Below are 115,343 nucleotides of genomic sequence, written 5' to 3'. Positions count from 1 at the left end.
TTAAAAACCGAAGAAATTATCCAAGAGTCTGACGGCTCACATACTTATATTGCAGTTAAATTTCCTTTGTATGACTTTGAAGGCAGAATTTATGCCATTGGTGGTATTTCCACAGACATCACCGAAAGGAAAAAACTGGAAGAATCACTGGTGGGAATTAGCAGACTCTTTAAGATGTCCTTGGATATTATGGTTATTGCTTCCGGGGATCGGTTTATAAAGGTTAACCCATCGATGAGTAAAATATTGGGTTATACCGAAGAAGAATTATTAAGCCAGCCTTTTTTTAGTTTCATTTATCCAGATGATTATGAAATAACCAAAAAAGAAGTTGCTAAACTTCAGATGGGAGCCATAACGATCCAATTTGAAATCAGGTGGGTGTGTAAAGACAAGTCTATTAAATGGCTTTCATGGTCTTCTGCCGCCGATATTTCAACAGGATTTCTATACGGAGTCGCCCGCGATGTTACGGAACAAAAGGAAATTCAAAAAACGTTGGCTGTTGCAGAGAAATTTTTTGCCATGTCCAATGATTTGTTCGGGGTTATTAAACTGGGATATTTTTCAAAAATAAATCCTGCTTTCACTAGAATTTTGGGTTATAAGCAAGAGGAAATAAATGACAAGACATTGATGTCATTTGCGCATCCTGATGAAATTCATATTTTTTCGGACACGGTAAAAAAATTACAAGAGGGAGAAACAGTTGTCAATTATAGAGCTCGGGCGCATTGTAAAGACGGGTCATATAAATGGCTGGATTGGACAAACACTATTGATATTCCAACAGGAATTGTGTATGCTGCGGCTCGTGATGTAACCCTATTAGTAGAAAGCGAAGAGTCCGTAAAAATGGCCAATAACTTTTACAACATGTCCTTTGATATACTTGTTGTTGGCAAGGGAGACCGCTTCATTAAAGTTAATCCGGCCTACACAAAAACGTTTGGTTACACCCAAAAGGAAATAGATTCCATATCGATTTTTTCCCTGTCTTCAGATCCGGAACGAGCAAAAGAGGCTGTGGGCAAATTAGCAAAAGGAGAACCATTGGTGAATTTTACCGATTATGTGATATGTAAAGACGGCTCCTACAAATGGGTAAATTGGAATGCTACGGTAGATTTGAAAACTGGGTTAATGTATGGGGTTGCCCGAGATATTACCCAATTGAAGGCTGATGAAGAAAAGTTAAATTTGTATACCCAAAAACTGCAAGAAAATGATCAACAAGTACAAACCATCTTGGATGGAGCCCCTGAGCCCGTTATTGTAATTGATTCGGAGAGTGTTATCCAAAGATGGAATCCAAGGGCAGAAACTGTTTTCGGATGGAATAAGGATGAGGTTGTTGGAAAGCATCTGTTTGATTTTATAGTTCCTGAAAGATATAGAGAGCCTCATAAAAATGGAATGCAACATTTTTTGACAACTGGAATCGGACCTATTCTAAATAAATCTATGGAGATTGAAGCTGTCAATAAAAAGGGAATTGAATTTCCCGTTTCGTTAAGTATCTCACCTGTAAAAATGGACGGACACTATATATTTATTGGCTTCGTCAGGGACATTACAGAAAGTAAAAAGGCTGTTGATGAATTGTACGAGAATGAAGAAACTTTACGGTTAATTATTGAGAATATTGGTGAGGGCGTTCTTGTGGCAAATTCTGATAAAAAGGTAGTGATGGCCAATAACATGGCGAATGAAATTTATGGAATTGAAGAGGATAATCAGATAGCTGCCAGTTTATCAGATCACTTTGAGTTGTATTTTCCTGACGAAAGAACTGTTTTTCCTTCTCAAAACTTACCAATGGAGCGTGCACTTAACGGTGAAACTACTGATGATGTTGATCTTGTACTTTGGAATCCAGTAGCCAAAGAAAAAAAACGGGTTCTCATCAGTGGAAGGCCTTTAATCGACCAGAATGAAAAAGTGGTTGCGGCAGTGGTCACCATAAAAGACATTAGCAAATACAAACAATTGGAGGAAGAATTAAAAGAAACGGAATCTAAGTACAGACAGTTAATAGGATTTAAATCAGGGGAAAACAAACAAGTTTGATGTCTTACTATTGAATTTTAAATAAAAAAACCACGATTATTCGTGGTTTTTTATTGTTTTCCGAATTTGATTAACAATATTCGTTAAAAGCATCTTTTAGGTTCTCTGCAATCAATTCTGCTGGTCGACCTTCAATGTGGTGACGCTCTAACATGTGAACCAATTCTCCGTCTTTAAACAAGGCTATGCTTGGTGATGATGGAGGAAAAGGAAACATAAATCCTCTAGCAGCATCTACTGCGGCTTTGTCTACCCCTGCAAAAACTGTTACCAAATGAGTGGGTTTTTTGGAATTGTCCAAACTCATTTTGGCTCCTGGACGTGCATTTCTTGCTGCACAACCACAAACGGAATTCACAACTACTAGAGTTGTCCCATCTTGTTTTATTGCGCTTTCAACTGCTTCAGCGGTATGTAATTCTTGAAAACCAGCATCTGTTAATTCAGTACGCATCGGTTTTACCATTTCTTCTGGATACATATTTTTTATTTTAAATTTAAAAGTTTGATTTGCAAAGTTACAAAGTTTAAAAGCAAGATATATCTTTGGATTATAAAGTTTTGTTATAGTTTGATTGTTATTTATCAGGATTGAACATCACACGAAATAATGCTGTAATAAAAAGTCCTTTCGGACATTTCCAAATCACTTGTAAATCTTCCAAAAAAGAAGTCTCTTCGTCTAAAAATTTAAAGATTTGTGTTGGGTTTCCTTTTCTGAAAAGCGAAGAAAAAATACGGGAACCCAACTCGTTTCGTCGGTCTAAAATATCCAACAACAACAAGTCATAAAACCAGAATTTAGTCTTTTTGTGAAATTTCCGAAAGTCATTTTCTTTTTGAAGAAAAGCCACCAATTCGGTCGATTTTTTATCAGCATTTTTAAACGTATATCCTGTACTTGCTTTGGTCCAACCTCCGGATGTCCCAATGTTAATTACGTTTTTAGTATTGTTTTTCCAAAAGGGATAGCAAGTCATTGGGATACTTCCCTGTTCTTTTTCAGTTATTTCATAATTGGTAATGCCAAGTTTTTGAACGTATTTTACAATTTCAGCTTCATATTCCGATTTTTCTAAATGTTGGTGAGAAAATAGGGTGTATTCTATTAAAGCTTCGTTTCTGGAAGTTGGCAAAACATACATAAATCGCGTATTTCCTTTCTGTTTCACTGAAAAATCCATGAAAGTAGCCTGCTCAGGATCGAATACCGCTTGCTCACTTTTTATAAACCAACCGATGAAATGTTGTTTCAACAAAGGGTATTTGGTTTGGTTTTCAACTTTATTTTTATCGTAAATGCTATTAAAAAGTTGGCCTCCAGTATAATTTTCGTTTTCTGTTTTTACAGTAATTATATTTTCATCCTCTTCAATTTCAATAATTTTCTGATTCGAAAAAGTAATATTTTCTTGTTTTGAAATCAGGTCGAATACCTGATTGTAAAAATCCAAGCCCCGTATCCTATTGTATTGATATGGGCTTAACTCTAAATTACGTTTTAAATTTTTATCAGAAAACAATGCGAAGTTCCATTTTTTAGAAATGCTCTCTTCCCAAACCACGTTTTGCTTTTCCCAAAAACACCAGGTTCGATCATTCGTGTTCTTGGTGTTTTCGTCCAGAAGTAGTATCGTTTTGTCTGCAAATTTTCCGGATTGCACCATTTTATAAACAACCATCAAAGCCGATAGTCCTGAACCGGTAAAAATGTAATCGAAATGTTTCATGTAAAATTCAGATGGTTTTTATTGAAAATAAGCCATAAAGGTACACCAAACAAAACATTAAAAATAAGTAGAAATCCCAATGTTAAATCCAGCGGTAGTAGCTGGCGGATTTCCTAATATATCATGTTGTTTTTGAAAACGGTAATTTAACCTAAAAACAGTTTGCGATGTAGGACGAAAACTTAGCGCAGGCATTGCACTCCAAATATCTTCTCCAATATTTTCGCCAGTTTCATTAAATGTCCCAACATTCCAATCAACATATTCCAATCGACAGGCGATATTTAATACCGCTTTTTCCCAACCCAAAATATTTTTTTTCAATATGGGTTGAACGATATCTACAAATCCGCCAAATTGTTTGTTGCCAAATTGTTGGCCGTAAGTGCTTGGAACATCTACTTTAACCCATGCCCATTCAGAAGTTATAAAAGTTTCTATTTTGGGAAGAGTTGTGTTAAAATCTAATGCAAAAATGCCAACACGGCGTTTTGTGTCTATAATTATTCCGTCTTCCTGATATTTATTGTAAATGCCACCCATATAGGAGAATCCCAATTCTCCTATTTTACTGTTTCGAATAGCAATTTTACCTGTAAATAAAGGTGTTCCACTATTTATTTCACCAAAACGCTCTGGATTATTTTTGGCAGCCGCCAAGAAAGTTTTGTTCTCTGTATTCTCAATTATTGAATTATCAAAACTTCCTGAAAAATAAGCTTCATATCCAATCATCCAATCATTGTTGTATTTTTTTCCAAAAAAACCAGCTCCGGCATTGCTAAAAGTTCCCGGTAACATTTGTGTTGCCGAAATGGGTCTGTCGGTAAATTCCCATTTGGGACCGTCGTGATTTTGATTAAAAGAACCAATCGGGTTTACGATTATTCCAGCTCTAAAATTTACCAAAGGATGAAATTCGACATCGACGGAAGCGAATTCTATGGCAATTTCTTTCCCGCCGTCTTCAAATTCGATTTCGGTCAAAAATTTAACCCTTTTACTGATTGCCGATGACATAAATATGGACAATCTTCTGGCTTGAAATTGATGTCCTTCCGAAACGCCATCAGTGGAAAGACGTTGCCAATTGACTTCAAGGTAACCTCCAACGGTTACGGGTGTTTTTTCAATATTTAACGAAGGACGATTGTAAACTGCATCCATATTCAATGCCTGTTTTATGCTGTCTTTTTGGGTTCTTTTTAGTAAGCTTGAGTCTATTTGTGCATAGGAATTTAAGGAAATGAAAAATGCTATATAAAGGTATATTAATTTCATTTTAATGATATTTTAAGTGTATTGTTATCTATGATGATTGGAAAGCTTCGTAAATTTCTATCTGCTGGTCCACTTTTTACGGTTCCTCTATTATTAAACTCGCTTCCATGGGCAGAGCAATGTAATTTGTCTCCAAAAACCTGTAATTCGGCGTCTTGATGGGTACATTGCATTAATAAGGCACTGTAATTATCTGCGTTAAAACGATACACGCAAATGGGATACTTTAGTTTTTTGTTCGCTATGATTACGTATTTCTTATATTTGATTGTTTCCCCTTTTTTGATTTCAAAATCAGTTAATAGGACTAAAATATCAGAACCAATTATCTCTTTTTCCAATATTTGAGATGAACCACAACTTTGTAAAAAGGTAAGAGCTGAGAGCCCTGCCAAGCATCCAAAACCACATGTTTTTAGAAATTCTTTTCTGTTCATAATTACAATGATTTAATAAAAGTTAGTAGCGCTTCTTTATCGGGTTGTGAAAGGTTTATGTAGCTGACTTTCCTGCTTTTGGCTTCGCCTCCATGCTTTAAAATGGCCTCTTCAATACTTCTTGCTCTTCCGTCATGCAAAAGATAAAAGCTTCCTCCTTGGGAACTTTCGGAAAGTCCTATTCCCCATAACGGAGGAGTTCTCCATTCCTGCGTTTTAGCACTTCCTTCGGTATAACCATCGTCTAATCCGCTTCCCATATCATGCAATAATAAATCAGTATAAGGGGCAAATGTTTTGTTAGAAAGTGCACTTATAGGTGAGTAACCTGTCCTTAATTCGGGTTTATGGCACCCCGTACATTTGATTTGTTCAAAGATGGCTGCTCCTTTAATGACACTTGCATCATTTTGATTGCGTTGTATAGGCGCTTTTAACGTTTGTAGGTAAGAAACAATGTCGTTTACGGTGCTAGTGGCAATTTCAGGATCTATTTCCAGATGAGTATGAGTGTCTACAGGATTGAATATAGATGTTATCCCTATATCTTCATTTAATGCGTTTACCGTTTGTTGCAATAAACTGCGAGTGGCTGCTTTTTTGCCAAAGCGGCCAATGTATTTTCCGTCTTGGGAAATGGCACTTGAAGAAGGTATTACAAAATCTGGAATGTTTATCCAGTTTGGAACACCTGATATCCCATCGCCATCACTGTCATTAGGATCCGCCATTGCCAAGATATCTGCATCTGTGACAGACTCTAAAAATCCTAAACCTGTATTTACCGATGGTATAAATCTGGCAGAAGTAGCTCCAAATGGGATTTGTTCGGGTAAAAATCCGGGTAACGCTCTATTTTGTAATATGGGGCCACCCAGATTTAGGAATAAGTTTCCTCTTTCGTCAATTTGTCCAAAACGGGTAAGTGCAGTTGAGGGATGTCCTTTGCCATTTCCGGCATGACAACTGATACAGCTTGTTGAGACAAATGTTGGTCCAAGTCCTGTTTCGCGGGTAAATACTTGATTGAATGCGGCATCTCCACTTAAGAAGCGCGCTGACTCTTCATGAGAAAGTCCATCTAATGGTCCGTCTAAAACTTCATCTTTAAAAGGTGTTTTAGTATAGTTTTCATCACATGATGTAAATAATATAATTAAGAGTATTGGTATTACTCCAAAAAAGAGACGGATATTTTTCATTTGTAAAATATAATTTTTAGACAAAACTAAAAATTATATTTTACGCAGCAAATTTTTTAATTACATTTGTATCAATAATTTAATTTATTTATGGGGAAATCTTTAGAAGAGGTGAATCAATCGGTATTGACACAGAACAAAACTTCGGTGTTCAGGAAGATATTAGCATTTTTTGGTCCGGCCTATTTGGTTAGTGTGGGGTATATGGATCCAGGGAACTGGGCAACCGATATCGCAGGCGGAAGTCAGTTTGGATACGCATTGCTTTGGGTTTTATTAATGAGTAATATTATGGCGTTGCTATTGCAAAGTTTTAGTGCCCGGTTAGGGATTGTAACGCAACGTGATTTAGCCCAAGCTTCACGTGAAACCTATTCTAAGTTTGTCAACTATATCCTTTATTTTTTAGCGGAAATAGCGATTGCTGCTTGTGATTTGGCCGAAGTACTCGGAATGGCAATCGGGATTAACTTATTATTTGATATTCCATTGGTTCAAGGGGTATTAATAACCGTTTTAGATACTTTTTTATTGTTGTTTTTAATTAACAAGGGAATCCGAAAAATAGAAGCTTTTATTATCGCACTGGTAATGATTATTGGAATTTCTTTTATTTTTGAAATGATTTTTGCACAACCCGAAGTTGGAAAAGTGATTTATGGACTTATCCCTTCTATGCCAAATGAAGCGGCACTATATATTGCAATCGGGATTATTGGCGCCACGGTAATGCCTCATAACTTATATCTGCATTCTTCTCTGGTGCAAACCAGAAAATTTGATAGAAGCGCTGCTGGAATTAAGCAGGCACTGAAATACAATTTTATCGATTCGACCATTGCGTTAAACTTAGCTTTTTTTGTAAATGCCGCTATTTTGATTTTGGCAGCAGCTACATTTTATAAAAATGGGATGTTCAATGTGGCAGAAATTCAGGATGCACATCAATTTTTACAACCGTTATTGGGTACAAAATGGGCTCCAATACTATTTGCAGTGGCCTTGATTGCTGCTGGGCAAAGTTCGACCATTACCGGTACACTGGCTGGACAAATTATCATGGAAGGTTATTTGAATCTACGAATTCAGCCTTGGGTTCGAAGAATCATCACGAGATTACTGGCTATTGTTCCAGCAGTCATTGTAATTACGATTTTTGGTGAAGGTGTCACAGGGAAATTATTGATTTTGAGTCAGGTTATTTTGAGTTTACAATTAGGTTTTGCCATTATTCCGTTGATTCATTTTGTCAGTGATAAATCGAAAATGAAAGGGTTTCATATTAGTATAATAACACAAATAGCTGGCTGGATAGTAGCATTGATTATTGTTTCACTCAATGCCAAATTGGTTTTTGATGAAATAAATGGATGGCTCGAAACTTCCGAGAATCCGGTTGTATTATGGTTAACAGTTGTTCCTTTAGCGGCAGGTTTCCTTCTTTTGTTGCTGTATATCATTTTCAAGCCTTTTATTTCTAAATCGAAAATTGATATTCATAATCATTCTCCACATAATTTAAAACTTCGATTCTCTAAAATGGGAAGTTATGCCAAAAAGAATGTTGCTGTTACGGTAGATTTTTCAAACTCAGATGAAGTGGCATTAAATAGTGCCTTCGAATTGGGTGGAATAGAAGCGAAATATACCCTGATTCACATTGTAGAAACCGTTGGAGCCATAGTTTATGGCGAAAATATAGATGATCATGAAACTTTAATAGACGAAAAATTATTAGATGAATACAAAGACATGCTTTCTGAAAAAGGATATAAAGTAGAAACTCAATTAGGATTTGGAAAACCAACGAAAGTAATTCCGAAAATCATTAATGAAGGTAGCTTTGACATTCTTGTAATGGGGACGCATGGGCATACGGGTTTTAAAGATTTAATTTTCGGGACAACCGTAGATAACCTGCGCCACAAAATTTCTATACCGTTACTTATTGTAAAAATTTAATTTTTCAGGAGCTAATCCCGTTATTCGTTCTAATCCATTCGCCGCAGCGTATGGGATTTCCACTGCAAACGAAGTTCACTGAACTCCACTGCAAATGGAAATTAAGTGAAGTAATTGGGGCTAAAAACAGATATCATGATGACTTTTTCAGAAGAGAACTATCTCAAAACTATATACCATCTTACTACGCTTTCCGATACAGAAGTCAGTACCAATGCCATTGCCGAGATGATAGAAACCAAGGCCTCTTCGGTAACCGACATGCTCAAGAAACTGGCAGAAAAGGATTTGGTGAATTATAAAAAATACCAAGGCGTTTCACTCACCGAGAAGGGAAACTTATCGGCAAAAATGATCGTGAGAAAGCATCGTTTATGGGAAGTTTTCCTTGTCGATAAACTCGATTTTTCTTGGGATGAAGTACATGACATTGCTGAACAATTAGAACATATAAAATCGGAGCAACTTATCAATAAACTGGATGATTTTTTGGGAAATCCAACTGAAGATCCTCACGGTGACCCAATCCCGGATGCCAATGGCAAAATATTGAAAATTGAAAAATTATTGCTGTCTGAATTGTCACATAATCAACCCGGGATTTGTGTTGGCGTGAAAGATTCCTCAGCCGAGTTTTTGAAATATTTAGATAAAAATGGAATTGCCTTGGGTTCTAAAATACAAATTCTTACTAAAGAAGATTTTGATTTATCCTTGAAAATAAAAGTCGAAAACAAAGAATTAACTATTTCGAATAAAATTGCGAGCAACCTTTTTGTTAAAGTGATTTAATGGCAGGCACAATCGTCGCTACCGCAATTTTTATCCGTTTTTTTCTTTTTAAAAAAGAATTTTTTGAACAAAAAAGCAAGTGCAATTCCTAAAGTTACAAAGGCTAAAATTTCCTGAATCATAACTGTTTATTTTAAAATTTGATAGGCGATAAAGGCAACAACATAGGCAAAACTGCTCATGAAAACAAGTTGTCCCAAAGGCCATTTCCAAGAGTTAGTTTCTTTTTTGGTAATTGCCAAAGTACTGGCACATTGCATGGCGAAAGCATAAAATAAAAGCAATGAAATCCCGGATGCAAAATTGAATATTTTTTTTCCGGTATCAGGATTTATTTCTGCAGCCATTTTGTTTTTTATGGTCGTGTCATTTTCGCTACCTCCAACACTATAAATCGTGGCCAATGTTCCCACAAAAACTTCTCTTGCAGCAAAGGAACTGATGATGGCAATGCCAATTTTCCAATCATATCCTAAAGGCGAAATGACAGGTTCAATGGTTTTTCCCATAATGCCAATGTAGGAATTTTCTAATTTGTAAGAAGCCACTTTGTTCTTGAAATCAAATTTGGATAAAGTACTATTTTCTGTTTTTGAAAGTAGAATAGACTCGGCGTTATTGAATTTTTCTCCTGGACCATAAGAAGCCATAAACCATAAGACAACTGATATGGCCAAAATGATTTTCCCTGCTCCAAAAACGAAAGCTTTTGTTTTTTCCACCACATTGATGGCTACGTTTTTAAACATCGGCAATTTGTAGTTGGGCATTTCAACCACAAAGAATGTTTTGCAATTTAATCTCAATACTTTGTTTAAAACAAATGCTGAAAGTATTGCCATACCAAAACCGATGAGGTACAAAAGCATTAATGTCAATCCCTGCATGTTTATAATACCAAAAATTCGTTTATCTGGAATTACAAGTCCAATTATTATGGCGTAAACAGGCAATCTTGCGGAGCAGGTTGTAAACGGCGTTACCAAAATGGTGATCAATCGTTCCTTCCAGTTTTCAATATTTCGTGTGGCCATAATGGCGGGAATGGCACATGCAGTTCCGGAAATTAATGGGACAATGCTTTTACCCGAAAGTCCAAATTTACGCATGATTTTGTCCATCAAAAAAACTACCCGGCTCATATAGCCACTTTCTTCCAGTACTGAAATGAATAGGAACAAAAAGGCAATTTGTGGAATAAATATAAGAATTCCGCCAATTCCCGGAATAATACCTTGTGAAATCAAATTGGTAAAGGCACCAGGGGGAAGTTTTTCGCTGGATGTTGAACTTAAAGCAGCAAAAGTTCGATCAATAAAATCCATCGGTGTTTTTGACCATTCAAAAATAGACTGAAAAATAACGAACAATATGAAAAAAAAGATTACGTATCCAAACACCTTATGGGTGAGAAGGCTGTCCAGTTTACTTCTGAAATCGGTAGCTGATGAAGCATCAATTTTTTGGCCAATCTTTAGTGTTTCATTAATAAATTGATACCTTTTGATGGTTTCTTTTTGTTGCAATCTTTTTAATTCCGAATTGGTTTTTGTAAACGAATTGTTTTTCAGAATGGTTCTGTTCAAATTCACAAAATTCACATCTTGGGTAACAACAAGCCAAAGCTTATATAGGGACTGATTCGGGAACGTTTTTTGGAGATTATTAAAATAGACTTCATCAATAGACGAAGCATTTAAACACGGTTCTGTAGAAATGGTTTTGTAAGTTGTAATTACGTTTTTTAACTCTTCAATCCCTATTCCTTTTCGGGAACTGACTAAAGCTATTTTGGTTTTTAACTGATTTTCCAAATATGGAATATCCAGTGTAATGCCTTTGTATTTCATTCGGTCAATCATGTTGATTACCAGAATGGTTGGAATTTCTAAATCTTTTATTTGAGTGAAAAGCAATAAATTTCGCTTCAGATTTTCGATTTCGGTTACTAAAAGAATGACATCAGGATAGAGTTTGTCGTTTTTATTCAGCAACAGCTCAATGACTACATTTTCATCGACAGAGCTGGCATTCAAACTGTAAGTGCCGGGTAAGTCCAGCACATTGGCTTTGATGTTATTGGGAAGTTTGCAAAAACCAATCTTTTTTTCAACGGTAATGCCGGGATAATTACCCACCTGTTGGTTCAAACCCGTTAGTTGATTGAAAACCGAAGTTTTCCCTACATTTGGATTTCCAATTAATGCAATATTTATATTTTTTTTAGTCATTTCACCTTTTTTCTTCCACCGGTTCGTTCTATGTCCTTGGGTCAATAATTTCAACTTCAATTTCGCGAGCAGTTTCCATACGAATGGCAAGATGTGAACCATTAACATTCAAATATAAAGGGTCTCCAAACGGAGCAATTTGAATGAGTTCAACCATATTTCCTGGCAAACAACCCATTTCCAAAAGCTTCAATGGTATAGCTTCGACATCAAAATTGGTGATGATGGCTCTTTCGCCTTTTTTCAGGTTGGCTATAGTTGTTTGCAAATCTTATTTAGATTGAATTAAGATTACAAAAGTACAGATAAAAAAAGAATTTTGAATGATATTTATCAGGTTTACTCATTTTTTTATGACTATCCGTTACCTCTGCCAAAATAAAAATTGGAACACAGATGGCACGGATTTAAGCCAATCAAAACGGATTTATTATTTAATAATCAGCGAAAATCCACTCAATCTGTGTCATCTGCGTACCATTTTTTCAGTTGGTTCGCTTATTGAACAGTCTTTATTTTTTATCTTCACAAAGCCAATTTATATCTACAATCAATCGTTGAATTTCTTCTTTTTTGGTTCCGTCATAAAAACCGCGAACCCGTCTTTTGGTATCGACCAAAACAAAATTTTCAGTATGTACCATATCATAAAGTTCATTTGGGCTGCCTTGTTTTACCGCCAAATAGGATTTTCGGGCCATTCGATAAATTTCCTTTTTATCCCCAGTAACCAAGTTCCATTTGGTGTCATTTACCTTATTTTTTATGGCGTATTCCTTTAGCTTGGCAACATCATCAACATTTGGCAAAACGGAATGGGAAAGCAACATCACCTTTGGGTTGTTAAGGAATGCTTTTTGGACTTCCACTAGATTGGTCGTCATTTTTGGGCAAATAGAACCACAGGTTGTGAAAAAAAAATCGGCCACATATATTTTTCCTTCATAATCCTTTTGGGTAACAATTTTCCCGTTTTGATTGGTAAACGAAAAATCGGCAATGGTGTGGTATTTGCTTTTATATTGCATCGTACTATCCACCAATTCAGGGTTAACGTCAGCGGGATTAAAGATAGGTAATGATTTTTCAGGCTTTAAAGCCGAATAAAATAAGGAAATGGTTATTATTGAAAAAACCAGAAAGAATCCTAAGAATTTTCGATATTTATAAAATAGAGAGGCCATAATTATAATTTGTTGCAAAAATACAAAAAAGCAATTTTTAAAAGGTTTCGCTTTTGGATTTAAACTACTGAAAGTTCATAAATAGTTTATCGGCGTGCTTTTTTAAGGGCATAATTTACCATATACAATCCGCTTAAAGTAATGAAACCGCCAATTGCAATGGCCGTATTGAAGGATTCTCCTAAAAACAAAGATCCTAGAATTACTGCCACAATAGGATTTATATAGGCATAAATACTGCTAATTTCTGCTGGTAAATGTTGCAGCATATAAATAAAGGCGATGAAAGTAAAAATGGCACCAAAAATAACCAAGTAGGCGATGGCCCACCAAGAAACTGCAGGAATAGAACCCAAGCTCACCGAGGTTCCTGTAGCTCCAGTAACAGCAAAAATCAAAATACTGGAGATGATCATCTGTAAGCCCAAACTAAAATAAGGGTTAAAACTGGCCGCTTTCTTTTTTGTATATAGGGTTCCGAATGCCCACGTTATTGTTGCGGTTATAGATAAAAAAATGCCAAATCTAAAATCGGGTTGTAGAAAATCTTTTAAATGGTCGTAGAAAATGACACAGACGCCACAAAAACTGACAATTAAGCCAACAACAGTCAACCTAGACAGGCGCTCTCCTCTGAAAAAAGTAATAATTACAATCCATAAAGGAACTATGGCTCCAATGATGGCGCCTAATCCACTGCTAATGTATTTTACTCCCCAAGTACTTAGCGCATTACTGAATACAAAATTAAGAACGCACAGGATAAGAATTGTTTTCCATTGTTTCCCTTTTGGCCAAGGTGCTTTTTTAAGCAAAAAAAAGGAAACATAAAGAAAACCGCCAATAAATTGTCTAAGGGCAACAAGTTGTAATGCGGGCATGTGTTTTACGCCTTGTTTAGAGGCAATCCAAGTAGTTCCCCAAAAAAAACTTACCCAGCACAAGGCAATTACGGGTAATCCGATGGTGTTTATTTTAGTAGAAAAAGCGGTATGAATTTTACTTTTGTTTAACACTTAAAGGGTCGTTCTTGTAAATTTATATTTTAAAACGGTTTCCACTTTATCGCTCAAAATGGTTTTCCCTACAGAGGGTTTGGCATGGCTAAATTTAGGCAAAGCCAAATTCAATCCTATAGCTTTTTGCGTGTAATACGTTTCACGCGACGGATGAAAAGGCGAAACGGCATTGAAGGTTTCTCCCCAACAGTTCGTTTCAATTATTTTTTGAATGATACCAATACAATCGTCTTGATGAATAAAATTTATAGGCGCTTCAGGATTGTCAATATTGTCTCTACCTGACAAAAACCGAATGGGATGCCTATCTTCCCCAATCAAACCGCCAAACCGTACAATCGTAGTTTTAAAATCACGATTATTTTGCAAAAGTTGCTCTGCTTGAAACAATTGTTTGCCGCTTTCCGTGTCGGGATTAGGTGTTGTTTCTTCAGTTATAATTGTATTTGCTTCTCCATAAACCGATGTTGAACTGATAAAAAGAACATTTTCAATTGATGAATTTTCGATGTAAGGAATCAGGGTTCTGATTTTTCCAACAAATTCCGCCCTGTGCGTTGCCGAAGGGTCGTTGCTATTTCCTCTTAATTTGAGAGGAATATCAATAATAAGAATTTCTGAATTTTCTAAAAAAGGAACGATGTTCCCCTCAATTTCATTGGCATGTAGCGAAATCAAAAAAGGCTCAATTCCCGCAAATTCCAATATAGGAAGTTTCTCAATGGAAGTCGTAGAACCTTTTATAGAGAAACCAGTTCCTATCAATGCTTTCGCCAATGGCAATCCCAACCAGCCACAACCCAGAATACTAATTTTAGTCATTTTTATTTTTTGAATTTTGAATACGAAAATAATTTATGGCTATTGTATTTTCAAAGTATCGGTAACAACAATTAAACTGTCTTTTTTGACCACAAATTTAGGGATGTTTTTTAAAACAGTTTTCTTTACAGCCACTGCAGTTGGTTTTATTTTTTGCTTAATGACCACTGCATCATTCAAGACAAATGGAGTAGGCATCATCCAAGAGGTGCGTTTTTCCATGGTAAACAATGGGTTGGTCATCAAATCAAAAGAACTTTCCATTACATCCATATCGAAAGACGTGTTTTTAGAAATGCTGAATTCCAACTCCAAAGGCTTATTATCAACCACATAATAACTCATTATTTTTTTTCCGTTTCGTTGGTATAAACTGTCTTTCTGCCCCAAAGTTTCGGCGTTATTCCCCTTCAAATTGTAAAAAACCATATTCTCATTGGCAAAAATATCATAGCGATTTACTTTTCTGTTGGGCGAAATTTTAATTTTTAAATACCTTTGCGCTCCGGCAATGGAATCCGTCAAAAATTCAATAGTTGGTTTTGCTAATTTTTTCATTGGAGCCTCAGCCATAAAAGTAAACTGAGAATTGTACTTGCTAAACAAAGGAGTCGTTTTTAAAGCAAGGGCATTTTTCGGATTTTCGCCTAAATATATTTTTGTCCATTGGTCTAAATTGGTGTCATAAGTAGTCCAGTAAGCTTTGTTTTGGTCTCCATCAACAACATAGAGCAGGCTATTGGGTTTGGCCTTTCCAACTTCATAATTGGAATTCAAGTGCGCATACGTAAAACATCCTATAGCTAGTGCAAACAGTAGAGCAGCCCAAATGCCTTTCTTGGGAAACGTTCCGAAAACGGGCAATAACAATCCGAAAACTAAAATAGTCAATACGGCACTTCCAGCTAAAATTTTTAATCCCAAACCTATAGGAAACATGACTAGGAAAGGAATAAAAAGGAGGAGAGCAGGAACACTTAAAAAGAGATTCAGGAATTTATTTGTTTTTTGGGTTAGCACAAAATACGCCAACATCAATAATCCAAAGAAAACAGGAATGATAAAAAATCCCGCTCCAGGCAAATAGATCGCAATTCCAAAATTGATAGCAATCCAAAGAAATAAAGGAGCTAAGGCATGATTAAAGGTTAATTGCTCTGTTTTTGATTTCGTGTAAAACAAAAAGGCAATTGCTAAACTCAAACAAATAAATGCCGCAATATACGCGTGTCCGTTATAGGTAAATCCCTGAAGGATATCATTGTATTGAGGATAGACGGAAAGCGCAATTTTCCAACCGACAAAAGTGACTGCGCCTGAAACCAATACTGCCCCAAACAACAGTAAAAAACCTTTTCCGATTTCTGACGGAATCAAAATCCTTTTGGCCAAGCCAATAAATACCAAGAGCAGAAATAACGCCAAAGCACCATAGCAAAGTGGCAAAATCCAAGCAAACGGGTAGCTTACAAAACAAAAAGGCGTGTTGAAATACACGTAATCTTCCGTAGCATCCATGGTTGTCAAATCGGCATTCGAAAAATAGTTCAGTAACGGCATCAAATACGTTCCCTGATGGGCTACTGTGGTTGGTTTTACATGCGAATAATCATCCTGTACCGTATGATAATTAAAATGATTGTCGATAAAGGCAAAATTAAATCCCTGAATTTTCCCCTGTTCCCTAAAAACCGTCAAATCGGTATCGTTGGGTAACATCTTGTAAATACTGTACATCAGGGAATTGGAAACGGGATATTTTGGGTTCGCCTTCGTAAATCCTTGCACTAATGCGGCATTTCCCTGATTGACTTCCATCAACATATAACTGGGTCCGGAAGTGCCACGGGCTTCAAAATTCAATGCCAAACCAATATCTTTTGTCCAATCACTTTGTGTAACAAAAAGAGCTGCACCATTCAAACCCAATTCTTCGGCATCCGAAAAAAGCACAATAATGTCATTTTTATGAGGCGTTTTATTGTGCAAAAAAGCGCGCAATCCTTCCAGAATGGTTGCAATTCCAGAGGCATCATCACTGGCGCCATGCGAAAATGAATGGGGCGCACTGTCATAATGGGAAAGCAACAACAACGCTTTACTATTATCAGTTCCTTTAATTCGGGCCAGAATATTTTTAGATTTCACCAGATTTCCCCAATCCGAAAGTGTGGTTCCTTCCTGAATTTTGGTTTCCAATCCCAGTTTTTGCAATTGCTTTTCCAGATAATGGGCCACAACGTCGTGATTTTCAGAACCCACATAATGCGGTTTTTCCGAAAGGATTTTGATTTGGTTCAAAGCCCTGTGCGTCGAGAATTCCGACAAGGATTCGTCATTAGAAACCCATTGTGGCATCATGGTGGCATAAATCAATCCTAGGATTCCCAGGATAAATCCCGCGGCTATAATGGAGGAATAGTTCTTTTTCATTTTTGGTTAGATAGATTGGAGTTGTGGTATTATATATCTTTCTTGACTAACATGTAAAAATCATTGTCCAAGAGCATGTAGCCTTGGTCGTATAAAAAATAATAGGTATTTCCTGTTTTGGTTTGTAAAATATTCGTAAAAAATTCAAAATCGAAACCTTTGCTCAGTAATTTGGCCCGAGTGGTTTTCGATTTTCCTTCCACATTGAGTTCCGACAGAATCCGGTAATTCTTGCGCAATTTATTGTTTACGTTGCGCATAAAGTTCGTGCTGTCCTTGTTAATTTTATTGTTGTAGGCGTTGCGGCAACCGTCGCTGCAGAATTTCTTATCCTCGCGACCTACTATTTTTTCGTTGCATTCCAGACAGGTTTTAGTCATGGGCTTTATTTTTTTAGGAGCGAAAAGCTCGGGCATTTATATCAATCATTTTCCTGCTTTCGCCTTTATCTCTCCACTGCGTTACGAGGATACCGGCTCTATCAGGGCTAGGGAGGATTTGTGTTTTGTGTTTGGGAACCAACAATTTACCGAAATACTAGCCATGAGAATTAGCCCCAGGCTGGCGCGAGCTTCTAGCTCGTGACCACAAACAAAATCAATTCAAATCTATTTCCAAAACCGTTTGGTCATTATTGCCATAATTTCTTGCACTACTATATTTCCAATCTATTGGGTCTGTCACAAAACCTGCTTCGACTGGGTTGTTATGTATATAATCTAATTTTTGCTCAAAAACTTTCAAGGACCAAATTTCTATTGCATGGTTATCTTGTTGCCAAAACTGTCTAAACTTCACATTACTGTTTTTCTTCCCAGCTCTTTCATACATCCACAACATCCATTCTTTCCTGCTTTCTTGCGGGTTCTCTTCTATCAATTTTAATAATTTTCTTGAAGTAAAACCTTTAAAATCACGAATTAATCCCGAAGGATCATTTAATCCCGAACGGAATATTAAATGAACATGGCTGTGCATAATGCAATAACCATATATTTCCATTCCTTTGTTTCTTCTACAATGGTCTAACGATTCTGTTATGCTCGAAAAATAAACATCTCTTGTAAAAACGTCAATCCAATTAATTGTTGCGAAACTTATAAAATAAGCTCCAGATTTCTCTCCAAATTTATATTTTGTACTCATGCTTTTTCTACTATTTCTATTGTGGCACGAGCTTGAAGCTCGCGCTAGCGACATGCTCGCACCAGCAGGGGGGATCTATTCTTCGTCTATTAAAACTAATAATATTATTGTTTAATTTGTTTTTATGTTGTTCATTTTTCCAAACTGCGGTTATGGCAACACTTATTTTTTCATCCTTTTAATTAATTCTAATACTCTTGCTTTCACGAAATCGGCATCGTTCTGATATACTGCCATATACATATCTTGTCCCCATTCTTCAGATTTAATTTTATCATTAAATTCTTGATTCTGCTCTGTAATATATTGTTCTCTTTTCTTTGACCACAAAAGCTGTTCTCTTTCTAGGCTTTCTTGTTCGGTTTTGTTAAGTGAAATTCTACATTCTTTTAACACAATCTTTAGCATATGATTCATTTCAAAATGAAATTGTCTAGAGCAATTCATCATATTCTTTCCACTATCAAGGCATTTCTGATGCTTTTCGCTTAATTGTTCAATTTCAAAGTTAAAATCCCTTTCAGATTTACATGACATAAAAATTAGAAATAATAAGATTATTTTCTTCATAGTTGTGATTGTATCATTATGCGTAATTCATTCATTTGCTTACAGTTTAAAATACTAGGTTACTCAAATAATCAGTCGGTTTTCTATGCCTTCACAAACGCAAAGTCTTTTAAAACCAATCAAATATATACAAATTTTTCCATTTACAAACGGTTACAAATAGTTACAACCGAAAGTAAACAGTTAGCAACCGAATAAATTTTGCAAGCCGTCGCATCTTTGCCTTGTCGAAATCAAACAATCATCGACACGAACACAAATCATTTTATAAACAATTAAATTTTACACGCCATGAATGCAATGAAAAACAGAGTACAGTTAATAGGAAACGTAGGTAACGATCCTGAAATCAAAAACTTAGACGGAGGAAAAAAACTCGCCAATCTAACCATCGCCACGAAAGACAGTTACAAAAATGACAAAGGCGAAAAAGTGGATCAAACCGAATGGCACCGAGTGGTGGCCTGGGGAAAAACTGCCGAAATCATCGAGAAATACGTGACCAAAGGCATTCAGGTTGCCATAGAAGGGAAATTGTCCCACAGAAGTTATGACGACAAAAACGGCGAAAAACGCTATGTTACGGAAGTGGTTGTCAGCGAATTATTGATGCTGGGTAAATAGGCAAGAAATGGCTATTCGGTAGCAGTTTGCGGGCTAAGTGTCTGTAAACTGCTACTGATTATTTTATATGACTCTTCGTTACTTGTATCAATCGGTATGATTTTGTCATTTCGACGAAGGAGAAATCACATGATGAGATCTTCTAATGCGATTTCTCCTTCGTCGAAATGACAAAATAGCTACATTTTACTATTCATATTATAGACTCTTTATATTAGTAGCGGATAGTCATAATATTTTTATGGAATAATTTACTTACTCATTCATCAATTCCTGAAAATAATTCACAAATTGACCCAGATGGTACCCGTCCACTAATCCGTGATGCACGTGAACTGAAACAGGCATCAATCTTTTTCCGCTTTTTTTAAGTTTCATTTTACCAAAGGAAATTTTCGGGCAACTGTCCGGAAAAGTAAAACTTCGGGCATGCGAAATGGAACTAAAATTAATCCACGGAAGTGAAGAGGTATGAATGATGTTTTTCCTTGTGAAATCTCTTGTGAAAATTCCAGTGGTGTTGTTTTTTACCCTTTTTATTTCCTCATACGTTTTTTCTGAAAAAGTATCAAAATCCGGAGAAAATTGAATCAATGAAAATCCGAAGGTTAAATCCTCCCGCAAAATAGTGGTGGAGGCATCAATGGTATCAAAAATATAAATTTCGTCTTCTATGATTCGGTACCTGAAGGACTCAATGGCATTAACAGCAAGAATACATTTGTGTAAATAATACACAAAAAAGGAAGTCCCCAGTTGTTTGGCTTTTTGGTATGCTTTTGTGCAATCAATAGTGGTTGTGATTCCGAAAAAGGGCTCTTCAAATTGCTTGAAAAATAAATAATGCTCCTTCCTATTCCAAGTTTCTATGTCTAAAAGGGTTTTCATTATTGAAACAGCGTTAATACGTCCGTGATTTTTTTATAATCCTTAAAATTTTCATGTTCGATTTTAAAATCGATTTTTTCATGTTCCCAAGTTGTGTGAAACGGAATGTGGATGGCATGACCCCCAATTCCTAATACGGGCAAAACATCGGATTTCAAGGAATTTCCAATCATTAAAAATTCCGATGATTGTATATCCAAACGTTTCACTAATTTCTGGTAATCAATTTCCTCTTTGTCGGACATCACTTCGATGTGGTGAAAATAATGTCCCAAACCTGATTTATGCAGTTTCCGATGTTGGTCTTTTAAATCACCCTTAGTGGCCACAACCAACTTGTATTTTCCGTGAAGTGCTTGCAGGGTTTCTTCCACGCCGTCCAGCAATTCAATAGGTTTCTCGATTAATTCTTTGCCGAATTCTGTTATTTTTTTGATGAAATCAACGCTAATCGTCCCATTTGAAACGACTATTGCCGCTTCAATCATCGAAAGGATGTATCCCTTTATGCCATAGCCATACAAAGGCAGGTTGTTGATTTGCGTTCGAAATAATTCTTGCGACACGCCATGATGGGAAAGATAATCTTGGAGAAGGACGCAAAATTTCTTTTCGGCTTCCTCAAAATAAGGTTCGTTGATGAATAGGGTGTCGTCGGCGTCGAAGGCGATTACTTTTATGTTCATGATAATGAATTATTTTGAGGAAATTTAATCAAATATACTTTGAAAAATAAATTAACAACAAAATTAATTGCAAAATTTATCTTCTTTCCAATTCTTTGGATTGGTTTCAATGTAATTTTGTATTCTTTCAAATGATTCTGAATTTCGAATGATGTGGTCGTGAAAACGAGATTGCCATTCAAAATCGGCGTGAATGAAATGTCCATTTTTTGTCACTGCCGATTTATAGGAACGAATGATGGTGGAAATCGTTCCTGATTTGGGCGAAATTTTTGACATTTGTTCGTTTGTTGTTCCATTATGGGCAGAGACGTTGCATTGCAACGTCTCTGCAACAAGGTCATCAACAACATTTTTTTTGTCAATTATCAATATTCCGTGAACGTGATTGGGCATAACAACGTAATTTCCTAATTCCACAGATGGGAAATGTTTTGGGATTTCTGCCCAAAATTGATATGCCAATCTGCCAATTTCGTTTAATTCCATTTTATTTTCTTTTGCAACGGATACAATTTCTCCAAAAAAATGGTCTCGGTTTCGGGTACAAATTGTAATGAAATAAGCACCATTATTTCCATAATCCCAATTTTTCAATCGGGATGAGGGTATTCGGTATTTATTTTGGAATTTGTTTGTCATTTTTTTTACGAAATCAACGTTCCATTCCCAACACTATCGGCATCAGGATTGACAAATACCAGTTTCCCTTCGGCATTAGTAGTCATCAAAATCATTCCTTGACTTTCCACACCACGGAGATTTCTTGGTGCCAAATTCACTAAAACAGTTACGCGTTTTCCAATAATATCTTCTGGTTTAAAACTCTCGGCAATTCCCGAAACAATCGTGCGAACGTCAATTCCGGTATCGACTTTCAAAATCAATAGTTTATTGGCTTTTGGCATTTTTTCGGCATCCAGAATCGTTCCCACGCGCAAATCCATTTTGGCAAAATCATCAAACTGAATTAAGTCTTTTTGTGGCTCGACCATTTTATTTTCGGCTTTGTTGGCTGTTTTTGTAGCTTCTAGCTTGTCGATTTGTTTTTGGATTTCCTCATCTTCAATTTTGGCAAAAAGTAATTCAGCTTCGCCAATTTGGTGTCCAGCGGGTAATAAATCGGAATTTGTTGCAACATCATTCCAAGTCATTTTTTTTATAGAGACGTTGCATTGCAACGTCTTTACCAATTTTGTAGCGGTAAACGGCAAGAAAGGTTCACATAAAACCTGCAGAGCAGCTGCAATTTGCAAGGCAACATACATTTGTGTTTGAACACGTTCTGGATCGGTTTTTATCATTTTCCAAGGCTCTTCGTCGGCAAGATATTTATTTCCCAATCGGGCCACATTCATCAATTCGCCCAAAGCCTCTCTAAATCTATAACGTTCCAATGAACTTGAAATCACCGCTGGATAGGCTTTTAATTCGGTCAAAGTTTGTTCGTCCACTTCGGAAAGTTTATTTGGTTCAGGAACAATTCCGTTGTAATATTTGTTGGTTAAAACCACGACACGGTTAATGAAATTTCCAAAAATTGCTACCAATTCGTTGTTATTTCTTGCCTGAAAATCTTTCCAGGTAAAATCATTGTCCTTGGTTTCCGGCGCATTCGATGTCAATGCATAACGCAAAACATCCTGCTGATTTGGAAATTCTTCCAAATATTCGTGCAACCAAACTGCCCAGTTTTTGGAAGTCGATAGTTTATTTCCTTCCAAATTCAGGAACTCGTTTGCAGGAACATTGTCCGGTAGAATATAACTTCCTTCCGCTTTCAGCATCGCAGGGAAAATGATACAATGGAAAACAATATTATCTTTCCCAATAAAGTGTACCAGTTTTGTATCTTGATCTTTCCAGTAAGGCTCCCAGTCTTTTCCTTCTCTTTGAGCCCATTCTTTGGTAGAAGAAATGTAGCCAATCGGCGCATCAAACCAAACATATAATTTTTTTCCTTCGGCACCTTCAACCGGAACGTCAATTCCCCAATCGAGGTCACGGGTTACGGCGCGAGGTTCCAATCCGCCATCAATCCAGGATTTCACCTGTCCGTAAACATTCGGTTTCCAGTCATTTTTATGTCCGACAAGAATCCATTCTTTCAAAAATTCTTCATAGCGATCCAAAGGCAAAAACCAGTGTTTCGTCGATTTCAAAACCGGAGTTTCTCCCGTAATGGTCGATTTTGGATTAATCAAATCTGTAGCGTTTAAAGTCGAACCACATTTTTCGCATTGGTCGCCATACGCTTCTTCATTGCCACATTTTGGGCAAGTTCCCACCACAAAACGGTCTGCCAAGAATTGGTCAGCTTTCGCATCATATAATTGTTCGGTCACTTCCTCGATAAAATCGCCCTTGTCGTATAATGCTTTGAAAAATTCCGAAGCAGTTTCGTGATGAATCTTGGCCGAAGTTCTGGAATAATTGTCAAACGAAATTCCAAAATCCAAGAACGATTTTCGGATAATTCCGTCATATTTATCAATTACTTGCTGTGGTGTAATGCCTTCCTTTTTGGCTTTCATCGAAATCGCCACGCCGTGTTCGTCGCTTCCGCAAACAAACAAAACGTCTCTTCCCTGCAAGCGTAAATATCTGGAATAGATATCCGAAGGCACGTAAACACCCGCCAAATGGCCTATGTGAATGGGTCCGTTTGTATAGGGTAACGCCGCCGTAATGGTATATCTTTTAGGATTCTGTAACATAATTAAGTTTAATTTGTTGCAAAAATAAGCAATAGAATTGAGAGTTTTGCCGTTTTTATTAGAAGCATTTTTTCGCTTACTTTTTATATATTTGTGAATATTATTTTCAAAAATCGCATGAAAAATCCAAAAAGAATTGGCCTTTTATTATTTCTGATTTTTTTGGTATCAAACAGTCAAGCACAACACAATATGATAACACCGCCCAATTTAAAAAAAGGAGATACCATTGCCATAGTGGCAACAGCCAGAAAAAACATTGACGACAATTTGAAACCGGCAATTGACTTGGCTAAAAGTTGGGGATTGGAAGTTGTTATAGGAAAATCGATTGGGTTAGATGACAATCAGTTGGCAGGAACCGATGAGCAACGCGCTTCCGATTTTCAAACCATGATGGACAATCCCAATATTCACGCGATTTGGTGCGTTCGTGGAGGTTACGGAACGGCAAGGATGATCGATTTAGTCGATTTCTCTAAATTCAAACACAACCCAAAATGGATTGTTGGTTTTAGCGACGTGACCGTTTTGCACAGTCATTTAAGTAATCTTGGGTTTGCAACCATACACGGAATCATGCCCGTAAATGTAGAAAAAGCATCGCCGGAAGTGGAGGAAACGTTGCGAAAATCGTTGTTTGGCGAATCATTAAGTTATGTGGTTCCGTGCGAAAATGAGAATAAATCCGGAAATGCAGAAGGCGAATTGGTAGGGGGAAATCTTTCTATTTTATATAGCTTAATGGGATCGAAATCCCAAGTGGATTGTAAGGGGAAAATCCTTTTTCTGGAGGATCTGGACGAATATTTGTATCATATAGACCGAATGATGTTGAGTTTAAGACGTTGCGGTTGTTTTGAGGGTTTAAAAGGTTTGGTTGTGGGTAGTTTTATAAAAATGCACGACAACGAAATACCATGGGGAAAAACTGCTTATCAAATCATTGCCGATATTACCAAACAGTATAATTTTCCAGTGATTTATAATTTTCCGGCAGGGCACATACACGAGAATAATACGTTGATTTTTGGAAAGAAAGTTATTTTAGAAGTAGGTGATAAAGACAGCAAAGTGATTTTTGAATGACGATTGTCAATTAACAATTTTTGATTTTTAAAGGCTTTTGTTATTAAAATCTGCAATCAAAAATCAAAACTCTTAACTCTAAAATTTCATGGCCGAACACAACGAATTAGGCAAACTCGGAGAAGAACTCGCTGTGGAATTTCTGCAAAAAAACGGCTATGCTATCTTAGAAACCAATTGGACTTTTCAAAAAGCGGAGATTGACATCATAGCCCAAAAAGAAAATATTCTCGCCATTGTTGAAGTGAAAACCCGTTCTAGTATCGATTTTGGTTTGCCCCAAGATTTTGTAAAGCCCAAGAAAATCCAACTTTTAGTGAAGGCCGTAAACGAATATGTCATTTCAAATGATTTAGAGTTGGAAGTCCGTTTTGATATTATTGCACTCCATAAAGAGGGGAAAAAATTCAAATTAGAGCATTTAGAGGATGCTTTCTATTATTTTTAAAATGTTGTATTTGTAACAAATTGTTTTTAATGTTATATTTGCAGAATATTTTGAACAATAATAAAATTAGCATAGCCGAAATTCGACGACAATAGTGATGAATTTCAGTTAATACTATTACTTATACCTACTAAAAAAAACCACAACAAACACAACTCCATATGAAAACAGTTTCCTCTATTGTAGAAAATTACATCAAAACCAAACCTTTTTTGTTAAGTGCTTTATCTCAGGGAATCATCAATTTGACCTCTTTGTCTAGAAATATGATGATTGAATTGGACAGCGAATTTGGGAAAGAGGTAAAGCAGGGCGCTATTGTAATGGCCTTAAAACGATTATCCGTAGATTTAGATTTTAGGTTAAATCATAAAATTGTAAAGGTTTTAAAAAATTTAGGGGAGATTACCGTGCGTTCCTCTTTAAGTGACTATGCGTTTGCGGTTTCTGACACTATTTTTAACAATCAAGTGGAGTTGATTTCTGAAATCAATAATTATTCTGAAATTTTTTATACTTCCTCGCGTGGCGTGAGCGAAACCAATATCATCGTTAGTGAAAGTGTTGGCCATCTGGTTGATAAATATTTCGCAAATGAAAAATTGATTCAAAAATTGGATAATTTAGCTTCTATTACCGTGAAATTACCCAATGACAACGTGGTAATTCCGGGTATTTATTATTTTATTTTTCAGCGATTGGCCTGGGAAGGAATTATTATCAATGAAGTTATTTCTACATCCAATGAATTTACCATTTTAGTGAGTGAAGAGGTTGTGGATGTCGCATTTAGAGTAATTAAGGATTTGAAATCGCTATAGGTTGTAAGTCAGTTATTTGTAAATAAAAATTAACATTTTTTGAATCTAGAGTTTCACAATAATTCATTCATTGAAATTAAATAATGATTACATTTGGAGACGTATTAGAATAACAATAACACATATGAAAAAAATTATTGCAATTGTTACCTTATTAATTGGTTTCGGGGCTTATTCACAAAAGGAGGTGCCCAAAAAAGTTAATGGATTAATCGCTCAAAATGTTGTTTTTAAACCGTATTCCGTTTTATCTGCATTGGATCAAATTACAAGTGGAGATCTAAATAAAGCCTTGAAAAAATCAACGGTAGCCCAAATTAAGATGCAATCATTAGCGGATTTAGTGGCAAGTAAACAGGAATATATAGAAGTTCAAATTCCATACCAAGGTAAAATTATTACTGTTCAGTTGTATAAAGTCAATTTGTTTGCGGAAGGCTTTCATATCGATACCGATAAAGCAAAGTCTATTCCTTATGAACAGGGCGTTTATTACAGAGGAATCGTAAAAGGGGATTCCAGTTCGACTGCATCTTTCAATTTTTTTAAAAATGAGATGAACGGGATCATTTCCAATGGATTCTTGAAGAATTTAGTCATTGGTAAAATGGATAAAAAAGATAATCTTACCGATTATATTATTTATTCTGATGACGACCTAAAGGTTTTAAATAATATAGAATGCCATACAAAAGACGAAGCAATACCTCAGTCCAGTAACGTACAAAGAACTACACAAAGGGCAAGTGCAAGATGCGCGACCATGTATTTTGAAATTGATAATAATTTATTTCTAGATAACGGCAGTAATACAACAACAACATCAAACTGGATGTCTTCGGTTTTTAACAATGTGCAAACACTTTATTCAAATGATGGAATTAGTATTTCACTAAAATCATTATATATATGGACGACACCGGATCCTTATGAAGGCGTAGGAACTAAATCAATTGATTATTTAAATAAATTTAATGCGGTTCGACCTGTATTTGATGGAGATGTGGGTCAATTAGTAGGAGAAGATGCCGGAAGTATGGGTGGACTTGCCAGAACAATTGGCGGATTATGTACGGATTATAATTATAGTTATGCTGATGCAAATTTTAGTTACAATACGGTACCCACTTTTTCTTGGACGGTTCAAGTTATTGCCCATGAAATGGGACACTTACTCGGTTCAGCTCATACTCACGCTTGCGTATGGAACGGAAATAACACCGCGATTGATGGTTGCGGACCAACTGCAAAAATTGAATATAAAGAAGGGAATTGTGCCATCGCAACAGTTCCCGCGGCAGGAGATGGCGGTACCATCATGAGTTATTGCCATTTGCTTCCAAGTATTGGTATTAATTTAGCCAATGGATTTGGTCCTCAACCAGCCGCGGCTATTCTGTCTTTGGTGAATAGTAGTACTTGTTTGAGTACGGATTGTATCCATACCTGTATCAACACTGTATCAGAACTCACGCTTGCTAATGTCACAAACACTTCTGCAATGATATCTTGGACAGAAGTTGCGAATGCCACTTCTTGGGAAATTGCGGTAACGCCTTTTACAACCAAAACTCCCAAATGGATTTCCGTTTTTGACAATAGCTATGCCGCACTGGATTTGTTGCCAAATACCTATTACACCGTTAAAGTTCATTCCACATGTGATTTTGGACTAACCCCACCGGACAGGCAATTGGTTTTGGTTACAAATAGCGACTATTGTAACGGCATTGTGGTAACGGATACGGGTGGCGCAACAGGTGAGTATACCGATTCGGAAACCTATGTAAGAACGATCATTCCTAATATACCTAATCGAAAAATAAAACTGACTTTTTCCAGTTTTGATTTAGAGCAAGATTTTGATTATTTATATGTTTACGATGGAAATTCTACTTCTGCAACCGATTTAAAACCAGAAGGATTTACCGGAACAATTATTCCTGGGCCATTTGAATCTACCGCTGCCGATGGATCTCTAACCTTTAAGTTTTATTCGGATTCTGGGGTCGTAGCGCCAGGTTATGTGGCTAATATTGATTGTGTTGCGACACTTGGAAATTCAGAATTCATACCCAACATTGATTTTACATATTTTCCAAACCCCAGTAATGGTTCGGTAACCATAACTTCAAAAACAATAATGAAAGAACTGTTTGTTTATAATCCCGAAGGGCAGCTTTTATATCATACTATAATCGATGGTATGAACACTAAAGCGGACATTTCTTCTTTTGCAACCGGAACCTATTTCTTCAAATTGAAGTTCGACGAAAAAGAAGTGAATTTTAAAATATTGAAAATGTAATAGAATTTAATTCTTTTTAGAAAGAAACCCCGATGGCATGAATTTGCCAATCGGGGTTTTATTTTTAGGATTGAGACTATTATTTCTCCATCAGTTCCAATGCTTTCCTAATTGATTTTACGTGTTCAAAAGTCAATAATAAGGGCAATCCATTCGGTGTTTGTTTCTCTTTCATTTTTGTTTGAGTAATAAAATAATTTGATCTTTCTCTTTTAGACGAAGCTCGTATTGTTCAATGAGTTTAGTCATAACTTCTTTATTGGTTTGAAAGTGTTTTTCAGCGTTATAAGAACTTAGGAGTTCATCATTAGGCTGATAAATAACTTCTTGAACTTGTTCATTAAAAAGAAAAGAAACGGAAACCTCTAAAATTTCTGATATTTTAAGCAGTTTGGTTGCCGTTAATCTTTTATCATCCTTTTCTAAACGGCCATAATTGCTTTGTGTAATATTTAACTCTAGAGCCATATTTTCTTGGGAAATATTTTTCTTTTCTCGTAATTTTCTTATTCTTGCTCCAATTGCAGTCATATTTTGAATATTTATTTACACAAACACTAAATTTTATTTATTATATGAATTGTCAGTCCCATGCCGTTTATCTACTTTTGATAATAACGAAAAAAATCTTACTTTATTGTTAACGTCAATGCGCATGGTAATTAATAAAGATAAAATTTAGAGTTGTTTTAAATTATTTATAAACCTTAAAAATCATTAAAATAGAATTTTAATAAAACGAACCTATTTTGTTTCAGATAAACTAAATAGGTTTGTTTTTCTTATATATTTAAATATGAAAAAAATATTTTTTGTTTTTCTTGTGTTATTGCAATTATCTGCAAAATCCCAATATTTGGTTAATTATAATTTTATAATGAAATCCTATGATTCTTTTGGAGAATCCAAATCGGTATCAAAAGGTTATTTATATACAAATGAAGTAAAGTCTAAATATATTTTCTCAAGGGTATTAAATGGCAAATATGAAGAAGTAACGGTTCACTCTAATAAAGATATTGAAAAAAGCAGTAATGATAGAAATGAAAATCAAAGAGGCGATGGCATTGGTTCGAACGTAATGAATAATTTCGAAACAGATTCTACTTTTTCTCGAGTATTTTTAAATGATAAAAACAAATATTTTCTAATAAAGGAAAAGAACGAAAAGTTAGATTGGAAAATAGTTAATGAATATAAAACTATCAGTGAACTTAAATGTCAAAAAGCTACAACAAATTATAATGGCAGAGATTTTTTTGTTTGGTTTACCAACCAGATACCTGTAAGTTCAGGCCCATGGAAGTTTTCAGGTTTGCCAGGTTTGATATTGGAAGTTTCAACGTTTGATGGCAATAAAAAGTATGAAGTTACTGAGCTTAAAAAAATAGATTACAAAGAATTTAACGAGGCTTTCTCTGTAATGCCTAAAATGGAAATAATTACTTTTGAAAATTATAAAAAAAGCATAGTAGGGCAAGTTGAAAAAATATTTAAATATAAAAAATCACAATCTCCAGATAGTGATTTTCAAATATCTATAGACGATTTACAATTTCCATTGATAGAATTTAAATAGTCTAATTTTGTATTACATTTTAAACCTGTTTAAATTTTAAAATAATTTAAACAGGTTTTTAATTATTTATTTATGTTCAAAAAATGTATCCTTTTACTTTTTTTATTTATGAGTCAATTTATAGTTTCTCAAACTATAGTTGGTAAAATACAAAACACACTAGGCAATCCATTGCCTTTTGCTAATGTAATGATAAAAGACGCTAAAACCCCTACTCTTATAATTGAATATGTTATCACCAAAAAAACAGGAGATTATAAACTGGTATTAAAAAATACCTATCCAAAAATTATAATTCAAGTTACAGTAAACGGTTATTTTCCGGAAACCTATAGTATTGAAAATCCTAAAAAAGAAGGAAGCTATACTCATGATTTTGTATTACAAGATGATGCAGTAAATCAATTGAAAGAAGTGGTAATAAAAAATGAAAAAAAACCGTTTGTTATAACTAAAGACACTATAAAATATAATGTTTCAGCTTATATGGATGGTAGCGAAAGAAGAATTGAGGACGTTATAAAAAAACTCCCTGGCGTGGAAATAAACGACAAATCAGGAGAGATTACTTATAAAGGGAAATCAATTGAAACTGTTACGCTTGAAGGCGATAATTTGTTTGGCTCTAATTATTCGATTGGTACAAAGAACATCAATGTAGATATGGTGGAACAAGTACAGGCCATACAAAACTATTCTGACAACCCACTACTTAAAGGAATTGAAAACGGAGATAAAGTATCCTTAAATTTGAAACTTAAAAAAGGAAAAGTGGATTTTTCTGGTAGCATTGATGTCGCCAATGGAATTAAACAAGATGGTAAAGGTGCGTATGATGAAAGTGCAAGTATTATGGAAACTACTAAAAATTTCAAATCATTTGGAATGATTTCTTATAATAACATAGGTAAGAATGATACTCCTTTTGATTATTTTTCTTTTAACGAAAATATAGAACAGATAAAAGAAAATGATATTACGGCAAAAAAATATATTCCAGAAATTGCTTTTTCATGTGCTTTGGATGAAAGCCGTGCGAATATAAATAATACATTATTTAGCAATTATAACACTATTTTTAAAATAGGCAAAAGGATAAGCATTAAATCAAATCTATATTATGTAAACGATAAAATTTCTACAAACCAACTTTCTGAAAGCAATAACACTATTAATAATGAATCATTTATAACATCAGACAGTTACTTTATTGAGAAAAAACCAACCCAATATCGTGGAAATGTAGATATTAAAGCAAATACTTCTAAAAAATCTTTATTGGAATACAAATTTAAAATAAGTCAGGAAAATATAGTAACACTGTCGAATGTAGTTCAGAATAATAATTCTAACTATGAAACTAATCTGAAGTCCGAAAATTTTTATCTCAAACAAGCATTACTTTTCACTCAAAAATTTTCGGATAAAAAAGCATTACAAATCTCTGTAAATCATTCTACTAATTATATCCCTCAAAACTTTAGAATAGCTCCATCTATTTATTATTCTCCAAATTATACAAAAGATAATCAATATAGCAATAGCAAGAAAAATTATTTAGGTTTTGAATCTGTATTATTAGGCAGAGCAAATACTGCAAAATATACTTTTACAGTTGGTGGTTTTTTAGTCGAAAATCCCTTTAATTCAGGTTTAAGAAGCAGTAATGACACTTCTGAAATACCAGTTGCGGATTTTCAAAATGATTTAGTATATAAAAAATCTTCTTTATATACATTAGGTTCTTATAATTTTATTTACAAAAAATTAAAAATTTCACCTTCGTATTCATTAAAGTATTTAAACCAAAATTTAGAAAACAGTTTAGAAAATACAACCAAAAACAATAATCATATTATTTTTGAGCCGAACATAACTGTTAAATATGGAATCAATGAAGTTTCAAATATTACAGGAAAAATAGGTTATAATGAAAAATCAATTGCAGAAGAGCATTTGTTCAGTAATTCGATTTTGGTTAGTAATAGAATTTCAGAATCAAATATCCAAAATTTAGCAATACAAAAAGCACTCACTTTTGCGACTTATTATACTGTAAATGATTTGTATAAACAATTTCAATTAAATTTAGGTGTAAATTTTTCGCAAAATAGAGGTGATTTTTTTTCAAATATAAATGTAAAGGAAAATAATACACAGATAGAATATTTTTATTTACCTGAAAATTATAAAAATCTAAATTTAAATTTTTTAATAGAAAAATACATTCCAGTTTTTGAGAGTACAATTCGGTTAAAATCGAATTATAATTATTCTGATTATAAAAATATTATCAATAATTCTGATTTAAGAAACAATACAAATCAATATGTTAATTCTGAAGTGTTTATTAGAACGGTATTTGACATAAAAATAAATTTTGAAAATGTTGTTCAATATTGTTATAATAAATCACAGAGTGAAGAAAATAAATTTATTAATTCTTCTTTAAATGATACTTTCAAGATAATAATAAAGCCGAATAAGAAATGGTTTGTTTCGTTTTCTTCAGATTATTATTTGCCAAATACAAAATTGAAAACCAATTACTTATTTTTGGATGGTAGTATAAGATTTACTCCAAAAGCTAAATTTTTTGATTTTAGTTTTGTTGTAAAAAATCTTTTAAACAATAACAATTTCACTCAAATTCAAACTAATGATTATTCAAAGACCCTATTTCAAACTAATTTAATTCCAAGATATTTCATCTTAAATGCAACTTATAATTACTAAAGAAAGGGAGCTATTATCTTATCATCCTTGCATTAACTCCATCAACTCCAGCGCTTTCCGAATGCTTTTTACATGCTCAAAAGTCAATAGTAATCTTAAGCCATTCGGTGTCTGTTTCTCTTTCATTTTGCACAATTGCGGTTGTTTTTGCACAAACTGCAACACTTTGTGAAATTGTGGCGAAGTATAATAATTGCTTTGCTGGTCGGAAACGAAATAGTAAATCATCTTGCCTTGTTTCATCACCAGTTTTTCGACGCCAAGTTTAGTGGCAATCCATTTTATTTTAATACTGTTCAGTAGCGAAATAGCCTGCTTTGGCAAGAGACCAAAACGGTCAATGAGTTTGGTTTCATAAGCCAACAACGTTTCCTCGTCTTTAATTAAGCTCAGCTCGTTGTACAAATTCAGTCGTTCAGTTATGTTATTGATGTATTCGTCTGGAAACAACAACTCAAAATCAGTGTCAATCTGTAGGTCTTTCACGTATTCTTTTTCGGGTTTTTCTTCATCTGCATACAACTCTTTAAATTCGTTTTCCTTGAGTTCTTCAATGGCTTCATTCATTATTTTTTGATAGGTGTCAAAACCTATTTCATTAATGAATCCGCTTTGTTCACCACCCAATAAATCGCCGGCACCACGAATTTCTAAATCCTTCATGGCAATGTTAAATCCGCTGCCGAGTTCACTAAATTGTTCTAATGCTTGAATTCGTTTTCGGGCATCATCCGTCATGGCTGAATACGGCGGACAAATGAAATAGCAAAACGCTTTTTTGTTGCTACGTCCCACACGACCCCGCATTTGATGCAAATCGGATAGACCAAAATTATTGGCATTGTTAATGAAAATCGTGTTGGCATTCGGCACATCCAATCCGCTTTCGATAATTGTGGTAGCCACTAAAACATCGAATTCACCATTCATAAAAGCCAACATCAATTCCTCGAGTTTGCTGCCTTCCATTTGGCCGTGACCAATTCCTACTCGGGCATCCGGAACCAAACGCTGAATCATTCCAGCCACTTCCTTGATGTTTTCAATTCTGTTGTTAATGAAAAAAACCTGTCCGTTGCGCTGAATTTCATACGAAATTGCATCCCGAATCAACTCTTCGCTAAAACCAACCACATTGGTTTCTATCGGATAACGATTGGGTGGAGGCGTGGTTATAACCGATAAATCCCTTGCAGCCATCAATGAAAACTGTAAGGTTCTTGGGATAGGCGTTGCGGTTAATGTTAGCGTATCCACATTGGCGGCAATGGTTTTTAATTTGTCTTTGACGTTGACGCCAAATTTTTGTTCTTCATCGACAATCAGCAATCCCAAATCTTTAAAAACCACATTTTTATTGACTAATTGATGCGTTCCTATGACAATGTCGAGTTTGCCTTCAGCTAATTGTTTGAGTGTTTCTGCTTTTTGCTTGGCGGTTCTAAACCGATTCAAATATCCCACAGAAACGGGCATTTCCTTTAATCGTTCGGTAAAAGTCCTGAAATGTTGGTAGGCCAAAATGGTTGTGGGAACCAAAACGGCTACTTGTTTTCCGTTATCGACGGCTTTAAAAGCCGCACGAATTGCGACTTCGGTTTTCCCGAAACCTACGTCACCGCAAACCAAACGATCCATAGGGCGATCACTTTCCATATCGGATTTGACTTCTGCTGTCGATTTGGTTTGGTCGGGTGTATCTTCATAGATGAACGAGCTTTCCAGTTCGGCCTGCAAATAACTGTCGGGAGCGTACCGAAACCCTTTTTCCAATCTTCGCTTGGCGTACAATTGAATCAGGTTGAACGCGATATGTTTTACTCGGGCTTTGGTTTTTTGTTTTAAAACTTTCCAAGCATTCGAGCCGAGTTTATAAATTTTAGGAGGTGTGCCGTCCTTGCCGTTGTATTTCGAAATCTTATACAACGAATGGATGCTCACGTACACGATGTCATTATCGGCATAAACGAGTTTGATAGCTTCCTGGGTTTTGCCTTCGACCTGAATTTTTTGCAAACCACCAAACCTACCAATTCCGTGATCGATGTGCGTGACGTAATCGCCAACAGAAAGCGTGGTGAGCTCCTTTAAGGTGATGGTTTGCTTTTTCGAATAATTATTTTTGATGCTGAATTTGTGATAGCGTTCAAAAATTTGATGGTCGGTATAACAGGCAATTTGGTTTTCCTCATCTATAAAACCTTGATATAAGGGCAAAGTGATGGTGTTGTACTGCTTGCGAATGCTTTCATGATTGGCTTCATCTAGGGTTTCAAAAATATCATGGAACCTTTTAGCCTGGGCATCATTGGAACAAAAAAGATAGTTTTTATACCCATTAAAATGGTTGTCGTTCAAATTGTTTAACAGCAAATCGAATTGTTTGTTGAACGAAGGTTGAGGTTGAATATGAAATTCGAATGTTTTCTGGATTCTGTAAATGGGTTTAGAACTTAATTCAAGGATTGAAAAATCCAAACTTTTCTTGACGAATTCCGTTTGGTTTACGAACAACTGTCCCGGTTCTACATGGCTTACAGTAGCATTCAGGTTTTTAAAAATTTCATCGGCTTTGCCAAATAATTTGTCTAATTTGGACAAAAGCAACTCTGTATTCTGGATGCAAAGGATGGTTTTGTTGCTGATATATTCCAGAAAACTTTCTCTGTTTTCCTGAAAGAATTTATTCTCGACATTGGGAATAATCGTGATTTTATTTTGCTTTTCGATAGAGAGTTGTGTTTCTACGTCAAAACTTCGAATGCTGTCGACTTCGTTTCCAAAAAATTCAATTCGGTATGGATTGTCATTCGAAAAAGAAAAAACGTCAATAATACCACCACGAACGGAAAATTCTCCGGGTTCAGTGATGAAATCAACGCGCTTGAATTCATATTCAAACAACACTTCATTGATGAATTCAATAGAAATCTTGTCGCCAACGGCTACTTTTAAGGTATTTTTGTCCAGCTCTTTTTTGGTTACCACTTTTTCAAAAAGGGCTTCGGGATAGGAGACAATTACGGCTGGTTTTTTGCGGGAATTAATGCGGTTCAATACTTCGGCTCGAAGCAAAACATTGGCATTATCGGTATCTTCTATTTGATAGGGACGACGATAAGAACCTGGGTAAAATAATACATCTTGCTCCCCTATGAGTTGTTCTAAATCGTTCAAATAATAGGCAGCTTCTTCTTTGTCGTTGAGTAAAACCAAAAAAGGTTTTTCAGTTTTCGTGAAAAGGGACTGAATCACAAACGAAAGTGATGAACCAATCAATCCATTAAGGTGAATTTTTTGTTCGGGTGTTTGCAAACAATCTATAATTTGCTTGACTTTTGGCGAATTGGCGTAGGTGTTTAATAAATTAGCTTTACTCAATTTACGGTAAAATTTTATCTTTTTTAACTGACGGAATCGCACGAGAGGTGTCTAACATCCGTATCATGTCTGATTCGCCTTCTTCTTTAGGAATGGCATTTTTTCTGATAATTTCGTCCATTTGTTGGGTCAATGAAAGCATTTCCTGATTGATTTCTGAAACTAAAGTCACCACTTTTTGATCTGGAATGTCGTCTAAATTGATGAACAAATTGATGGCGTTGATTTTAGTAGTCAGCACCGAAATTCTGCTTTTTATTTCCGGCTTATTGAATGGAGCCGGAATGGTATTGTTTAAATCCGATACCTTTTTAGATAAGGTTTTAGCTTTTTTCTGGAAAGCACCTATAGAACTTTTAGGTTTTAGATTTAATTCCTCTACAAACTGCCGCCATTCGTTCCACTTATTTACTATGGATTGGGAGGCGGGAACTAATCTAGGATTAGAAAAATTCCATCCTTTATTGATGTTCTCAAAAATGATTTCTTTTTTCTTAGCATCCTTCATGTTCTCTGCATCTCGTTTTTCCGCATTGTCATTGCACGAAACGAATGTCAGCGAAGTAGAGAAGCAAACAAGGGAAAGGAATAAAAAAAGAATACGGGAACAATTGAATTTCATTCGTCTTGGTTTTGATTGCAAAGTTACAAAGGTAAAAGGAAAGTTAAAACAGTTGGCCTATTGTTAGCTTTAATTTTGTTAAAATAAATTGGAACGAAATGGGATACGTATACTTTACGAAATCGTTATATTTACATTTTAAAATGCTATAAAAATGGAAACCAAAATTCTAATTATTGGGGCTTGTGGGCAAATAGGTACCGAATTAACCCAAAAACTTCGACAGATTTATGGTACAAATAATGTTGTCGCTTCCGATATCCGGAAAATGAATACCGATGTAGTAAATTCTGGTCCTTTTGAAGTGGTCAACGCATTAGATTACAATCAGATTCAGCATTTAGTAGAGATTCATAATATTACGGATGTCTATTTAATGGCCGCTCTATTGTCAGCCACAGCCGAAAAAAATCCTGCATTTGCATGGGATTTAAATATGAATTCCCTTTTTCACGTGTTGAATTTGGCCAAAGCCAAGAAAATTAAAAAGGTATTTTGGCCTTCGAGTATTGCTGTTTTTGGCCCTACCACACCTAAAGAACACACGCCTCAATATACGATTATGGAACCCACAACAGTGTATGGGATCAGCAAACAATCCGGGGAGCGGTGGTGTGAATATTACCATCATGTTTTTGGTGTGGATGTGCGAAGTGTTCGGTATCCGGGATTGATAAGTTGGTCTTCTCCCCCTGGTGGTGGTACTACAGATTATGCAGTGGATATTTTTCATAAAGCATTGTCAAACGGAAAATATGACTGTTTTCTTGCTTCGAAAACTAAAATGCCGATGATGTATATGGATGACGCAATCCAGGCTACTATCAAAATTATGCAGTCAGAGGCGGAACTCATTAAGATTCGTTCTTCTTATAATTTGGCCGCTATGAGTTTTACACCATCTGAGCTTGCTTCTGAAATTAGAAAACATCTTCCAGATTTTGAGATAACTTATAATCCAGACTCTCGTCAGCAGATTGCAGACAGTTGGCCAGCGAGTATTGATGACAGCGAGGCCAGAAAGGATTGGGGTTGGGAACCTGAATTTGATTTGGTCAACACAACACTTGCCATGTTGGAGAATTTGAAAAACCATCCAAATTTTATCTAGTTTTAAACTTTTCAATCGATAGGGTTTCAATAGTTATTTTGGTTCTGGAAGATAATTGGGGGTCAATTTAATGCCTAGTTTTTTGTTTTATATCAAGGAATTAAGCAACATTTATTGGATATGCTAATTTGAGTTTTTGTATTTTTATAAACGCTTACGTAAATATGTTTCAAAGTATGAGAAAGTTTATTTTGCCTATGGTTATTGTTGCTTTTGGTTTTTCATTTGCCAATAGTTCTTGTAAAAAGAATGAAAATCAGGCAATAGTATCGAGGGTAAAGTCGATTTTTGCTCAAAAAAACTTAAAAGAGGATGATGAGGCAAACTTTGACAGTACATTAGTGGCGCCATTTTTCGTGAATCATCCAAAGTTGAAAAGCTATCAATCTGATGTGGAAGCCTTATATAAAAAACATCAGTATCATTATGTTTGGTTTGACAAAAAAGGAATTAATGAGGTGGGAGGTTTGTTGTACGGCAAGATTAACAATATAGAAGCGGAAGGAATTGAAGCGGTTGTTCCGTATAAATATAAACTAGATGAAATTTTCCAAAATGCAGCCAATATGCAAAAACCAGATGTTACCACTGAGTTATTGTTGTCGTCACTGTATTTTTTTTACGCCGATAAAGTGTATCGTGGATTGGATGAAAAAAAAACGCAAGAACTGGGATGGTATTTACCTCGAAAAAAACAATCCTATGTCAATTATTTAGACTCTTTATTAGTTAACCCTTCATTAATAAACAAAGACGAGAAAGAAGTATTGGGGGAATATTATAGACTTAGAGAAGTGCTACAACAATACCGTGAATTGGAGAAAAAAGGAGGGTGGAACACCATTGACCTTGATCCGAAAATGGAGCCGTTAAAACCAGGGGATAGTTCTGGAACAATTGCCCAAATTAGGCAACGGTTATTTATTATTGGCGATGTTTCAGTAGATTCCAAAAGTGCTTTGTATGATGAGGAATTAAGGACTGGGATTTTGAAGTATAAAAAAGGAAATGGTTATACTCTTGATGCACTTATTACGTCCAAACATATTGCAAACATGAATGTATCAGTGGAGGAACGCATTAAAACCATTATAGTCAATATGGAAAGGTGCCGATGGATTCCAAGCGGTATCAAAAAATCGAAAGAATACATTTTTATTAATATTCCGTCCTATCGTCTAACCTATTTTAAGGACAATAAACCGGAATTAATATCGAAGGTGGTGGTTGGCAAAGCCATGAATAAGACTGTTGTTTTTAGTGCAGATATGAAGTATATAGTGTTCAGTCCGTATTGGAATGTGCCAAATAGTATTATTAAAAAAGAGCTATTGCCCGCCATGGTCAAAAATAAAAATTACCTTGCCCAACATGATATGGAGTGGAACGGAGGTAATATTAGACAAAGACCGGGGCCGAAAAATTCGCTTGGACTGGTTAAGTTTTTGTTCCCAAATACCAATTCTATTTATTTGCACGACACGCCTTCTAAAAATTTATTCAACGAAGAAAAAAGAGCTTTCAGCCATGGCTGCATTCGTATAGAGAAACCTAGAGAATTGGCTAATCTTATTTTGAAAGATGATAAGAACTGGACTCCTGAAAAGATTGATGCAGCCATGAACAGAGGGGTCGAATCGTGGTATACCCTCAAAAATAAGATTCCAGTATATATAGGGTATTTTACCGCTTGGGTTGATAAAGCAGGGTCAATTTATTTCTATGATGATGTGTACCATCGTGATGAACGCTTGGCGGCTTATATTTATGAGCAATAGAGCATGGATGGATTTGCTGTTAATTATAATGTTCTAGTTTTTTGGGACTGCCATTTTGTTTAGACTACCTTGTGCCATTGTTTTTCTAATTAAGCAATAATGTGTCCCAAGGAAAAACAATTTTGAAGTTTTAATTGCATCTTACATCGAAAATAAAGTGGGTATCTCGGAATGTTTTTTAAGTGATATTTTGGCTGGCCATTTGAAAGAAAATTTACGGGCTCTTATCCACAACAATTTGTTGGTTGCCGCAGGAACGGGTAATGCCGATAAACTGATTCACAATGATAAAGTGCGGAGCGATGCTATTTATTGGCTTGACAAAAAGCATAACAATCCATATGAAAATGAATTTTTTGTGCAGATAGAATCTTTTATTGCCTATTTGAACAGCAGTTGCTATGCCGGAATAACGGGCTATGAGTTTCATTATTCGTTATATGAAAGCGGCAGTTTTTATAAAAATCATCTCAATCAGTTTCAAGATAATTCCAGTAGACAATTTTCCATGATAAGCTATTTAAACTCCAACTGGACAGAGAGGGACGGAGGTGAATTGTTGGTTCATCAAGCAGGGTATGACCAGAAAATTTCTCCCACTCAGGGCAAAACGATTTTCTTTAAAAGCAACGAATTAGAGCATGAGGTGTTAGTTACTCAGGAACGCCGCATGAGTGTTACGGGTTGGCTGAAGTGGGATTAACACGATATAAATTTATTTGGTTGACCTCTATATTTATTTTCCAAAGTTAGAGACAATTCCTTTTCATGCGCATTTTTTTACATAATCATTTGTTTTTGGGATAAGTTATAGAATTATAATTGGTAATTGTTTTAATCACCACCTTGAGTTTAGTTATATTTACGCAAAAAAAAGATAAATATGGGTGCTTTTGTAATCAGTAAAAGATTTAATGGGGAATTTAAGTTTGTTTTTACCTCCAGAAAGGGGAAAACCATATTTACAAGCTTAAGTTATGCTACACAAGAAAAATGCGAAGCGGCTATTGAGTTAATAAAGGGAACCATAGAAAAGAGTACGTATCTAAAATTTAAATCGTCTAACGGGAAATATTTTTTTAAACTTGTAATTGATGAGATTGAACTGGCTTCCAGCAGAAAATATACCACCGAATTGCGATTGCAGAAGGGAATCAATGAAATCGTTCAATACGCCTCAAAGGCCGAAACGTTAGATTTCTCCTCGGATGATTTCATTTTTTCTGATTTGGATATTATAGAGCGTGAAATATAGAAAGGAAACAACGAGAAAAACATGATTTTCTTTGGTTTTTAAAATAGGCAAATAAAAAACCCCGCAAAGCGGGGTTTTAAAATCTTTAGAAATAAATTTCTAATTATTTTTTTGCAGCTTCTTTAGCAGTTGCAGCAGCTTCAGTTGAAGCAGCAGCAGCATCAGTTGCAGCAGCAGCAGCATCAGTAGCAACAGCAGCAGCAGAATCAACTACAACAGCAGCAGAATCAACTACAGCAGCAGCTTCAGTTACAACAGCTTCTTCAGCAGCAGGAGCTTCAGCTTGTTTACAAGATACTACAGTTAATGCAGCGATTACGGCTAAACTTAAAAATACTTTTTTCATCTTAATTTAATTATAAAAGGTTAATTATTAATTCGAGGCAAAGATATAAATTTTTTATTATGTAAATTTTTTTTTCAATTTTTTTTCAAAAAAATATTCTGTTGCAACGTCAAAACTATTTACAATTACTGTGCCAAAGTCTGGCTGTGGGTGAACAAACCGTTATTTTTCTGCATAAATCAATAAAAAGCTCGAATTTTTTATTGAAAACGGTATTATTCAACATGTTACTTTTTATTTGTCTCCTTAGGGTGTACCAATTTTAACTCATTTATTAAATTTTTTGCACCCGCATATTTATCCATAATAAATAATACATAACGAATATCTACCATTACATTCCTGCAAATCGATGGGTCATAGTAAATATCGCTCATTGTTCCTTCCCAAACTCTGTCGAAATTTAACCCAATCAAGTTTCCTTTTGCATCGATTGCCGGGCTTCCGGAATTTCCTCCTGTAGTATGATTGGTTCCAATAAAGCAAACGGGCATTTTTCCGTTTTTTCCATATGGTCCATATTCCTTGGTACGGTATAGATCGATCAATTTAGAGGGGACGTCAAATTCATAGTCGCCGGGAATGTATTTCTCTAAAACGCCGTCTAAATAGGTCATTGGCTTATATGTGATAGCGTCTTTTGGCTCGTATCCTTTCACTTTTCCGTAAGTGACCCTTAAAGTTCCATTAGCATCGGGGAAAATTCTGGAGTTTTTGTTCAATTCCAGCTGTGCTTTCATGTAGGTTCGCTGCAAATCCGTGATTTTCAAATTGATTTTCTCATATTTCGGAGCGACTTCTTTCAGGTATTTGTCGGCCATTTCTTTTACTAATTGAAAAGCTTTATCGGTATTCAAATTGGCTAAAACCGTTTTAGAATCGCCTGTCAGTAATTCTTTAGCGCCATTGTAATCTATTAATTTGGATTGTCCGTAAATTTCTGCTGTCAAGTTTTGGACATTGATATTTATTAAATGAGTCGGTAAAAATTGTTTCGGCGATTTGGTTGCATACAATTCCAATAATTGTTCAAACACTTTTTCATCGACGTTTTTGTTGAAATCCTTGTAGAATTCTCCCAAACCATTGCTTAAATTGTTTTTCCTGTCTGTAAAGGCCTGTTCTCCTTTAGTGTTGTAAATTTGTTCCAATTGGTACATTTTATAGGTAACGCTCAGCAGTTCCGTATTTCGCAACACGGTTTCAATAAAATAATCCCTACTTGAAGCATAAGGGGAGATTTCAGCATAATTTTTTTCAAAATCGGCAAGTAAAGTGCCGTATTCTGCCTGTTTTCCGGCTTTGATTACTTTTTCTTGGAATGCAATTTCCTGTTTTCTTTTGATGGCAACCGCATCCGATTTTTTTAATCCTTGCGTTTCGCCAATCCATTTTTTCCAATAATTGGCAATTCCCGCATATTTTGAAGCATATTGAATTTTCACAGCATTGTCCTTTCTCATAAAACCATCAGCAACTTTTAAAGCTTTTTCCCGAATTTCAATTTTGGCGGGATTCAATTCATTAATAATTTGTTCAATGGCAACGGCAGGTAAATATTCGGTTGTCTTTCCCGGATATCCAAATACTAAGGTAAAATCATCTTCCTGAACTCCGTCTAACGAAATTGGTAAAAAATGTTTTGGGGTATAAGGAACGTTATCTTTTGAATAGGTTGCGGGGCGATTATTCCTATCGGCGTAAATCCGAAACAACGAAAAATCTCCAGTATGGCGTGGCCAAACCCAATTGTCAGTATCCGAACCAAATTTTCCAATGGAACTAGGCGGTGTACCCACCAAACGCACATCCTTAAACGTTTCCGTCACAAAAAGCATGTACTGGTTGCCTTCATAAAAAGTTTTAATTTTATTCTCTTGCCCGCTTTCTTTCGGTATAGAAGTGCCTAAAATTGAAATATTTTCTTGAATTTTATTCTGTTTTTCAACCTCAGTACCTAAAGCTGCAACACCATCTAAAACCTTAGCCGTTACATCTTCAATTTTTACAATAAAGGTGACTTCTAGGTCTTCATTTGGCAATTCGTCCTCCATTTTATAGGCCCAAAAACCATTGGTCAGGTAATCATGTTCAACAGATGAATGCGTTTGAATGGCATCAAAACCGCAATGATGATTGGTCAATAATAGTCCTTTTGGGGAAATCACTTCCGAGGTACAACCGCCATTAAAATGGGGAACTGCATCTTTCAAACTGGATTTGTTTACATCATAAATGTCTGAAGCCGACATTTTCATGCCCAGACTTTTCATTTCTTTTTCGTTCATTCCTTGCAAAAGCGATGGAATCCACATGCCGCCTTGCTGGGCTTGGGTCTGAATGATAAATAGGAATAAGAATATTTTTAAAAATTTCATAGGTGGTATTTTATTGATTGTGCAATGTAAGATTTTTGATTTTTTGAAATCAATTTAAGTTTTCGTTAAGTATATGTCTTAAAATAACATCAGTAGCCCCCTTATTCATTTCCACAAAAGTGCTACAAATATGTCCTTTTTCGTGACGAATGTCCTCATTTGCAATTAGGTTTTCAAAAGTGTCGTTCAATTCATTTTGATTCGAAACGGAAACACAGCCTTCCATATTTACTAATGCAGTCGCTTCTGCAAAATGCGAGAAATTCGGGCCAATAACAATTGGAACGCCAAAAGTGGCCGGCTCTAAAATATTATGAACGCCCGGATTCCCAAAACCTCCGCCAACATAAGCGATGTCAGCATAGCTGTAAATTTTAGTCAAAATCCCAACAGTGTCGATGATAAAAACATCAAAATCCGATAAATTTTTGTTTTCTTTTTCAGAAAACAGAACCGTCTTTTTAGAAATGTTGTTTTTTAATTCTTGAATTTGCTCCGATTTGATATTGTGGGGTGCAATTATAAATTTTACAGGATGTTTGGTCGAATTGATAAAATCGACTAATAAATGTTCGTCTTTTGGCCACGAACTTCCCACGACAACAGTCAATTGATTATTTTTGAAATCCGAAATAAAATCCAAAGAATTGTCTTTTTGTAAAATGGCTGCCACACGATCAAAACGGGTATCGCCAGAAACCGAGACATTCGTTTTGCCTAATTGCAATAAAAGTTCTTTTGATTTTGAATTTTGAACAAAGAAATGTTCGAAAGTATTCAATGCCTTTCTGTAAAAACTGCCATACCATTTAAAGAATAACTGATTCTCTCTGAAAATGCCCGAAATCAAGTAGGTTGGGATTTGGTGCTTTTTTAACTCATTCAGATAATTCGGCCAATATTCATATTTAATGAAGAAAGCCATATCAGGACGAACGATTTTCATGAATTGCCGAACATTGCTTTTGGAGTCCAAAGGCAAATAAACCGTAACATCTGCAATGGCATTGTTTTTTCGTACTTCATAGCCCGAAGGCGAGAAGAAAGTCAATACGATTTTATGATTTGGAAATTGACTTTTCATTTTTTCCAGAACAGGCAAGCCTTGTTCGTATTCGCCTAAAGAAGCAGCGTGAAACCAAATCGTTTTGTCAGAAGCTTTAATTTTGTCGGACAAAGTGCTAAAAACCGTTTTTCGACCATCAACAAAAAGCTTTACTTTTGGACTGAATAACGCTATGATTTTTATTAAAAAACCAGCAAAAATCAGCAATAAATTGTATAGAAAAAACATAGTTTGTAAATTGTGCTGCTAAAATACATCACTTTGCAGAATTTCCATTGTTGTCCGTCATTAAATTAGTAATTTTGCTAGCATATAATTTATAAGCAGATGAAAAAAATTCAGATGGTTGACCTCAAAAGTCAATATGATAAAATAAAAGACACCGTAAATGCCTCTATTCAAGAAGTTTTAGAAACTAACACGTATATTAACGGGCCGCATGTTCATCAATTTCAAAAAAATCTGGAAGAATATCTCGATGTGAAACATGTTATTCCTTGCGCAAACGGAACTGATGCCTTGCAAATTGCGATGATGGGATTGGATTTAAAGCCAGGTGACGAAGTGATTACTGCCGATTTTACCTTTGCTGCAACCGTTGAAGTGATTGCCTTATTACAACTGACTCCTGTTTTGGTGGATGTAGATTTGGTCAATATGAACATTTCGATTGAAGGAATTAAAAAAGCAATTACCCCAAAAACCAGAGCGATTGTTCCTGTTCATTTATTTGGGCGTGCCGCAAATATGGAAGCGATTATGCAATTGGCGAAAGAATATAATCTATACGTTATTGAAGACAATGCACAAGCAATCGGAGCCTATTGCAAATTTTCGGACGGAAGCAAAAAGAAAGCAGGAACCATTGGTCATGTTGGAGCCACCTCTTTTTTCCCTTCTAAAAATTTAGGATGTTATGGGGATGGCGGTGCTATTTTTACTAATGATAACGATTTGGCCCATAAACTTCGTGGAATAGTCAATCACGGCATGTATGTGAGATATCATCATGATGTGGTGGGCGTGAATTCTCGGTTGGATAGCATTCAGGCGGCAGTTTTAAATGCCAAATTGCCTTTATTAGATGAATACAACCATGCCCGTCGTGAAGCAGCAAAAAAATACAATGCTGCTTTTAACGGACATTCAAAAATTGTAATTCCAGATTTTGATTTAAACGGAGACGATCATGTTTTTCATCAATATACGTTGCGAATTATCGATGCCGACAGAGATGGATTGATGCAACATTTGTTGGATAAAGGCATTCCTTGCGCGATTTATTATCCAATTCCGCTGCATTCACAAAAAGCCTATTTGGATGCCCGTTACAAAGAAAGTGATTTTCCGGTAACGAATCAATTGGTAGAAGAAGTACTTTCTTTACCAATGCACACCGAATTAGATGACGAACAAATTCAATTTATAACAGAAAGCGTTTTAGAGTTTTTAAAATAGATAAAAGGTTTATTATTGGCTAATCGAGATAATTCGTTTAACCGACTTAACAAATTAAAAATCAATATTCAATGAAAATATTAGTAACAGGAGGTTTAGGTTTCATCGGTTCACACACCGTAGTCGAATTGCAAAATGAAGGCTATGATGTCGTTATTATTGATAATCTTTCTAATTCATCAGAAGAAGTTTTAAAAGGAATTGTAGCCATTTCTGGTAAAGCTCCCATTTTTGAAAAAATGGATTTAAGGGAAAAAGCATCGGTACAAAGTTTCTTCAATAAACACCATGACGTTGCCGGAGTAATCCATTTTGCGGCATCTAAAGCGGTGGGAGAAAGTGTAGAAAACCCGTTGTTGTATTATGAAAACAACATCAATACACTAGTTTATATTTTGCAGGAACTGCAACAAAAACCAGAAGCTAATTTTATTTTTAGCTCTTCGTGCACGGTTTACGGTCAAGCCGAAAGAATGCCCATTACTGAGGATGCTTCTATTCAAGTAGCGATGTCACCATACGGAAACACCAAGCAAATAGGTGAAGAAATTATTACCGACGTTACTAAAGTAACCAATATTAATGCAATTTTGTTACGTTACTTCAACCCGATTGGGGCGCATCCATCGGCTGAAATAGGAGAATTGCCTATTGGCGTTCCACAGAATTTAGTTCCGTTTATTACACAAACCGGAATCGGGCTAAGAAAAGAATTGTCTGTTTACGGAGATGATTATCCAACTCCAGACGGAACCGCAGTGCGTGATTATATTCATGTAGTTGATTTGGCGAGAGCGCACGTTATTGCTTTGCAACGCTTGATTAACAAAAAGAATGTAGCAAAAGTAGAAACCTTTAATCTGGGTACCGGAACAGGAAGTTCTGTGCTGGAAGTAATTAAAGCTTTCGAAAAAGTAAGCGGACAAAAATTACCCTATAAAATCGTTGATCGTAGGGATGGGGATGTTACTTCTGCCTATGCAAATACCGATAAAGCAAATAATGGTTTAGGATGGAAAGCGCAATCTACACTCGAACAAGCAATAGCAAGCGCTTGGAAATGGGAACAGAAGATTAGAGGTTAGTTTTAGTAAATAAAATTCCAAATGTTCTTCTTGGACTGCAACCAAAAGGTAGGGTAAATTTACAATTAAATTGATAATAATGAGCTCGGTATTGTATCGGGCTCATTCCTTTTAGATTCGGCTTATGTCTTTAAACATCTTCTATACTGCAAAGTTTAAATTCATAATTGTACTTAGACTTTTCTTTTCAAAAAAATACCCCAAATAGTGTATGACTTTTTGGGGTATTTAATTTTTAGGATTTTAATTTATCTAATAGTGTTGTTCTGAATCAAATCAATGTACAAATTGATTTTGTCTTTCAACTCTTTTCGTGGAGTTATAAAATCTAAGAAACCGTGTTCTAATACAAATTCAGCAGTTTGGAAACCATCTGGCAAATCTTTCCCAGTGGTGTCTTTTACAACTCGAGGGCCTGCAAAGCCAATTAAGGCTCCGGGTTCAGAAATATTTACGTCACCAAGCATCGCATAAGAAGCCGTTGTTCCTCCAGTTGTTGGATCTGTACACAATGAGATATACGGAATTTTCGCATCGGCTAATTGAGCTAGTTTAGCTGAAGTTTTTGCCAATTGCATCAAGGAATAGGCAGCTTCCATCATTCTTGCTCCACCTGATTTTGAAATCATTAAAAAAGGAACATTGTTTTTTATGGAATAATCAATTCCACGAGAAATTTTTTCTCCCACTACTGCACCTACGGAACCTCCAATAAAGGCAAAATCCATACAGCAAATTACTAAATCTTTACCTTTAGACTTTCCAACTCCAGTTCGGACGGCATCCTTAAGTTTGGTTTTTTCCATGGCGTCTTTCAATCGATCAGAATACTTTTTTGTATCCACAAAATGCAATGGATCTTTGGAAACCAAGTTCTTGTCTAATTCTTGAAATTCGTTATTGTCAAATAAAATTTCAAAATATTCGGCACTACCTATTCTTACATGAAAATCGTCTTCTGGGCTAACCCAAAGATTACGCGCCAATTCTTCGGCATCGATTATTTTCCCCGTAGGGGATTTATACCACAACCCTTTAGGGACATCTTTTTTATCCTCGGTTGCGGTAGTGATTCCTTTTTCTGTTCTTTTAAACCAAGCCATAATTAATTTGTGAATTATGAATTATGAATTATGAGTTAAGCTCAAAATTATAAATTCTATTATAAAATTATGAATTAAAACAAAACTCATAATCCATAACTTTTAACTTAATAATTTATAGGGTGTTTACATTGTTCAAGTCGGCGAAAGCCTCTTCTAACCTTTTGATGAAAGTTAATTCCCCTTCACGGATCCATTTTCTTGGGTCATAATGTTTTTTGTTTGGTGAATCAGCTCCGTCAGGATTTCCAATTTGAGTTTTTAAATACTCAACATTGTTAACCATATAATCACGAATTCCTTCGGTATAGGCAAATTGCAAATCAGTATCAATGTTCATTTTAATAACACCGTAGCTAATTCCTTCTCTAATTTCTTCAAGTGTAGAGCCAGAACCACCGTGAAAAACAAAATCAACTGGATTGTTTCCTGTGTTGAATTTATTTTGAACATAATCTTGGGAATTTTTCAATATTTTTGGAGTCAATTTTACATTTCCGGGTTTGTAAACCCCGTGTACGTTTCCAAAAGATGCGGCAATTGTAAAACGAGGACTTACTTTTGAAAGTTCTTCGTAAGCATAGGAAACTTCTGCGGGTTGTGTATATAATTTTGAACTGTCAACGTCAGAATTGTCAACGCCATCTTCTTCTCCACCTGTAATTCCAAGTTCGATTTCTAATGTCATTCCCATTTTGCTCATTCGAGCTAAATATCCTTTACAAATTTCGATGTTTTCTTCGATTGGCTCTTCAGACAAATCAATCATGTGAGAGCTAAATAATGGTTTTCCAGTTTCTGCAAAGTGTTTTTCGCTTGCATCTAACAATCCGTCAATCCAAGGCAATAATTTTTTCGCACAGTGATCCGTATGTAAAATAACAGTTGCTCCGTAAGCTTCTGCAAGAGTATGAACATGTTTTGCACCAGCAATTCCACCAGCAATGGCCGCTTTTTCGTTGGTATTTGACAATCCTTTTCCAGCATTAAAAACAGCTCCGCCATTTGAAAACTGAATGATAACAGGGGCATTTAATTTAGCAGCTGTTTCAAGAACACCGTTAATAGTACTTGAACCTATTACGTTTACCGCAGGTAAGGCAAATCCTTTTTCTTTTGCATAGTTGAAAATTTCTTGAACTTGGTCACCAGTTGCAACTCCAGGTTTAATGTTATGAGCCATTGTGTTTGTTTTTAGGTTTAAAAAATTAAAGTTCACAAAAATAATAATTTATAAATTTAGAAAGGATAATTTATTCCAATATTTAGTATAGAGTTGCTAAAATTATAATCCCGGAACCATTTTTTGTTTATTTCATTGGAAGGATTGTAGGTTTTAAATCCTAAATCGAGTCGAACAACAAAAAAGCTAAAATCATATCGGAATCCGAATCCAGAGCCTATTGCGGTATCTTTCAATGATTTTATACCACTAAATACGGCTTTTTCATCGGTGATATTATCCATTACATTCCAGATGTTACCTGCATCAACAAATAAAGCGCCGTTAAACTGCCCAAAAAAGTTAAATCTAAATTCGGTGCTTATTGCAATTTTTAAATTGGCTTCATTAAAGTCATTAATGGTTCCACTTCTCCCCGGACCTAAAGCATAAGGTTGCCATGCTCTATTGTCGTTCGATCCTCCGGCAAAATAACTTCGGGAAAACGGAACACTATTAGAGTTCCCATAAGGGATGGCAATTCCTGCGAAACTTCTAAAGGCAAGTACCTTTTTTCGGCTTAAATCCCAGTGCTTAATGTATTCTAACTCTGTTTTGATGTATTGTGAATATTCTACTTCTAAGAAAGTGTTGTTTCCGCCCTGATTCTTGAGTTGCTTTGAGGCACTTGCAATAAGGGACAATAAATTACCGGCAGATTCTGTTTTTGATTTAAAGATGTAAAAATTCTCATCGTTAATATCCGTTTTTGTTGTTTTTGAGAATGTAAAATTAGAAGCAAAAATTAAATTATTTTCGGTTAATCTCGTTTTTCGTTCATTAATGCTATTCACATTTTTCTTGTCGATTTCATTTAATAGGACTGTTGGGTTGGAATCTAAAGCACTACTTAAAAACCCATTTGTACCACTTTCTATAATTAAGTTGTTTTTGTCGTCAAAATAAGAAGGGTCAGTAGGATAGGACTGGGCAATTTTGTTTAATGTTTTATAGGAAGATCCATAAACTTTAAAATAATTACTCAAATTAATGTTTTTGACAAATTGAATATTGAGGATATCCAAACGGGAAAAGCTATTTCTTTTAGGTGTCCAATTGTAAGTAAAAGCGCTAGTGAAATTTTCTTTATCCAATCCGATATTCTGTTGTTTTGCATATCCAATACTTAATGTGGTTGAGGGAATCATGCTTTTTGGGATGATTTTATTGGTATTAAAAAACATAAAGATCCCCGGAAAATTTAATTTCATATCCACTCCATATTCGGATACATTAAAAAAAGTATCGTTCGGATTGGCTAGGTCTTTTGATGAGCCTATATTTCCTCTAGCGGCAACTTCGAAAGTTTCGGCACCATTAAATATATTTCTGATTGAGAGTGTCGTGGTTCCTACAATTCCGAAATCTTGAATATTTGAATGGGTTAAATCCAATGAGGTTCCAAAGCTGAATTTTTTTCTTGGGGTTAAATAAATATTGGCTATCAGGGAGTTGCCTGTACTGTCTCTAGCGTCAAAATTATACTGAATCGTTGGGTAATTAAAAACTTTAAGATTGCTCAGGTATCTCGATGTTAATGTGGTTTTATAATCGGCAAAGAGCCCTCCTTTTGTTATAAAAACAGCATTAGCAATAGCTTTTGGCCTGTATTTTAGTTTACCGTTACTAAAAAAATTAAAGTTGTTGAATGTGACACTCGTACTGTCTTTATCTTTTGATATGGTTTTGTTGGGGGAATAATCAGTGTAAATGTTAACATCACTAATTTTATAGATTTTAAAAGACTGTGTCTTTGTAGAATCACCTTCTCTGTAGGAATAATTATTGATTTTTAAATTAATGTTGACTTTGTTTTTTTTATTGATGGTGTCTATATCAAAATTGATATAATTTTGTTGAAAAAGGTAGGCCCCATTGTTTCTAAAATTAGTGGTAATACGGTTTATTTCAGTTTTAAAATCTTCTGTTTGGTATCGATTTCCGATTTTAATTGTGGAATTTATTTTTTTGGATTCGTATAAAGAGTCTAAAATAGGGGAAAGGATGGTTGTTTTTAGCGAATCAATAAAAAAAGCATTTCCGGTGGTAATAGTGTATTTAATTTTTGCTTTTTTTGCACTTATAGAATCAACCTCATAACTTGCTTTTGTGTTAAAATAGCCGTCATTAAAATAATAGGATTTTAATCTGATGGAAGATTTATCAGCGCTTTTCTTGTCAATAATTACAGGAGGTTCTCCTGATTTTGATAAGAAATCATGTATTCCGGCATACCAAAAAGATTCTCCTAAACGGTTTACTTGTTTGGCAGAAAGCCATTTGGAGAGCCTTTTGTATTTTTCTGGATTGGCAATGAACTTGGCTTTGTAAGTGGAATCGTGTTTTATATTTGCGAGATTATATAGATTTAGTCGAAGGTGGTAACCTAAAAGATCAGTATTGGGTTTTTGATACAATTGATTGTGCACAGCTTCTCGTTTTTCTTTCTTAGAATTTACAGAAATTTCATTCTTTACCAGAAGTTTTTTGCCCTGTGGGACTCTTTTTTCCGAGACGCAAGCGGATATAAGTATTCCTATTAGAATAAATAATGATATTTTTGTAAAGGCGTTTCTCAAAGGTTGTGAAATATTTAATTCAAAAGTACATTATTTCCATGGTTAGTAAAAACCAAATAAAATTAATAACGAGTTTACAACAAAAAAAATATCGAGTTGTCGAACAATTATTTTTTGCCGAGGGGGTAAAAGTAATTCAAGAATTGTTGCAATCCGATTTTGAACTGGTGCATTTATATACGACACAACAGGATTTTAATGAGGTTTTAGTTTCTAAAAAAACAATTATTTCCGAAAGCGATTTAAAAAAAATTAGTGCGTTGACTTCTGCCAATAGTTGTTTGGCCATTTTTAAAATTCCAAAACAAAAAAATATAGAGCAAAAAGGATTGATAATAGCTTTAGATGATATTCGAGATCCGGGAAATCTGGGAACAATACTTCGATTGTGTGATTGGTTTGGAGTGGAAGAATTGGTTTGTTCTGCATCCACGGCCGATCTATACAGTCCAAAAGTAGTTCAAGCAACTATGGGTTCCATTTCTAGAGTAAATGTAAATTACGTCGATTTGAATTCGTTTTTAGAAACTACTGAATTGCCCATTTTTGGCACTTTTATGGATGGAAAAAATATCTATAAAGAAGAACTTCCTAAACAAGGAATTATTGTGATGGGCAATGAAGCCAACGGAATTTCACAAAGTATCGAACGGTTGGTCGCAAAACGATTAACAATACCAAGATTCGGAATTTTGAAGCGGACCGAGAGTTTAAATGTCGCTACAGCAACCGCAATTGTCTTGAGTGAGTTTAGAAGACTTAATTCCTTATAATTGTTTGGGACAAAAGGGCTAGGTATATCTTTTTAATGAAAAGTAAAATTGACTAAGACCGCACGGGTTTTCATTGATTCAACATTTCCTGTCCACGGACTATTTGGGTCATTGTCGCGAATCAATTCATCACCTATTCCAAAAACACCTCGTATAGAAGGAGAGAATTTGAAGTATTCTAAATATAAATCGACTCCAAAACCAATTTCATAATTTTTAGTCCAAGGTTTTACTCTAAATCGTTGCTGTAAATTATCATCTATTGATTTTGAATTGCTTGATAAATTTAACGTTGTTGACAGACCTCCCAAAAGGTAAGGTCTTACATTTCCTGTTCGCATCGAAGAAAATTTAAGCAACAAGGGGAAATGAATATTGGTTGCACCAACTTCCCGTGTAGCATCAATTTTTCGTGTTTGGTTGGCATACTCAAGGTTTCTTTTCGTGTAATATAAACCGGGTTCAAATCTTAAATTTACGTAGTCGTGCAGCTTCAAATCTCCAACAAGACCTACGTTAAATCCAGTTGTGGTTTTTACTTGTATGTCTGGGGCAACATTTTTATACTCAAATTTGAAATCATAAGAATTAAATCCTAAAAAATAACCCCAATAGACTCTTTGCTTATCAAAATTTTCATTGTTTAAAATGGGGTCTTTACTAAAGGTACCTCCTGGAAACTGGGCGTGTCCGTTATAAATTGAGAGAAATAGAACGAAAGCAAGTGTTTTTTTCATGTTTATGCTGAATAATTTTCAGTATCATTTTTTTGAAGCGGAATAAATGGTCGCCACACCAAAAGTCTGGGGTCTATCTACAACATTTATAAACCCAATTTTTCTCAAAATATTGTTTAACGCTTCTCCATATGGGAAAACTGATGCCGATTCAGATAAATAACCATAAGCGGCATTGTCATTTGAAAACAATTTTCCAATTAATGGAAGGATATTTTTAGTGTAAAAAACATAGCCTTGTTTATAAGGTGATTTTGTGGGATTTGAAGTTTCTAATATGACAAAAATTCCGTTAGGTTTTAATACCCGTTTAATTTCGCCCAATCCTTTTTCAAGATTTTCAAAGTTTCTAACTCCAAAAGCTACGGTAATTGCGTCAAAAGTATTGTCTTCAAAGGGCATGTTTTCTGAATCCCCAAATTGCATTTCTATTTTATCAGAAAGACCTTTTTCGGCAATCTTTTTCTTACCCACTTCAAGCATTCCAACTGAGATGTCTAATCCGATGATTTTTTCGGCATTTGTATTTGCCATTAATATGGCTAAATCTCCCGTTCCGGTGGCAATATCTAGTATCGTTTTTGGGTTAGTGTCTGAGACCAGTTGGAGTACTTTTTTTCGCCATTTAACGTCGATTCCAAAAGAAATCACACGATTTAGTCCGTCATAATTCCCTGAAATGGTATCAAACATTTGGGCAACTTGTTCTTTTTTGCTTAACGAAGATTCTTTATAAGGAGTGATGTTTTTTGACATTTCTGTTTTCTGCAAATATAATACAAACGGAACAATCTCTAAATGAGTTTTAAAATTATAAATAAACTTTATAAGTGAGTTTTACTTGAATAAAAAATTCCGTTTTCTATGTAAATGCGGTCACATTTTTTTTGTAAGATTTTTCTTTTCACTAATTTTGGTGAGGTAAAAAACACTAAATATGGGTATTGTGATACTTGTTTTTATTGTTGAGTTTTGCACTTTAATTAGTAAATACATGCTTTCAAGATTTTTCATAGCCGAAATATTACTGGTAATACTTGCATTCATTATCATGTAGGTTCTTGTTAGCATGATTAACATCTAAACCCCTATAGCTGTTAATTGTAGAATGCAAAATATGTTCTTTGGTTAAATTTGTTTTTGGAAATTTTAGTTTTTCCACCTTTAATATCTTTGTGGTATTTGGTATTGAAGGGTTTTGAGAATTATTCTCATATATATGCCAACATCATCATTATTTTTTTGACAGAATTAATTTTGGTGTTGGTTATATTTACTTAACAGATTTTGTTCAAGGAAACAGACTACTTCATTTAGTACCCCTAAATATAAATAAAAAACCGCAGAATATTTTTCTGAATTGCCCCAATAACATGTTTCATGACTTGAGGAGTTATCATCCTATATATAAGTCGATAGCATTTAGTCTCCCCAATAATTATGATTATTTCCTAATTTGTTATTTGAATTCAGATAACTTTTTATAGGCTCATTAATTTTGGTGACAGAAAAATCATTAAACCTAGGTATTGTGGCTGTTCTTTTATTAGTTGAATTTTATACTTTAATTAGACAGTAAAAATAATCGATATGTTCTCAAGATTTTCCATAGCCGAAATTATATGGTTTGTGCTAGCACTCATTTTTGGATATGTTTTTGTGAAAATCATATTCATCGCAATTCCTATAGATTTCAGTTATGAAATTAAAAATACGTTCTTTGGTTTAAATTTGTTTTTGGAAATTTTAGTTTTTTTCGCCTCTATTACCTTTGTGGTATTTGGTATTAAAGGTTTTTTTGAGAATTATTCTCGCAAATATGCCAACGTCATTATTTTTTCGACAGGATTAATTTTGATGTTGGTTATATTTATTTTAGCATATCAAATTTTGTATTAGAAACTAATTCTCCTTGGTTTATTTTATATATAAATGTACAACGAGAAACTTTGAAATATATTATAACGTTCCCCATTTAATTTAATGGTTTTATTAGAACAAAATTTCATCCTCACTAATTTTGGTGAGGGCAAAATCATCAAATGTAGGTATTGTGGCAACTATTTTTATTTCTGATTTTTACACTATAATTAGGTAATACAAAAAGCAACATATTTTAATAATTTTTCATAGTCGGAATTATATAATAGTGGTTGCGTTCATTATCGAAACATGTTCTATCAAACAATATAGACATCTCTATCCATGAAGATGTTAATTACGAAATGCAAAATACGTTCTTTGGTTTAAATTTGTTTTTGGAAATTTTAGTATTTTTCCGCCTTTAGTACCTTTGTGGTATTTGGTATTAGAGGCATTTGAGAATTATTCTCACAAATATGCCGACATCTTTATTTTTTCGAGAGAATTAATTTTGGTGTTGGCTTTTTTGTATTAGTCTATTCGCTTTTTTAATGTCGACTTTTGTTGTATTAGTGAGTTGCAAATATCCCATACCCGTGTGGTTTTCTATTTCCTAATATACGTTTGATAACTAAAATTATAATTGTGTTTTTCATCTTTAGAATGAAATTCCTCCTGTTGAAGATCCCAATCGTCTAAATTTATCTCCGGAAAAAACACATCGGCATCAAAAGTTTCAAATACTCGTGTAAGTTCTATCTTGTCAGAAAAAGGCAGTCCTAATTGATAAATTTCGCCACCTCCAATAATATAAACGTCTTCATTTATGGGTGAAATTTCCAGGGCCTTTTCCATACTGTCAACAATAATGCAACCTTCTGGATTATAATCTTTCTGGCGAGTAATAATAATGTGGGTTCTGTTTGGAAGTGGTCTTGGGAAACTTTCAAATGTTTTTCGTCCCATAACGATATGATGTCCTGATGTAAGTGCCTTAAATCTTTTGAAATCGTCAGGCAAATGCCAAACCAATTCGTTGTTTTTTCCTAAAGCATTATTTTTTCCAGCAGCCGCGATAAGTATAACCATTCGTCTTTATTTTAATTTGGGTAAGATAGTAATTCTACTTTCCTTATATTCTCCATGTGCTATTTTAGTTTTTGAAGGCACTTAAACGGAAGATTATAGTTGAACAAATTTACATTTTAATATCTAAACATTTTCATAGCTCACTTTTATAAGTGTTTTTTTGTAATTTTAAGCCACAAAATAACCGCTATGAAATTTTTCTTAAATGTGTTCCTGTTTTTTACTGTGTTAAATAGCATTGCGCAAAGCACGAGGGATTTGTCTCCCATAATTGCTGTTGATTCACTGTATAGGGAAGATCAGTTTTATTTAACATTTACCTATAATAGTTTGTTAAATAGACCAAGTGGAATTTCACAAAGTAAGTTTTCATCAGGTTTTGCAGGTGGTTTTTTACGGGACATACCAATAAATAATGACAGAACCCTAGCTATTGCCCCAGGTTTTGGGCTTTCCTATAACAAGTATTTTCAGGATTTACTGGTTTCAAGAACCAATCAAACAAATGAATATTCGGCGGTTCCTTCGGATAAAAGTTTTAGAAAAAACAAACTCGATCAATTTTATGTGGATGTCCCAATAGAGATTAGATGGAGGACTTCTACACCAGAAAGTCACAAATTTTGGAGAATTTATTCCGGTTTTAAATTCAGTTACATCATTTGGAATAAGTACACGCATGTAGATGCCGAATCGGATTATAAAATAAATTTAGCTAGCGATTTTAATAAATTGCAAATGGGCACTTATCTGACATTAGGATATAATACTTGGAATTTTTATGCCTACTATGGATTGACACCTCTCTTTAAATCCTCGGCAAAAATAAATAAAGAATCTGTTGGATTTAACACATTAAATTTAGGTTTAATGTTTTACATTTTATAACCAAAAACACCAAAAAAGTATTTGTGAAAGTAACCCAATTAAAAATCCAATTGCCAATTCTTTATTGGTATGCGCTTTCATTTCTAGTCGGGAAGCAGCGATGATTCCGTTCATCAGGATTAAAAAGGCAATGAATACTAATGTATTAATTTGATAGTGAATACTAATCCCAATTGCAAAAGCGGTCAGGTTACTGATACCAATCATGTGAATACTCGCTTTTATTTTTGCAAATAGAAACACTAAAGCCAAAACCGTGCTAATTAATCCGCCAAAGAAGAAGAAAAACAATTCTGGAATTGCATCTATAGTAATGCTTTTTTGAATTAGAATAATAATTAATACAGCCTGGATGATTAAAGGAATTTTCCGTTGTGATAATTCGGAAACCATTACAGAATCTACTTTTCCCAATGTTCGCAGAAGATAAAAAAACGAGACGGGAATTAGAATGGTAATGAGGGAAACTTGGAGCAGAATCAAATATTTTTGATATACCTCGAAATAATTAGGAGTAAAAAAAAGAAAGAATAGCGTTCCAAAAACAGGAATGAATATGGGATGGAATAGATAGGAAAAAACGGGTAGGATTTTTTTCAAGGAGATGATTTTGTTAAAGAATTAAATGCGAATCAATAAAACCGCTACACTAGTATAAATATTACATTTTCTTCCGCATCCTAGCCACTGGAATATCCAACTGTTCCCTGTATTTCGCAATAGTTCTTCTGGCAATAGGATACCCTTTTTCTTTTAATATTTCAGCCAATTGGTCGTCGGGAAGCGGTTTGTGTTTGTCCTCATCCTCAATGGTGTTCTTAAGAATTTTCTTAATTTCTAGTGTAGAAACATCTTCGCCTTGGTCGTTTTTCATGGCTTCTGAGAAAAATTCCTTGATTAATTTCGTTCCGTAAGGTGTTTCCACATACTTACTGTTTGCCACACGGGAAACCGTAGAAATGTCCAAACCAACCCTGTCGGCAATGTCTTTAAGAATCATCGGTTTCATCTTGGTTTCATCTCCGTCAAGAAAAAATTCCTCTTGAAAGTGCATAATGGCGTTCATGGTCACAAATAGCGTTTCCTGACGCTGTCTTATGGCATCAATAAACCATTTGGCCGAATCCAATTTTTGCTTGATAAACTGAACGGCATCTTTTTGGGCGTTCGATTTATCACGAGAATCCTTGTAGGTTTGCATCATTTCCTGATAATCTTTGGACACGTGCAAGGAAGGGGCATTTCTTCCATTTAAGGTCAATTCCAGTTCACCATCTACAATCCGAATGGCAAAATCGGGCACCACATTTTCGGTAACCTTGTTGTTTCCGGTAAATGACCCTCCTGGTTTCGGGTTGAGTTTTTCAATTTCATGAATGGCTTTTTTGAGTTGCTCATTCGAAACATTGTATTTTTGTAATAATTTGTCGTAATGTTTTTTGGTAAAAGCATCAAACTGATTTTCAATGATGTCCGTCGCTAATGCTATATATTCAGTAGGCGTTTTATGTTTTAGTTGCAGCAATAGGCATTCCTGTAAATCGCGAGCGCCAACACCAGAAGGTTCCAGTTCATGAATGATGTGCAGTATTTTTTCGACTTTTTTCTCATCGGTATAAATTCCCTGGGTAAATGCCATATCGTCAACAATATCAGCGATGCTTCTTCTGATGTATCCCATGTCATCGACACTTCCCACCAGAAATTCCGCGATTTCCCGCTCTTCCTCATTCAGGATAAAAGTATTCAACTGATTGATTAAATCCTGATGAAAGCTCACAGGTGCTGCCAACGGTGATTCTCGTTCTTCATCATCGTCACTGTAATTATTGGCTTGTGTTTTATAATCTGGAGTGTCGTCGTTGCTCAGATACTCATCGATGTTGATATCTTCGGTACTGATGCTTTCATTATCATCATAATCATCAAACTCCTCATTGTTATCAAACTCGTCTTTTTCGTATAATTCTTCCTCCTCTTTTCCCGCTTCAAGAGCCGGGTTTTCATTCATTTCTTCTTTTAAACGTTGTTCAAAAGCTTGCGTAGGCAACTGAATTAACTTCATCAACTGGATTTGTTGCGGAGATAATTTCTGTGATAATTTTAAATTTAAGAATTGCTTTAGCATTTTTATTGTTTAAAAGTTTAAGGTCAAAAGTTTAAGGTTGTAGAACTTTCAACAACCTTAAACTTTAAACTTGAAACAAATTTTTAAAACTCTGCATTCATCGGTGTCCTAGGGAAAGGAATTACATCACGTATGTTTGTCATTCCCGTTACAAAAAGCACCAATCTTTCAAACCCAAGTCCAAAACCAGAGTGAACGGCACTTCCAAATCTTCGGGTATCTAAATACCACCACAATTCTTCTTCGTCAATTCCTAAAGCTTTCATTTTTTCGACTAGAACTTCGTAACGTTCCTCTCTTTGGGAACCGCCAACGATTTCTCCAATTCCAGGGAAAAGAATATCCATGGCACGAACGGTTTTTCCGTCTTCGTTCAGGCGCATGTAAAATGCCTTGATGTTTGCAGGATAATCAAACAAAATTACAGGACATTTAAAGTGTTTTTCTACCAAGTAACGCTCGTGTTCACTTTGTAAATCAGCACCCCATTCATTGATGATATAATTGAATTTTTTCTTTTTATTTGGAGTAGAATCTCTCAAAATGTCAATCGCTTCAGTATAGGAAACGCGTTTGAAATTGTTTTCTAAAACAAAATTTAGTTTTTCCAACAATGCCATTTCACTTCTTTCGGCTTGCGGTTTTACTTTCTCTTCTTCAATCAAACGACCTTCCAAAAATTTCAAATCTTCCGGACATTTATCCAAAACATATTTGATTACGTATTGGATAAAATCTTCGGCCAAATCCATATTGTCATTCAAATCATTAAAAGCCACTTCGGGTTCAATCATCCAGAATTCAGCCAAATGGCGAGACGTGTTCGAGTTTTCAGCCCTGAATGTGGGTCCAAAAGTGTAAATCTGTCCCAAAGCCATTGCAAAAGTTTCTCCTTCCAATTGACCAGAAACCGTTAAGTTGGTTTCTTTACCAAAAAAATCTTCCTTGTAGTTTACTTTTCCTTCTTCGGTTCTTGGCGTGTTGTCAAATGGTAAAGCGGTAACTTTAAACATTTCTCCGGCGCCTTCCGCATCCGAACCCGTAATAATTGGCGTGTTTACATATACAAATCCTTTTTCCTGAAAATAACTGTGTACCGCAAACGACAATACAGAACGCACCCTCATGATGGCGCTAAAAGCATTGGTTCGAACTCTTAAATGTGCATTTTCACGCAAGAATTCCAAAGAATGTTTTTTAGGTTGCATCGGGAATTTCTCTGCATCCGAATCGCCCAGTATTTCCAGTTCCGCCACTTGAATCTCATATTTTTGACCAGCGCCTTTGCTTTCCACTAAAGTTCCGGTTACTGAAACCGCCGCACCTGTGGTGATTCTTTTTAAAGTTTCGTCGGGCGTATTTTCAAAATCAACCACACATTGTATGTTGTTTATGGTCGAACCGTCATTCAATGCAATAAATTGATTGTTTCTAAAAGTTCTTACCCAGCCTTTTGCATTTACTTCATGAAGTGTTGTTGTACTGTTTAATAGGTCTTTAACTTTTGTATGTTTCATTTTATATAGAATAGATATTGAAAAATCGTGTTTTATAGAATTGCAAATATAATTGATTTCTTGTGATTTTTTTAGCCCTGATGGAAGGGAAAATCCTTTTTCTAAATGTTGTCAGGAATAAAATCCTGACAACATTTAGAAAAAGATTGGGATGACAGCGGGAATAGCTCCATTCAACAAAGTAAATACAGAGCCACTGAAAAAAATTATTCTTCAGCCAACTCTTCTTTAGTAGTCTGTTTTTTCTCAAACGTCAAGACCAGTGCCGGTAAAACCAATAGGTTAGCAAACATGGCAAATAGCAAAGTGCACGAGATTAATCCGCCCAAGGCGATGGTGCCGCTAAAGCTGGAAAGCGTGAAAATGGCGAACCCGAAAATCAACACGATTGAAGTATAAAACGTGCTTATTCCCGTTTCCCTCAAAGCGCTAAACACTGATTTTTTGACTTTCCCGTTATTCTGAATTAAATCATGTCGGTACTTGGCCATAAACTGAATGGCATTATCCACAGAAATTCCAAAGGCGATACTGAAAACCAAAATGGTTGACGGTTTGAGCGGAATCCCAAAATAGCCCATTAATCCCGAGGTGATGCAAAGTGGCAATACGTTTGTGATGACCGATGCCAGTACCATTTTAGAAGACCGAAACAAATAAGCCATTAATCCCGCAATAAGCAATATGGCAAAAATGAGCGATTCGATGAGGTTGTCAATAAGGTAAGAAGTACCTTTTTGGAAAACCAATGCTTTCCCAGTCAGGGTAACTTCATAGTGGTCTTTAGGAAATATTTCATCAATTTTTTGATGCAATTTCCCTTCAATTTTCGCCATTTCTTGGGTGCCAATGTCTTTCATGAACGTCGTGATTCGGGCATACTGTCCCGTAGAATCCACATAACTTTTCATCAAATTGTCCTTGCTGTTTTTTGTCGCATTTTTAGCGTAGGATAGGATAAATACCTGCTCTTGTGAAGTCGGCAATTCGTAATATTCGGGATTTCCGTTATAAAAAGCCTGTTTGGAATATTTTACTAAATTTACGATAGAAACGGGTTTCGATAATTCTGGAATTTGTGCAATTGTTTCTTGCAACTCGTCCATTTTTTTCATGGTGGACAACTTCATAACCCCTTTTTTTCTTTTGGTGTTAATCATAATCTCCAATGGCATAACCCCGTTGAATTCTTTTTCAAAAAAGACGATGTCTTTAAAAAACGAAGCGCTTTTTGGCATTTCGCCAATCAAACTTCCGGACACTTTCATTTGTGAAACACCAATGATACTGAAAATCAATAGTAATCCGTAAATGGTATAAATGATCGATCGTTTATTTTTAACAATAGTTTCGACCCAATCCAAGAAGGAAGAAATGTAATTTTTGCTCAAGTGATATAAGTGTTTTTCCTTTGGCAAAGGCATAAAACTATACACAATGGGCACCACAACTAACGTAAGGAGATAAACGGTAACAACGTTGATTGCGGTTACTAATCCAAACTCAAAAAGCAAATCATTTCCAGTAATCATGAAAGTAGCAAAACCAGCTGCGGTGGTCAAATTGGTCATTAATGTGGAAACTCCAATTTTAGAAATCACACGTTGCAATGCTTTGGCTTGGTTCCGATGGATTTTTATTTCCTGCTGGTATTTATTAATCAGGAAAATGCAATTCGTAATTCCGATAACGATAATTAATGGCGGAATAATAGCGGTTAAAATCGTGATTTTATAGTGAAATAGCCCAAGTGTCCCAAAAGACCACATGACACCAAAAAGAAGAATACAAATAGAAATAAAAGTGGCTCTGTGAGAGCGAAAGAACAAAAAGAAAATTAGGGAAGTGATGAATAGTGCCGCTCCAATAAAGAGCCCAATCTCGCCTTTCATGTTTTCGGCATTGATGGTTCTAATGTATGGCATTCCAGAAACGCGAAGATCTATACCGGTAGTTTTTTCGAATTTTTCGATTTTAGGAACCAGATTCTCTATAATAAACGTTTTGCGAGAAGCGGTATTTACAATTTTCTTGTTTAAATATACTGCCGACCGAATGCTTCCGGTTTCTTTATTGAACAACAACCCTTCATAAAAAGGTAAATTATTGAAAAGTTCGAATTTTATTTTCTCTAAATAGGCTCCATTTGTAGTTTGTTTTTGATCGACAAGCGGTGTCAGTTTAAATTTTTGGGCAATGGTGTCTTTCTGTAATTTTTTTAAATCATTCAAAGAAACAACGAGTTCCACTTCTTTTGAATTTTTCAACCCCGTCATTAATTCGTTCCAAGCGACGTATGCTTTCGGGGTAAAAAATGTTTTGTCCTTGAAGCCAATTACAATTAAATTGCCCTCTTCACCAAATTTATTTAGGAAATCTTGGTATTGTTGATTTACGATATGTTTTTTAGGAAGCAAATTGGCTTCGGTGTAGGTCATTCCTAAGTTTTTCCATTGAAGACCAAGAAAAACAGTTATAACAACAATAACGGCAAGTATAGTAATCCTATTTTTGAGTATAATTCTGGCAATCCATTCCCAAAAACCTACTTTTAATTTCTTTTTCATATTCTGTTAAATCGGTGCGAAGGTAAATAAAACCAAGAATATTTAATAATTTATATCTTTACTTTTTGTTAAGATATTTTTTATTTTATTAATAAGATTAAATTTATATTAATAATTTTTTAGATGGTATAATTTATATATTTGAATTCGCATATTTGTATAAAATTATCGCAATAAAGTTTTTTTCAAGATTTATATGAGAAATTATAAAAATTCTATCTTTTATGTAGCTGTTACCGGAGGGTTTTCCTTCTTAATCTATTGGATTCTCTCTCAGGGGAAATTTTTAGAAGTTGGAAGAAACGTAATGCAGGTAAAAGTTAAAGAAAACCAATGGTCGGAATTTTTAGTTTCGATAAATCATAATTTGCAACATCCGTTAGCCATACTTTTGGCACAAATTATCACAATAATTTTTGTTGCTCGATTTTTTGGTTGGATGTTCAGGAAAATTGGGCAACCTTCGGTTATTGGGGAAATTATTGCTGGAATTTTTCTTGGGCCTTCACTGGTGGGGATGTATTTTCCGGAATTTTCTTCCGCGTTATTTCCGGTTGCTTCATTGGGAAATCTACAATTCTTAAGTCAAATAGGGTTGATTCTTTTTATGTTTGTGATAGGAATGGAACTCGATTTGAAAGTGCTAAAGAACAAAGCAAATGATGCTGTCGTTATTAGCCACGCAAGCATTGTAATCCCTTTTTCACTCGGAATTGGGTTGGCCTATTTCATATATTACAGATTTGCCCCACAAGGTGTCGAATTTTTATCTTTCAGTTTATTTATGGGGATTGCCATGAGCATAACTGCTTTTCCAGTTTTAGCCCGGATTGTTCAAGAGCGAGGCATTCACAAAACCCGACTGGGAACGATTGTAATTACGTGTGCCGCAACAGACGATATTACAGCTTGGTGTTTGTTGGCCGCTGTGATTGCCATTGTTAAAGCAGGTTCATTTGTTAGTTCTTTGTATGTGATTGGTTTGGCCTTAATTTATGTTGTGTTGATGCTTATTGTAGTAAAACCATTTCTAAAAAGAATTGGAGATTTGTATCGAACCAAAAATAAACTGAATAAACCGGTAGTGGCCATTTTTTTTTTAACGCTAATACTTTCATCTTATACTAGTGAGATAATTGGTATTCATGCTCTTTTCGGTGCTTTTATGACTGGGGCAATCATGCCCGATATTGCTAAATTTAGAGCTATTTTTATAGATAAAGTTGAAGATGTTTCCGTAATATTATTACTGCCACTATTTTTTGTGTTTACAGGTTTGCGCACACAAATTGGTTTGATAAACGATCCCTATTTATGGAAAGTCACTGGATTTATTATTCTTGTTGCCGTTGTCGGAAAATTTTTGGGGAGCGCATTGGCGGCAAAATTTGTCGGGCAAAGTTGGCGGGATAGTTTAACTATTGGAGCTCTAATGAACACAAGGGGCTTGATGGAATTGGTCGTTTTGAACATTGGGTATGATTTAGGGGTTTTAACATCTGAAATCTTTACGATGATGGTCATCATGGCATTGGTGACAACGATTATGACCGGGCCTGCATTGGATTTAATTAATTTCATTTTTAAAAGCAAAGATGAATTTATTTTGGATGCAACAGGGAATGGAAGTAAATACAAAATATTAATTTCCTTTGGTAATAATGAGAAGGCCAGATCTCTTTTAAGATTGGCCAATAGCTTAATCAAAAGGCAAAAAGAGTCCTCAACAATTACGGCAATGCATTTATCATTAAGCGACGAGATGCATTCCTATGATTTGGAAGAACAAGAAAAGAGGAGATTTCATCCCATTTTAGAAGAATCTAAAGTACTAAAACAAGAGATTACAACTATTTTTAAAGCTACGGTTGACATTGAAACTGACATTGCTGACATTGCCAATCATGGAGAATATGACTTATTATTAGTGGGCTTGGGAAAATCAATTTTTGAAGGCACTTTATTGGGTAAAGTACTCGGGTTTACAACTCGAATCATCAATCCCGATCGTTTAATTGATAAGTTTACCGGAAAGGAGGGTTTGTTTGAAAACTCGCCATTTGATGAAAGAACCCGACAAATTATTTCTAAAACTAAAATGCCGTTAGGGATTTTAGTAGATAAAAATTTAAAAAATGTAAATCAGGTTTTTATTCCTATTTTTAGTTCTGATGATTCTCATTTATTGGATTATGCACAAAAATTAATTTACAATAACAACTCGAATATTTCTGTTTTGGACATCAATAATATATTTGAGAATAGTTTTATTATGGAAAGCACCATAGGGACATTGGAAAAAAAATATCCAGCCAATATTTCTTTAATGAATGAAAAAGCGATAAAAAAAGAGTTTCTGTCAAAGCAAGATTTAATGATTGTAAGTCTTGAGAGTTGGAAAAAACTGGTTGATTCACAAAGTATCTGGCTAAGCAATATCCCTTCTATTTTAATTATTAAACCTTAGAATGAACTGGATTTTATTGATTATTGGTGGCCTTTTTGAAGTGGGTTTCGCTACTTGTTTAGGCAAGGCCAAAGAAAGTTCAGGTATAACCGCAACAATTTGGCTGGGTGGATTTTTAGTTTGTTTGATCATCAGTATGGTGTTACTTTATAAAGCCACGCAGACATTGCCTATAGGAACTGCTTATGCGGTTTGGACTGGAATTGGAGCAGTAGGAACAGTTTTGGTAGGGATTTTTATTTTTAAAGAACCGGCTGACTTCTGGAGAGTTTTCTTCATTACTACTTTAATAGCTTCCATTATTGGGCTGAAATTCGTTTCGAGTCATTAGACAAAAATGATTTTACTTTCTAAAGTATTTTAAATATAGAATATGAATCAAATTCAAGAAAACAATGGCATGATTTATATATTGCTTGTAATTATTCTGATACTAATAATTGCGCTCTGCTACCTCATTAATAGACTGATTCAATCAGGAAAAGCAAAAGATAGTGTGGAAGAGAAATTTCATCTGCTGGAAATGAAAGTCAATACTTTACAGTTGGAAACATTGGAGTCTAAACTTAATCCACATCTTTTTAAAAACATTCTCAATTCAATTCAGTCGCATGCGTATCAAACCTATTTTGCGTTGGATAAATTAGCGAATGTGCTGGATTACATTTTATATGAAAGCCAAAAAAAGTTCGTTTCTCCAAAAGAAGAAATCGAGTTTGCATTGAATCTGATAGAAATCAATAAAATTAAAGTCAGTCCGCTTTTTGAGTTAAAAGTAAAAACCAAAATTAATGAAGGTGAAATGCTCTATGAGCAACGTCTTTTAGCACCTTTAATTTCGATAGATTTAATAGAAAATGCGTTTAAACATGCTGATTTGCAAAGCGCGGATGCTTTTATCTCGGTGTTGTTTGAATTCAAAGACAATTGTTTCTGTTTGACAGTTTCGAATAAAATTTCAGATAAAAAGACATTGAAAAAAGAACGAAGCGGTATTGGAGCCACTACATTAGAACAACGATTGAAAATTATATACAAAAATCAGTTCAAACTGGATAAATTTGTCGAAAATGACATTTATATTGCCCACTTAAAAATCAATCTTCTTGAATACAAAACTCAAATGCTTGCTGCTGGACGATGAATTACCGGGATTGACGTACCTGAAAATACTTTGTGAGCAAATTCCAGAATTAGAAATCATAAAAGCATTCAATAATCCGGAAAAATTACTGGCAGAAATTACAGAACTCGACTTCGATTTGTGTATTTCAGATATTGAAATGCCAGGAATGGACGGTTTGAGTTTGGCCAATTTACTCGAAGATAAACTGGTTATTTTTACTACTGCCTATAAAGATTACGCCGCTGAAGCATTTAATATCGATGCGGTTGATTACATCACAAAACCGGTTATAAAAGAGCGTTTGCAAAAAGCAGTTGCAAAGGCTTTAGAGCGATTCCATAAACCTGCGTTTACTAAAAAATTCATTCATTTGAATACTGATAAAGGGAAGTCACTCTTGTATTTTTCTCAAATTCAATACATCAAAACAGCCGTAACCGACAGCAGGGACAAGGAAGTGTTGCTCTTAGACGGCAGTTCTTTGATTTTAAAAAACATTAATTTTGATTCTCTTTTAAGCCAACTTCCAGAAGCCGATTTTTGTAGAGTGAATAAAAAAGAAATTATTGCAATGACAGCGGTGAAATTTTTCAATCACAATGAAATTACGCTGAGCCATCAAGAACAAAATGGAAAATTCACCACATTAATTTTGAGCGAAACCTATCGTTCTGATTTTTTAATAAAAGTCAAAATCTAACTTGTTACAAAGTTTTCCACTCTTGTTACATTTGATTGAAATTACCTTATGTTTCCCTTTATTTCTCAAAAATCACTTCCCATATTTGCATCGCAAAACATTGATAATTTAAAAAACAGGTTGCATGAGAAGTTTTAAAAATTCGTTTTTTTATTTGATAATTATAGGCGGATTTTCTGCCTTGATGTATTGGATTGTGCTAAAAGGGAAAACATTGGAAATAGGACAGAATATTGTTCGTCACCAAATAGAAAACGGACATTGGAATGATTTTTTAACATCGATGAACCACAATTTGCAACATCCTCTAGCCATTCTTCTGGCGCAAATCGTCACTATTATTTTGGTAGCTCGATTTTTTGGATGGGTATGCAGGAGGATAGGTCAGCCAACAGTAATAGGGGAGATGATAGCAGGAATTGTTTTGGGCCCTTCTTTAATCGGGATGTATTTTCCTGAATTTTCTGCAATGTTGTTCCCAAAAGATTCGCTAGGAAACCTGCAGTTTTTGAGCCAAATTGGATTAATCCTTTTCATGTTTGTTATCGGGATGGAATTAGATTTAAAAGTACTTAAAAATAAAGCGCATGATGCTGTTGTTATTAGTCATGCCAGTATCATTATTCCGTTTACTTTAGGGTTGGGACTTGCTTATTTTATATATCATTCTTTTGCACCTCCCGGTGTTGAATTCCTTTCTTTTGGTTTATTCTTAGGAATTGCCATGAGCATTACTGCATTTCCGGTTTTGGCAGGGATTGTTCGGGAACGCGGAATTCATAAAACTAAATTAGGGGCAATTGTAATTACCTGTGCCGCTGCCGATGATATCACAGCATGGTGCATTTTGGCAGCCGTAATTGCCATTGTAAAAGCAGGCTCTTTTATCAGTTCTTTGTATGTTATTGCGCTGGCTATACTATACGTAATTGTGATGCTAAAAGTGGTTCGGCCTTTCCTGAAAAGAGTCGGTGATTTGAATTCTACCAGAGAAAGTCTGAATAAACCCGTTGTGGCTATTTTCTTTTTGACCTTATTATTGTCTTCTTATGCGTCTGAGTTGATAGGGATTCACGCTTTGTTTGGAGCCTTTTTGGCTGGGGCAATCATGCCGGAAAACAATAAATTCCGTACTATTTTTATCGAAAAAGTAGAAGATGTTTCTGTTGTAATCTTACTTCCTCTATTCTTTGTTTTTACAGGTTTGCGAACCCAAATAGGATTAATTGACGATCCGTATTTATGGAAAATTACAGGCTTGATTATTTTAGTGGCAGTGGTGGGTAAGTTTTTTGGGAGTGCCCTTGCGGCAAAGTTTGTAGGGCACAATTGGAAAGACAGTCTATCGATAGGTACCTTGATGAATACAAGAGGTTTGATGGAATTGGTAGTGCTGAATATTGGGTATGATTTAGGCGTTTTGTCCACTCAAATTTTCACGATGATGGTCATTATGGCACTGGCAACCACTTTTATGACCGGTCCGGCTTTGGATTTAATTAATTATATTTTTAAAACCAAAAGCAGCATCGTGCCAGAAGAAATCAGCAATAAAAGTAAATACAAAGTTCTGATTTCTTTTGCCACACCCGAAAAAGGGAAAACATTGTTGAAAGTAGCCAATAGTTTGGTCAAAAAACAAAGCGGGAATACGATTGTTACCGCAATGCATTTATCATTAAGTTCAGAGTTGCATTCCTTTGATGTGAAAGATTATGAGCGAGAAATGTTTTCACCAGTTATTTCGGAATCGGAAAATCTAAATCAAAAAATAATTACCCTTTTCAAGGCATCAAATGACATTGATTCGGATATAACGGATACGGCGAATCATGGCGATTATGACTTGTTATTGGTGGGTTTAGGACAATCTATTTTTGAAGGAACACTGCTAGGGAAAGTGCTTGGTTTTACAACAAGAATTATCAATCCGGATCGCTTGATTGATAAATTTACAGGGAAAGAAGGTTTGTTTGAAAATTCTCCTTTTGATGAAAGAACAAGACAAATTATTGCTAAAAGCAAAATGTCAGTTGGAATTCTTGTAGATAAAGAATTAGACGAAATCAATCAGGTTTTTATGCCTATTTTTAGTGATGAGGATGCTTTTTTAATTGAATTTGCCCAAAAATTGATTCACAATAACGGTTCTCAAATTACGGTTTTGGATGCCGTTGGGCACATTAGAAACAATCGAAAAATCCAAGAAGGAATTCGTTCCATAGAACAAATAGCACCTAATCACATTATGATGATGCAGGAAAGAACGATTAAAAAAGAGTTTTTAGAGCTGCAGGATCTGATGATTATTAGCTTAGAAAGTTGGAAAAAACTAATTGATTCCCAAAGTATTTGGCTAAACAACACACCGTCCGTATTGATCGTTAAGCCAAAGGATTAGTTCAATTTAAACTAATAGAGTCCTACTCTTTTTAGAAATCTGCGGAGTCTCGTTTAAATTCCCAAATTAAGCACAAAAGTCAATTTTATGGCGAGATTGTCTTCAAATCGTTTTAACTGATTGGGACCGTACCTATAAAAACCAGAAAGTCCCAGGCCGTTAAAGATCTGATTGAGTTCTATTCCGGATTCAATATAGCCTTTGTCTAAAGTTTTATAATCTATGCCAACATGTTGTTCAGGTTTTTGTAGATTTCCCCAAGCCATTCTGGAAACGAGTACCAGTGAGGGTTTGATTTTTTTTAATAAAACAACTCTTTTAAAACCATGTTTGATTTGGAGAGAAAGATATTCACTAGAGAAAAATTCATTGAAATACATGGTTTCAAAGCTGTTATTTCCACCCAAAGTAATTCGTTGCATAACCCTGTCTTTAGTCAGGTTGTTTGGGGAGGTATTGTACAAATGTGTCACCGGAATATCCCCATAAGCATAACCAGTAGATAATAGGAGAGCTGTTTTTTGGCCATTTAGGTGTTTTTTTTCATATTCAGCCCTAAAATCGATTTTCCCAAATGCAAAGTCATTGTCTATAAATTTTGGCAACGTTTTGGTATACTGAATAGTAAATTTAGGGAACCGTTTTTCAACTTCAAGGCGACCATTCGGGGTTTGCATATATTCACTAAATGGATTCCATTGTAGAGAGACCATGGCGGTTGTTATACTGTAAATAGTATATAATTGATCATTCAAATTATAGACATAATTAAATTTTGGTTCAATATTACTGTGGGTCAATTGCCAAATACTTTCGGTTTTTGGAATGATTTTAGTCTCAATATATCCCCGCCAATTTTGATAATTATAAAAAGTACTAACGTTAATGGGCCTTGGGTCATAAAGTTTAAATACACGTTTGTCAATAGCAAATGATGTACTTGCAATCTCTCGAACATCATCAGTATAGGAACTTCCAATCCAGGAATCTGAGAATTTTCCGATTCTTGTTGCAAATCCTAAATTATATTTAAAGGTACCATCTTTCGTACCATAGGCAGAATAGCCTTCGATTTTAAAAATTTTGGAGAATTTTTCGCTTGTTTTTCCTCCTAATCCCAATCGAAATCCCTCGTAATTATTGTAGCTTAAAAAATAACGAGAATCAATATCTATTGGCCCTAATGGTATATATCCTGTTAGAATTTTTCTGCCAATAAACAGTTTTTTCTCAATTCTTTTTTTTGACATAATACTATCAAGAACGCTATATGTTTTGGGGCTTCTGATGTCTAAAGTGTCTTTTCGGTATTTCTCCCAAAAGGATTCTTTTTTTATGATGGCATCTTCTTTTATTTCTATTGCAACGGAATGATGTTTAATCTTTACGGGAATATTATAGGATAGCTCCGAAAAATTAGTCTCCGACAATAAGTAGGTGTAATCGGAAGCTCCTTTTTTTCTCGATGCAGAGTTGTCATTTTCATCGGCATCAAATTTGAAAGTTTCCCCCAGAATCCTAATATCTTCGTTACTTTTACCTTTGGCGATTTTAAAAATTTTTCGCTTTGGAAACCAAAGTTTTTCTTTTTCCAAATAATCAAATTCATGTATTCCGGTTATATCCAAAACCCCCTTGGCTCTCATGATAGCTTTTGCAACGGCAAAATTATTTTGGTCAATAAACAGTAATCCAGCTAATCCGGTAGCTTTAAGGTTGTTTTTAAAATAGATGACATACATCTTTCGGTTTTGTATGTTGGTGCTATCTAGTAATTTATAGTCATAATCGGTCAACGAATTGTTGCTGATTGGACTTCTATATTTGGTTTCAAAAAGTTCATATCTATTGTCGTAAACTGAAAATGATTGCAAGCTCAAACCCAAAATTTCATAAATAGGTTGTTTGAATCCTGACATTTTTGTTCCTAGAATGGTTTCTTTTAATCCTCGATTGTTGAATTGATACTGCGAAACTTTTTCAATTTGAAAGAGGTGTTGCTTGCGAATTATTTTTTTAAATTTATAATCGGACGAATCAATTTTAGAAAATTTTATTTTAGATTTTTTTCTGATAAAAACAGAATCAATACTTCCTTTTATGGAATCGGGATTAGCCGTAATAATGATTTTGTTATAGGCATTAAACTGAAAACTGCTTCCTTTTTTTTGAGGATTATTTTTATTTTTATTTTCAATCACGTTTCGCATAATTGCCAAAGCCGGATTTTCTTTAGGGACAATATTAACTTGATTTATAAGATTTGTTCTTGGTGATAGCGCAATCAAATAGAATTTTTTATTGGGATTGACAGCAATTTCTGTTTTGTTGTAATCTATGTAAGAAACCCAAAAAACTGAAGGTATTTCTTTTAATTCCAAGGAGAATTTACCGTCAATATCCGAAATGCCGATAGTGTTATTTTCTGTAGAAATGCTTGCAAATGGAAGTGGTTTCTTAGTTAAAGCATCAGTCGCAATTCCGTTTAGGCGGAATTGCGCATGACTTACAAACGAGAAAAAGAAAAACAATAGGGTAAATTGTCTCATTGCGTGAGTTTATCACAAAAATGGTTCCAAAAATAATTTTTAACCTAAAATCAGTAATAAAAAAACCGTCCTGTTTCGTCAAAAAAACGATACGAGACGGGATAGTTGTATTTTTAAATGAAATTACACTTTCATGATTTCGATTTCTTTATTAGCTAAAAGTTCGTCTATTTTTTTGATGAAACTGTTGGTCAAAGTTTGAACTTCTTCTTCGGCACTTTTACAAGTATCTTCTGAAGTGCCTTCTTTCTCAAGTTTTTTAATGTCGGAATTGGCTTCTTTTCTGACGTTTCGAATCCCAATTTTGGCATCTTCAGCTTCCGATTTGGCTTGTTTTGTCAAATCACGACGACGTTCTTCTGTTAACGGAGGAACGCTAATGATAATGATGTCTCCGTTATTCATGGGGTTAAAGCCAAGATTGGCAATCATGATTGCTTTTTCTATGGTTTGCAACATTTTTTTTTCAAAAGGCTGAATCGTAATTGTTCTGGCATCAGGAACGTTAACGTTCGAGATTTGAGAAAGTGGCGTTTGAGATCCATAATAATCTACAAAAACGCTTCCAAGCATTTGAGGGGAAGCTTTTCCGGCACGAATGTTCAAGAATGCTTTTTCTAAATGGGCAATGGTTCCCGTCATAGATTCTTGCGTACTATCTAATATAAATTCAATTTCTTCGGTCATAATCTTGATTTTTAGACTTCTTAGATCATTAGATTTTTAGACTTCCTAAAAATCTAAAGTGTCTCTTTATATGTTTACTACTGTTCCTATATTTTGTCCTTCACAGATTTTTATAAGATTTCCTCTTTTATTCATGTCAAAAACAAGAATGGGCAATTTGTTTTCTTGGCTTAAGGTAAATGCGGTTGTGTCCATTACATTCAAACCTTTTTTAAGAACATCTTCAAACGAAATGTAATCGAATTTTGTTGCTGTCGGGTCTTTTTCAGGGTCTGAAGTGTATATTCCGTCAACACGTGTTCCTTTTAGAATAACGTCAGCGTGAATTTCCACTCCTCTTAAAACTGCTGCAGTGTCCGTTGTGAAATAGGGATTCCCCGTTCCGGCTCCAAAAATTACGATTCTCCCTTTTTCAAGATGACGAACCGCTCTACGTTTGATGTATGGTTCGGCAATAGCTTCTATTTTTAAGGCAGTTTGCAAACGAGTTAGCATGCCTTTATCTTCTAATGCACCTTGTAGTGCCATCCCGTTAATTATGGTGGCCAGCATTCCCATATAATCGCCCTGAACGCGATCCATTCCGTTGCTTGCGCCAGCAACACCTCTGAAGATATTTCCTCCGCCAATCACTATGGCTATCTCAATGCCTTTGTCATGAATTTGCTTAATTTCATCAGCATATTCGGCTAATCTTACAGGGTCGATACCGTATTGTCTATCGCCCATTAACGCTTCGCCACTTAATTTTAGAAGAATTCTTTTGTATTTCATTCTGGTTATGTTTTTTTAGAGTCATGCTTTCGCAGAATCAAGTCAGTGTTTTGTTTTCGTTTAGTCGTGCAAATATACTCATATTCTAATTTTATGAAATACTGTTTTCGAAAAAATACTAACAGAGATTCGCAATATTTGCAAAGGCTATTGTATTTCTTTTTTATATGTAATAAATGTTACTCAATATTCTTTCTTAATGGAGTAAATTCGCGTAATTTAAAGATATAAATCATGAAGAATTCAGTAGCCAAAGCTTTGTTTAATAGCCATTCCTATCCAGAATACAGAAAGTTGGTTTCAGATTTATTGTTTGAAGGGAAATCCACAGATAATGAACAATCCGAAAATATGCTTCATTATACCACCTTGAATGAAACCAGAATGAATCGTTTGGATAAAACGATGAAAATTTCTGGCGAAAACATCCTGAAGTTGCAATCGTTAAAAAAGGAATATATTTGGTTAGTTCTTGCTGAAGGCTGGTGCGCCGACGGAGCACAATTAATCCCTGTTTTTAATAAAATGGTAAATGAATCGGATAAAATTGAGTTGAAAATTGTTTTGCGAGACGAAAATGAAGATTTTATGAACCAGTTTTTGACCAACAATAGCAAAGCCATTCCTAAATTGGTCATTATAGATAAGGAAACAGGGAATGTTTGTGGGAGTTGGGGACCAAGACCAAAAGGGGCCATCGATTTAATCAAAAACTACAAAGAAAAATTTGGAATTGTTGACGAAATAGCAAAGGCTGATTTGCAAATGTGGTATTTGCATGACAAAGGAATTTCAACCCAAAATGAAGTTATAGATTTGATGCTGAATCAGGAACAATAGAATTCTCAAATAAGGTGAGATCCAAGGCATTTTTCACATCATAATCGCCAATTTTTGTTCGACGTAAAGCCGTTAAATATGAGCCAGAATCCATTGCTTTCCCAAAATCAAAAGCTAACGAACGAATGTATGTCCCTTTGCTGCAAACGATTCTAAAGTCAATTTCAGGAAGTGCGATTCGGGTAATTTCAAATTCGTGAATGGTCGTTTTTCTAGAGGCTATTTCTACGGATTCCCCAGCTCTGGCGTGTTCGTACAAACGAACTCCGTCTTTTTTTATGGCCGAATAGATGGGGGGTTTTTGATCTATTTCTCCAAGAAATTGTTTTACCGTTTCGTGAATGAAAGCTTCATTGATGTGTGAAGTTGCGAAAGTTGCATCAATTTCGGTTTCCAAATCATAGGATGGAGTGGTGGCGCCAATGTAAAAAGTCCCAGTATATTCTTTGGCTTGACCTTGAAGTTCAGTAATCCTTTTGGTAAATTTTCCTGTACAAACTAACAATAACCCGGAAGCTAAGGGGTCTAATGTTCCGGCATGACCAATCTTGAATTTTTTTGGAAGCCCCATTTTGTTAATTAGGGCATACTTCATTTTATTTACCGCCTGAAAAGAAGTCCAATGCAAAGGTTTGTCGATGAGTAAAATTTGTCCGTTTAGGAAATCTTCGGTATTCATTAAATAATGCTCAGTGGATGAATGAAAAAGTGGATAGCCAGCAGTGTAATTCCTGCAATAATTCGATAATACCCAAATGATTTGAAGCCGTGTTTGCTTAAAAATCCTATGAAACTTTTAATGGCTATAAGCGCTACAATAAAGGCAATTACATTGCCTATAATTAAAAAATTAATTTGGTCGTGGGTTAAAACAAAACCATCTTTGTAATAATCGTAACTCTTTTTTAAGGTAGCTCCAAGCATTGTTGGAACTGCCAAAAAGAATGAGAATTCCGCTGCTGAAGAACGGGATAGTTTTTGTGACATCCCACCTACAATACTAGCGCCACTTCTTGAAACGCCGGGAATCATTGCTATGCATTGAAATAAACCGATTTTGAATGCTTTTGAATACGTGATTTCAGTATTTGTGGAATTCGCAAACCAATCATCCACTTTTAATAATAGGATTCCTCCAATCAAAAGAGAAACTGCAACAGTAACAGGATTTTCTAATAGAGCGTCAATTTTTTTGGAAAACAACAATCCCAAAACTACAGCGGGAATAAATGCAACCAGTATTTTTAAGTAAAAATCGAATGTCTGAAAAAAACGTTTGAAATATAAAACCACTACAGAAAGGATGGCGCCTAATTGAATAACGATGGTGAAAAGTTTGGTAAAATCATCATGTTCAATTCCGAAATAAGTACTTGCTAGAATCATGTGGCCAGTTGAGGAAACGGGCAAAAATTCTGTAATTCCTTCAATGATAGCAAGGATTATGGCTTGTAAAGTATTCATTTAATTAGATTTTGGGTTGTAGTATTTTTAAGTGTTTCAAAAAATTATGACAATCTAACTCTTGTTTTTTTTCAATATGGAGTAAATCGTAATTCCAAAACCAATTAAAACCATTGTAGGAGCGAGACGAATTCTTCTGAAATTAAAAATTTCTTCATTAAAGACCTTCGGGTCATTGCTTCCACCTCCTGACATGAGCAAAAAACCAATGGTGATTATCAAAATACCTATTAAAAGGATTTTGTAGTTTATTTTGTCAAAAAGAAATTCTTGTGGTTGTTGTTTTTCGTCCATTTTTATAGTATTCTAAATGTTATCCCCAATTGTGTATTAATACAGGTCGTCTGTTCTCAAATTCAAATAACGTTGGGTTGCAAAAAACGTACTAACCCATGTGATTAAAATCCCAACTAAAAGAACCCCCAGCAATATTGCACCAATCATTAATTGATCTCTTAATATGCCTAAATTTGGATAGCTGGAATCAAGATAAATCAATGTGCCTATCAAAGCTAAAACGGCTAAAACAGAGCCAATCAATCCCAGTTGAATACTTCTCAAGATAAAAGGTTTTCTAATAAACGATTTCGTAGCGCCAACCATTTGCATTGTTTTGATAATGAAACGATGCGAATAAATAGACAATCTCATCGAACTGTTGATTAAAATCATCGCCACCAAAGTTAAAATTCCGCTAATAATTAAAATCCAAACACTTACTTTATTGATATTGTCGTTCACCAAACTAACCAATTGCTTGTCATAAACAACATCTGTCACCATTTCGTTAGCCCTGAAACGACTTTCAATTTTTCTAATATTTTCCGTATCAATATAATTGGCTTTCAGGTGGATGTCAAAAGAATTTTGCAAAGGATTAGTTCCTAAAAACGTCATAAAATCCTCACCTATAATGTCCGTATGCTCTTTTGCCGCTTGTTCTTTCGAAACGTAAACACTTGATTTTACAAACTTTGACATTTTAAGTTCAGCACCAAAAGCATTCATAACACTATCGGTAGCCTCATTTTTAAAAAAAACGGTCATTACGATTTCTTCCTTAAAATCGTCGGACAAATTTTTAGAATTAATTACAAATAACCCCAGAAGACCTAACAGGAATAGTACTAGAAATACACTTAATACTACCGAAAAATAAGAGGAAATTAGTCTGCGTTTTTGAAATTTTTCGTAAGAGGAGCTCATATATGATTAAATTATGGGGTAAAAATAATTAAACAATTTCTTTAATCATAGTTTATAACGTTTAAAATTTTGTCATTGGTACAATATAAAATAAATTTCAAAATTAAACTAATCTTCACATTGGCTTTTTTTAGATTTTTCCAATGTTCCAAGTTAATGACAAGTAATAAAACGCTCCAATTTGAGGGCCTCCTAATATGGAATAATACGATTTGTTTAGAAAATTAGTTCCTCCAACTTTGGCAACTATGCCTGGTTTTTCGAAATTATAATTGATTTGGGCGTCCATTGACCAATAAGCAGGCACTTTACCACTAACCAGAAATGAAACATAATCGTATTTGCTTTGTTGGCGATAGGTAACACTTGCTCCAAGATTTTTCCATACATTTTCGGCTACGACGGTTCCATTTGCGACATATTCTGGAGTGTTGAAACCATCTTCCAATCCGTCTTTGTCATCAGTTCGGTCTAATTTGGAATAAGTCACATTTCCTAAAGCCGAAAACATTTCGTTGAATCGGTATTTCAATCCTAAACTGCTTCCGTAATTGTATATTTTACTTTTGGAATTGGTCCACAAACGGTAGCGGCTTTGTGTAGCTTTCGAATAGAGAGCAGTCGGTATTTGTGCTGGGTCGGTCGTGTTGGCAATACTGGCTTCTACCTGGGCAATGAAGTTTTCGTAACGATTGTAATAAAAATCGGCATCGATAAACAAACTCTTTTTTAAGGCAACACCCCTGAATCCAAATTCAAAAGAACGAACAAATTCAGGTTCCAAATAAGTATAAGGATTTTTTTGAATTATGCCTTTGTTTTTGTCAATAGCTTGTGCTTGTGTTAGACCAAGTGTGTTGATGTCACTGGTTACCTGAGCCTGAAATTTGTCGATGGAAACTTTGGTAAAAGAGTTTTCGAAAATTCCGTCTGACATAATTCGCAATCCCCCCACTCGTTTTACGCCACCACTGTTTACATTGGAAAAACCCTCGAAAATACTCGGGAATCGGTAACCGCTTTGGTAAGAAGCACGGAAATTAATTGTTTCTTTAGGAGAATATACCGCCGTAACTCTGGGTGTAAACTTCACGTCAAAATAATCGGCTTTGTCAGCGCGAATGGCTGCGCTTAGTCGTAATTTTTTGTCGAACAAATCTTTGCTTAACTGGGTAAATCCGCCTGTTTTTCCGTATTTCAAGTTTTTGCCATTATTCTCCGGATTGATAAAATAATTCCCATCGGGAACAATAATATAGGTTCTGTAATCAAAACCGCTTAAAAGCTGTGTGCCCATTTTTTTGAAAAATTCTGCAAAAGCTTTGTCCCAGTTCAACAAACCTTCAGAATGAACGAGGCTTGATTTTACGCGAAGTGCTGCGCCATAATCCCAATTGTTAATGTTGACCAGTTCCTCTTTCTTTTGCTCGTAAGCATCTGTACCCGGAATGAATCTTCCTGCATCAGAAGCTGTTCTGGCTATTTTATGGGCATCGGCAACTGTAGATCCATTGGTAACCGCATTGTTATAGGCTGTGGTATAATCGGCAAACCATTTGTCGTCTGATTTGAAAGCACGATCCATATTCTCCGCCAATGAGCGCATATTGTATGACTTGCCCGTGTTTTCTTGTGTCAAATACCCACGAATCATAAAAATATCGGTATGATAATCAATTGCATACTGGCTTAGTTTGTAATCATCTAATCTAAAACGATTTGAACGTTGATAAACCGTGTTGATTAAAGCTCCTTTGTAAGTTACTGCTAATTCGTGCCCTTTTTTTGGACGGAAATACAAACCTCCATCCCATTTGTAATTTTCAATACCATAATCGGCAATATCAGTTTCTCTATAACCTGTTCTGGAAACTACATATTTTTTACCGTTTAAAGTCAGCGTTTTTCTATTAGCTGATTCGTTTCCATATCCATTTACTTCATCATAAGCAGGATTGTCAGCTCCGTATAAATTAGTTGAAGAATTGAGAGTTGGAGCCAAATCAGTTCGGTTGTCGGCAATCCAATCCGTTCCATTTGTGACAGAACCATTTATTTTGAACGCTATTTTTGAGTTGATTGCTTGGGCGTAACGCAAATTAGTTGTGGAGAAAAGTTGGGGGGAAAAACGATCCATATTTCCAGTATGATTCACACCTGTTAATTGTTGAATGCTCATCCCTTGATATTCAAACGGGTTTTTGGTTTGTATATTTGCTAATCCATTAATTGCATTCATACCGTATAAGGCTGAAGCTGCACCAGGAATAACCTCAATTTTATCGATATCAAGATCATTGGCTCCAAGGGCATTGGCAATAGGTGTACCCAAATGAGGAGCCTGATTGTCTATGCCGTCGATTAATTGCGCAAATCGAACATTGGTGGTGTTGGCAAATCCTCTGGTATTGATGACTTTGAAACCTAAACTTGGAGTAATGATTTGTACACCTTTCAGGTTTTCCAATGCATCAAAATTGGATTGTGAACCCATGTTTTTGGCATCGGCAGCTTTTAATTGTTCAATACTGATGGGCGAACGCAAAATAGTTTCTTGGGTGCGGGAAGCTGTTACCACTACTTCTTGGAGAATTTCTCTTTTGATTGTATCTTGTTGTTTTTTGGAGTCTTCCGATGGTGCTTGCGCAAGAATCCTTGTGCTTATTAATATTAGAATGAAAGGTAATTTTAACTTCATAGTGTGATAAATTTTCAGTATGTTTGAAAAGGAATACTGATGATTAACAATTTAGTTTAAGTTGTTTTGTGTTTAGTGAATATCAGTGTGTTTATAAATGAATAGTGGTGGTGAATTTTTTTAGAATTTCAGATTTTGAGTTTCTTTTTCAATAAAATCTTTGATACGTTTTTCGATTTCATAAAAAAGAGTGATTGCTCTTTCTCCTGCTTCGGTCAATCTTGCACCTCCGCCGCCTTTTCCTCCAAGCAATTTTTCAACTAAAGGAGTTTCGGCACGTTTATTCATTTCTTCCACTAATTGCCAGGCCTGACGGTATGCCATTTTCATTTCTTTGGCAGCATTGGTGATAGAACCTGTTTTTTGAATATTTTCCAACAACCAAATTTTTCCAATACCCAAAAACGGCCCTTCGGCTTCTTCAATCCAAAGTCTGACTTTAATATCGTATTTTTTGTTTTCTGGCATAGAGTTATGTTTTTAAAAACATACTGCAAACATACGTATTTTTACTTATTTTGAATCCAATTTATGATTTATTTTTTTGTTTACTAAATTACTTTGGCACAATGCACAATAAACGTAAATTTGCCATTCAAATTACCTAATACAAAGACTTGGAGTTTTTAGTTTGTACTTTTTGCCACAAAGTCACGAAGTCTCAAAGAAAAAATATTTTAATCCAAATGACAAAATAAATTATAAATTAGTGTCTTAGCGCCTTTGCGGCAAATTTTAAAAGCAGAATGACTTGAGTGTGCGAAAGCATGACTCCGTTAAAAAACAATAAAAAAGAGAATGAAATACAATCCGAACGAAATAGAAGCCAAATGGCAAAAACATTGGGCAGACAATCAAACTTTTGCAGCTGAAAATAACTCCGAAAAACCAAAATATTATGTTTTGGATATGTTTCCTTATCCGTCTGGAGCGGGATTGCACGTGGGTCATCCACTGGGTTACATCGCTTCGGATGTGTATTCGAGATATAAAAGACATCGCGGATTCAATGTTTTGCACCCAATGGGCTACGATAGTTTTGGATTGCCGGCTGAGCAATATGCGATACAAACCGGTCAGCGTCCGGAAGACACGACTTCGGTAAATATTGACGGAGGCGTGGATAAAGAAGGAAACAAAATTGCGGGTTACCGTAAACAATTGGATAAAATTGGATTTTCATTCGATTGGAGTCGTGAAGTACGTACTTCGAATCCTGATTATTACAAACATACGCAGTGGATTTTTATTCAATTATTCAATTCCTGGTACAATAAAGATACAGACAAAGCTGAGGATATTTCGACTTTGGTTTCCATTTTTGCAACAGAAGGAAATGCGAATGTAAATGCAGTTTGCGACGACAATATTGTTGGTTTTTCGTCAAGCGAATGGAACGCATTTACATCAGATGAGCAACAAAAAATACTATTACAATACCGATTGACTTATTTAGCCGAAACCGAAGTCAATTGGTGTCCGGGATTGGGAACGGTTTTAGCCAATGATGAAATCGTAAACGGCGTTTCGGAACGTGGAGGATTTCCGGTTATCCGCAAGAAAATGACCCAATGGAGTATGCGAATTTCTGCTTATGCGGAACGTCTACTTCAAGGTTTGAATGATATTGATTGGAGCGAATCAATAAAAGAATCACAAAGAAATTGGATTGGAAAATCGGTTGGAGCGATGGTTTCATTTAAAGTCGAAAGTCAAAAGTCGAAGGTTGAAAGTGAGCAACAATATATAGATGTGTTTACTACAAGACCCGACACGATTTTCGGAGTTACGTTTATGACTTTGGCGCCTGAACATCCTTTGGTTCAAGAAATAACAACTTCTGAGAATTTAGATAGAGTAAATGATTATATTTTTGCATCATCCAAACGTTCCGAAAGAGAGCGTATGGCGGATGTAAAAACCATTTCGGGCGTTTTCACGGGAGCGTATGCCGAGCATCTGTTTACTAAAGAACCGATTCCGGTTTGGATTGGTGATTATGTTTTGGCAGGTTACGGAACAGGCGCTGTGATGGCGGTTCCTTGTGGCGATGAAAGAGATTATGCTTTCGCAAATTTCTTTAAAGGGCAAAATGGAATGCAACCAATCAAAAACATTTTTGATAAAGACATTTCCGAAGCGGCTTTTGGTGCGAAAGAAGGTTTTCAATTGGTAGATTCTGATTTCTTAAACGGATTGGGTTACAAAGAAGCGACCAAGAAAGTAATCGCTGAATTAGAAAAGATAAACCAAGGAAAGGGGAAAATCAATTACCGTTTGCGTGATGCTGTTTTCTCTCGTCAACGCTATTGGGGCGAACCGTTTCCGGTATATTATGTGAATGGCTTGCCACAAATGATTGATGCGAAACATTTGCCAATCGTATTGCCGGAAGTAGAGAAATATTTGCCAACCGAAGACGGTTTGCCACCGTTAGGAAATGCTTCTGTTTGGGCTTGGGACAGCGTAAATAATAAAGTAGTTGACACGAATTTGGTTGACAACGTAACTATTTTTTCTTTGGAATTGAATACTATGCCGGGTTGGGCGGGAAGTTCGTGGTATTGGATGCGTTATATGGATGCCAAAAACGAAGGAGAATTTGCAAGCGAAGAAGCTTTAAAATATTGGGAAAGCGTGGATTTATATATTGGCGGAAGCGAACACGCAACCGGTCACTTATTGTATTCCCGTTTTTGGAATAAATTCCTAAAAGACAAAGGTTTTGCGCCAACCGAAGAACCATTCAAAAAATTGATTAATCAAGGAATGATTTTGGGAATGAGTGCATTTGTTTATCGAATTACTCCACATCTTTTCGGAAATATTGGAGAAAATAATTGGAGTACAAATGGTTTGCCTCAAGTTTTTATTTCCAAAAATGTTAAAGAATTGATTTCAAAAGAGGATTCTGCTCTTGAAGAAAAAGACATAGCTTTAAAAATAAAAACAGTTAAAAAAATTGAAGAGGTTGAAACTTATTTAACTTCTCTGTTGGATTTGGAAATAAAAAAATCAGCATCAATAAAATTATCAAAATTTGGAAATGCAAATCCTTTACACGTTGATGTTTCAATGGTAAGCACTTCTGATGAATTGGATGTTGAAAAATTCAAGTCTTGGAGAGAAGAATATAAAGGTGCAATATTTATTACCGAAGAAAATGGTAAATACATAGTCGGTCGCGAAATCGAAAAAATGTCGAAATCGAAATACAATGTCGTAACTCCAGATGATATTTGCAATGAATACGGAGCCGATACTTTGCGTTTGTATGAAATGTTTCTCGGTCCGTTAGAACAAGCGAAACCTTGGAACACGGCCGGAATTTCGGGAGTTTTTGGTTTCTTGAAAAAGTTATGGCGTTTGTATTTTGAATCCCCCTCTAACTCCCCCGAAGGGGGAGAACAGAACACGTTTTGTGTTACCAATGACGAACCGACTAAAGAAAATCTAAAAATTTTACACAAAACCATTAAAAAAGTAGCAGAAGATATTGAAGGATTTTCTTTTAACACTTCGGTTTCGCAGTTTATGATTTGCGTGAATGAATTGTCAACTCAAAATTGTCATTCCCGTGCTATTTTAGAACCATTGGCGATTTTGATTTCGTCTTATGCGCCACATATTGCTGAGGAATTATGGAGTCAATTGGGACATTCTGGTTCGATTTCGACAGTAGATTTTCCAACATTGGACGAAAAACATTTAGTGGAAAGCAATAAGGAATATCCGGTTTCTTTCAACGGAAAAATGCGGTTCAAGATAGAATTGCCCTTAGATTTAACGCCAGCACAAATCGAGGAAATCATCATGAAGGACGAAAGAACCATCAAACAATTGGGCGGAAATGTTCCTAAAAAGGTAATCATCGTTCCTGGAAAAGTGATTAATCTGGTGGGGTAAAATTTAAAATTAATTACTGATGTTTTTAATTGATTACTGAAATTAAAAATGCCAAATTGACATTTTTAAAAATTGGTTCATAATTTGATGAGATATTTCTAAATTCTAAAAACAAAGAAATATGTATTTGATATTAGCAGGTTTAATTATGTTATTCAGTTGGTTGGTCAGCAGTCGATTGAAAAGTAAATTCGAATTGTATTCTAAACTCCAACTGCAAAACGGAATGTCCGGAAGGGAAATCGCTGAAAAAATGCTTGCTGACCACGGAATTACAGATGTTAAAGTAATCTCTACAGAAGGCCAACTTACCGACCATTACAATCCTGCAGACAAAACCGTGAACTTGAGTGAGGCGGTTTATAACCAAAGAAACGCAGCTGCTGCGGCCGTTGCCGCGCACGAATGCGGTCACGCGGTACAACATGCCACAGCCTATAGTTGGCTCACTTTGCGTTCGCAATTAGTGCCTGTTGTTAGCGTAGCTTCGACCTATATGCAATGGATTTTAATAGCGGGTATATTAATGCTGCGCACTTTTCCGCAATTGCTATTGGTAGGAATCGTGATTTTTGCCGCAACTACGGTATTTTCGATTATCACTTTGCCGGTGGAATATGATGCAAGTAACAGGGCTTTGGCTTGGTTGGAAAACAAAAATATGCTGAGCCAAAAAGAGCAAGCAGGCGCAAAAGATGCTTTGAAATGGGCTGCCAGAACGTATGTAGTTGCTGCCATTGGCTCTATTGCAACGCTATTATACTATATTTCGATTTTTAACAATAGAAGATAAATAAAGATTTAGATAAAACACAAAATCCGTTTTGAAAGAGCGGATTTTTTTATGGGAAAAATAGATTCAATAACTGATTGGTCTACAATTGAATTTGTCTGTCAATTTGCTGGTCTAATGAAATGAAAGTTTCTGTTCTCGAAACACCTTCGATGGCCTGAATTTTCGAATTGAGTAAATTCATCAAGTGTTCGTTGTCCCGACAAATAATTTTAATTAAAATGGACCAATTTCCTGTGGTGTAATGGCATTCCAGTACTTCGGGGATTTTTTTTAGTTCTCTTACGGCTTCTGGATTCCGTGCCGCTTTGTCTAGATAAATTCCTACGAAAGCCATGGTGCTATAGCCCAAAACTTTGGTGTTCACGATAAATTTCGATCCCGAAATCACCCCGGATTGTTCCAGTTTTTTCAGTCGTTGATGAATGGCCGCACCAGAAATCCCGATTTTGTTGGCGATTTGTAATATGGGTTTTCTGGCATCATCCATCAGGAACCGAAGAATTTCTTTGTCGATTCCGTCAATTTCTACTTGTTGAAGATTTATTTTCATTGGTTGTTGAATGTAATCAAAAAATAGTTATTTGATTTTATTTGAAAAGCAAATGTATAAAATAACCGTGAATTTGAATTAAATTTTAAATTTATAGCCCTGATAGCAACGACATCCCACGCTTTTGGGCGTGGATAAAATGGATAGCAGGACACAAGCGGAGCGAACTGACGAAGTAAATAGCTCCATAAAATTTTAACCGCTAACTTTATCCGGGTTGTAGCCTAAATATGGCATTTCTTTTTCGTTAAAAATTACGCCATATTCTTCCAGTTCTTTCAAAATGGGCAAATACACTTCTTTGTTAATAGGCAACTGAACACCGGGAGTTGTAATGTTGCCGTTCAGGATTTGCAAAGTCGCCATGGCCACCGGTAATCCTACTGTTTTGGCCATTGCAGTATAGGTTTGGTCTTCGCCGATGCAAACCATTTTGGAATCGATTTGTTTTTGCACTCCATTTAGTTCGTAGCCAAATTTATGATACATCACGATCATGTCTTTGTCATTGGGTTGCAAAGTCCAACTGTCGGTTAAGATTTTTTCGAGAATTTGTGCGGGAGTTGCATTTTTAAGGGCAACAATTTTTTTTGAATTCAAAATATCTAATTCTAATAATTTGTCCCACATAATGTCATCTTGTTCGATGCCAAGACTCAATCGCAATTTGATTTCTACTGAATCTGTAGGGTGATATGGCAAGAATAAATTGGTGAATTCTCTATAGCTTATGGTTTCAGAATTGTCTATAACATAGGTGTCGTCAGTCATACCCAGTTGCACAAACATGTTCCAAGCTTTAGAAAAACCCACCCTGCGAATGGTTCCTCGATATAAGGTCAATGCGTTATCAAGTCCATAAACGCTTCGGTATTTTAGTGAATCTCGGTTGGCATAACATTCAAATCTTCCATAGCCTTCCACTTCCATGAACTCGGTTCTGCGGAATAATTTGTGGTACGGAATGTATTTGTAAGTCCCTTCCTGTATGAACTTGGCAGCGCCACCTTGTCCTGCCAAAACCACATTTCTTGGGGCCCAAGTGAATTTATAATTCCATAAATTGTTGTCCGATTCTGGGGCGACCAATCCACCGCAGAAGGATTCAAACAGAATTACTTTTCCACCTTTTTCCCTAATTTCATTAATGATTTTCATGGCACTCATGTGATCAATTCCGGGATCAAGCCCAATTTCATTCATGAAAATCAGGTTGTTTTCTTTTGCGGCAGCATCCAATTCTTGCATGGCGTCGCTGACATAAGAAGCGGTAACCATGTGTTTTTTATATAGGATGCAGTCTCTGGCGATTTCAATATGCAGGTGAGCTGGTAACATAGAGATTATGATATCCGCTTTTTTAATTTCGGTTTTTCTTTGATTTGCATCAAAAATGTCTATAGCGATTGCCGTAGCGTTTTTATGATTGTTGGTTTTTCTTTGGGCCAATTCAAAGGATAAATCTCCAATGGTAAGATGTAAATTTTCCTGATCGGATTTGTTTAGAAGATATTGTATTAGTGAAGAAGCCGAACGACCAGCTCCAATAATTAGAATGTTTCTCATAGTGTTTTATAAATGTGTACAAAGGTATGAAATAGGGCTGATTCGCAAACGTTATAGTTGAGAAAGATTTTCTACTTGATTTTTTATATTTTTATTTTAAATAAAAAAAGCTCACGATTAAAGTGAGCTTTGCATTTTGTTTCAAAAAATATTATTCGAGACCTTCTAGATCTTTCATGTCTTCTTTTTTGGATTCTATCTTTTTCTGTTCAAATTGGACATCTTTTGCCACTTCATCTTTGATAAGGGTTTGTTTCCCAATAACAACAATCAAAGTTAACCCAGAAACTATAAGAATCCATTTAGGTATATTTTTTTGATTGATGTCCGATTTTATTAAGGCGATGAAACCAAAAATGAAACCTAATCCAATAGGCAAAAGTGCCAAAGTACCCAATGGTAAAACGGCAAAAACAATTCCTAGAATTGCAAATATAACGGCTAAAACAATAAATAATTTTCTCATAATTTTATAATCCTGATGCGTTAGATAAAGTTAGTTGTCCTGTTCCCACAGGAATGCTGAATTTGATTAAAGCAGGTACTTTTGCAGCATCGGCGGTAAGCCAAATAATGTTTTTGTCCGTTCCTTTAAGGGCTTTTGTTTTTGCGCCAATTGAAATTTTATAGCATTCTTTTTTGCCTAGATTTCCGGCAGATACCGTTTCTTTTCCCATGAATTTTGCAGAAACGGCCATTTCTTTTTCATCAAAAACAACAACAAAAGATTTAATTTGACCCGGTTTAAAAGTGTTAAAGTCAACGGTTCTTAATTTGTATAGAATAGAAACTACGTCTTGGGTTGTACCGCCAACGGAAAATGTTTTTTTAGTTTCAGTGTGTTTTTTATTCATGGTACTTTCAATTGTACTTCCGCCATTTTTGAAAATATATTTTTCTTTTTTGAAGTAGCTTCCTTCAAAAATATCTCTTTTGTATAAACTAGGTTTTAAAGTAATTGGGTTTACATACGATTCATAAATATCTCTAATCTTGAAAAAAGTATCCCATTTGCTGAAAGTGGTTGCTTGACAACTCAAATGCAGCAAGGTGTTTTTTGACGTTTTTACAGTTTCGGTTTCCATCGTCACTTGGGCGAGCTGTGTCATTAGGCCACTCATATTATAGGAAGCGGCATAAATAAATTTTTCGCCAGGTTTTACCGCTTTGTTTTCTTGAGCAAATGCTGCGTTGATTGCCAATAAAATTGTTAGAATAAATAGTAATTTTCTCATTAAGTTTCTAATTTTAGAAGGTGCAAATATAATAATTTTTTCATTAAGCTTTTTTCATCATTAAAAAAGCTTAAAAACTTTTCGGTTTCCACTAATAACTAATAATTTCGCTAATTATTATATATGTAAAGAAATGGAGAAAAAAATGATTTCAATAGCGGCACTATTAGGTATGGTCGCTATCATCCTTGGCGCTTTTGGTGCGCATGCTTTAAAAAAAGTATTAAGTTTGGAACAGTTAAATATTTTTGAAACGGGAGTAAAATATCAAATGTATCACGCCCTGTTTTTATTGTTTACTGGAACGTCTCACCTTATTTCTGAAAATGCGAAAAGAGCTATTCTAAACCTCGTTGTAATAGGGGTACTTTTTTTCTCAGGTTCAATCTATCTATTGGCAACAGATGACCTGACCACTTTTGACTTTAGAATAATTGGATTTGTAACTCCCATTGGGGGAGCTTTTTTAATAGCTGCTTGGTTTTTGTGTTTGTATCACTCTGTGAAAAAAAGTGCAGGTAAGAATTAGCAATTAGGATGAAAATGTTTTTGGGCAACCAGATAGGCCATTCCATTTGGAATTGATAAAATTTCTTCTTGCGCACATTATCTTTATATGGCTTTAAAAGGTTCAATAAATATCCCGAATGGAATGCGCCATTCGTCTAAATAACAAACCCCAGTAGATTTTGATGCATTACTAACATACAAAAATGGAGAAATTGGGATCTTAATTCATTAAATCAGACTTATGTTGGGGATGAATGCTAAATGTTGATTGTTAAATGGCCTATTTTAGGGTATTAATTATGTATTGGAAAAACGTTTTCATTTTAAATATTAGTAATTTAAGCCATTAATAAGTAAGAATATAGTCGTTTTTTCTGATACTTTCTATTATTATCCTAATTCTTTAATATCGATATGGTTTGTTCAGATGAATTTCCTTTCTTTGTCTCATAATTCTAAAAATGAATCTGTTATGTCTATCAAGAAACAATTTATAAAAACTAAGCCAGTTTGCAAAGTAACTTTTACAGTTGATGCTAAAGATGCAAATACGGCTTCTGTAGTAGGTGATTTCAATAATTGGAGTCCAAGCGAAGGCGAATTAAGCAAATTAAAAAACGGAACTTTCAAAGGAGTTTTCGATATAAACAAAGATGCAACTTATGAATTCAAGTATGTTGTTGACGGTGTATATGTTAATGATCAAGAAGCGGATTATTTTATTTGGAATGAATTTGCCGGAACAGAAAATGGTGTTTTAGAAGTATAACATCAAAATAAAAAGTCGCTCGTTTGAGCGACTTTTTTGTTCTATTTCCATAATAATTAAGACACGAAATCGGTTTAAAGTCTTACTAAGAAATTCAAGTCACTTTCGGATTGTAATTCTTTAGGAGTTTGGTTTTGTATAAAAAGTCGAGCAGAAAGACCTCCTTTAAGAGTTATTTGCTCTCCTTTTATGTCAAGCCAACTTCCTTCGCGTAATCCTAAAATAGGAGTTGAGTTGAACTGGTGGAATTCTAAAATTCGAGCTTCGCGTGTTTCGCCCATGTGTTTCGAATCCAAATCGGAATCGAGATAGTGTGGATTCAAATTAAACGGAAGCAAACCCAAGGTTTCAAAACTGGGGGGATAAATTATGGGCATGTCGTTCGTGGTTTGCATGGTTTGTCCGCAAATATTACTTCCGGCACTTGTACCCAAGTAAGGCGTTCCTTTCTCTAAGGTTTCTGCCAAATTTTTCATTATATTATTTCTATATAATTGATATACCAATACAAACGTATTGCCACCACCAGTAAAAATTCCTTCGGCGTTTTCAATGGCATCTTTAGGGTCTTCAAATTCATGAATTCCTTTTACTTTAATATTTATTTTGGCGAAAGCCAGATGTACAATATGGGTGTATTCTTCATGGGAAATCCCGCCGGGTCTCGCGTAGGGAATAAACAGTATGGTTTTGCAATTCTTGAAATGTAAAGCCAAATGGGGTAATAAGTATTCCAAATAAGTTTCGCCATGAAGCGTGGAAGTACTGGCGATAATTAGATTCTTCATTTTTAGTATTAAAAGATTTTCGTATAAAGGTAAAAAATATAAGGAGTTTTGTCACTGTTTTAAATTAACTTAAAATTAGTATCCCGTTAGTAATTTATTGGGAGTACCTTAAAATACATTTACAAAATAATACAGTGTATTTTTAGGTTTAATAATTATGGATAAAATCTTAATTGCTTTTATTGTACTTACGATATTACCCAATAAAATGGTTGGTCAAACACCTATTCATAGGATTCTGAGAGGGAAGGTCTCTGCCGATGTTCATAATATGGAAGGGATTTATGTTATCAATCTTAAAACAGAAAAGAGTACTATCACAAATGAAGGAGGTTATTTTTCGATTCCCGCTACTGTTGGAGATACTTTAGTGTTGTCCTCTATTCAATTTAAAGGCGTTAAAATTGCTTTGTCTGAGGATGATTTTTGCAAAGAATTGTTTTTTGTAAAAATGATGCCTTTAATGACGCAACTGAAAGAAGTCATGATTTATCAATATAAAAACATTAACGCGGTAGTTTTGGGGATTATTCCAAAAGGACAAATAAGCTATACGCCTGCGGAGCGAAGATTGAAAGCAGCAACAGGTTTAGATGCTCGAATAGGATTAAATACGTCGCTTTCCATTGATCCGCTATTCAACTTGCTTTCAGGGAGAACGGCTGAATTGTTGAAAAATGTTCAAGTGGAGCGGAAAGAATATTTATTAAAGCGAATAGGGGATATGTTTGACAACGATTTCTACAGAAATAAATTAAAAATTCCTGAAGAATATATCAAGGGATTTCAATATTATATCGTAGAAAACACTAGCTTTGTTAGTACACTGAATGCTAATAATAAAGCAATGGCAACTTTTTTAATGGGTGAACTGGCATTGAAATATATTGATATTATTGCAAATGAAAAATAAAATAGGAATACTAGCTTTGTTATTGTTAAGCCAAGTTTGCTTTAGTCAATTATTGACAAGAAAGTTAATTCATGGGCAAGTGGTTAATGATTCCATAAATGTTGAAAATGTTGTTGTTTTTAATGCTAATTCCAAAACAGGAACGGTAACGAGTTCTCAAGGTTTTTTTAGCATCAATGTAAGGGAAAACGATACTTTAGTTTTTTCGGGTTTACAATTCAAATCTAAAAAATATGTTTATTCGGACATAAAAGGAATTGATTTAAAAATAAAACTGGAAATTTTTACGCACCAATTATCGGAAGTTGTCGTTTCTAACAAAAACAATATAAAACCCATACAAGGTTCACAGTCCATTGTGGACAAGAAGTATTTTGATGATGAAAAATCGTCCTCAAAAAACCGGACCATGATGCAGGTGGGAGGTGTTGAAAATCCCATGGACTTTGTCAGGATGTATAAGGATGTTTTCAAAATACTCAAGAAAAAGTATCCTAAAAAAACAGATTTTACAACGCAAACCGATTTTACGGAAATTGTCATGAAAAAGATTGGCTATTCTTTTTTTACGAATAAATTAAAATTGAATGATGATGCCATCAAACTCTTCCTCGTTTATTGCGAAAATGAATCCAAAGCAAGAATGTTCTCCAAATCAACCACCGAATTTGAATTGATGGATTTCTTAATTGTGAAAAATATGGAATTCAAAAAAATCACTGCCATTAATAAATAAAACAACAGTCTCATTCTGTTTTTATTTGCCGAAAAATTCATAAACTCACGTTATTGCAACACTAGAAATTGAAAAATAATTTACTGCCTTTTATCCTGCTTTTTCTAGTTCAATTCGTTTCGGGACAAACACTTGGTGAAAAACAAATAACAGGTATAATCATAGTTGATGCTGTTGCGGTAGAAGGCGTTACTATTACCAATGTTAGAAATGAAAAAGCGACAGTTTCTGATATAAAGGGAGTTTTTAATTTAGTTGTTAAAGTCGGGGACGTATTACTATTGTCTGCAGTAAACCTAGAGACCAGAAGAAAAACGATAAGTGAAGACGACTTCAATTCAGAATTGCTTATTTTTAAAATGAATCCAAAAATGAACCAACTCAAAGAAGTAACCATCAACCAAAATTCAAATATTAATGCCGAGAACTTGGGGATTATTCCATACGGGCAAAAGAAATATACGCCAGCAGAACGAAAACTCTATACCGCAACTACCGGAGGTGGAATTGTCCCTCTTGACCCTATTATCAATTGGATTTCTGGGAGAACAACAATGCTTAAAAAAGAAATTATTGTAGAAAAAAACGAAAAATTATTAATGAGACTTGACGGATATTATGAAGAGGACTATTATACCGAAGTTTTAAAAATTCCAAAAAATTACATCAAGGGGTTTCAATACTATTTGATTGAAGATGCTGATTTTGCTAATGCTTTGCGAGCTAAAAATAAAACCATGACTTTGTTTTTAGTCAAGAAATTAGCCTCTGGTTATAACGAAATAATTCAACGGGAACAGAAATAATTAAAGCCGAAGTTTTTGTACTTTTGTAAGGAAAAAAAATAATAATTATGTTTGGTATTGGAGGAGGAGAAATAGTTTTTATACTACTTGTAGTTTTGATGCTTTTTGGATCAGATAAAGTCCCAGAAATAGCACGAACTTTGGGTAAATTGATGGCGCAACTAAAAAATGCTACAAATGATATAAAAAGTGAAATTCAAAAAGGGGTCGATGGGGTTACTGAGGATTCTTCATTTTCTGATATTTCTTCAGAAATCACCAAAGCAAAAGAAAATTTTATAGGCAATAGCACTTCTACCTTAACTAAAATAAAAAAGGATATTGAAGAAGTAACAGGTCCAATAAAAAGACAATTGTAATGGTAGAGAAAATTTTGTCCCTTGATCGAAAATTATTTGTTTACTTAAATGGACTAGGTTCAGAATCATTTGACGGATTATGGTTAATGATTACTAAACAAACCAGTTGGATTCCCCTTTTCATAGTAATTTTATATATTATTTTTAAAAAAATTGGAGCAAAACAAACCTTAATTCTACTTTTATTCGTGGCGCTTTTAGTAACGTTTACAGATCAAGTTGCCAATCTTTTCAAGAATGGATTTCAACGATTGAGACCCTGCAGTGAGCCCGATTTGAAAAATAGTATTCGAATAGTAAAATCAAGCGCAACCTTTAGTTTTGTGTCCGGTCATGCTACGAATTCTATGGGTATCACCACTTTATTATATCTTATTTTCAAGAACCATTTCAAATATTTTGGATTTCTGTTTTTATGGCCTTTAATCTTTGCGTACAGTAGAATATATCTGGGATTGCATTATCCCTTAGACATTATTGGAGGATATATACTTGGATGGGTTTCTGGGTTTATGATGTTCAAAATATACCAAGCGGCACAAATAAAATATTTTCCGCAATAATTTTCAGGAGCCAATCCAGCTGTTCTCTATATCTTTTTCCACGCTGAAAAGCTAAGAAAAAGGATGCCGTTTCCATCTGGGCTACAAAACCCTGCTTACCGTTAAGCCATCGCGAATAGGAAATAAAACCGTTTCAACTCGAGGGTCGCTTTTTAATAATTCATTGTATTCCATAAGTGTTTTGGTACTAAAGTCATTGGGTTGCAAGGGTTCTAAAACCTTCCCGCTCCATAACACATTATCCGATAAAATAATGCCGCCTTTATTCATTTTAGGAAGAATCAACTCAAAATAGTTAAGGTAATTTTCCTTGTCAGCATCAATAAAAACCAAATCAAATTTCTGTTCTAATGTTGGAATAATGACAATAGCTTCTCCTAAATGCTGTACAATTTGGTTTTTCCATGGCGATTTGTCAAAATATTTTTTCTGAAAATCAATAAGCTCTTCCTTGATGTCAATTGTATGCAAAATTCCGTTTTCCTGCATTCCCTCACATAAACATAAAGCCGAATAGCCTGTATAAGTGCCTATTTCAAGAATGTTTATGGGGCGAATTAATTTGGATAACATACTCAAAACCCGACCTTGGAAATGACCGCTTAGCATTCTAGGCAATAAAATTTTTTGATACGTTTCTTTATTAAGTTCCGCTAATAATTCGGGCTCGTCTTGGGAATGTTGCTCGATGTAATCTTCTAATTCTGGGGAGATGAAGTGCATTATTTTAATTTTTGTCAAAGTTATCAAATTATCAAATCAACACACGAGCATTTATGCGAATTGATGAAATAAATCAACAAATAGTCATTAAATTTGCAGGATGCAAACCGAAAAAAAAGACATACGAGCATTATCTAAAGACCAGTTGCGGGATTTCTTTGTAGTTAACAATGATAAAGCTTTTCGAGGAAACCAAGTTTATGAATGGTTGTGGAGCAAAGGGGCACATCATTTTGAAGACATGACCAATATCTCTAAGGAAACTCGTGCTATGCTTGAAGGTAATTTTGTGATTAATCATATCAAAGTCGATACCATGCAACGCAGTGAAGACGGGACTGTAAAAAATGCGGTTCGTTTACATGATGGTTTGGTGGTAGAGAGTGTATTGATTCCAACAAATACCAGAACAACAGCCTGTGTTTCCAGTCAAGTGGGGTGCAGTTTGGATTGTAATTTTTGTGCTACCGCAAAATTAAAAAGAATGCGGAACCTTGAACCCGCCGAAATTTACGATCAAGTGATTGCTATTGATAAGGAAAGTCGTTTGTATTACAACCATCCGTTATCGAATATTGTCTTTATGGGAATGGGGGAGCCGTTAATGAATTACAACAATGTCATTAAAGCTATCGATATGATAACCTCTAATGATGGTTTGGGAATGTCTCCCAAACGGATTACGGTTTCTACTTCTGGAGTTCCAAAAATGATTAAAAAATTGGCTGACGATGAAGTGAAATTTAAATTAGCCGTTTCTTTGCATTCAGCTATTGATGAAATTCGTTCTCGAATCATGCCTTTTAGTGCCAATTTCCCCTTAACTGAATTGCGGGAATCTTTAGAATATTGGTACAAAAAAACCAAAAGCAAAATCACCTATGAATATGTGGTTTGGAAAGATATCAATGACAATACCGCATCAATTGATGCCTTGGTAAAATTCTGTAAACATGTACCTTGTAAAGTTAATTTGATAGAATATAATCCTATTGATGACGGCGAATTTCAGCAAGCATCTGAGCAATCTATTAATGCCTACATCAAAGCATTAGAGGCCAATGACATCGTTGCAAAAGTAAGAAGGAGTAGAGGGAAAGACATTGATGCAGCCTGCGGGCAATTAGCAAATAAAGAAGCATAAAAAAAGCGTTCGAATTCGAACGCTTTTTTTATGCTGAATAAATATTTATTTTCCTAGAGTAATATTACGAGCCACTCCATCTATTGTCATTGTTGCTTTTTCATCACAATCGCCATTGCCATAATCTAAAACGGCTGTAGATTTTGTTCTTACAAATTTAACTATTCCGCTAACAATATGTGGACAGTTCATTTTTACTATTACTGCGGAAGTAATGGTTGTTGTGTGAATAATCCCGCTTGGTAAGGTGGTGGTCCAATTTCCAGTTATGGAAAATTCATTGTTTAATAGAATTGTATCACCATATCCAGATGTAAATTCTCGGACTCTGGTTCCTATACGGGTAAAAACACCTCCCTCTGGAGTAGTAACGGTCATATTCAAGTCAATAGTAGCTTGAGGATGACCGTTTGACAAAGTGGTTTTAACTACGGTTCTATTTCCTTCAATATGTCGGTTATTATGATAAAAATTTTCAAACTTGTAATTGATGGTTCTTGTATTGGAGTTAAGTCCATCATAGGTAAAAGAAACAATGATTTTACCGCTAACTATATTTCCGTTATAGAGCGTGTAAGAAGTTCCAAAATTTATTGTTCGTGTCCAAGTGTTTCCCGTTTTATCAGTCGTTATCTCTATTGTGCCACTGCCTAAAGCGTTTTCTGAAGGGGAACTCATTCGTCCTGCTGATGCCACTTCATTAGACTGTGATTCCACAACTTGCAAAACATCGTCTGAAACATCGTCTATTTTTGCATTTGCAGTAATATCTGTTGCACTAATTGGTGTGTCAACTTGCGAATTATCGTCTTTAGTACAACTTATTGATAATACTGACAAAATCATTCCGAGCATTAAAATTTTTGTTTTCATAAATTGTTTTTTTTAGGTTTTGTATTATGACTTTAAAATTTATAAAAGGTTTAATTACAATATTTAACTTTTTTCAATCTTAGAGAAGAATTAATGTGCCTATCAATTTTTAAAAAAATTGGAATGACTATTTATTTTCTAAATGCCAAATTGAAGATACAATGGGCTAAATTTATTTATTGTTAATTGATACCAATTGTCACAATCTTTTAGTGGGTCTTTTTTGTAGCCATAATCAATTATTGCGGTAGAACTAGCTCTTGTAATTGTCATTACGCCTTCTTTAGCTTTATATTCGCAAGAAAAATCGATAATAAATGGAGTTGTTATTTTCACGTTATGAGCACCTTTTTCAGTAGTGGTAACCCAGTTGCCAGTTATTTTAACTTTGTCCTCATTTGGGGTGATTCCTTTTGTGTATTCTCTAATTTGGCTTCCTATTCTTGTGTATGTTTTACTACTTAATAGTGCTATGGCGGTATGGTTAAAACCGATTGTCCATGTTTGATTTAAATTTGCAATATTGGAAGTCCCGTTCAATTTGTATTTTGTATTGGCGAAGTTTATATATTCACACTCCAAAGTATATTTACTAAAAGTACCAGCCAGAGCGTCATAAATATAATCACTTAGGGTAACATTAATTATACCTTCATAATATTTGTTATCACTATTTGTGCAGCCTGTACCGTAATCGTATTTTATTTTTATTGGTTTAGAAAGTAAAACATCCATAGGTGTAGCAGTAGTTGTGATTTTTGGGCAGGACTGGGTTATTGGTGTGCCTAATAATAACGGAGCTAAGTTTCTTTGGGTTTGAGAAATTATTTCTGCATTAACGTCCTCTGACATTTCTTGCAACCCAATATCAGTGGCAACATCATCTTCACCTATCGTTGGGATAATTTCATCTTTGTGACAGCTTATAAGAAAAAGGGATAAGACAAGTCCGAAAAATATATTTTTTGTTTTCATAGGAAATGGTTTTGGTTAAATAATTGTCCAATGTATAAATTTTTTTAATAGCAATACAAAAAAATATAAATTTTCAACTCTGAAACATAATAAGTACCTTTGAAAAGTAATGAATATAACTTCTCAAATAAAACGGCCCATACAAATAGAAATGGAACTTTTTGAAAAAAAGTTCTATGAATCTATGACTTCTAAAGTTGCGCTCCTCAATAGGATTACCTATTATATTGTAAATAGAAAAGGGAAGCAAATGCGTCCGATGTTTGTTTTTCTTACGGCCAAAATGGTTTCTTCCGGAACGGTAAACGAACGAACGTATCGCGGAGCTTGTGTTATCGAACTCATTCATACCGCTACTTTAGTACATGATGATGTTGTGGACGATAGCAACAGACGCAGAGGTTTTTTCTCTATAAATGCACTTTGGAAAAATAAAATTGCGGTTTTGGTTGGTGATTATTTGCTCTCCAAAGGACTATTGCTTTCCATAGACAACGGCGATTTTGATTTGTTAAGGATTATTTCAGTTGCCGTTCGCGAAATGAGCGAAGGCGAATTATTGCAAATAGAAAAAGCCCGTCGACTGGATATTGTTGAGGAAGTATATTATGATATCATTCGAAAGAAAACCGCCACTTTAATTGCTGCCTGTTGTGCTCTTGGCGCAAAATCGGTGATTGAAGATGATGTTCAAGTAGAGAATATGCGGAAATTTGGAGAACTAATTGGGATGGCTTTTCAAATTAAGGATGATTTATTCGATTATTCTGACGAAGCCATTGGGAAACCAACTGGAATTGATATAAAAGAGCAAAAAATGACTTTGCCATTAATTCATGTTTTGAATCATTGTACTCCTAAAGAAAAATCATGGCTTATCAATTCCATAAAAAATCACAATAAAGATAAAAAAAGAGTGTCAGAAGTCATCGCTTTTGTTAAAAACAATAATGGATTACTTTATGCCGAACAAAAAATGGTTGAATTTCAGCAAGAAGCACTTCAATTGCTGCAAAATTATCCCGATTCAGAATTCAAGGAAGCCTTAATTTTGATGGTGAATTATGTAATTGAAAGGAAAAAATAATTTCTTAAATTATCCAATATTTACAGGGGTTTACAATTTTTAAATCATTTAATTTTTAAATTTTTTAATATTGATGCAACCTTTTTGCAACCTTTCTCGTCTATGCTAATAGAATCAGTTGGTATTAATCTATTATCTAAAAGTCTATTATCTTGTTTTAATGAAAGTAATCAACTTACATCAGGATGAAATTGGAATCATACAGTTGGCTGTCGAAAACAATCGTCAGGCGCAGCAAGTGATTTATACGAAATTCTCTCCAAAAATGTTAAGTGTGTGCCGTCAATACATTAAAGATTTGCATCATGCCGAGGATTTAATGATTACTGCTTTTATGAAAGTTTTTACCAATTTGAAAAATTTTGATCACAAAGGCAGTTTTGAAGGATGGATTAGGCGAATTATGGTAAACGAATGCATCTCCTATATCAGAGTTCATAAAAAAGTAAGTTTTCTGGAAGAGGAACACTATAATGAAGATGGTTTTAATGGCATTGAAAGCAATTTTAGTGTGGATGACATTCAGTTTTTGATTGATAATTTGCCTGATGGGTATAAAATGATTTTTAATTTATATGCCATAGAAGGGTACAAGCATCATGAAATTGCAACAATGCTTGGAATTAAGGAGGGCACTTCAAAATCGCAACTGTCACATGCCCGGAAAATGCTTCAAGAACAAATAATTAAGTTAAAAAATTACAATAATGGAACCAACTAAACTTGAAACCGATTTCCAAAATAAATTGAATCAACGGGAAATTAACCCCAGTACAAATTCATGGGATAGATTGGATGCGATGCTAACTGTTGCCGAACAAAAAAAATCAAAACGCAGTTACGATTGGTTGTATCTTGCCGCAAGCATAATTGGATTTTTATGCATTGGAGCGCTGTTTTTTAGTCAAACCGAAGAACTGGTGGATACGAGAAGAAACGATGTTGTTCTAGATGCTAATGAAATAGTTAAACCTTCCCCAAATACAATCCATGAAGAAACAAATAAGGGAATTGTACCAAGCGTACAATCTCAAAGTGTAGCTGAAGTTTCAGAAGTTAAAAAGAAAAAAAGCAATCCTAAAGAATCAGAATTAATTATTAAAAATCAAGTCGCACAAAACTCAACACCGAATAACGAACACCCAACACCTAATAACATCATCAATCAAAAATCAGAACAATTAAATCCTTTAAATCAAGACAATGTTAAAGTTGACGAACGAATAACAGCTGTCGAAATTCCTTCAAAAAATGCAACTTCGAAGTCATCAATTAAAGTAGATGCTCAAAATCTACTTTCACAAGTAGATGGGGAACTGGAGCTTTCGTTTCGAGAAAAAGTAATTAATACCATCGATAAAAATTACAAAACTGTAAAAGTGGCTATAGCCAATCGCAATTACCAATAAATCAAATCATCAACCTTTCCGCCTTAGGTGGATTTAAAAATCAAAACAACATGAGAAATTTTACCATTTACTTAACAGGATTCCTATGCCTATTTCTGTCCAAAGTTTTTTCGCAAGAAACCTTTGAATCACGAGCAAAAACAATTGCTACAAAAATTGAGAACATTACTAAAGAAGAGAAAGCAGGCTTGAAAGAAGAAATAGAAGCCGTAAATATTGAACTAGAAAAAGGTGTCATTACCAAAGAACAAGCCGATGAAAAAAAACTGAAACTGGCTGAATCAAGAGCAAAAGCTATTGAATTCAGAATTTCTCAAGCTCAAAATGAATTAGTGACTTTAGTACAAGAGAAAGTTGACGGTAAAATAGCTACAAAAGACGATTTTAATTATTTCATTTTTAGTAAATCGAATGGGAAAAACCATGATAAATATCAAAAATATCAGGATTCAATTAAGAACTTTCGTAGAACGACTTCCCAATTTGTTTTTGCTTTAGGATTAAACAATCTGGCTACAAATAAGGCGGTTGCCAATTCGGATTATAGATATTTGGGTTCGCATTTCTATGAATGGGGCGTTACGGCTAACACCAGAATTTTCAAAAACAGCAATTTGCTTCATGCAAAATATGGAATGTCAGTAATGTATAACAATTTACGTCCAACTGACAATAGGTATTTTGTTGAATCGGGATATCAAACCAATTTGGAGTCAAGTCCAGTTCACCTCGATGATTCACGCTTTCGCAATGTGTATTTAGTAGCGCCGATTCATTTAGAATTTGATTTTTCTGGCACTGATAAAAAAGGAGATAAAACTATTTTTAAAACCCATCAAAGTTTTCGAGTAGGTTTGGGAGGTTATGCAGGAGCAAATTTAAAATCAAAACAGATTTTATTTTATGAAGATTCGGATGGTCATGACGTTAAACAAAGAATAAAAGGAAATTACAACACCACCGATTTTATTTATGGTGCAAGTGCTTATGTAGGGTATAAAGCAGTTAGCTTGTATGCAAAATACGACATTAGTCCGTTGTTTAATGATAATACAGTAGATCAAAATAATGTTTCGTTGGGTTTACGATTTGATATCAATTAAGTTTAGGGAGTTTCTTTTATATTTTTTTTAAACCTTTCAGAGTTTCACTCCGAAAGGTTTTTGATTGGTTAAAAACGTGTAACTTTGTTGCTTTGTAACTTTGAACCTAAAGCAAATTGATTTCAAAATCCACTATAGACACCGTTTTCGAAACCGCTCGAGTAGAAGAGGTGATTGGCGATTTTGTAGTATTAAAACGGGCAGGAAGTAATTATAAAGGATTAAGCCCTTTTTCTGACGAGCGTTCGCCATCATTCATGGTTTCGCCAGTAAAACAAATTTGGAAAGATTTCAGTTCTGGAAAAGGAGGAAATTCTGTTGCTTTTCTAATGGAGCACGAACATTTCACCTATCCAGAAGCCATTCGGTATTTGGCCAAAAAATACAATATTGAAATTGAAGAAACCGAACAAACTGACGAGGAAAAAGCAAATACCGATGTTCGGGAAAGCATGTATCTTGTTTCGGAATTCGCCAAAAACTATTTTCATGAAACCTTATTGCATGCGGAAGAGGGCAAAGCCATTGGTTATTCCTATTTTAGGGAAAGAGGTTTTACCAACGAAACCATTAAAAAATTTGCACTTGGATATTCTCCTGAAGTTTGGGATTCATTTTCCAAAGAAGCTTTAGGAAAAGGATATAAATTAGAGTTCTTGGAAAGTACTGGTTTAACAATTGTAAAAGAAGAAAAACTGATCGACCGTTTTCGGGGTAGAGTTATGTTTCCCATACAAAGTATGTCGGGACGAATCTTGGGTTTTGGCGCCAGAATTTTAGGTAATGATAAAAAAGCGGCAAAATATTTAAATTCACCCGAAAGCGATATTTATCACAAGAGTAAAGTTTTGTATGGTATTTTTCAAGCAAAACAAGCCATCGCCAAGCAGGACAATTGTTATTTGGTTGAAGGATATACCGATGTGATTCAGTTCAATCAATCCGGAATAGAAAATGTCGTCGCTTCCTCAGGAACGGCTTTGACTTCCGATCAAATTAGATTAATCAACAGGTTAACTAAAAACATTACCGTGCTTTATGATGGCGATGCGGCAGGGCTTCGTGCTTCCATTCGAGGAATCGATTTGATTCTTGAGGAAGGCATGAATGTAAAAGTATGTACTTTTCCAGAAGGAGAGGATCCAGATAGTTTTGCCAAGAAAACGCCTTACGAGGATTTGGTTTTATATCTCGAAAATAATGCAAAGGACTTTATTCAGTTCAAGGCGTCTCTTTTAATGAATGAAGCCAAGAATGATCCGATAAAAAAAGCCGATTTAATTCGAGATATGGTTCTGAGTATTTCTAAAATACCGGATCGCATTAAACGTGAAATCTACATTCAGGAATGTTCACGAATCATGGATATCTCTGAGCAGGTTTTGTTGAATACGCTGGCGCAACTGGTTCAAAAGGACATTTCAGAAACAGTCAAAAAAGGGAAACAGGAACAGAAAGCCTTTGAAGTAGTAAAAAACACGGATTCGATTGCCTTAGAAAAGGTTGATGTTCTCTATGAGTTAGAAAAAAAAATCATAGAAATTCTATTGTCATATGGAAACAAAATAGAAGAATTTGAAGATATCCTTTTGAAAAGTAACAAAGAAGGCGAGATTGAAAATATAACCGAAAAGAAAGAATACAAAGTCTACCAAAGAATCTATTTAAGCCTACAAGAAGATGAGGTAGAGTTGTCGAATCCTTTATTTAGAGAAATTTACAATAATTTGATTAATTATTTCCATCAAAATGAAACCTTTCAGATTGAACAGTATTTAATGCACTTAGAGCCTAAATTTTCGCAAGAAGTTACCAGTCTATTAATGATAGAAGAACAACAAGCATTGCACAATTGGGAAGGGCAACAAATTATTGTTAAACTGAAAGACCAGAGCATTGCTCAATATGTCTCTGAAACGATTTTAACCATGCGTTGGTTCTTGGTTGATGCAATAATTGAGGAATTAAAAAAATCCATTTCTTTAGAACCAGATGCTGACAATTCAGAACCCTTATCGATGGTAATGGATTACTACAAATTAATTAACTCCTTTTCTAAAAAGCTTGGCAGGGTAATGTCTCGATATAATTAGACGATTTCCAGAGTTTTTGCCTTATTCACTAAATCTACTAAATTGGTCACGTTCAGTTTGGTCAGCAATCGCAATTTATAGGTACTAATAGTTTTTTCATTCAAACCAAGAATTGCTGAAATTTCGTTATTTTTTTTACCACCACTCAAATAACGCAACACTTCAATTTCTCTATTGGATAATTTTCTATACAATCGTTCACTCTTGTTTTGTTTGGCAATCAGGGCTAGATTTTTCTTAACAGCTTCATTCAGGATGATTTGGCCTAAATGCACTTTTGTGATGGCAACGCCTAATGTTTCTAATTTTGCAGTTTTGTGAACATAACCTGAAATGCCGGCTTTTATAGCATTTGGCGCATAAATCTGTTCAGGTTGGCCGCTAAAAATGATGATTTTAGTTTTTGGGTAATTTTTTATGATTGCCTTAAGCTCAAAAAGGCTAGAGAGTCCTTCTAAATCTAAATCAATTATTAAAACATCTATGTCCTTTGTATTCAGGACATCTTTAACCATTGAGAAATTCCCAACGTTAGCTACGATACTAATATTAGTGTGGTCTTTAAAGTAAGACTTCACACCAAAATGTACGACCGGATAATTATCAGCGAGGCAGACTTTAATCATGACTTTATTTTTTAAGAGATATTTTTTATCAGAATGGGATTATAAATTTAGTAAAAAAATAGCGACAGTTCAAATTTTTTTAGATAAAATACCGTTAATTCCGATGAACTAAACAAATTGGTATCGGATTCATTTTATGTTGGTTGGTTTTATTCAATCGTTTGTATATTTCAAAGGCTATTTTCTCTCTTCCCGTAAAATCATTTGCTTCTTTTCCGGCCTCATCTTCGAGCATTGCCCACTCCAATTCGTCATAACTGGCCCCTAATTGATCCTCATCAGATCGATCATCGCCAAACAATCCATCAGTAGGGCTTGCATTTAGAATCGATTCTGGAACTTTTAAATAAGCACCCAAAGCAAATACATCTGATTTCATTAAATCTGCAATTGGACTCAAGTCCACACCGCCATCTCCATATTTGGTAAAAAAGCCAACCCCAAAATCTTCAACCTTGTTCCCCGTACCAGCCACTAATAAACAGTGAATACCCGCCAAATAATACAATGCGGTCATTCTGAGCCTAGCTCTTGAGTTGGCTAAGGACAAGTGAAGTTTATGTTCATCTGTAGTTTCGGGAACCTGCTTTTTGAAATCTTGAAAAACCGAAGTCAAATCAACTTCCACACTACTAACATTGTTAAAACGTTTCTTTAATTGCTCAATATGCTCACGGGCACGGGTAACATGACTTTCGGCCTGATGAATGGGCATTTCCACACACAAAACCTTAAATCCGGTTTGCGCACAAAGAGTAGAGGTTACTGCCGAATCAACTCCGCCGGAAATCCCTACAACAAAACCATTCACTTTTGCGTTCCCCGCATACTCTTTTAACCAGTTTACAATATGAAGGTTAACTTTTTCGACTTGAATTGTGCTTTTTTTAGGCATATTTTATAAAAATTTAAACAACCGAAATGTATCTTTGCAAAAATAATAATTTTTTTGATTTTTCCTGAATTTGTTTTAGGAGCTATTTCCAGCTATCTGTTACAATCTTTTTATTCCCTTTTACCCCTAAAAAAATAGGGGTAAAAGGGAGTAAAAAGGATTTTCACTTCTATCTGGGCTAAAATACGTATAGTATATGAAAAAACACTTTTTTTTGTCGTTCCTTTTTGTTTTTCTTTTATTTTCTTGCGATAAGAAAAATAAAATAGAAAAAGCAGTTGAAGAAATTCCTTTAGACATAAGAGTGGAACGCTTCGACAAGGCATTTTTTGAGACCAAGCCACAAGATTTGAGAAAATTGCAACTGCAATATCCTTTTTTCTTTCCTGCAGGAAATGAGGATAAGGTCTGGATCGATAAAATGCAAAACCCACAATGGCATGAATTGTATGCCGAGGTAGAGAAAAGATATTCCAATTTCGAACCGGAAACAGAAAAAATACAAGCGCTTTTTAAACACATTAAATATTATTTCCCGGACACTAAAACGCCAAAAGTATACACCATAATCTCAGAAATGGATTATCAGAACAAAGTGGTTTATGCTAATAACATGCTCATCATTTCATTAGAATTATACCTTGGCAAAGACCATAAGTTTTATGAATTTCCAGAATATCTCAAGCAAAATTTCGAACAAAATCAAATCTTGCCGGATATTGTCACCAGTTTTTCCAGATACAAAATTGCACCACCCACGGACAATGCCTTCCTCTCGCAAATGATTTATGCTGGAAAGGAATTGTATCTCAAAGATTTATTGTTGCCGGACTATACTGATGCGGATAAAATGGGATACAAGCCGGAACAAATTACATGGTGTCAGGAAAATGAGGGGTATATGTGGCGCTATTTTATAGAAAAAAAATTTTTATACGATACCGACCAAAAATTAATTCCGCGATTTATCAGTCCGGCACCATTTTCTAAATTCTATTTGGAAATCGACAATGAGTCTCCAGGAAGAGTAGGTTCTTGGATTGGATGGCAAATTGTGCGTTCCTTTATGGAAAACAATGAAGTATCTTTGCGGCAAATGCTACAAATGGATAACAAAGAACTATTCGAAAAATCTAAATACAAACCTAAAAAGTAATGTCAAACATAAGCAGTTCCGAAATAAAATTCGTCATCGGATTAGATGAAAACAGGGTTCCAGAAAAATTAACTTGGACCGCACAAGAAGGAGGCGTATTCTCCGAAGAAGCAAAAGCCATAATGCTTTCCGTTTGGGACAGCAATGAAAAATCCACCAAATGTATTGATTTGTGGACAAAAGACATGCCTGTAGATGAAATGAAAATCTTCTTCCATCAAACGTTACTGTCCATGTCCGAAACTTTTTTGCGTGCCACCAATGATGATAAAATGGCCGACACCATGAAAGATTTTTGCGATTATTTTGCAGAGAAATTGGAGTTGAAGAAATAGAAAAAAGTGGTCATTTGACCACTTTTTTTAGATATATAATTGACTGAATGTCTTTTGTAAAGTTATCTGGGATTTTAATAATTTCGAGCTCATAATCATTGATGTTTTTAATGATATTCAAAGTGTCGCTGGAAAAGAATTTGCCGTAGTAATAAACCAGGTTTTTATTATTGTATTTTTTGATCGCTAATGCTGTACTGAATGATGACATATTTACGGGAACATCATAAATGTCATTACCCTTAATGATTTCTATATCTTTTTTAATGATATTTGAATTGGTTTTTTCCTGACCAAAAGAGATGTTGACAAACAGAAATAGAAAAAAGAGTAATAGTTTATTTGGAGTCATGGCTTAGGATGAAAAGGTTAACTCTCAAATGTAATAAAAAAATTAAAACTCGCTGTTATTCTTAAAAACTTCCTGATTTACTTCGTCAATATAAGTTAGTAATTCTTCTTTTCCGGTGAACTCCGTCGCTGAAGTCACGAAATACGGAGGCATTTCTGCCCAGTTGTTGGCATACATTTGCTTGGTATAAGCCGCAATATGCGAATCTACTTTCACTTTGCTGATTTTGTCAGCTTTGGTAAAAATAATACAAAACGGAATTTCGCTTTCTCCCATATACCCCATAAATTCCAAATCAATATTTTGGGCTTCATGACGGATGTCAATTAATACAAATGCACAGACGAGTTGCTCTCTTTTCTCAAAATAATCGGTGATGAATTGTTGGAAAACGGACTTGGTTTTTTTAGAAACTTTGGCATAGCCATATCCGGGTAAATCAACCAGAAACCAATTGTTGTTAATTTTGAAATGATTAATTAGTTGCGTTTTTCCAGGTCTTCCAGATGTTTTTGCTAAGTTTTTATGGTTGGTAATCATGTTAATCAACGACGACTTTCCTACATTGGAACGACCAATAAAAGCATATTCCGGAAGAAAATCCTTCGGGCATTTATCTACTTCGGAGTTGCTGATTATAAATTCGGCAGTGTTGATTTTCATAGCAAAAAAGATTTTGGCAAAGGTAGTCAAAAAAAGAACCACTATTTTTTTGATTTTACATCAGAAAAATAGTGGTTGAATAAGAGTGTTAGAGAATTATAAATCGCTTTTCTTTAACCAAGCGTACATCAATTCGTTAAATTCATCCGGATGTTCCATCATGGCAGCATGGCCACATTTGTCAATCCAATATAATGAAGAATGGGGCAACAATTTATGGAATTCTTCGGCCACGTCGGGTGGAGTCACTTTGTCGTTTTTACCCCAAATAATGCAAGTTGGAATGTGCATTTTCGGTAAATCCTTAGCCATGTTATGGCGGATGGCGCTTTTGGCAATAGTCAGTGTTTTTATCAATTTAATTCTATCGTTTGCCATAGAATAGACTTCATCCACAATTTCTTTGGTAGCTACTTTTGGGTCATAAAAAACATCTTCGGCTTTTTTTTGAATGTAATCATAATCGCCTCTTCTGGGATAGCCGTCACCCATCGCACTTTCGTACAATCCGGAACTTCCGGTAATGATTAAGCCTAGCATTTTTTCTGGGTACATTTTTGCATGATACAAACCAATGTGTCCTCCTAGAGAATTTCCTAGCAATATAACGCGATCATATCCTTTAAAAGTGATAAAATCTTTGACATATTTTGCAAAAGCTTTGACGTTTGTCTTTAGAATATTTTGGGTATAAATAGGCAGTTCTGGAATGATAATTTTATATCCTTTTTCCGGAAAATAATTTGCCACGCCATCAAAGTTGCTTAAACCGCCCATTAATCCATGTAAAATGATGATGGGTGTTCCTTCTCCAGCTTCAAAATAGGTGTATCTTCCTTCTTTTTTCAAGTCTTTTTTCATTATTGTTTTGGCATTTCTAATTCCGGCAAATATAAGGCTTTATAGATTAATAGGAGCGTTTGTAGTAAATATTTGAAATGGCTTGTTTTTGTTTTTTTATAAATCTAGAAGTTTAAAAGAATAGAAATGGAATTAGTGAATCAACAAATAACTAAAATTTCTTTCTGTTGTTATTTTCTTAATAAAAAAAGGTTCTTAACAATTTGCTAAATAAGCCGTTGCGGATAATGACCGGTTATTTGTTGAATTATCAGTTAAAGTGGTGAAACTTATCAACAAAGTGGTGTATTGTGGTAAAATGTGGTAATTAATTTATATTTTTGCTTTAATCTATTAAGCCATTTCCTTGAATACAATAGTTGGAACATATGAGTGTAAAGTTGATGCCAAAGGAAGGTTGCTTTTGCCTGCGCCTTTAAAAAAGCAGCTTACGGGCTCTCTTCAGGACGGATTTGTTTTGAAGCGTTCTGTTTTTCAGCCGTGTTTGGAATTATATCCAATGCAAGAATGGAATTTGATGATGCAAAAAATCAATAAACTCAACCGATTTGTTAAGAAAAACAACGATTTCATTCGTCGGTTTACCGCTGGGGTAAAAGTGGTGGAGATTGATAATTTGGGGCGATTGCTAGTCCCTAAAGATTTGGTGGTTTTTGCCTCAATTTCTAAGGATTTAGTGTTGTCATCAGCGGTGAATATCGTTGAGATTTGGGATAAGGATTTGTATGAAAAAGCAATCGATGATTCGGTGGTCGATTTTGCAGATTTGGCAGAAGATGTAATGGGAAATGTAAATGACGACGATAATGGAATATCATAATCCGGTTTTGCTAAAAGCTTCGGTAGACGGTTTAAATATTAAGCCGGACGGGGTGTATGTTGATGTTACTTTTGGCGGTGGTGGTCATTCCAAAGAGATTTTAAGTCGATTGGGGCCAAACGGAAAACTATTTGCTTTCGATCAAGATGAAGATGCTTTGGCAAATGGCTTGCCGGATGAAAGGTTTGTTTTGATCAATGAAAATTTTCGGTTCATAAAAAGATTTTTGAGATTTCATAATGTGAAATCGGTAGATGGTATTCTGGCCGACTTGGGGGTCTCATCTCATCAATTTGATGTGGCGGAACGAGGTTTTTCTACCCGTTTTGATGCTGGATTAGATATGAGAATGAGTCAGAAAAGTGATTTGAATGCCTATAAAGTAGTCAATGAATATGATGAGGCAAATTTGAGACGTGTATTTCTTGACTACGGTGAATTGAAAAATGCGCCAGTTTTGGCTCGAACAATTATAGAAGCTCGAGAAGGTAGGCCAATCGAAACCACTGATGAATTGAAAGAGGTTTTAGTGAAATATTTACCTGAAAGAATCAGGAATAAAATATTGGCTCAAATTTACCAGGCCATACGAATTGAAGTGAATCAGGAAATTGATGTTTTGAAAGAATTTTTAGAGCAATCACTGGAAATCCTAAAACAAGGAGGGCGTTTAAGTGTTATTTCATACCATTCGCTCGAAGATAGATTGGTAAAACGATTCATTAAGAACGGCATGTTTGAAGGGGAGCCGGAACGTGATTTTTTTGGAAATTTTTCAGTTCCGTTTAAAACTATCGGAAAATTGATTGTCCCGGATGCTAATGAAATCAAAATTAACAATAGAGCACGAAGCGCAAAATTGAGAATAGCTGAAAAGATATAGAAGATGAAGAACGGTGTTTACGACATATTAAAAGCGAGATTTCTTATTAATGAAGATGCTAACGCTGCAAAAAACTGGCGCTTCATCGTTTTTGTTATTTTGCTGGCAATAATAATGATTGCAAATACACAGCGATATGAACAAAAAGTGTTTAAAATCATCGCTTTAACAAATGAAGTGAAAGAGTTGCGCTCCGAGTTTGTAGACAGGCGTTCTGAATTAATGAAACTAAAAATGGAATCGACGGTTTCGGATAAAATGGTGGAAAAGCAAATTTTTCCGTCAGCCGTTCCTCCAACAAAAATTAAGGTAAAAAAAGAAGAAGAAAAAAGTTTTTTCAATAAATTTTTTTAAAAAATTATGGCAGTAGAAGATAAACAGATAGCGTACCGAATTTATCTAGTGGCTTTTACCATCTTTTTGATGGCGATTGCCATTGCTGTGAAATTAACCAATATTCAATGGGTTGAAGGCGATTATTATAGAAAATTAGCTAAAGAAAGAACGGTTAGAAATTTTGTCATCCCCGCTAATAAAGGGAATATCTATTCTGCCGATGGGAGTTTATTGGCAACATCTATTCCAAATTATGTCATCCGATTTGATGCAGTAGCGCCAAAGGATAAAGCTTTTAAGAAATTCATAAAACCGTTATCTGATTCCTTGTCCGTTTTGTTGGGGAAACCAAGCGGTAACTTTGAGTCTGAATTGCGACACGGAAGAGCAACAAAAAACAGGTATTTATTGGTGGCTCGGGATTTAAGTTTTACCCAATACATGAAAATAAAAAGTTTCCCATTATTTAATTTGGGTGCTAATAAAGGAGGAATTATAACTGAACAAAAAACAGTTCGTGAACATCCAATAGGGAAAATTGCTGAAAGAACCATTGGTTATGAGCGAAACACTCCAGATGGATTGCCCGATGGAAAAGGAATAGAATGGGCATTCAGAAAATATTTGAACGGAAAAGATGGAAAAATTTTAAAACAAAAAATCGCTAAGGGGCAATGGAAACCCATTAGAGATGTTAATGAAGTAGACCCCCAAGATGGCTATGATGTAATCTCCACAATTGATGTTTACATTCAGGATATTGCCCATCATGCGCTATTAAAACAATTGGAATTGTTTGATGCAAATCACGGTTGTGTTGTGGTAATGGAAACTAAAACGGGTCAGATAAAAGCCATTTCTAATTTAGGGAAAGATATTGACGGATCCTATTATGAAACTACCAATTACGCGATAGCCGAATCACATGAACCGGGTTCAACCTATAAATTAGCCGATTTAATGACTCTTTTAGAAGACAAAAAAATTGATACAAGCGCCGTTTTTGATACTCATGGTGGAACCGTGATTTATTCAGGGAAAAAAGTGCGCGATTCTCATGAAGGAGGTTATGGTAAAATTTCCTTAGCAAGAGGGTTTGAAGTTTCATCGAATACAGTGATGGTCCAGGCGGTTTATAACAATTACAAAAACAATCCGGCACAATTTGTAAATCATCTTGACCGTTATGGCTTAAATAAGCCTTTAGGCCTGCCTATTCAAGGGGAAGGGAGACCTTATATTCCTCAGCCCAGTAATAAAAATTGGTCTAACATTTCACTGCCGTGGATGGCTTTTGGTTATGGAGTTTCTATCACACCATTACAAACGCTGACTTTTTATAATTCGGTTGCCAATGATGGTGTAATGGTAAAGCCACAATTTGTTTCAGAAATCAAGGAATGGAACAAAACCATTAAGAAATACAATACGATAGTGATGAATCCTAAAGTATGTTCACAAGGAACTGTTTTGAAATTGAAAGCTGTTTTAGAGAATGTAGTAAAAAAAGGAACAGGTTCAAAACTGTATTCAGCAGCTTTTTCTATGGCGGGAAAAACGGGAACCGCCCAAGCGAATTATGGTAAAAACGGAGGTTCAGAAAAGCATTATATTTCATCATTTGTAGGCTATTTTCCTGCTGATGTCCCTAAATATTCTTGTATTGTTGTAGTTCATGAGCCAAATACTTCCAAGAATAATTATTACGGTGCCGATGTTGCCGGACCGGTTTTTAAAAGAATCGCCCAAAAGATTTTTACCGATGCTTTTTCAACCAATGAGATTAAAAATTTGAATAAAAAGAATGCCAAACAAGAGCAAAATTATTCGAATTATTACGCTAAGGGACATGGAAATCAAAATGTAATTCCTAATTTAAAAGGAATGCCGGGTATGGATGCCGTTGCATTACTAGGTAATTTAGGAATAAAAGTAAAAATAATTGGAGTAGGAAAAGTGAAAATGCAATCAATTCAGCCAGGACAAAATTCAAATAAAAACACTATCATAACATTGGAATTATCGTGATTATTCTAAAAGAAATATTATATAAAGTGGCCATTGAAGCTGTTAAAGGTTCAACGGATATTGCTGTAAATAAAATTGAGTTCGATTCCAGAAAAATTACTGAGAACGATGTTTTTGTAGCAATTAGAGGTTCCGTTTCTAACGGTCACGAATTCATAGAAAAGGCATTAAGTTTAGGCGCTACAGCTATTGTTTGCGATACGTTTCCAGAAATTATTATTCATGGCATTACCTATATACAAGTAAAAGATACCAACAATGCGTTAGCATTTTTGGCAACGAACTATTTTGGAAATCCGTCACATAATCTAAAATTAGTTGGCATAACAGGAACAAACGGCAAAACAACAATTGCGTCTTTATTGTACCAACTATTCAAAAAAGCAGGTTTTAAAGTGGGATTACTTTCTACTGTGAAAATTCTTGTTGATGATAAAGAATATAAAGCAACCCATACCACGCCAGATTCCCTTACCATCAATCAATATCTAAAAGAAATGAGTGATGTTGGCGTTGAATATTGTTTTATGGAAGTGAGTTCACACGGCATTCATCAAAAAAGAACGGAAGGGTTGCATTTTGAAGGTGGCGTTTTTACGAATTTATCTCACGATCATTTGGACTACCACGCGACATTTGCCGAATATAGAGATGTGAAAAAATCGTTTTTCGACAATCTGCCAAAATCAGCTTTTGCCTTATCAAATATAGATGATAAAAATGGGCTGGTGATGCTACAAAACACTCCTGCAAGAAAATTGACCTATGCACTCAAATTGTATGCTGATTATAAAGCTCAAATTTTAGAAAATCAATTGTCGGGTTTGCTATTAAAAATTAACGATAATGAAGTTTGGGTTCGATTAATAGGAACTTTTAATGCCTATAATTTATTGGCAATTTATGGAGTAGCGGTCGAATTAGGTTTGGAACATTTCGAAGTATTACGCCTGTTGTCGGAGTTGGAAAGTGTTTCCGGACGATTCCAATTTATTATTTCCAATCAAAACATTACGGCAATTGTTGATTATGCCCATACGCCGGATGCCTTAGAAAATGTGTTGAAAACCATTAATGACATCCGAACAAAAAATGAGCAATTAATTACAGTTTTGGGATGTGGTGGAGACAGAGATAAAACAAAACGGCCAATAATGGCAAACATTGCCTCTGAATTAAGTGACAAAGCAATCATTACATCGGATAATCCAAGAACCGAAAATCCGGAGGATATTATTGCTCAAATGGAAAAAGGTGTGGAGCCTCAAAATTTTAAAAAGACCATTTCCATAACCGATAGAAAACAAGCCATAAAAACGGCGTGCCAATTGGCCCAGCCCAATGATATCATTCTCATAGCGGGAAAAGGACACGAAACATATCAGGAAATTCAAGGCGTTCGTCATGATTTTGATGATATGAAAATTGTAAAAGAATTATTAAACCAACTCAATAAATAGAAATCTATGCTGTATTATTTATTTGAATACTTTGACAAAACATTAAACATTCCTGGGACTGGAGTGTTTCAATACATCACATTTCGTTCAGCATTGGCAATCATTTTGTCACTCTTGATTTCGACTGTTTTTGGAAAACGAATTATTACTTTTCTGGCAAATCAACAAGTGGGAGAAACCGTTCGGGAGTTGGGTCTTAAAGGTCAAGCTCAAAAAGCAGGGACACCTACTATGGGTGGATTAATTATCATTTTAGCGACTTTAATTCCAGTATTATTATTAACTAAACTGAATAATATTTACATAATTCTTTTAATTGTAACCACGCTTTGGATGGGGACAATAGGGTTTGTTGACGATTATATTAAAATTTTTAAGAAAGATAAAGAAGGACTAAAAGGAATATTTAAAGTGTTTGGTCAAGTAGGATTGGGACTAATCGTGGGCTCAGTTTTGTATTTACATCCTGGGGTAGTACTAAGAAAAGAAACTCCCAAAACAATTGCTTTGAATCAAACGGAGAATGTAATTTCACAAGCGGCAATTGAAGAAAAATCGACGGCAACAACGATTCCGTTTTTAAAAAATAACGAATTTGATTATGCAGAATTGTTATCATGGATGGGTGATGGATATGAAAATTGGGCATGGATTGTTTTTATTCCAATCGTAATTTTTATTATCACTGCGGTTTCTAATGGCGCTAATTTAACCGATGGAATAGACGGTCTCGCGGCAGGGACATCCGCGATATCGGTACTGGCATTGGGGATTTTTACCTTCGTTTCGGGAAATATTATTTTCTCCAGTTATCTTAATATCATGTACATCCCGAATTCTGGAGAAATGACGGTTTTTATTGCCGCATTTGTGGGTTCGTTAATTGGATTTCTTTGGTATAATTCCTACCCGGCATCGGTATTTATGGGAGACACAGGAAGTTTAACCATCGGCGGAATCATCGCCGTTTTAGCCATTTCTGTCCGAAAAGAATTGCTTATTCCGTTGTTGTGTGGAATTTTCCTTGTTGAAAATTTTTCAGTGGTATTGCAAGTGAGTTATTTCAAATTTACTAAAAAACGTTTTGGCGAAGGGCGAAGGATTTTCCTCATGTCACCCTTGCATCACCATTATCAAAAGAAAGGCTATCACGAAAGTAAAATTGTAACCCGTTTTTGGATTGTCGGAATTTTGTTGGCCATTTTATCAATAGTCACCCTAAAATTAAGATAAATGCAAAGACTTGTGATTCTTGGTGGAGGTGAAAGCGGTGTTGGGACGGCAATACTCGGAAAGCAAAAGGGCTACGATGTTTTTGTTTCTGATTATGGAAAAATAAAAGATAATTATAAAGAAGTTCTTGCCAATAACGGAATCCAATGGGAGGAAGA

At 35.0% G+C, this 115,343-nt stretch carries 105 protein-coding genes (2 of these 105 running past the window's edge); 48 read left to right on the top strand and 57 right to left on the bottom strand.

Annotated features, from left to right (window positions below; translation table 11 throughout):
* Positions 1-2,070 carry the 3' portion of a PAS domain-containing protein gene (locus DB895_RS04025; protein WP_116724064.1) on the top strand. The gene continues 462 nt to the left of window position 1, outside the view, so only the last 2,070 of its 2,532 coding nucleotides appear in the window; its start codon lies off the left edge, out of view; the stop codon is at positions 2,068-2,070.
* Between the two features lie 70 nt (positions 2,071-2,140).
* On the opposite strand, the gene DB895_RS04020 is transcribed toward DB895_RS04025, so the two are convergent.
* The 5 genes from DB895_RS04020 to DB895_RS04000 form a co-directional block, all read right to left on the bottom strand.
* Complete coding sequence (locus DB895_RS04020; RefSeq protein ID WP_116724063.1) at positions 2,141-2,551, bottom strand: BrxA/BrxB family bacilliredoxin; 411 nt, start codon at positions 2,549-2,551, stop codon at positions 2,141-2,143.
* A 97-nt stretch (positions 2,552-2,648) separates the two neighbouring features.
* Positions 2,649-3,800 carry a lycopene cyclase family protein gene (locus DB895_RS04015; protein ID WP_116724062.1) on the bottom strand — a complete coding sequence of 384 codons (1,152 nt, stop codon included), beginning with the start codon at positions 3,798-3,800 and terminating at the stop codon, positions 2,649-2,651.
* A 57-nt stretch (positions 3,801-3,857) separates the two neighbouring features.
* Positions 3,858-5,081 (bottom strand): hypothetical protein, encoded by a 1,224-nt coding sequence (locus DB895_RS04010; RefSeq protein WP_116724061.1) that lies wholly within the window; start codon positions 5,079-5,081, stop codon positions 3,858-3,860.
* Complete coding sequence (locus DB895_RS04005) at positions 5,078-5,518, bottom strand: QcrA and Rieske domain-containing protein (protein WP_116724060.1); 441 nt, start codon at positions 5,516-5,518, stop codon at positions 5,078-5,080. The genes DB895_RS04010 and DB895_RS04005 overlap by 4 nt, the downstream gene beginning before the upstream one ends.
* A gap of 2 nt (positions 5,519-5,520) precedes the next feature.
* A complete protein-coding gene (locus tag DB895_RS04000; protein ID WP_116724059.1) occupies positions 5,521-6,720 on the bottom strand; it encodes a di-heme oxidoredictase family protein in 1,200 nt (399 codons plus the stop codon).
* 90 nt (positions 6,721-6,810) lie between these two features.
* On the opposite strand from DB895_RS04000, the gene DB895_RS03995 reads away from it, so the two are divergent.
* A complete protein-coding gene (locus tag DB895_RS03995; RefSeq protein ID WP_116724058.1) occupies positions 6,811-8,682 on the top strand; it encodes an Nramp family divalent metal transporter in 1,872 nt (623 codons plus the stop codon).
* A gap of 138 nt (positions 8,683-8,820) precedes the next feature.
* Positions 8,821-9,474 (top strand): metal-dependent transcriptional regulator, encoded by a 654-nt coding sequence (locus DB895_RS03990; RefSeq protein WP_116724057.1) that lies wholly within the window; start codon positions 8,821-8,823, stop codon positions 9,472-9,474.
* Here the strand turns inward: DB895_RS03990 and DB895_RS03985 are convergent.
* The 10 genes from DB895_RS03985 to DB895_RS03935 form a co-directional block, all read right to left on the bottom strand.
* Positions 9,471-9,596 carry a FeoB-associated Cys-rich membrane protein gene (locus tag DB895_RS03985; protein WP_116724056.1) on the bottom strand — a complete coding sequence of 42 codons (126 nt, stop codon included), beginning with the start codon at positions 9,594-9,596 and terminating at the stop codon, positions 9,471-9,473. The genes DB895_RS03990 and DB895_RS03985 overlap by 4 nt on opposite strands.
* Before the next feature lie 6 nt (positions 9,597-9,602).
* Positions 9,603-11,705: a ferrous iron transport protein B gene (gene feoB / locus DB895_RS03980; protein WP_116724094.1), complete on the bottom strand. Its 2,103-nt coding sequence runs from the start codon at positions 11,703-11,705 to the stop codon at positions 9,603-9,605.
* A 28-nt stretch (positions 11,706-11,733) separates the two neighbouring features.
* Positions 11,734-11,973 (bottom strand): FeoA family protein, encoded by a 240-nt coding sequence (locus DB895_RS03975; RefSeq protein ID WP_116724055.1) that lies wholly within the window; start codon positions 11,971-11,973, stop codon positions 11,734-11,736.
* Between the two features lie 244 nt (positions 11,974-12,217).
* Positions 12,218-12,889, bottom strand: a complete 672-nt coding sequence (locus DB895_RS03970; RefSeq protein WP_116724054.1) for an SCO family protein — start codon at positions 12,887-12,889, stop codon at positions 12,218-12,220.
* A gap of 86 nt (positions 12,890-12,975) precedes the next feature.
* A complete protein-coding gene (locus DB895_RS03965) occupies positions 12,976-13,905 on the bottom strand; it encodes a DMT family transporter (protein ID WP_116724053.1) in 930 nt (309 codons plus the stop codon).
* Positions 13,906-14,730: an SDR family oxidoreductase gene (locus DB895_RS03960; RefSeq protein ID WP_116724052.1), complete on the bottom strand. Its 825-nt coding sequence runs from the start codon at positions 14,728-14,730 to the stop codon at positions 13,906-13,908. It abuts the gene before it with no gap.
* A 39-nt stretch (positions 14,731-14,769) separates the two neighbouring features.
* Positions 14,770-17,163, bottom strand: coding sequence for a M28 family peptidase (locus tag DB895_RS03955; protein ID WP_243694620.1), 2,394 nt, complete (start codon positions 17,161-17,163; stop codon positions 14,770-14,772).
* A gap of 29 nt (positions 17,164-17,192) precedes the next feature.
* On the bottom strand, positions 17,193-17,543 hold the full coding sequence (locus tag DB895_RS03950) for a hypothetical protein (protein WP_116724051.1): 351 nt from the start codon (positions 17,541-17,543) through the stop codon (positions 17,193-17,195).
* A gap of 217 nt (positions 17,544-17,760) precedes the next feature.
* Positions 17,761-18,309 (bottom strand): REP-associated tyrosine transposase, encoded by a 549-nt coding sequence (locus DB895_RS03940; protein WP_116724049.1) that lies wholly within the window; start codon positions 18,307-18,309, stop codon positions 17,761-17,763.
* A gap of 162 nt (positions 18,310-18,471) precedes the next feature.
* Positions 18,472-18,879 carry a hypothetical protein gene (locus DB895_RS03935; RefSeq protein WP_116724048.1) on the bottom strand — a complete coding sequence of 136 codons (408 nt, stop codon included), beginning with the start codon at positions 18,877-18,879 and terminating at the stop codon, positions 18,472-18,474.
* A gap of 291 nt (positions 18,880-19,170) precedes the next feature.
* On the opposite strand from DB895_RS03935, the gene DB895_RS03930 reads away from it, so the two are divergent.
* Positions 19,171-19,503, top strand: coding sequence for a single-stranded DNA-binding protein (locus DB895_RS03930; RefSeq protein ID WP_116724047.1), 333 nt, complete (start codon positions 19,171-19,173; stop codon positions 19,501-19,503).
* A 255-nt stretch (positions 19,504-19,758) separates the two neighbouring features.
* Here DB895_RS03930 and DB895_RS03925 read toward each other — a convergent pair whose 3' ends face one another.
* The 4 genes from DB895_RS03925 to metG form a co-directional block, all read right to left on the bottom strand.
* Positions 19,759-20,391, bottom strand: coding sequence for a chloramphenicol acetyltransferase (locus DB895_RS03925; RefSeq protein ID WP_116724046.1), 633 nt, complete (start codon positions 20,389-20,391; stop codon positions 19,759-19,761).
* On the bottom strand, positions 20,391-21,077 hold the full coding sequence (locus DB895_RS03920) for an HAD family hydrolase (RefSeq protein WP_116724045.1): 687 nt from the start codon (positions 21,075-21,077) through the stop codon (positions 20,391-20,393). Before DB895_RS03920 ends, DB895_RS03925 begins: the two co-directional genes overlap by 1 nt.
* A gap of 63 nt (positions 21,078-21,140) precedes the next feature.
* The gene (locus DB895_RS03915) at positions 21,141-21,719 is read right to left on the bottom strand and encodes a transposase (RefSeq protein ID WP_116724044.1); all 579 of its coding nucleotides are present in this window, start codon (positions 21,717-21,719) and stop codon (positions 21,141-21,143) included.
* 5 nt (positions 21,720-21,724) lie between these two features.
* The gene (metG, locus tag DB895_RS03910) at positions 21,725-23,794 is read right to left on the bottom strand and encodes a methionine--tRNA ligase (RefSeq protein WP_116724043.1); all 2,070 of its coding nucleotides are present in this window, start codon (positions 23,792-23,794) and stop codon (positions 21,725-21,727) included.
* A 117-nt stretch (positions 23,795-23,911) separates the two neighbouring features.
* Here metG and DB895_RS03905 point away from each other — a divergent pair, with 117 nt between their 5' ends.
* From DB895_RS03905 to DB895_RS03890, 4 genes are all read left to right on the top strand, one after another.
* Positions 23,912-24,883, top strand: a complete 972-nt coding sequence (locus DB895_RS03905) for a S66 peptidase family protein (protein ID WP_394336319.1) — start codon at positions 23,912-23,914, stop codon at positions 24,881-24,883.
* A gap of 88 nt (positions 24,884-24,971) precedes the next feature.
* Positions 24,972-25,331, top strand: a complete 360-nt coding sequence (locus DB895_RS03900; RefSeq protein ID WP_116724042.1) for a YraN family protein — start codon at positions 24,972-24,974, stop codon at positions 25,329-25,331.
* A gap of 161 nt (positions 25,332-25,492) precedes the next feature.
* Positions 25,493-26,152, top strand: a complete 660-nt coding sequence (locus DB895_RS03895; RefSeq protein ID WP_116724041.1) for an aspartate kinase — start codon at positions 25,493-25,495, stop codon at positions 26,150-26,152.
* Between the two features lie 124 nt (positions 26,153-26,276).
* Complete coding sequence (locus tag DB895_RS03890) at positions 26,277-28,460, top strand: M12 family metallo-peptidase (RefSeq protein WP_116724040.1); 2,184 nt, start codon at positions 26,277-26,279, stop codon at positions 28,458-28,460.
* 171 nt (positions 28,461-28,631) lie between these two features.
* Here DB895_RS03890 and DB895_RS03885 read toward each other — a convergent pair whose 3' ends face one another.
* Positions 28,632-28,991, bottom strand: coding sequence for a helix-turn-helix domain-containing protein (locus tag DB895_RS03885; RefSeq protein WP_116724039.1), 360 nt, complete (start codon positions 28,989-28,991; stop codon positions 28,632-28,634).
* A 265-nt stretch (positions 28,992-29,256) separates the two neighbouring features.
* On the opposite strand from DB895_RS03885, the gene DB895_RS03880 reads away from it, so the two are divergent.
* Together DB895_RS03880 and DB895_RS03875 are read left to right on the top strand one after the other, a co-directional pair.
* Positions 29,257-30,039, top strand: coding sequence for a GLPGLI family protein (locus DB895_RS03880; RefSeq protein ID WP_116724038.1), 783 nt, complete (start codon positions 29,257-29,259; stop codon positions 30,037-30,039).
* Between the two features lie 414 nt (positions 30,040-30,453).
* Positions 30,454-32,775 (top strand): hypothetical protein, encoded by a 2,322-nt coding sequence (locus tag DB895_RS03875; RefSeq protein ID WP_394336321.1) that lies wholly within the window; start codon positions 30,454-30,456, stop codon positions 32,773-32,775.
* Positions 32,776-32,796: 21 nt separating this feature from the next.
* Here the strand turns inward: DB895_RS03875 and mfd are convergent, their stop codons facing one another.
* Both mfd and DB895_RS03865 read right to left on the bottom strand, forming a co-directional pair.
* Positions 32,797-36,102 carry a transcription-repair coupling factor gene (mfd, locus tag DB895_RS03870; RefSeq protein WP_394336320.1) on the bottom strand — a complete coding sequence of 1,102 codons (3,306 nt, stop codon included), beginning with the start codon at positions 36,100-36,102 and terminating at the stop codon, positions 32,797-32,799.
* Positions 36,103-36,157: 55 nt separating this feature from the next.
* The gene (locus DB895_RS03865; RefSeq protein ID WP_116724035.1) at positions 36,158-36,778 is read right to left on the bottom strand and encodes a hypothetical protein; all 621 of its coding nucleotides are present in this window, start codon (positions 36,776-36,778) and stop codon (positions 36,158-36,160) included.
* 154 nt (positions 36,779-36,932) lie between these two features.
* Here DB895_RS03865 and DB895_RS03860 point away from each other — a divergent pair, with 154 nt between their 5' ends.
* The 4 genes from DB895_RS03860 (at position 36,933) to DB895_RS03845 (ending at position 40,922) form a co-directional block, all read left to right on the top strand.
* Complete coding sequence (locus DB895_RS03860) at positions 36,933-37,889, top strand: L-threonine 3-dehydrogenase (RefSeq protein ID WP_116724034.1); 957 nt, start codon at positions 36,933-36,935, stop codon at positions 37,887-37,889.
* A gap of 176 nt (positions 37,890-38,065) precedes the next feature.
* Positions 38,066-39,667 (top strand): L,D-transpeptidase family protein, encoded by a 1,602-nt coding sequence (locus DB895_RS03855; protein WP_116724091.1) that lies wholly within the window; start codon positions 38,066-38,068, stop codon positions 39,665-39,667.
* A 157-nt stretch (positions 39,668-39,824) separates the two neighbouring features.
* The gene (locus tag DB895_RS03850) at positions 39,825-40,370 is read left to right on the top strand and encodes a 2OG-Fe(II) oxygenase (protein ID WP_243694619.1); all 546 of its coding nucleotides are present in this window, start codon (positions 39,825-39,827) and stop codon (positions 40,368-40,370) included.
* Positions 40,371-40,550: 180 nt separating this feature from the next.
* On the top strand, positions 40,551-40,922 hold the full coding sequence (locus tag DB895_RS03845) for a YegP family protein (protein ID WP_116724032.1): 372 nt from the start codon (positions 40,551-40,553) through the stop codon (positions 40,920-40,922).
* Between the two features lie 103 nt (positions 40,923-41,025).
* On the opposite strand, the gene DB895_RS03840 is transcribed toward DB895_RS03845, so the two are convergent.
* From DB895_RS03840 to DB895_RS03830, 3 genes are all read right to left on the bottom strand, one after another.
* Positions 41,026-41,268, bottom strand: coding sequence for a hypothetical protein (locus tag DB895_RS03840; protein ID WP_116724031.1), 243 nt, complete (start codon positions 41,266-41,268; stop codon positions 41,026-41,028).
* Between the two features lie 227 nt (positions 41,269-41,495).
* Positions 41,496-43,646 carry a S46 family peptidase gene (locus tag DB895_RS03835; protein ID WP_116724030.1) on the bottom strand — a complete coding sequence of 717 codons (2,151 nt, stop codon included), beginning with the start codon at positions 43,644-43,646 and terminating at the stop codon, positions 41,496-41,498.
* A gap of 49 nt (positions 43,647-43,695) precedes the next feature.
* Entirely contained in the window at positions 43,696-44,940 is a 1,245-nt protein-coding gene (locus DB895_RS03830) for a 3-deoxy-D-manno-octulosonic acid transferase (protein ID WP_116724029.1), read from the bottom strand.
* Positions 44,941-45,039: 99 nt separating this feature from the next.
* Between DB895_RS03830 and DB895_RS03825 the strand changes: the two genes are divergently transcribed.
* Both DB895_RS03825 and galE read left to right on the top strand, forming a co-directional pair.
* Positions 45,040-46,170: a DegT/DnrJ/EryC1/StrS family aminotransferase gene (locus DB895_RS03825; protein WP_116724028.1), complete on the top strand. Its 1,131-nt coding sequence runs from the start codon at positions 45,040-45,042 to the stop codon at positions 46,168-46,170.
* A 71-nt stretch (positions 46,171-46,241) separates the two neighbouring features.
* Entirely contained in the window at positions 46,242-47,255 is a 1,014-nt protein-coding gene (galE, locus tag DB895_RS03820; protein WP_116724027.1) for a UDP-glucose 4-epimerase GalE, read from the top strand.
* Between the two features lie 248 nt (positions 47,256-47,503).
* On the opposite strand, the gene accD is transcribed toward galE, so the two are convergent.
* From accD to tamL, 3 genes are all read right to left on the bottom strand, one after another.
* Positions 47,504-48,358: an acetyl-CoA carboxylase, carboxyltransferase subunit beta gene (gene accD, locus DB895_RS03815; RefSeq protein WP_116724026.1), complete on the bottom strand. Its 855-nt coding sequence runs from the start codon at positions 48,356-48,358 to the stop codon at positions 47,504-47,506.
* Between the two features lie 115 nt (positions 48,359-48,473).
* Positions 48,474-49,541: a class II fructose-bisphosphate aldolase gene (gene fbaA / locus DB895_RS03810; protein WP_116724025.1), complete on the bottom strand. Its 1,068-nt coding sequence runs from the start codon at positions 49,539-49,541 to the stop codon at positions 48,474-48,476.
* A gap of 56 nt (positions 49,542-49,597) precedes the next feature.
* Entirely contained in the window at positions 49,598-52,159 is a 2,562-nt protein-coding gene (gene tamL, locus DB895_RS03805) for a translocation and assembly module lipoprotein TamL (RefSeq protein WP_116724024.1), read from the bottom strand.
* A 38-nt stretch (positions 52,160-52,197) separates the two neighbouring features.
* On the opposite strand from tamL, the gene DB895_RS03800 reads away from it, so the two are divergent.
* Positions 52,198-52,932: an RNA methyltransferase gene (locus DB895_RS03800; RefSeq protein ID WP_116724090.1), complete on the top strand. Its 735-nt coding sequence runs from the start codon at positions 52,198-52,200 to the stop codon at positions 52,930-52,932.
* Between the two features lie 32 nt (positions 52,933-52,964).
* On the opposite strand, the gene porT is transcribed toward DB895_RS03800, so the two are convergent.
* The 3 genes from porT to DB895_RS03775 form a co-directional block, all read right to left on the bottom strand.
* Complete coding sequence (porT, locus tag DB895_RS03795; protein WP_116724023.1) at positions 52,965-53,669, bottom strand: type IX secretion/gliding motility protein PorT/SprT; 705 nt, start codon at positions 53,667-53,669, stop codon at positions 52,965-52,967.
* 24 nt (positions 53,670-53,693) lie between these two features.
* Positions 53,694-54,425, bottom strand: coding sequence for a bifunctional demethylmenaquinone methyltransferase/2-methoxy-6-polyprenyl-1,4-benzoquinol methylase UbiE (gene ubiE / locus DB895_RS03790; protein ID WP_116724022.1), 732 nt, complete (start codon positions 54,423-54,425; stop codon positions 53,694-53,696).
* Between the two features lie 1,713 nt (positions 54,426-56,138).
* Positions 56,139-56,621, bottom strand: coding sequence for a dihydrofolate reductase (locus DB895_RS03775; RefSeq protein WP_116724019.1), 483 nt, complete (start codon positions 56,619-56,621; stop codon positions 56,139-56,141).
* A 189-nt stretch (positions 56,622-56,810) separates the two neighbouring features.
* Here DB895_RS03775 and DB895_RS03770 point away from each other — a divergent pair, with 189 nt between their 5' ends.
* Entirely contained in the window at positions 56,811-57,509 is a 699-nt protein-coding gene (locus DB895_RS03770; protein WP_116724018.1) for a porin family protein, read from the top strand.
* On the opposite strand, the gene DB895_RS03765 is transcribed toward DB895_RS03770, so the two are convergent.
* From DB895_RS03765 to DB895_RS03750, 4 genes are all read right to left on the bottom strand, one after another.
* Entirely contained in the window at positions 57,504-58,109 is a 606-nt protein-coding gene (locus DB895_RS03765) for a hypothetical protein (protein ID WP_116724017.1), read from the bottom strand. The genes DB895_RS03770 and DB895_RS03765 overlap by 6 nt on opposite strands.
* 61 nt (positions 58,110-58,170) lie before the next feature.
* Positions 58,171-59,637, bottom strand: a complete 1,467-nt coding sequence (gene rpoN, locus DB895_RS03760; RefSeq protein WP_116724016.1) for an RNA polymerase factor sigma-54 — start codon at positions 59,635-59,637, stop codon at positions 58,171-58,173.
* Positions 59,638-59,720: 83 nt separating this feature from the next.
* Complete coding sequence (gene asnS, locus DB895_RS03755) at positions 59,721-61,154, bottom strand: asparagine--tRNA ligase (protein WP_116724015.1); 1,434 nt, start codon at positions 61,152-61,154, stop codon at positions 59,721-59,723.
* A gap of 206 nt (positions 61,155-61,360) precedes the next feature.
* Positions 61,361-63,721, bottom strand: coding sequence for an efflux RND transporter permease subunit (locus DB895_RS03750; RefSeq protein WP_116724014.1), 2,361 nt, complete (start codon positions 63,719-63,721; stop codon positions 61,361-61,363).
* A 196-nt stretch (positions 63,722-63,917) separates the two neighbouring features.
* On the opposite strand from DB895_RS03750, the gene DB895_RS03745 reads away from it, so the two are divergent.
* The 5 genes from DB895_RS03745 to DB895_RS03725 all read left to right on the top strand — a co-directional run bounded on the left by DB895_RS03745 (position 63,918) and on the right by DB895_RS03725 (position 70,415).
* Complete coding sequence (locus tag DB895_RS03745) at positions 63,918-66,188, top strand: cation:proton antiporter domain-containing protein (RefSeq protein ID WP_116724013.1); 2,271 nt, start codon at positions 63,918-63,920, stop codon at positions 66,186-66,188.
* A 1-nt stretch (position 66,189) separates the two neighbouring features.
* Positions 66,190-66,519, top strand: a complete 330-nt coding sequence (locus DB895_RS03740) for a DMT family transporter (RefSeq protein ID WP_116724012.1) — start codon at positions 66,190-66,192, stop codon at positions 66,517-66,519.
* A 69-nt stretch (positions 66,520-66,588) separates the two neighbouring features.
* Entirely contained in the window at positions 66,589-67,332 is a 744-nt protein-coding gene (locus DB895_RS03735; RefSeq protein WP_116724089.1) for a sensor histidine kinase, read from the top strand.
* Positions 67,295-68,014: a LytR/AlgR family response regulator transcription factor gene (locus DB895_RS03730; protein WP_116724011.1), complete on the top strand. Its 720-nt coding sequence runs from the start codon at positions 67,295-67,297 to the stop codon at positions 68,012-68,014. The genes DB895_RS03735 and DB895_RS03730 overlap by 38 nt, the downstream gene beginning before the upstream one ends.
* A gap of 124 nt (positions 68,015-68,138) precedes the next feature.
* Complete coding sequence (locus DB895_RS03725) at positions 68,139-70,415, top strand: cation:proton antiporter (protein WP_116724010.1); 2,277 nt, start codon at positions 68,139-68,141, stop codon at positions 70,413-70,415.
* A 53-nt stretch (positions 70,416-70,468) separates the two neighbouring features.
* Here the strand turns inward: DB895_RS03725 and DB895_RS03720 are convergent, their stop codons facing one another.
* The 3 genes from DB895_RS03720 to pyrH all read right to left on the bottom strand — a co-directional run bounded on the left by DB895_RS03720 (position 70,469) and on the right by pyrH (position 74,425).
* Positions 70,469-72,964 (bottom strand): DUF5686 family protein, encoded by a 2,496-nt coding sequence (locus DB895_RS03720; protein ID WP_116724009.1) that lies wholly within the window; start codon positions 72,962-72,964, stop codon positions 70,469-70,471.
* Between the two features lie 123 nt (positions 72,965-73,087).
* A complete protein-coding gene (gene frr, locus DB895_RS03715; RefSeq protein ID WP_116724008.1) occupies positions 73,088-73,651 on the bottom strand; it encodes a ribosome recycling factor in 564 nt (187 codons plus the stop codon).
* A 66-nt stretch (positions 73,652-73,717) separates the two neighbouring features.
* Entirely contained in the window at positions 73,718-74,425 is a 708-nt protein-coding gene (gene pyrH / locus DB895_RS03710) for a UMP kinase (RefSeq protein WP_116724007.1), read from the bottom strand.
* A gap of 234 nt (positions 74,426-74,659) precedes the next feature.
* Here pyrH and DB895_RS03705 point away from each other — a divergent pair, with 234 nt between their 5' ends.
* Entirely contained in the window at positions 74,660-75,265 is a 606-nt protein-coding gene (locus DB895_RS03705; RefSeq protein WP_116724006.1) for a thioredoxin family protein, read from the top strand.
* On the opposite strand, the gene truB is transcribed toward DB895_RS03705, so the two are convergent.
* The 6 genes from truB to DB895_RS03675 all read right to left on the bottom strand — a co-directional run bounded on the left by truB (position 75,234) and on the right by DB895_RS03675 (position 81,101).
* Positions 75,234-75,944 carry a tRNA pseudouridine(55) synthase TruB gene (gene truB / locus DB895_RS03700; protein ID WP_116724005.1) on the bottom strand — a complete coding sequence of 237 codons (711 nt, stop codon included), beginning with the start codon at positions 75,942-75,944 and terminating at the stop codon, positions 75,234-75,236. The genes DB895_RS03705 and truB overlap by 32 nt on opposite strands.
* A complete protein-coding gene (locus tag DB895_RS03695; protein ID WP_116724004.1) occupies positions 75,944-76,729 on the bottom strand; it encodes an undecaprenyl-diphosphate phosphatase in 786 nt (261 codons plus the stop codon). Before DB895_RS03695 ends, truB begins: the two co-directional genes overlap by 1 nt.
* A gap of 54 nt (positions 76,730-76,783) precedes the next feature.
* On the bottom strand, positions 76,784-77,023 hold the full coding sequence (locus DB895_RS03690) for a DUF3098 domain-containing protein (RefSeq protein ID WP_116724003.1): 240 nt from the start codon (positions 77,021-77,023) through the stop codon (positions 76,784-76,786).
* Between the two features lie 36 nt (positions 77,024-77,059).
* Positions 77,060-77,935 (bottom strand): cell division protein FtsX, encoded by an 876-nt coding sequence (locus DB895_RS03685; RefSeq protein ID WP_116724002.1) that lies wholly within the window; start codon positions 77,933-77,935, stop codon positions 77,060-77,062.
* A gap of 130 nt (positions 77,936-78,065) precedes the next feature.
* Entirely contained in the window at positions 78,066-80,633 is a 2,568-nt protein-coding gene (locus DB895_RS03680; RefSeq protein ID WP_116724001.1) for a TonB-dependent receptor, read from the bottom strand.
* A gap of 120 nt (positions 80,634-80,753) precedes the next feature.
* A complete protein-coding gene (locus DB895_RS03675) occupies positions 80,754-81,101 on the bottom strand; it encodes a winged helix-turn-helix domain-containing protein (RefSeq protein WP_116724000.1) in 348 nt (115 codons plus the stop codon).
* A gap of 330 nt (positions 81,102-81,431) precedes the next feature.
* Here DB895_RS03675 and DB895_RS03670 point away from each other — a divergent pair, with 330 nt between their 5' ends.
* Positions 81,432-84,539, top strand: a complete 3,108-nt coding sequence (locus tag DB895_RS03670; protein WP_116723999.1) for a leucine--tRNA ligase — start codon at positions 81,432-81,434, stop codon at positions 84,537-84,539.
* Positions 84,540-84,660: 121 nt separating this feature from the next.
* Positions 84,661-85,332, top strand: a complete 672-nt coding sequence (locus DB895_RS03665; RefSeq protein ID WP_116723998.1) for a zinc metallopeptidase — start codon at positions 84,661-84,663, stop codon at positions 85,330-85,332.
* An 82-nt stretch (positions 85,333-85,414) separates the two neighbouring features.
* On the opposite strand, the gene DB895_RS03660 is transcribed toward DB895_RS03665, so the two are convergent.
* From DB895_RS03660 to DB895_RS03645, 4 genes are all read right to left on the bottom strand, one after another.
* Positions 85,415-85,885: an Lrp/AsnC family transcriptional regulator gene (locus DB895_RS03660; protein ID WP_116723997.1), complete on the bottom strand. Its 471-nt coding sequence runs from the start codon at positions 85,883-85,885 to the stop codon at positions 85,415-85,417.
* 195 nt (positions 85,886-86,080) lie between these two features.
* Entirely contained in the window at positions 86,081-87,451 is a 1,371-nt protein-coding gene (locus tag DB895_RS03655) for a saccharopine dehydrogenase family protein (RefSeq protein ID WP_116723996.1), read from the bottom strand.
* A 151-nt stretch (positions 87,452-87,602) separates the two neighbouring features.
* Positions 87,603-87,917, bottom strand: a complete 315-nt coding sequence (locus tag DB895_RS03650) for a hypothetical protein (RefSeq protein WP_116723995.1) — start codon at positions 87,915-87,917, stop codon at positions 87,603-87,605.
* A gap of 4 nt (positions 87,918-87,921) precedes the next feature.
* Positions 87,922-88,686 carry a DUF3108 domain-containing protein gene (locus DB895_RS03645; protein WP_116723994.1) on the bottom strand — a complete coding sequence of 255 codons (765 nt, stop codon included), beginning with the start codon at positions 88,684-88,686 and terminating at the stop codon, positions 87,922-87,924.
* A gap of 145 nt (positions 88,687-88,831) precedes the next feature.
* On the opposite strand from DB895_RS03645, the gene DB895_RS03640 reads away from it, so the two are divergent.
* Both DB895_RS03640 and DB895_RS03635 read left to right on the top strand, forming a co-directional pair.
* Entirely contained in the window at positions 88,832-89,215 is a 384-nt protein-coding gene (locus tag DB895_RS03640; RefSeq protein WP_317046104.1) for a DUF423 domain-containing protein, read from the top strand.
* 453 nt (positions 89,216-89,668) lie between these two features.
* Positions 89,669-89,965 carry an isoamylase early set domain-containing protein gene (locus DB895_RS03635; protein ID WP_116723992.1) on the top strand — a complete coding sequence of 99 codons (297 nt, stop codon included), beginning with the start codon at positions 89,669-89,671 and terminating at the stop codon, positions 89,963-89,965.
* 74 nt (positions 89,966-90,039) lie between these two features.
* Here DB895_RS03635 and pepE read toward each other — a convergent pair whose 3' ends face one another.
* Positions 90,040-90,753: a dipeptidase PepE gene (pepE, locus tag DB895_RS03630; protein ID WP_116723991.1), complete on the bottom strand. Its 714-nt coding sequence runs from the start codon at positions 90,751-90,753 to the stop codon at positions 90,040-90,042.
* A gap of 157 nt (positions 90,754-90,910) precedes the next feature.
* On the opposite strand from pepE, the gene DB895_RS03625 reads away from it, so the two are divergent.
* The 5 genes from DB895_RS03625 (at position 90,911) to DB895_RS03605 (ending at position 94,130) form a co-directional block, all read left to right on the top strand.
* Positions 90,911-91,666 carry a hypothetical protein gene (locus DB895_RS03625; protein WP_116723990.1) on the top strand — a complete coding sequence of 252 codons (756 nt, stop codon included), beginning with the start codon at positions 90,911-90,913 and terminating at the stop codon, positions 91,664-91,666.
* The gene (locus DB895_RS03620; RefSeq protein ID WP_116723989.1) at positions 91,656-92,402 is read left to right on the top strand and encodes a carboxypeptidase-like regulatory domain-containing protein; all 747 of its coding nucleotides are present in this window, start codon (positions 91,656-91,658) and stop codon (positions 92,400-92,402) included. Before DB895_RS03625 ends, DB895_RS03620 begins: the two co-directional genes overlap by 11 nt.
* A 68-nt stretch (positions 92,403-92,470) precedes the next feature.
* The gene (locus DB895_RS03615) at positions 92,471-93,208 is read left to right on the top strand and encodes a hypothetical protein (RefSeq protein WP_243694617.1); all 738 of its coding nucleotides are present in this window, start codon (positions 92,471-92,473) and stop codon (positions 93,206-93,208) included.
* Between the two features lie 47 nt (positions 93,209-93,255).
* A complete protein-coding gene (locus tag DB895_RS03610) occupies positions 93,256-93,567 on the top strand; it encodes a Sec-independent protein translocase subunit TatA/TatB (protein WP_116723988.1) in 312 nt (103 codons plus the stop codon).
* Positions 93,567-94,130 carry a phosphatase PAP2 family protein gene (locus tag DB895_RS03605; RefSeq protein WP_116723987.1) on the top strand — a complete coding sequence of 188 codons (564 nt, stop codon included), beginning with the start codon at positions 93,567-93,569 and terminating at the stop codon, positions 94,128-94,130. Before DB895_RS03610 ends, DB895_RS03605 begins: the two co-directional genes overlap by 1 nt.
* Positions 94,131-94,211: 81 nt before the next feature.
* Here the strand turns inward: DB895_RS03605 and DB895_RS03600 are convergent, their stop codons facing one another.
* Positions 94,212-94,853, bottom strand: coding sequence for an O-methyltransferase (locus DB895_RS03600; RefSeq protein ID WP_116723986.1), 642 nt, complete (start codon positions 94,851-94,853; stop codon positions 94,212-94,214).
* Positions 94,854-94,953: 100 nt separating this feature from the next.
* Here DB895_RS03600 and rlmN point away from each other — a divergent pair, with 100 nt between their 5' ends.
* Positions 94,954-95,997 (top strand): 23S rRNA (adenine(2503)-C(2))-methyltransferase RlmN, encoded by a 1,044-nt coding sequence (rlmN, locus tag DB895_RS03595; RefSeq protein WP_116723985.1) that lies wholly within the window; start codon positions 94,954-94,956, stop codon positions 95,995-95,997.
* 45 nt (positions 95,998-96,042) lie between these two features.
* Here the strand turns inward: rlmN and DB895_RS03590 are convergent, their stop codons facing one another.
* The gene (locus DB895_RS03590; protein ID WP_116723984.1) at positions 96,043-96,870 is read right to left on the bottom strand and encodes a hypothetical protein; all 828 of its coding nucleotides are present in this window, start codon (positions 96,868-96,870) and stop codon (positions 96,043-96,045) included.
* A 138-nt stretch (positions 96,871-97,008) separates the two neighbouring features.
* The gene (locus DB895_RS03585) at positions 97,009-97,845 is read right to left on the bottom strand and encodes a hypothetical protein (protein WP_116723983.1); all 837 of its coding nucleotides are present in this window, start codon (positions 97,843-97,845) and stop codon (positions 97,009-97,011) included.
* Between the two features lie 109 nt (positions 97,846-97,954).
* Here DB895_RS03585 and DB895_RS03580 point away from each other — a divergent pair, with 109 nt between their 5' ends.
* From DB895_RS03580 to dnaG, 5 genes are all read left to right on the top strand, one after another.
* Positions 97,955-98,932, top strand: a complete 978-nt coding sequence (locus DB895_RS03580) for a polyprenyl synthetase family protein (RefSeq protein WP_116723982.1) — start codon at positions 97,955-97,957, stop codon at positions 98,930-98,932.
* Between the two features lie 160 nt (positions 98,933-99,092).
* A complete protein-coding gene (locus DB895_RS03575) occupies positions 99,093-99,653 on the top strand; it encodes an RNA polymerase sigma factor (RefSeq protein ID WP_116723981.1) in 561 nt (186 codons plus the stop codon).
* Positions 99,640-100,341 carry a hypothetical protein gene (locus tag DB895_RS03570; protein ID WP_116723980.1) on the top strand — a complete coding sequence of 234 codons (702 nt, stop codon included), beginning with the start codon at positions 99,640-99,642 and terminating at the stop codon, positions 100,339-100,341. Before DB895_RS03575 ends, DB895_RS03570 begins: the two co-directional genes overlap by 14 nt.
* A 50-nt stretch (positions 100,342-100,391) precedes the next feature.
* Complete coding sequence (locus DB895_RS03565; protein ID WP_116723979.1) at positions 100,392-101,444, top strand: OmpH family outer membrane protein; 1,053 nt, start codon at positions 100,392-100,394, stop codon at positions 101,442-101,444.
* Positions 101,445-101,560: 116 nt separating this feature from the next.
* Positions 101,561-103,537 (top strand): DNA primase, encoded by a 1,977-nt coding sequence (gene dnaG, locus DB895_RS03560; protein ID WP_116723978.1) that lies wholly within the window; start codon positions 101,561-101,563, stop codon positions 103,535-103,537.
* Here dnaG and DB895_RS03555 read toward each other — a convergent pair.
* Together DB895_RS03555 and nadE are read right to left on the bottom strand one after the other, a co-directional pair.
* Positions 103,534-104,163, bottom strand: coding sequence for a response regulator transcription factor (locus DB895_RS03555; RefSeq protein WP_116723977.1), 630 nt, complete (start codon positions 104,161-104,163; stop codon positions 103,534-103,536). The genes dnaG and DB895_RS03555 overlap by 4 nt on opposite strands.
* A 94-nt stretch (positions 104,164-104,257) precedes the next feature.
* Positions 104,258-105,058 (bottom strand): NAD(+) synthase, encoded by an 801-nt coding sequence (nadE, locus tag DB895_RS03550; protein WP_116723976.1) that lies wholly within the window; start codon positions 105,056-105,058, stop codon positions 104,258-104,260.
* 196 nt (positions 105,059-105,254) lie between these two features.
* On the opposite strand from nadE, the gene gldB reads away from it, so the two are divergent.
* Together gldB and gldC are read left to right on the top strand one after the other, a co-directional pair.
* Positions 105,255-106,214: a gliding motility lipoprotein GldB gene (gldB, locus tag DB895_RS03545; RefSeq protein ID WP_116723975.1), complete on the top strand. Its 960-nt coding sequence runs from the start codon at positions 105,255-105,257 to the stop codon at positions 106,212-106,214.
* Positions 106,214-106,549 (top strand): gliding motility protein GldC, encoded by a 336-nt coding sequence (gene gldC / locus DB895_RS03540; RefSeq protein ID WP_116723974.1) that lies wholly within the window; start codon positions 106,214-106,216, stop codon positions 106,547-106,549. Before gldB ends, gldC begins: the two co-directional genes overlap by 1 nt.
* A 10-nt stretch (positions 106,550-106,559) precedes the next feature.
* On the opposite strand, the gene DB895_RS03535 is transcribed toward gldC, so the two are convergent.
* The 3 genes from DB895_RS03535 to DB895_RS03525 all read right to left on the bottom strand — a co-directional run bounded on the left by DB895_RS03535 (position 106,560) and on the right by DB895_RS03525 (position 108,425).
* A complete protein-coding gene (locus DB895_RS03535) occupies positions 106,560-106,901 on the bottom strand; it encodes a hypothetical protein (RefSeq protein WP_116723973.1) in 342 nt (113 codons plus the stop codon).
* 42 nt (positions 106,902-106,943) lie between these two features.
* Positions 106,944-107,564: a ribosome biogenesis GTP-binding protein YihA/YsxC gene (gene yihA / locus DB895_RS03530; protein WP_116724087.1), complete on the bottom strand. Its 621-nt coding sequence runs from the start codon at positions 107,562-107,564 to the stop codon at positions 106,944-106,946.
* A gap of 96 nt (positions 107,565-107,660) precedes the next feature.
* On the bottom strand, positions 107,661-108,425 hold the full coding sequence (locus DB895_RS03525; RefSeq protein ID WP_116723972.1) for an alpha/beta fold hydrolase: 765 nt from the start codon (positions 108,423-108,425) through the stop codon (positions 107,661-107,663).
* A 346-nt stretch (positions 108,426-108,771) separates the two neighbouring features.
* Between DB895_RS03525 and mraZ the strand changes: the two genes are divergently transcribed.
* The 7 genes in view from mraZ to murD are tightly spaced (at most 6 nt apart) and all read left to right on the top strand, a layout consistent with a single transcriptional unit that may run on beyond the window.
* Positions 108,772-109,245, top strand: a complete 474-nt coding sequence (mraZ, locus tag DB895_RS03520) for a division/cell wall cluster transcriptional repressor MraZ (RefSeq protein ID WP_116723971.1) — start codon at positions 108,772-108,774, stop codon at positions 109,243-109,245.
* A complete protein-coding gene (rsmH, locus tag DB895_RS03515; protein ID WP_208012129.1) occupies positions 109,220-110,128 on the top strand; it encodes a 16S rRNA (cytosine(1402)-N(4))-methyltransferase RsmH in 909 nt (302 codons plus the stop codon). The genes mraZ and rsmH overlap by 26 nt, the downstream gene beginning before the upstream one ends.
* A 3-nt stretch (positions 110,129-110,131) precedes the next feature.
* On the top strand, positions 110,132-110,482 hold the full coding sequence (locus DB895_RS03510; RefSeq protein WP_116723970.1) for an FtsL-like putative cell division protein: 351 nt from the start codon (positions 110,132-110,134) through the stop codon (positions 110,480-110,482).
* Positions 110,483-110,488: 6 nt separating this feature from the next.
* The gene (locus tag DB895_RS03505; protein ID WP_116723969.1) at positions 110,489-112,492 is read left to right on the top strand and encodes a penicillin-binding protein; all 2,004 of its coding nucleotides are present in this window, start codon (positions 110,489-110,491) and stop codon (positions 112,490-112,492) included.
* Positions 112,489-113,952 (top strand): UDP-N-acetylmuramoyl-L-alanyl-D-glutamate--2,6-diaminopimelate ligase, encoded by a 1,464-nt coding sequence (locus DB895_RS03500; protein ID WP_166426926.1) that lies wholly within the window; start codon positions 112,489-112,491, stop codon positions 113,950-113,952. Before DB895_RS03505 ends, DB895_RS03500 begins: the two co-directional genes overlap by 4 nt.
* A gap of 6 nt (positions 113,953-113,958) precedes the next feature.
* Positions 113,959-115,185, top strand: coding sequence for a phospho-N-acetylmuramoyl-pentapeptide-transferase (gene mraY / locus DB895_RS03495; protein WP_116723968.1), 1,227 nt, complete (start codon positions 113,959-113,961; stop codon positions 115,183-115,185).
* Positions 115,186-115,343, top strand: partial view of a UDP-N-acetylmuramoyl-L-alanine--D-glutamate ligase gene (gene murD, locus DB895_RS03490; RefSeq protein WP_116723967.1) — the start only. Its footprint extends 1,177 nt past the window's final position; the window shows 158 of its 1,335 coding nt (coding positions 1-158); it begins with the start codon at positions 115,186-115,188; its stop codon lies off the right edge, out of view.

The organism is Flavobacterium psychrotolerans, from assembly GCF_003097635.1.
Lineage (GTDB): Bacteria > Bacteroidota > Bacteroidia > Flavobacteriales > Flavobacteriaceae > Flavobacterium > Flavobacterium psychrotolerans.
The sequence above is the reverse complement of the archived record's forward strand: the minus strand, read 5'-3'. Positions and strand labels throughout refer to the sequence as shown.

Excerpts from the sequence above, each read along its gene's own strand:
- DB895_RS03620 (WP_116723989.1), top strand. The coding sequence starts at position 91,656 with ATGAAAAATAAAATAGGAATACTAGCTTTGTTATTGTTAAGCCAAGTT.
- DB895_RS03970 (WP_116724054.1), bottom strand. The coding sequence starts at position 12,889 with ATGGCCTCTCTATTTTATAAATATCGAAAATTCTTAGGATTCTTTCTG.
- DB895_RS03950 (WP_116724051.1), bottom strand. The coding sequence starts at position 17,543 with ATGACTAAAACCTGTCTGGAATGCAACGAAAAAATAGTAGGTCGCGAG.
- DB895_RS04000 (WP_116724059.1), bottom strand. The coding sequence starts at position 6,720 with ATGAAAAATATCCGTCTCTTTTTTGGAGTAATACCAATACTCTTAATT.
- galE (WP_116724027.1), top strand. The coding sequence starts at position 46,242 with ATGAAAATATTAGTAACAGGAGGTTTAGGTTTCATCGGTTCACACACC.
- metG (WP_116724043.1), bottom strand. The coding sequence starts at position 23,794 with ATGTTACAGAATCCTAAAAGATATACCATTACGGCGGCGTTACCCTAT.
- rlmN (WP_116723985.1), top strand. The coding sequence starts at position 94,954 with ATGCAAACCGAAAAAAAAGACATACGAGCATTATCTAAAGACCAGTTG.
- feoB (WP_116724094.1), bottom strand. The coding sequence starts at position 11,705 with ATGACTAAAAAAAATATAAATATTGCATTAATTGGAAATCCAAATGTA.
- DB895_RS03625 (WP_116723990.1), top strand. The coding sequence starts at position 90,911 with ATGGATAAAATCTTAATTGCTTTTATTGTACTTACGATATTACCCAAT.
- DB895_RS03985 (WP_116724056.1), bottom strand. The coding sequence starts at position 9,596 with ATGATTCAGGAAATTTTAGCCTTTGTAACTTTAGGAATTGCACTTGCT.
- DB895_RS03605 (WP_116723987.1), top strand. The coding sequence starts at position 93,567 with ATGGTAGAGAAAATTTTGTCCCTTGATCGAAAATTATTTGTTTACTTA.
- DB895_RS03610 (WP_116723988.1), top strand. The coding sequence starts at position 93,256 with ATGTTTGGTATTGGAGGAGGAGAAATAGTTTTTATACTACTTGTAGTT.
- DB895_RS03860 (WP_116724034.1), top strand. The coding sequence starts at position 36,933 with ATGGAAACCAAAATTCTAATTATTGGGGCTTGTGGGCAAATAGGTACC.
- DB895_RS03690 (WP_116724003.1), bottom strand. The coding sequence starts at position 77,023 with ATGGACGAAAAACAACAACCACAAGAATTTCTTTTTGACAAAATAAAC.
- DB895_RS03995 (WP_116724058.1), top strand. The coding sequence starts at position 6,811 with ATGGGGAAATCTTTAGAAGAGGTGAATCAATCGGTATTGACACAGAAC.
- DB895_RS03745 (WP_116724013.1), top strand. The coding sequence starts at position 63,918 with ATGAGAAATTATAAAAATTCTATCTTTTATGTAGCTGTTACCGGAGGG.
- DB895_RS03650 (WP_116723995.1), bottom strand. The coding sequence starts at position 87,917 with ATGAGAAAATTATTTATTGTTTTAGCCGTTATATTTGCAATTCTAGGA.
- DB895_RS03895 (WP_116724041.1), top strand. The coding sequence starts at position 25,493 with ATGAAAACAGTTTCCTCTATTGTAGAAAATTACATCAAAACCAAACCT.
- DB895_RS03600 (WP_116723986.1), bottom strand. The coding sequence starts at position 94,853 with ATGCACTTCATCTCCCCAGAATTAGAAGATTACATCGAGCAACATTCC.
- DB895_RS03555 (WP_116723977.1), bottom strand. The coding sequence starts at position 104,163 with ATGATTAAAGTCTGCCTCGCTGATAATTATCCGGTCGTACATTTTGGT.
- accD (WP_116724026.1), bottom strand. The coding sequence starts at position 48,358 with ATGGCTTGGTTTAAAAGAACAGAAAAAGGAATCACTACCGCAACCGAG.
- DB895_RS03635 (WP_116723992.1), top strand. The coding sequence starts at position 89,669 with ATGTCTATCAAGAAACAATTTATAAAAACTAAGCCAGTTTGCAAAGTA.
- DB895_RS03580 (WP_116723982.1), top strand. The coding sequence starts at position 97,955 with ATGAATATAACTTCTCAAATAAAACGGCCCATACAAATAGAAATGGAA.
- DB895_RS03840 (WP_116724031.1), bottom strand. The coding sequence starts at position 41,268 with ATGAAAAAAGTATTTTTAAGTTTAGCCGTAATCGCTGCATTAACTGTA.
- DB895_RS04020 (WP_116724063.1), bottom strand. The coding sequence starts at position 2,551 with ATGTATCCAGAAGAAATGGTAAAACCGATGCGTACTGAATTAACAGAT.
- DB895_RS03835 (WP_116724030.1), bottom strand. The coding sequence starts at position 43,646 with ATGAAATTTTTAAAAATATTCTTATTCCTATTTATCATTCAGACCCAA.
- DB895_RS03570 (WP_116723980.1), top strand. The coding sequence starts at position 99,640 with ATGGAACCAACTAAACTTGAAACCGATTTCCAAAATAAATTGAATCAA.
- DB895_RS03585 (WP_116723983.1), bottom strand. The coding sequence starts at position 97,845 with ATGAAAACAAAAAATATATTTTTCGGACTTGTCTTATCCCTTTTTCTT.
- DB895_RS03670 (WP_116723999.1), top strand. The coding sequence starts at position 81,432 with ATGAAATACAATCCGAACGAAATAGAAGCCAAATGGCAAAAACATTGG.
- DB895_RS03575 (WP_116723981.1), top strand. The coding sequence starts at position 99,093 with ATGAAAGTAATCAACTTACATCAGGATGAAATTGGAATCATACAGTTG.
- DB895_RS03915 (WP_116724044.1), bottom strand. The coding sequence starts at position 21,719 with ATGACAAACAAATTCCAAAATAAATACCGAATACCCTCATCCCGATTG.
- DB895_RS03855 (WP_116724091.1), top strand. The coding sequence starts at position 38,066 with ATGAGAAAGTTTATTTTGCCTATGGTTATTGTTGCTTTTGGTTTTTCA.
- DB895_RS03900 (WP_116724042.1), top strand. The coding sequence starts at position 24,972 with ATGGCCGAACACAACGAATTAGGCAAACTCGGAGAAGAACTCGCTGTG.
- DB895_RS03825 (WP_116724028.1), top strand. The coding sequence starts at position 45,040 with ATGAAAAAAATTCAGATGGTTGACCTCAAAAGTCAATATGATAAAATA.
- DB895_RS03510 (WP_116723970.1), top strand. The coding sequence starts at position 110,132 with ATGAAGAACGGTGTTTACGACATATTAAAAGCGAGATTTCTTATTAAT.
- DB895_RS03535 (WP_116723973.1), bottom strand. The coding sequence starts at position 106,901 with ATGACTCCAAATAAACTATTACTCTTTTTTCTATTTCTGTTTGTCAAC.
- ubiE (WP_116724022.1), bottom strand. The coding sequence starts at position 54,425 with ATGTCAAAAAACATCACTCCTTATAAAGAATCTTCGTTAAGCAAAAAA.
- pepE (WP_116723991.1), bottom strand. The coding sequence starts at position 90,753 with ATGAAGAATCTAATTATCGCCAGTACTTCCACGCTTCATGGCGAAACT.
- DB895_RS03955 (WP_243694620.1), bottom strand. The coding sequence starts at position 17,163 with ATGAAAAAGAACTATTCCTCCATTATAGCCGCGGGATTTATCCTGGGA.
- DB895_RS03525 (WP_116723972.1), bottom strand. The coding sequence starts at position 108,425 with ATGAAAAAAGACTTGAAAAAAGAAGGAAGATACACCTATTTTGAAGCT.
- DB895_RS03665 (WP_116723998.1), top strand. The coding sequence starts at position 84,661 with ATGTATTTGATATTAGCAGGTTTAATTATGTTATTCAGTTGGTTGGTC.
- mraY (WP_116723968.1), top strand. The coding sequence starts at position 113,959 with ATGCTGTATTATTTATTTGAATACTTTGACAAAACATTAAACATTCCT.
- DB895_RS04015 (WP_116724062.1), bottom strand. The coding sequence starts at position 3,800 with ATGAAACATTTCGATTACATTTTTACCGGTTCAGGACTATCGGCTTTG.
- DB895_RS03685 (WP_116724002.1), bottom strand. The coding sequence starts at position 77,935 with ATGAGCTCCTCTTACGAAAAATTTCAAAAACGCAGACTAATTTCCTCT.
- rsmH (WP_208012129.1), top strand. The coding sequence starts at position 109,220 with ATGACGACGATAATGGAATATCATAATCCGGTTTTGCTAAAAGCTTCG.
- DB895_RS03695 (WP_116724004.1), bottom strand. The coding sequence starts at position 76,729 with ATGAATACTTTACAAGCCATAATCCTTGCTATCATTGAAGGAATTACA.
- DB895_RS03990 (WP_116724057.1), top strand. The coding sequence starts at position 8,821 with ATGACTTTTTCAGAAGAGAACTATCTCAAAACTATATACCATCTTACT.
- DB895_RS03505 (WP_116723969.1), top strand. The coding sequence starts at position 110,489 with ATGGCAGTAGAAGATAAACAGATAGCGTACCGAATTTATCTAGTGGCT.
- DB895_RS03655 (WP_116723996.1), bottom strand. The coding sequence starts at position 87,451 with ATGAGAAACATTCTAATTATTGGAGCTGGTCGTTCGGCTTCTTCACTA.
- nadE (WP_116723976.1), bottom strand. The coding sequence starts at position 105,058 with ATGCCTAAAAAAAGCACAATTCAAGTCGAAAAAGTTAACCTTCATATT.
- DB895_RS04010 (WP_116724061.1), bottom strand. The coding sequence starts at position 5,081 with ATGAAATTAATATACCTTTATATAGCATTTTTCATTTCCTTAAATTCC.
- porT (WP_116724023.1), bottom strand. The coding sequence starts at position 53,669 with ATGAAAAAAACACTTGCTTTCGTTCTATTTCTCTCAATTTATAACGGA.
- DB895_RS03675 (WP_116724000.1), bottom strand. The coding sequence starts at position 81,101 with ATGCCAGAAAACAAAAAATACGATATTAAAGTCAGACTTTGGATTGAA.
- DB895_RS03590 (WP_116723984.1), bottom strand. The coding sequence starts at position 96,870 with ATGAAAACAAAAATTTTAATGCTCGGAATGATTTTGTCAGTATTATCA.
- DB895_RS03640 (WP_317046104.1), top strand. The coding sequence starts at position 88,832 with ATGATTTCAATAGCGGCACTATTAGGTATGGTCGCTATCATCCTTGGC.
- DB895_RS03865 (WP_116724035.1), bottom strand. The coding sequence starts at position 36,778 with ATGAAATTCAATTGTTCCCGTATTCTTTTTTTATTCCTTTCCCTTGTT.
- gldC (WP_116723974.1), top strand. The coding sequence starts at position 106,214 with ATGTCAAACATAAGCAGTTCCGAAATAAAATTCGTCATCGGATTAGAT.
- frr (WP_116724008.1), bottom strand. The coding sequence starts at position 73,651 with ATGACCGAAGAAATTGAATTTATATTAGATAGTACGCAAGAATCTATG.
- DB895_RS03740 (WP_116724012.1), top strand. The coding sequence starts at position 66,190 with ATGAACTGGATTTTATTGATTATTGGTGGCCTTTTTGAAGTGGGTTTC.
- DB895_RS03925 (WP_116724046.1), bottom strand. The coding sequence starts at position 20,391 with ATGAAAACCCTTTTAGACATAGAAACTTGGAATAGGAAGGAGCATTAT.
- rpoN (WP_116724016.1), bottom strand. The coding sequence starts at position 59,637 with ATGCTAAAGCAATTCTTAAATTTAAAATTATCACAGAAATTATCTCCG.
- pyrH (WP_116724007.1), bottom strand. The coding sequence starts at position 74,425 with ATGAAATACAAAAGAATTCTTCTAAAATTAAGTGGCGAAGCGTTAATG.
- DB895_RS03890 (WP_116724040.1), top strand. The coding sequence starts at position 26,277 with ATGAAAAAAATTATTGCAATTGTTACCTTATTAATTGGTTTCGGGGCT.
- DB895_RS03725 (WP_116724010.1), top strand. The coding sequence starts at position 68,139 with ATGAGAAGTTTTAAAAATTCGTTTTTTTATTTGATAATTATAGGCGGA.
- DB895_RS03880 (WP_116724038.1), top strand. The coding sequence starts at position 29,257 with ATGAAAAAAATATTTTTTGTTTTTCTTGTGTTATTGCAATTATCTGCA.
- DB895_RS03920 (WP_116724045.1), bottom strand. The coding sequence starts at position 21,077 with ATGAACATAAAAGTAATCGCCTTCGACGCCGACGACACCCTATTCATC.
- DB895_RS03775 (WP_116724019.1), bottom strand. The coding sequence starts at position 56,621 with ATGGTTATACTTATCGCGGCTGCTGGAAAAAATAATGCTTTAGGAAAA.
- fbaA (WP_116724025.1), bottom strand. The coding sequence starts at position 49,541 with ATGGCTCATAACATTAAACCTGGAGTTGCAACTGGTGACCAAGTTCAA.
- DB895_RS03800 (WP_116724090.1), top strand. The coding sequence starts at position 52,198 with ATGGTTAGTAAAAACCAAATAAAATTAATAACGAGTTTACAACAAAAA.
- DB895_RS03845 (WP_116724032.1), top strand. The coding sequence starts at position 40,551 with ATGGGTGCTTTTGTAATCAGTAAAAGATTTAATGGGGAATTTAAGTTT.
- DB895_RS03770 (WP_116724018.1), top strand. The coding sequence starts at position 56,811 with ATGAAATTTTTCTTAAATGTGTTCCTGTTTTTTACTGTGTTAAATAGC.
- DB895_RS03960 (WP_116724052.1), bottom strand. The coding sequence starts at position 14,730 with ATGACTAAAATTAGTATTCTGGGTTGTGGCTGGTTGGGATTGCCATTG.
- DB895_RS03645 (WP_116723994.1), bottom strand. The coding sequence starts at position 88,686 with ATGAGAAAATTACTATTTATTCTAACAATTTTATTGGCAATCAACGCA.
- DB895_RS03750 (WP_116724014.1), bottom strand. The coding sequence starts at position 63,721 with ATGAAAAAGAAATTAAAAGTAGGTTTTTGGGAATGGATTGCCAGAATT.
- asnS (WP_116724015.1), bottom strand. The coding sequence starts at position 61,154 with ATGAAACATACAAAAGTTAAAGACCTATTAAACAGTACAACAACACTT.
- DB895_RS03680 (WP_116724001.1), bottom strand. The coding sequence starts at position 80,633 with ATGAAGTTAAAATTACCTTTCATTCTAATATTAATAAGCACAAGGATT.
- DB895_RS03905 (WP_394336319.1), top strand. The coding sequence starts at position 23,912 with ATGAAAAATCCAAAAAGAATTGGCCTTTTATTATTTCTGATTTTTTTG.
- yihA (WP_116724087.1), bottom strand. The coding sequence starts at position 107,564 with ATGAAAATCAACACTGCCGAATTTATAATCAGCAACTCCGAAGTAGAT.
- DB895_RS03830 (WP_116724029.1), bottom strand. The coding sequence starts at position 44,940 with ATGTTTTTTCTATACAATTTATTGCTGATTTTTGCTGGTTTTTTAATA.
- DB895_RS03705 (WP_116724006.1), top strand. The coding sequence starts at position 74,660 with ATGAAGAATTCAGTAGCCAAAGCTTTGTTTAATAGCCATTCCTATCCA.
- DB895_RS03735 (WP_116724089.1), top strand. The coding sequence starts at position 66,589 with ATGATTTATATATTGCTTGTAATTATTCTGATACTAATAATTGCGCTC.
- DB895_RS04005 (WP_116724060.1), bottom strand. The coding sequence starts at position 5,518 with ATGAACAGAAAAGAATTTCTAAAAACATGTGGTTTTGGATGCTTGGCA.
- DB895_RS03940 (WP_116724049.1), bottom strand. The coding sequence starts at position 18,309 with ATGAGTACAAAATATAAATTTGGAGAGAAATCTGGAGCTTATTTTATA.
- DB895_RS03885 (WP_116724039.1), bottom strand. The coding sequence starts at position 28,991 with ATGACTGCAATTGGAGCAAGAATAAGAAAATTACGAGAAAAGAAAAAT.
- DB895_RS03565 (WP_116723979.1), top strand. The coding sequence starts at position 100,392 with ATGAGAAATTTTACCATTTACTTAACAGGATTCCTATGCCTATTTCTG.
- gldB (WP_116723975.1), top strand. The coding sequence starts at position 105,255 with ATGAAAAAACACTTTTTTTTGTCGTTCCTTTTTGTTTTTCTTTTATTT.
- DB895_RS03720 (WP_116724009.1), bottom strand. The coding sequence starts at position 72,964 with ATGAGACAATTTACCCTATTGTTTTTCTTTTTCTCGTTTGTAAGTCAT.
- DB895_RS03930 (WP_116724047.1), top strand. The coding sequence starts at position 19,171 with ATGAATGCAATGAAAAACAGAGTACAGTTAATAGGAAACGTAGGTAAC.
- DB895_RS03935 (WP_116724048.1), bottom strand. The coding sequence starts at position 18,879 with ATGAAGAAAATAATCTTATTATTTCTAATTTTTATGTCATGTAAATCT.
- truB (WP_116724005.1), bottom strand. The coding sequence starts at position 75,944 with ATGAATACCGAAGATTTCCTAAACGGACAAATTTTACTCATCGACAAA.
- DB895_RS03660 (WP_116723997.1), bottom strand. The coding sequence starts at position 85,885 with ATGAAAATAAATCTTCAACAAGTAGAAATTGACGGAATCGACAAAGAA.